Source organism: Streptomyces sp. B93 (assembly GCF_018070565.1).
In the GTDB taxonomy this organism is placed as follows: Bacteria; Actinomycetota; Actinomycetes; order Streptomycetales; family Streptomycetaceae; genus Streptomyces.
Genome location: NZ_JAGPXL010000002.1, coordinates 227,050 through 311,826, shown reverse-complemented (window position 1 = coordinate 311,826; position 84,777 = coordinate 227,050). Strand labels below are relative to the sequence as shown.

Below are 84,777 nucleotides of genomic sequence, written 5' to 3'. Positions count from 1 at the left end.
CCGTACGGCCGTACTCACCGCCGCCGCCGTGGCGGTGACCGGCGCCCTCGTGGCCGTCGTCCTCACCGCGACCTCGGGCACCCCCGACGACGACCGGGACGCGAACGGCGCGGTGGGCGGCGAAGGGCCGCGGACGTCCGTCACGCCCTCGCCGACCGTCGAGGGCACCGCACGGCCGCAGAGCCCGCCGCCCGGCACCCGCGAGGAGGCGGGCGGGTTCGCGTGGGCGCCGCCGGACGGCTGGCAGCGGGATGTGAAGACGGGCTCCGAGGTGCACTACACCTCACCGGACGGCACCCAGGAACTGGTCGCCAAGTCCGCCCTCGCCCGCGGCGACCTGATGGACACCTGGGAGACCTCGGAGCGCAACGCCCGCCAGGGCCAGGACTACCTGAAGATCCGCCTGGAGGAGACGACCTTCCGGGGCCACCCCGCCGTCGTCTGGGAGTACCGCTTCACCCTCAAGGGTGTCTCCTGGCACGCCCGGCTGCTCGGCTTCGACACCAAGGGCAAGTCGTACCAGATCAGCACCTGGTACCAGCCGCACGTCGAGGAGCGGGCGGTACCGCGCTACGAGGAGGTCAAGGACAGCTTCACGGTCCTGTGAGCCCCGGCACTGCCGGGCGGAAACACGCGTGTCACACTCGTTGCCATGCGCGTGTACCTCGGCTCCGACCATGCGGGCTACGAACTCAAGAACCACCTCGTCGACTGGCTGAAGGCGGCGGGGCACGAGCCCGTCGACTGCGGGCCGCACATCTACGACGCCCAGGACGACTACCCGCCCTTCTGCCTGCGCGCCGCCGAGCGCACCGCCGCCGACGCCGACGCCCTCGGCATCGTGATCGGCGGCTCCGGCAACGGCGAGCAGATCGCCGCCAACAAGGTCAAGGGCGTCCGCGCCGCCCTGGCCTGGAGCGAGGAGACCGCGGCGCTGGGCCGCCAGCACAACAACGCCAACGTCGTGGCGATCGGCGCCCGGATGCACTCCGAGGACGAGGCCACGAAGTTCGTCGAGACCTTCCTCGGCACCCCGTTCTCCGGCGACGAGCGCCATCAGCGCCGTATCGACATGCTCACGGACTACGAGACCACCGGCGACCTCCCGCCGATCCCGCCGCACCACCCGCAGCAGTAGGGGACGGTCGAGCAGCGCGGACGAGCGAGGAGGGGGACGACCCGTGCCGGAGGGGCACACCATCCACCGGCTGGCGCAGGACTACGCCGCCCGGTTCGCCACCGGCGGCCCGGTCCGGGTCAGCAGCCCCCAGGGCAAGTTCTCCGACGCCGCCGCGCTGCTCGACGGCTCACCCCTGACCGGCACCGAGGCTCACGGCAAGCACCTCTTCCTGGGCTTCGCCGAGTCCTGGATCCACATCCACCTCGGCCTGTTCGGCAAGGTCACCTTCGGCGCGGCCCCCGCGCCCCCGCCGACCGACACCGTCCGCCTCCGCCTCGCCGACGCCACCTCGTACGTCGATCTGCGCGGGCCCACCACCTGCGCCCTGATCACCGACGCCGAGAAGGACGCCATACACGCCCGCCTCGGCCCGGACCCGCTGCGCCCGGACGCCGACCCGGGCCTCGCCTACGCGCGCGTGCGCCGCAGCCGTACGACGATCGCCGCGCTGCTGATGGACCAGAAGGTCATCGCGGGCGTCGGCAACGTCTACCGCGCCGAGGTCCTCTTCCGGCACGGCGTCGACCCCTACCGCGCGGGCCGGGACATCGGTCCGGCGCTGTGGGACGCCCTCTGGGCCGACCTGGTCGAGCTGATGCGCGAGGGCGTCCGCAACAACCGCATCGACACCGTCCGGCCCGAGCACACCCCGGAGGCGATGGGCCGCCCGCCCCGCGTCGACGACCACGGGGGCGAGGTCTACGTCTACCGGCGCGCGACCCTGCCCTGCCACATCTGTGGCGGCGAGATCCGCACCGCCGACCTCGCCGCCCGCAACCTGTTCTGGTGCCCGGGGTGCCAGGGCGGCTGACGTACGGTCAGAAGCCGTGCGGCAGCCACGGGGCCACCGTCGAGCCGAACGCCACGGACGCCTCCGCCAGCGCCCCCTGCCGCAGCTCCCGCACCCGCCCGGCCGCCGCCAGCGAGGCGAGGCCGACCCCGCCGAGGTAGGCGGCGCCCAGCTCCCGCACCGTGAGGGCGAGATCGGCGGGGTCGGTGGTGCGGACGCAGGTGGCGCCCTTGGCGTCGCCGGACAGCCGCCAACGCCCCGCGTTCCAGGGGCAGAAGTCGTCCCCGACCTCGAACACCACGTCCACCGGCGCCTGGTACGTCCGCGCCTCCAGCGCCGACCCGACGTCCACCAGCCGTACGTGCAGCGAGTCCCGCACCCGCAGCTGGCACCGGCGGATGTCGGTGACCTGGTGCTGCCAGCCCTCGTCGACCGGGCGGGACCGCGCCACCAGCGTGGTCGTCAGGTCCAGGTCGAACAGGAACCGCCACAGCGCCGCCTCCGCCGCCGGATCGAGCCCGGCCAGCTCCGACAGCAGCACCGTGCCGTTGTGCCCGGCGGGGCCCCAGCCGGTGCGGATCCGGTAGCGCGCGTACCCGGTGACCTCGCCGTCCCGCTCCGCCACCACGCACTGCAAGGGCGACGCCCCGTCCCGCTCGCTCTCCGGGTCCAGCAGCCCGAGCCGCTCCCAGTGCGGCTGCCGGGCGAGCATCCCGGGACGCCCCGGCACCAGCCGCGCGTACACCGCCTCGCACGCGTCGAGCACCTCGGCGGGCGGCGCGTACCGCAGCCGTACGTCATCGGTGCCGGGTGGCACGGACAGCCGTACCCGGGTGGTGTCGATCTCGGCGCTGAGCGAGAAGGTGCCGACGGCGTAACCGAACCGGCCGTAGATCGCGGGCTCGGACGCGGTCAGCACCGCCAGCGGCTCACCCCAGGAACGCACGTCGTCCAGCTGCCGCCGCATCATCGACGTGAGGACCCCGCGCCGCCGGTGCGTACCGGACACGCCCACCATCGTCACGCCCGCCACCGGCACCCCGGCGCCGCCCGGCACCGTCAGCCGGAACCGGAAGGCGCCCGCCGAGCCCACGCACAGGTCGCCGTCCCAGGCGGCGAGGGAACGGTCGTACTGGGTGATGTCCCGCCACAGCGCCCGCTCCTGCGTCGACTCCGGGACGCCTCCGAAGGCGCGGATCAGATTGTCGTACCAGATGTCCCATTCGTTGGGGTTCAGGGTCCGCAGTTCGATCCCGGAAGGTTTCGCGAAGTCAGGTGCCATGAGGCCATGACTACCAGGGTGATGCGGGCCGGGCGAGAGGATTTCTGCCGGGTGGCGGCGCGAAGGCGCTCCGTGAAGTTCACTGTGAAGTCGAGCCTCGGACGGGGGACAAGTGGGGCCTCCCGTGCCAAGCGGCTGGTCGGATGGATAGGGTCCCGAACTAATGGCAGCAGGACGAGAGCGGCGCGCGGCGGCCGAGACGTTCCCGGCCCGGTTGAGGATGAAGTGGCACCGGGCCCGCGTCGGCGTGCGCAGAAGCGCCGTCGACTACTTCCGCGGCGACGGCTCCGACTGGGTCGCGCTCGCCGGACTGCTGCTCACCATCCCGCTGATCGCGGTCGGCACCATGGCCAACTCGGTGTGGTGCTCACCGGCCGCGCTGGTCCTGCCGATCGTCGCGGGCGGGCTGCTGCTGCGCCCGGCCAGCCTGCTCGGCCTGTACGCGGCGGCGGCCACCGCACTGATCGTGGAGTCGATCCAGCTCGGCCCGTACACCGAGGGGCCGTCACGGGTGACGCCCGGTGTGGTGCTGGTGGTGGCCGCCTGTGGCTTCACGGGGCTGCTGATCGCGCAGTTCCGCAGCCGGGTCGGCGTGCCCTGGCGGCGCGGTGGCACCATGCTGTTCGACCTGCGCGAACGCATCCGGGTGCAGAGCAAGCTGCCCGGTCTGCCACAGGGCTGGCACCGCGAGATGGCGCTGCGGCCCGCGGGCGGCCAGTCGTTCTCCGGTGACTTCGTCGTCGCCGCCCGCACCAACGGCGGGCGCACCCTGGAGGTCGTCCTCACCGACGTCTCCGGCAAGGGCATGGACGCGGGCTCCCGCGCCCTGCTGCTGTCCGGCGCGTTCGGCGGGCTGCTGGGCAGCCTGCCCCCGCACGCCTTCCTGCCCGCCGCCAACGGCTACCTGCTGCGCCAGGACTGGGACGAGGGCTTCGCGACCTCCATCCACCTGGTGCTGGACCTGGACTCCGGCGACTACGAGCTGTACTCGGCGGGCCATCCGCCGGGCCTCCAGCTCAGCGCGGGCAGCGGCCGCTGGGAGGAGAAGGCGGCGGAGGGGCCGCTGCTGGGTGTGTACGAGGGCGCGCAGTTCGACCCGGTGAAGGGGTCGCTGCGCCCCGGGGACGTGTTGATGCTGTTCACGGACGGCCTGGTCGAAACCTCCGACCGCGACATCGTCGAGGGCATCGACCGCCTCACCGGCGAGGCCGACCGCTATGTCACCGGCGGCTTCCACGGCGCCGCCTGGCACCTCATCGAAGCGGTCGCCAAGGACGTCAACGACGACCGCGCCCTGCTGCTGATCTGCCGCGAGGGTCCTACGGCGGTGGCGGCGAACGCGGCGGCCACGGCGGCGGCGACGGCCGCGAGGCCGACCGTGGCCCGGGGCGCGGGCGTGGGCGTGGACGTGGTGGCCGACGCGGAGGGCGCCCGGTGACGGGCGCGCCGCTCACGCTCGCGGAGGTGGAGGCCGTCGCCCGTGCCGCCCACGAGGGCCAGACCGACAAGGCGGGCAGACCCTACGCCGAGCACCTGCGGGCCGTAGCCGAAGGCGTCCGCGCCCGGGGCGGCGACGCCGACCAGATCGCCGCGGCCTGGCTGCACGACGCCGTGGAGGACGACGCCCTGTCGGCGCGGTGGCTGCACGAGGCGCCGCTGAGCCGTCGTACGAAGGACATCGTGCTGGCGGTCACCAAGCGGCCCGGAGAACCCCCCGAGGCGTACGCCGGGCGCATCCTCGCCACGCCCGGCGCGCTCCTGGTGAAACAGGCCGACCTGGCCCACAACGCGGACCCCGCCCGGCTCGCCCGCCTCGACGGGCCCACCCGTACACGGCTGACCGAGAAGTACACGCGGATGCGCGCACTCCTCGGTCTGGGCGCGGGAACCTGAGCCGACCGGCGGGCGGTCCCCAGCCGGTCCAGGAGCCGGTCTAGGCGTCGACCTTCTCCCGCACGGTCGCCGAACCGCCGCCCTCGGCCCGCTTCCCGGCGTCGGCCGCGGTGGTGGCCGGGTCACGGCGGAACGCCCAGTCCATCCGTGGCTCCATGGACCACCGGAACACCCGTCGTACGGGGGCGGTGCACAGCAGGGTGACGACGACGGCCGCGACCACGGTCACGAAGACCTCGCCGTACGGACGGCGCAGCCAGGCGGCGTCGTACCAGCCCGCGTACTCCGATCCCCACAGCAGGAAGCCGTGCAGCAGGAAGCCGTAGAGCGTGCCCGCGCCGAGCGAGGTGAACCAGGTGGTGCGGCCCGGCACCCAGGCGAAGAAACAGGCGGTCAGCACCAGCGCGCAGCCGAACATCAGGAGCGTCATCACCGGCCCGGTCCACCACTGGTGGTCCATGGCCTGCGCGGAGTCACGGTGGTAGAACCACCGGGTGTCGAACCGGGGGGTCGCCCACCAGGCGACCGCCGCGGCGCCCAGGAACACCGGAACGGCAGCGATCCGCATCGCCGGCCGGCGGACCCACTGGAAGTGCTCGGGCTTCATGAACAGCCCCAGCACGAAGAACGGCAGGAACTGGAGCACCCGCTGCATGTCGAAGTCCTCGCCGATCTTCGGGCTGACGGACGCCAGCATCGCGATCACGAGGGCCAGGGGCAGCGGGTAACGCACCAGCTTCCACAGCGGAGTGGTCAGCCGCCAGATGAACAGCGCGGCCAGGAACCACACCAGGAAGAGGGGGTCGATGAGGCTGATCGCCAGTTCGGGCTGGCCCCCGAAGTGGCGCCGGAAGAGCGAGTAGGCGACCTCGTAGACGACATACGGCACGACGAGGCCGGTGACCAGGCGCTTCAGCCGGTCCGCGCGCATGTCGAAACTGCGCGAGAAGAAGCCGGAGATGATGATGAACGCCGGCATGTGGAAGGCGTACACGAGCACGTACGCGGCATCCAGGGTCCGGCTCTCGTCCCGTAGGGGCGCCCAGGAATGGGCGACCGCGACCAGCACGATCGCGAGGTACTTCGCATTGTCGAAGAAGGCGTCGCGCTGCTGTCCGGAGGTCGTCTTCGCGGGACGGGAAGACGATGCAGCCTGAAACATTTGAGGCACCCTAGCGTTGCCTGTGGCGTTCCGTAAAACCCCCCAATTCCCTGGGCGGACATTTCCAACTTCGGTTGAATGTCCACCCTTGCCGCTTTTGCCACTGCCAACGAAACGTCACGCGCCGCATACGTGGGGCCCGTTGGTGGCACGATGGTTCTGGCGGGGGTGCGGGGCTGCATCCCTGGCGGGAGAGTGGACCGACCGAGGGTGTGATCAGTTGTGGCCATTTCGCTGTCAGTGGTGCTGCTGTTGGCGATCATTCTGGTGGTGTTGATCCGAGGCGGCTCACTCAAGGCCGGTCCCGCCGTCGTCGCGGTGCTCTTCGGCTTCTTCCTCGCCTCGACCGGCATGGCCGACGACATCCAACGGTTCCTGGACTCGATAGCGTCGACCATCAACTCCATCCAGTTCTAGACCCCCGCCCCGGACACCCGCCCCCACCGGCCGGGCCCCGCACACACGCCCAGGGCCCGGTTCCGAGGAACCGGGCCCTGGGGCGAAACAGAGCGGGCGACGGGAATCGAACCCGCGTAGCCAGTTTGGAAGATCGCGTATGCGGATGTGGGCTGACCTGCTAAAACGCTGACCTGCGCGTTTCTGCGGCATGCTCCCGGGCTCCCCGTGCTTCCCCGCCATTCACCCCTCGGTCGGGCACGCTGCGGGCACGGGGCACGGCGCCCGGTTCAGCCCTCGCCTGTGACGCACATCATACGATGGGCCGGGATCACCGGCTCGCTCGGAAGGGGATCGATCCCTCGGACGCGTACGGCCACCATGGCCGTGGGGATGGACGCGCGACCTGCGACGGGCATCAGACGCCAGCGGAGCGGCTCGGGGACGTCCTTGGCCGGGAGTTCCACTGTGGCGAGGCTCACCCACCGGTCGTAGTTGGTGCGGCAGACACGGACCGGCGTTCCGCACTCCGGGCAGACGGGCGGCTCGAACCATGCCACGTCGTCGGGGTCGGGATCTGGCATCGGGGCGGCTGTGGCGCCATCGGCTAAGGCCATCTCGTTGGCGAGCCTGTTCCAGCAGCCTTCGCAGAGCTGGGCCATGAGGTCCACCTGGCCACGTCTGCACACGGTCGGCTGGGCCGTATGACAACGATCACACACAAGCCAGTCGCGATCGGATAAAACCCCCATGTGGCCAAGTGTGGTTGAATCCGGCAGCTCCCCAGTAGGGCGCGATTTAGCCCTCTTGAGCTGGTCACACGCCTACCTCAACCACCAACCGCCCCAGCTCCCATCCCGTCTGCCGTCGACCCACACGCATGTGGAGCGGGCGTGGTTCAGGGCGTCCAGGTGGAGCGCGCCACTGTACGAACGACCTGGACGCCCTGGGCCGCGTCTGCTCGGCTCCGCCTGGGTCGATGGCAGGCGGGATGGGAGCCTCCCACGCGAACCCCTACGGGCCCGCAGTCGGCAATGGTGCCCCCTCCATCCCGGAGTCGGCCGATCCCCGCCGGAGGCACTGCACTGACCTGTGGCCGCGTGCGGTGATCGACCCATGTCCGGCCCCTTCCACGCGTGGGCGCGCGTCGGCGCAGCGCGCGCAGAGCGGGCCGAAGGCAGGAGCGCAGCGCGCAGCGGAGCCGGGAGCGCGCCCGGCGGAGCGGAGCGCAGCCGGGGCTTGATGAGGTAGGGAAACCTGTAACAACGCCGCTGCGCTGGTCGCTGGTTAGTCGATGGCGTACTCGGCGGAAAGTTCGCGACCGGCTCCAAGGAAGTCTTGGGCGTACTCGGTCGGCTCACCGTGCTGGTCCCAGTACTGGTTCGTCATGGTCAAGGCCTGCGTTCCGGCCTCCGTGCCGAGAACCTCGGCGATGTCGTCCGGGACTGGGCACATCGCGACCACGTCGCGTCGACGTACTGCGCGACGGCCCGTTCGGTCTTCGATCAAGCCGAAGGTCATCTTTGGGAGTGCGCTGACTTCGAGAAGTTCCGGAGCGGCTTCGCCCAGCTCGCCTGACAGCCATGACGTCGAGACGGCCACTACACCATCATCATCGCGGTACACGCGGCGACGCTGGACCACTTGATCGCCTTCGTTGACCTTTAGTCCTTTGGCGACGTTCGCCGGAGCGGGAACCAGTTCAGCGCTCAAGATCTCAACGCTCTCACCCTGACGGAACCCGCTACCCGTGGCCCGCAGCATCTGGAGACGATCGGGCCCGCTGGTCAGTTTCCTGCCGAGGTCAACGAAGGTTCCTTGCGACGACGACTGTACGTAACCCTCATCCTGGAGCTGCTTGATCGCCTTGGAGGCGGTGGCGGTCGCCACTCCCCACTCGCGGGCGATGTCCACGATCGACGGCAGCTTTGTGCCCTGCGGAAGTTCACCTTCCTTGATCTTCACCTGGAAGTGTTCCGCGATCTGCATGAACGGGGGCGCGGTGCGTTGCACCTTCGGCGTCATCTCTTCTCTCCTTCTCCTCCTAGCGTGCTAGTTCCCGATCTCGTCGCGTTCTAGCTCGCAATCCCATGTTATGTCGGCCACCACAACGTGGAGCGGCCTATGTCGGCCGACCTGGAGTGACAAAGACTTGACAGGCGCGTACTAGCACGCGCACCATCGACGTAAGCTAGTACGCGATGTGGATGGCGACCTAGCTCGCGATCCCGTAGACGAAAGAGGCTGAGATGCCGTCGTTCAAGATCGACCTGTCGACCGCCGTGGTGTTCGTGGCGACCGCGCCGGAGCCGAAGATGGCGAACAAGCGGACCGGTGAGCGGGCCATCGACCGGGAGACGGAGGCGCCGCTGTCGACGGTGGGCCTGCTGGTCTCCGACGAGGGGGAGGGCAACCTCTACCAGGTGACCGTTCCGGAGACCGGGGTCCCGTCGAACCTGACGCCGGGTACGCCGGTGGCGGTGACCGGGCTGAAGGCGCGGGACTGGGAGAACACCTTCAACGGTGAGAAGCGGCACGGGATCTCGTTCCGTGCGGTCGCGGTCACCCCGCTGGGGGCCTGACCATGAGTGACCTGGTGACCTGGGTGGAGGTCGGGGGCTTAGCGGCTGGTGCCGGTGGCCTCGGCTACGCCAAGGTGCGTGCGCCGCGCGTGTACTGGTCGCTGGTCGGCCTGCCGGTGACCTGGGGCCGGTTCACCTGGACCTACCGGTCGACGATGGAGGTGTGCGGGCTGACGGTGCAGCCGTCTCGCCTGCGTGCCTTCATGGCCCGCAACATCACCCACGGTGAGGTGCGGCCGGTGCCGCCGAAGGTGCGCCGGGTCCGTCCCGTCTCGGCGGGCCTGCGGGTGACCCTGCGGCTCCCGGCCGGTCTGGAACCGGCGGATGTCGCCGCGTCCTCCGAACGCCTCCGGCACGCGTGGGGGGTGCGGTCGGTGACCGTGGTGGAGACCAAGCCCGGTTACGTTGAGCTGCGGATGACCGGCTATGACGTGCTGGGCCAGGTGCGGCTCCCTCGCTCTGTGCGGGCTCGTGATCTGGTGGTGCCGGTGGCGCTGCGGGAGGACGGGTCAGTGTTCGAGCGGGACTACCGCCAGATCCCGCACGCGCTGACGCTGGGTGCGAACCTGTCGGGCAAGTCGATGTATCAGCGCAACCTGATCAAGGGGCTGGCGTCGCTGCCGGTCGGCCTGGTCGGCGTCGACTGCAAGCGCGGTGTCGAGCAGTCCCGGTACGCGCCCCGCCTGTCCGCCCTGGCCACCACCCCGGCCGATGCCGCCCTGCTGCTGGATGCCCTGGTAGGCGCGATGGAGAGGCGTTTCGATCTGCTCGCCGAGCACGGGGCGTCGGACCTGTGGGAACTGCCCGGCAAGGTGCGGCCGGTGCCCCTGGTCGTCCTCGTCGACGAGGTCGCGGAACTGTTCCTGGTGACCTCCCGCAAGGATGAGGAGCGCCGGGACCGGTCGGTGATGCAGATGGTCCGGCTCGGGCAGATGGCCCGCGCGGTCGGGATCTTCCTGGAGATCTGCGGGCAGCGTTTCGGCTCGGAGCTGGGCAGGGGTGCGACCGCGCTGCGGGCTCAGCTCACCGGCCGGGTGGTGCACCGCGTCAACGACAAGCAGACCGCTGAAATGGGCCTGGGCGACATCGCCCCGGACGCCGTGGCGGCTGCCACCGTGATTGCCCCGGACCGTCCCGGTCTCGCGGTGGCCGGTGACACCTCCGGCGGCTGGTCCCGCATCCGCACCCCCGAGACCTCCTCGGATGAAGTGGTGGCCCTCTGCCGGGACTTCGCCCACCTCACCCCCGAGCTGCCGTTCCTGGCCCCGTTCCGCCCGGTCGTGCGCCCCGCCTCGACGCCGGAGTCCGCTTCGCCGCTGGTCACCCCGCGCCCGGTCACTGAGTAACACCTTCTGCTCGCCGGTCGGCGCGACCGCTTCGCGCCAGGTCCCTACCCGAGCCATGCCGAAATCCGGAAGGGAGTACCGCCCATGGCGCGCAAGACCAGCAAGACCCCGAGCAAGGTCACGACCCTGCCGTGCCCGGTCTGCAAGGGCACCGGTGAGGTCTCCCGCACCGTCCGCGTCGGCCGCAAGCGCCGCACCGTCGGAGCCCAGACCGGCCTCTGCCTGAACTGCCTGGGCTCCGGCCAGATCACCGCCGACGACTGAACCCGGCGGCCGGGCGGCTGGACACCACACCCCGCCCGGCCCCCGCCCCGACCCCCCTGGAAGGGAGGTGAAGACCATGCCCCGCTCGATCCGCCCGGATGCCGTCCTCGTACAGGCCGTGATCGCTGGTGCGCTGTCCTTCGCCCACCTGCACGACCTTGCCGAAGCAGCCGGACAGAGCGGCTGGAAAGCCTGGGCCTACCCGGTCTCCGTTGACCTGCTGCTGGTCGCCGCCTGGCGTCGGCTGCGCACCGATGGCCCGTCCCGGCTGGCCTGGTCCTGGTTCCTGATCGCCCTGGTCGCCTCGCTCGGCGCCAACGTCGCCACCGCGGGGCTTCTCGACCTGACCCAGGTTCCGGCGTGGCTGCGCATCCTCGTCGCCGCGTGGCCAGCGCTGGCCTTCATGGGCGGCACCCTGCTCGCCCACTCACCCGCCCCCGACCACCCCGAGAAACACCCGGCACCAGCCGTGCCCGCACCCGCTGATCCGGCGCCGACGCGCGCCCCTGAACCAACCCCGCCCGTGGCCCTGGAGCGGGAACCGCTTCCCACCGCTGATCCGACTCCGGCGCTGCCCGAACCGGCGGCCCCGGTCGTGCCTCCGGCGCTGATCGACCACGCCCGCAAGGTCGCCACCGACCACCGCGCCCGAACCGGCGCCGACATCGACACCGCCACCCTGCGCGCCCGCCTCGGCATCCCCGAACCGCTCGCCTGCCAGATCGTCGCCCAACTCGCCTGACCGACAAGGAGGTACACCCCGATGGGCCGCCCGAACCGCTTCTACGACGTGATCCGCATCGGCCCCGTGCAGGTGGCCACGTTCCACACCGGCCGCGGCCAGACCCGGCACACCGCCGCCTGCACCGCCCCCGGCTGCGGGTTCTCCACCGAACACCGCGACCGCTCAGCGGCCGAACTCACCGCCCGCACCCACCGCTGCAACCCCTGACAGGAGACCAGGTCATGCAGTTACCCGACGAACAGCTTCGCGCGGGGCACATCCCCACCGACCTCTACCGGCAGATCCCGCCCGGCACCGACCTGCGCAAAGTCGTGATCGTGCAGGAAGCCCCCCGCTCCTACACCGGCCCGATCCTGTACGTCTTCGCCATCACCGGCGGCACGGTCGTGGTCCTGGTCGTGGTGGCCCTCGTCGTGCAGATCATCGCCGCGTCCGCGATCGCCGTGCTGTCGGCCACCTGCGGCATCGGCCTCACCCTCAACCGCTCCAAGCGCCGGGAGCTGTCCCGCCGCACGCTCGTCAAGGGCCGTGCCCGTTCGCCGCGCAAGCGCCCGACGCACGCTCGCACCACCCGGTCTCGCCGCTTCAAGTAGCCCTCCGGGGCGGCCTCGGTCGCCAAACTTCCGCCGCCCCGGACGGCCCCACCACTTCCCGATCTCTCGATCCGAAAGGGCTCCGTCCATCATGCCTTCCCACACCCCGAACCGTCCGGCCTGCCGTCACTGCGGCGGGTTCTGCGTCGCCTCGGTCACCACCGGGGCCCGTCACCGCGACGGCTCCCGCGTCCTGCTGCGCGTCGTCTGCCACGCCTGCCAGGGCACCGGCCACCCCGCCCCCGCCGCTTACGCGCGGGCCGGGAGGCGACGGCCGTGGCCCTCCTCGACTGGCGCTCACCTGAGCACTTCGACCACACCGGCGACCAGCCGTGCGTGATCTGCGACAAGCCCACCCCGCTGCGCTCCGACCGGGGCAAGCCCGTCCACAAGGTGTGCGCGGAGGACTGGATCGACCGCTACAGCAGCACGGAGGACGACCAGTGACCCACACCGCCACCCTGGCGGGCCTGGACCCGGCCACCTTCACCGACGTGCTGAGGGTGGCCGGGTCCCCCGGCTTCGACCGCTGGCAAGAGCAGATCAAGCGCACCGGTGGCTGCGCCGACCCCATCCGCCTGACCGGCGCCACCAAGTTGATCGACCGCGCCACCGGCACGGTCCTGCACGCCTACAGCACCGACCACGAACCCGGCGGCATGCTCCGCATCGCGTGCGGCAACCGCCGTGTCTCACGCTGCCCGGCCTGCGCCTGGACCTACGCCGGAGACACCTACCACCTCATCCGGGCCGGACTGACCGGCGACCCGGCCAAAGGCACCCCGCACACCGTGCGCGACCACCCCCGCGTCTTCGCCACCCTCACCGCCCCCTCGTTCGGTCCCGTCCACAACCGCCCCGGCACCCGCCCCTGCGCCTGCGGCACCCACCACCCCGAGAACGACCCCACCCTGGGCACGCCGCTCGACCCGGCCACCTACGACTACGCGGGCGCGGTGCTGTGGAACAACCACGCCTCCGACCTGTGGCGCTACTTCACGATCTACCTGCGCCGCGAGATCGCCCGCCGCGCCGGACTCACCCAGAAGGAAGCGCGCGAACAGTCCCGGCTGTCCTTCGGCAAGGTCGCTGAGTACCAGAAGCGCGGGGCCGTGCACTTCCACGCCGTGATCCGCTTCGACGGCCCCGAGGGACCCGACACCCCGCCGCCGCACTGGGCCAGCACCGGCCTGCTCACCGACGCCATCCGGGCCGCCGCCGCCCGTGTCGCGGTCGACGTGGCCCCGGCCGGTGGCCACCCCGCGCGCACCCTGCGCTGGGGCACCCAGCTCGACGTCCAGCCCATCGGCGCCTTCGGTAACGGCGAAGACCTCACCGAACAAGCCGTGGCTTCCTACGTCGCCAAGTACGCCACCAAAGCCGCCGAGACCACCGGCACTGTCGACCGCCGCATCGGCAACCGCGAGGCCCTCGACCTCCTCGGCGTGGCCGACCACCCCCGCCGCCTGATCGAAGCGTGCCTGGACCTGCACCCGCTCTACCCGGACCGCAAGCTCCGCGACTGGGCCCACATGCTCGGCTTCCGGGGCCACTTCTCCACCAAGTCCCGGCGCTACTCCACCACCCTCGGCGCCCTGCGCCAGGTCCGCGCCGACTACCGCGCAGCCCAGCAACGCACGGCCCTGGGCCTGCCCGACCCCGACGACACCCCGGAGGCAGCCACGCTCACCCTCGCTCACTGGACCTACGCCGGACACGGCCACACTCCCGGCGAATCCTGGCTCGCCGCCACCATCCACCGCGACCTCCAACAGAGCCGCGAAGTTGCCCGCGAAGCCCTCGCAGACCTGCGTCAGGAAGGAGAGCACGACCATGAATGAGCGGTACCTGAACGTCGCCCAAGTCGCCGAACTCCTCGGCACGACCGTGCGCTTCCCTCGGCGCCTGATCGAGGAACGGCGGATCACGTACGTCAAGGTCGGGCGGCACGTCCGCATCCCCGAGAGCGCCGTACGCGCGTACATCGAGGCCAATACCGTGCATCCGCGTCGGCGTGGTCGTGTACTCCGGGGGGTGGCTGCCTGATGGCTGGCAAGCGCCGACAGTTCGGCCGTGTCCGCAAGCTGCCGTCCGGCCGCTATCAGGCCCGTTACCGGGGTCTGGATGGCGTCGACCGCCCTGCACCGGAGACGTTCCGCACCAAGCGCGAGGCTGACGACTGGCTGGCCGACAGGCAGTCCGAGCTTCGACAAGGCGACTGGCGTGACCCGGATGCCGGGAAGGTGGCGTTCGGTGACTACGCGGCGGCTTGGGTGAGGGAACGCCCCCTGGCGCCCCGTACGGCTGAGCTGTACGCCTCGCTGCTCCGGCTGCACCTGGCGCCCACCTTCGGCGCGATGGCGGTCGGCGACATCACCCCGGCTGCGGTGCGGACCTGGCGGCGGTCCCGCCTGGACGCTGGTGTCGGCCCGTCCACGGTCGCGAAGGCGTACGCGCTGCTGCGCACGATCATGGGCACGGCTGTTGAGGATGAGCTGATCCGCCGCAACCCGTGCCAGATCAAGAACGGCGGCGCTGTGGTCACCCCGGAACGGCCGACCGCGACTATCCCCGAGGTGTTCGCGGTCGCAGACCGGATTCAGCCTCGGTACAAGGCGCTGGTCCTGCTCGCCGCGTTCTGCGGGCTGCGCTGGGGTGAGCTGGTGGCCCTGCACCGGTCTGACATCGACCTGGAACACGGCATGATCCGAGTGCGGGGTGCCATCTCCGAGTTGACCAGCGGCAAGCGGGTCTACAAGGCGCCCAAGAGCGTGGCGGGGAAGCGGCTGGTGGCGGTTCCGGCATCGGTGCTGCCCTTCCTCGTCACCCACATGAGCGTCTACGCCGAGAGCGGCGCGGCCGGTCGTGTGTTCGTCGGAGCGAAGAAAGCTACCCCGCGCCGGAACCACTTCAACCGGCTGTGGCACAAGGCATGCGCCGACGCTGGGATCAAGGGACTGCGGTTCCATGATCTGAGGCACACCGGCAACACCCTGGCGTCGCGCACGAACGCCAGCACCAAGGAACTGATGACCCGGCTCGGTCACAGCACGGCCCGTGCCGCGCTGATCTACCAACACGCCAACTACGACCGGGAACGGGAGATCGCTGACGCCGTGGATGACCTGATCGTCAAGGCGTTCAAGCGGGGCTCCGGCCGGAGCGGGCACGCGGGGGGCACGGACGGCTGATCCGGCCTACGGAACGACTCAGGCCCAGGGAGTGGGAATTCACCCTCTCACCTGGGCCTGAGCCATGTTGGAGCGGGCGACGGGAATCGAACCCGCGTAGCCAGTTTGGAAGACTGGGGCTCTACCATTGAGCTACGCCCGCACACAGACGCGCCGCAGGTCAGCCGACCGCGGCACCAGAGGCATCGTAGCGGGTCGCACCCCCTCGCCGCACACCCCGTTTCGCCACGCCCGCCGGTGTCAGGCCACGCGCGCATGTTCGAAGGTCGGCCGACCGGTCACCGTCCGCCCGTCCCCGCTCCCACGCGCCCGCGCCCCTCGCGGGGGCCCCTCGGGAAATGCGGCAGCCTTATGGCCTGCGGGCATGTACCCTACGTGTCGCACCAGACGGGGTGTGGCGCAGCTTGGTAGCGCGTCCGCTTTGGGAGCGGAAGGCCGTGGGTTCAAATCCCGCCACCCCGACCATCCACCCATTCCCCCGATCACCTCGGTGATCGCCTTTTGGGCGGGTCAGCCCCTGCGGTTACTATGCAAGCTGCGCGCCCGTGTGTCTCCGTGCGTATCCGTACCGAAGGATCCAGAAGGTTCCGGAAGGTGCTGACACCGCACAGCAGTCCTCCGGGCGGCAGATCCGCCGGGCCGGTCTGGCTCCGGCAGAACCCGAGAAGTCAGCCACAAGGAGACCGAACCGTGAAGAGCGCCGTGGAGAACCTGAACCCGACCCGGGTTCGGCTCACTGTCGAGGTGCCCTTCGAGGAGCTCAAGGACAGCCTCGACGCGGCGTACAAGAAGATCAACCAGCAGGTCACGGTGAAGGGCTTCCGCAAGGGCAAGATCCCCGCCCGGGTCATCGACCAGCGGTTCGGCCGTGGCGCCGTGCTGGAGGAGGCCGTCAACGACGCGCTGCCGAAGTTCTACGAGCGCGCCGTGAACGAGGCCGAGGTCAGCGTTCTGGGCCAGCCCGAGGTCGACATCACCGAGCTGAAGGACGGCGACACGCTGAACTTCACCGCCGAGGTCGACATCCGCCCGGCCATCGAGATCCCGGACTACTCCGGCATCGAGGTCGAGGTCGACGCCGTCGAGGTCACCGACGAGGACATCGAGAAGTCCGTCGACCAGCTCCGCGAGCGCTTCGCCTCGACCTCCCCGGTCGAGCGTGCCGCCGAGGACGGCGACGTGGTCACCATCGACCTGGAGGCCAAGGTCGGCGGCGAGGTCCTGGAGGACGGCGTCGCGAGCGGCGTCTCCTACACCATCGGCTCCGGTGAGCTGCTGGACGGCATCGACGACGCCGTGAAGGGCCTGGAGGCCGGTGGCGAGGCCACCTTCACCTCCGAGCTGAAGGGCGGCTCCGCGGCCGGCCAGGAGGCCGAGGTCACCGTCAAGGTCACCCAGGTCGCCAAGCGTGAACTGCCCGAGCTGGACGACGACTTCGCGCAGCTCGCCTCCGAGTTCGACACCCTGGAGGAGCTGAAGGCGGACAGCCGCGGCCGCCTGGAGAACATGAAGAAGTACGACCAGGCCACGCAGGCCCAGGAGCGCGTCCTGGAGAAGCTGCTCGAGCTGGTCGAGGTGCCCGTCCCCGAGAAGCTGCTCGAGGACGAGATCAACACCCGCAAGCACAACCTCGAGCACCACCAGCTCGGCCAGATGGGCCTCACCCTCGACAAGTACCTGGAGCTCCAGGGCAAGACCGCCGAGGAGTTCGACGAGGAGACCCGCGACGCCGCGGTCAAGGGCATCAAGACCCAGTTCGTCCTCGACGAGCTGGTCAAGCGGGAGAAGCTCAACGTCAACCAGGAGGAGCTGACCGAGCACCTCATGCGGCGCGCGGCCTCCTCCGGCATGTCCCCCGACCAGTTCGCGCAGGCCGTCGTCGAGCAGGGCCAGGTGCCGCTGCTGGTCGGCGAGGTCGCCCGCGGCAAGGCGCTGGCCGTCGTCGTCGAGGCCGCCACGGTCAAGGACACCAACGGCGAGGTCGTCGACCTGGACGACGAGGAGGACGAGGTCGAGAAGACCGAGTCCGCCACGGAGACGGTCGAGGCCGCCGAGGGCACGGCCGACCAGCCCGAGGCCGAGGACAAGCGCGAGGCCTGAGCCGTACGGCGACGCTGATGGATCGACGACGGGCCCCGAGACGCACTCGCTTCTCGGGGCCCGTCGATGTCACCCACCCAGGGGCGCGGGGAACTGCGCGATCAACCACAACGAGCCCGCAGCCGCCCACCCGCCGGCACCACCACGGCGAGTAGAACCCCCGCCAACCCAGCGGAGCGACTACGCCCCCGGCGAACACCCCCATTACCGGGATTCCCCCGGAGGGCCGCGGCGTTAGGGTCCATGAATACGGCAGAACGCAAGACGGCCCGGCGCCGTCGTAAGACGAGCAGGTGGATACGTGACGAATCTGATGCCCTCCGCCGCCGGCGAGCCTTCCATCGGTGGTGGCCTCGGCGACCAGGTCTACAACCGGCTGCTCAACGAGCGGATCATCTTCCTCGGCCAGCCGGTCGACGACGATATCGCGAACAAGATCACCGCGCAGCTGCTGCTCCTTGCCGCCGACCCCGACAAGGACATCTACCTCTACATCAACAGCCCCGGCGGCTCGATCACGGCCGGTATGGCGATCTACGACACCATGCAGTTCATCAAGAACGACGTGGTGACCATCGCCATGGGCCTCGCGGCCTCCATGGGTCAGTTCCTGCTCAGCGCGGGCACCCGCGGCAAGCGCTTCGCGCTGCCGAACGCCGAGATCCTGATCCACCAGCCGTCCGCCGGCCTGGCGGGTTCGGCCTCGGACATCAAGATCCACGCCGAGCGCCTGCTGCACACCAAGAAGCGCATGGCCGAGCTGACCTCGCTGCACACCGGTCAGTCGGTCGAGCAGATCACCCGGGACTCCGACCGCGACCGCTGGTTCGACGCGCAGGAGGCCAAGGAGTACGGGCTCATCGACGACGTGATCCCCACGGCCGCCGGCATGCCGGGCGGCGGCGGCACCGGGGCGGGCTCCTGAGGGCCGTAGCAGCCCCTTCCAGGCCCCCGGCGGCCCGGCCCCGCTAAGAGGGCCGAGCAGCCGCCCCGGCACAGCCCCAGCCCCCGCCCCAGCCTTTTTCCAGGAGACACCGTGAACGACTTCCCCGGCAGCGGCCTCTACGACCGCACGCGCGCCGAGTACACCGGGCCGCAGGCCGAGTCCCGCTATGTCATCCCCCGCTTCGTCGAGCGCACCTCGCAGGGCATCCGCGAGTACGACCCGTACGCGAAGCTCTTCGAGGAGCGGGTGATCTTCCTCGGCGTCCAGATCGACGACGCCTCCGCCAACGACGTCATGGCGCAGCTGCTGTGCCTGGAGTCGATGGACCCCGACCGGGACATCTCGGTCTACATCAACAGCCCCGGCGGCTCCTTCACCGCGCTGACGGCGATCTACGACACGATGCAGTTCGTCAAGCCGGACATCCAGACGGTCTGCATGGGCCAGGCGGCCTCCGCCGCGGCCGTGCTGCTCGCGGCGGGCTCCCCCGGCAAGCGGATGGCGCTGCCCAACGCCCGCATCCTGATCCACCAGCCGTACAGCGAGACCGGTCGCGGCCAGGTCTCGGACCTGGAGATCGCCGCCAACGAGATCCTGCGGATGCGTTCGCAGCTGGAGGAGATGCTGGCCAAGCACTCCACCCAGGGCATCGAGAAGATCCGCGAGGACATCGAGCGCGACAAGATCCTCACGGCCGAGGACGCGCTGGCGTACGGTCTGATCGACCAGATCATCTCCACCCGGAAGATGAACAACGCTGACGTCCGCTGACGCGGGTCCGGTAGCGTCTGCCACCCCTTGGCACGGCTCTGGCCCGGTCCACGTCAAAGTGAACCGTGCCAAGGGGGGCCCGAACGGGGGGCTAGGCAAGGTACCGTCGGACATAAGGCAGCACCAGGAGCCGCTGGACGCAGGCGTCCAGGCGCTCCCAGGCGAAGGGGAAGCACACCGTGGCACGCATCGGTGACGGCGGCGATCTGCTCAAGTGCTCGTTCTGCGGCAAGAGCCAGAAGCAGGTCAAGAAGCTCATCGCAGGGCCCGGTGTGTACATCTGCGACGAGTGCATCGACCTCTGCAACGAGATCATCGAGGAGGAGCTGGCCGAGACCAGCGAGGTGCGCTGGGAGGAACTGCCCAAGCCCCGCGAGATCTACGAGTTCCTCGAGGGGTACGTCGTCGGCCAGGAGGCCGCGAAGAAGGCGCTCTCCGTCGCGGTGTACAACCACTACAAGCGCGTCCAGGCCGGGGAGAACGGCGGCGCCCAGGGCCGTGACGACGCCATCGAGCTGGCGAAGTCCAACATCCTGCTGCTCGGCCCCACGGGCTCCGGCAAGACCCTGCTGGCCCAGACCCTGGCCCGCATGCTGAACGTCCCGTTCGCCATCGCCGACGCCACCGCGCTCACCGAGGCGGGCTATGTCGGTGAGGACGTCGAGAACATCCTGCTGAAGCTGATCCAGGCGGCGGACTACGACGTCAAGAAGGCCGAGACCGGGATCATCTACATCGACGAGATCGACAAGGTCGCCCGCAAGAGCGAGAACCCGTCGATCACCCGCGACGTCTCCGGCGAGGGCGTCCAGCAGGCCCTGCTGAAGATCCTGGAGGGGACCACGGCCTCCGTTCCCCCGCAGGGCGGACGCAAGCACCCGCACCAGGAGTTCATCCAGATCGACACCACGAACGTGCTGTTCATCGTGGGCGGCGCCTTCGCGGGCCTGGAGAAGATCATCGAGTCCCGGGCGGGCGCGAAGGGCATCGGCTTCGGCGCCACCATCCGCTCCAAGCGGGAGCTGGAGTCCAAGGACCAGTTCGAGAACGTCATGCCGGAGGACCTGGTCAAGTTCGGCATGATCCCCGAGTTCATCGGCCGCCTCCCCGTCATCACCTCGGTGCACAACCTCGACCGTGAGGCGCTGCTCCAGATCCTGGTCGAGCCGCGCAACGCCCTGGTGAAGCAGTACCAGCGGCTGTTCGAACTCGACGGGGTGGAGCTGGACTTCGAGCGTGAGGCGCTGGAGGCCATCGCCGACCAGGCCATCCTCCGCCAGACCGGCGCACGCGGGCTGCGCGCCATCATGGAGGAGGTGCTGATGTCGGTGATGTACGAGGTCCCGTCCCGCAAGGACGTCGCCCGCGTCGTCATCACCGCCGACGTCGTCCACTCCAACGTCAACCCGACGCTGATCCCGAGGGACGCGCGGGGGCGGGGCGGCGGCGAGCAGAAGTCGGCGTAGTACGCAGGGACATGTGAAGGGGCCCCGGCCAATCGGCCGGGGCCCCTTCGTCGTTGCGTGTCGTCAGGACTTGACGCGCACTTCCTCACGGAACTTGGCGGTGGTCTCCGCTGCGGCGGCCTGGTCGGACTTCTTCTCCGCGGCGATGTTCGCGAGGTCCATCGGCATGAGCAGGCCGAGGGTGCTGTAGTCGCCCCACACGCAGTAGGTCACGTACATCTCGCTGGGGCCGCCGCTGGAGGACGAGCCGTCGGTCGGCTCCATCTTGGCGTCCTGGCACTTGAGCACGGCGCCGTCGGCGTTGTCGTACGACTTCGCCTCGCCCTCCATGGTGACCTTCATCTCCTCGTCGTCCTCCTTCCCGGCTTCCTTCTCCATGTGGGCCAGGAAGGCGTCGACGACCTTCTCGGGGTCCTCGATCTCGCCGTACACCCCGCCGAAGTTGAGCATCTTCTGCGAGAGCGGGTTGTCCTCGTTGCCCGAGGTGTACTGCGCCTCGACGTCGGTGGGGTTCTTCACCCCCCACTTCTCGGCGTCCTTGATGTCGTCCTCGGTCATCGAGTCGCCGTCGCCGCCGTCGCCCTTCTTGTACTCGCCGTCGAGGACGGTCGCGGGCGTCGTCAGCTTGTGGGGGCCGTCGTCGGCGACGTCCGAGCCGCTGCCGCTGCCCCCGAGCACGAAGTACGCGCCGACCGCGATCGCGGCGACGACCGCCACCGCGCCGATGATCAGGCCGGTCTTCTTCTTGCCGCCCCCCGGCGCCGGGGGCTGCGGAACGCCGTAGGGAGCCTGGCCGTAGGGCGGCTGCTGCGGCGGCACGCCGGGCTGGCCGGGCTGCTGCGGGTAGCCGTACCCGGGCTGCGGCTGGGCCGGGGGCTGCTGGGGGTAGCCGTAGCCGGGCTGAGGGGCCTGCGGCTGCTGACCGTAGGGACCCGGCTGACCGTACGGTCCGGGCTGCTGGGGCTGCCCGCCGTACGGGCCCGGCTGGTTGTAGCTCATTACTGGGTTCCCCTCCAGATGCTTATGTGTTCCTGACATCCTGGCCCAGGCCACACCCGGTTACGGCACCGGGGTACGCACCGTTACAAAGGAATCGAGTTTCGGGACGGCGTGGTGACACCCCTAAACTGAGCCCGTGACCGAGAACACTCAGCAGCAGCAACCAGCGCCCATCACCGAACTGCCGACCCAGTACGCGCCGGCCGAGGTAGAGGGGACGCTGTACGAGCGCTGGGTAGAGCGGGGCTACTTCGAGGCGGACGAGAAGAGCGACAAGCCGCCGTACACCATCGTCATCCCCCCGCCGAACGTCACCGGCAGCCTGCACCTCGGGCACGCCTTCGAGCACACCCTCATCGACGCCCTGACCCGCCGCAAGCGCATGCAGGGCTACGAGACGCTGTGGCAGCCCGGCATGGACCACGCGGGCATCGCCACGCAGAACGTCGTCGAGCGGGAGCTGGGCAAGGAGGGCAAGTCCCGGCACGACCTGGGCCGGGAGGCCTTCGTCGAGCGGGTCTGGCAGTGGAAGGCCGAGTCCGGCGGGCAGATCTCCGGGCAGATGCGCCGCCTCGGCGACGGCGTTGCCTGGTCGCGTGAGCGCTTCACGATGGACGCGGGCCTCTCCCAGGCCGTCCAGACCATCTTCAAGCGGCTCTACGACGACGAGCTGATCTACCGCGCCGAGCGGATCATCAACTGGTGCCCCCGCTGTCTGACCGCGATCTCCGACATCGAGGTCTCCTACCAGGACGACGACGGCGAGCTGGTCTCGATGAAGTACGGCGACGGTGACGACACCGTCGTCGTCGCCACCACCCGCGCCGAGACGATGCTCGGTGACACGGCCGTCGCCGTCCACCCCGACGACGAGCGCTACCAGCACCTGATCGGCAAGCTGATCAGGCTGCCGCTGACCGACCGTTCCATCCCGGTCGTCGCGGACACGCACGTCGACCCCGAGTTCGGCACGGGTGCCGTCAAGGTCACCCCGGCGCACGACCCGAACGACTTCGAGATCGGCCAGCGCCACGACCTGCCCGCCATCACGGTCATGGACGAGCACGCCGTCATCACCGTCCACGGCCCCTTCCAGGGCCTGGACCGGTTCGAGGCCCGCTCGGCGATCGTCGCCGCCCTGCGCGCCGAGGGCCGGATCGTCGCCGAGAAGCGGCCCTACGTCCACTCCGTCGGCCACTGCTCGCGCTGCAAGACCACCGTCGAGCCGCGCCTGTCCATGCAGTGGTGGGTCAAGGTCGGCCCGCTGGCGAAGGCGGCGGGTGACGCCGTCCGCGACGGCAAGGTCAAGATCCATCCGCAGGAGATGGAGAAGCGGTACTTCGACTGGGTCGACAACCTCCACGACTGGTGCATCTCGCGCCAGCTGTGGTGGGGCCACCGCATCCCCGTCTGGTACGGCCCGAACGGCGAGGTCGTCTGCGTCGGCCCCGACGAGGAGCCGCCGAGCGGCGAGGGCTGGCGGCAGGACTCCGACGTCCTCGACACCTGGTTCTCGTCCGGCCTGTGGCCGTTCTCCACCCTCGGCTGGCCCGAGCAGACGGAATCGCTCGCGAAGTTCTACCCGAACTCGGTCCTGGTCACCGGCTACGACATCCTCTTCTTCTGGGTCGCCCGGATGATGATGTTCGGCCTCTACGCGATGGACGGCACCCCGCCGTTCCACACCATCGCCCTGCACGGCATGGTCCGTGACCAGAACGGCAAGAAGATGTCGAAGTCCTTCGGGAACGTCGTCAACCCGCTGGACTGGATGGACAAGTACGGCTCCGACGCACTCCGCTTCACCCTGGCGCGCGGCGCCAACCCGGGCGTCGACGTCCCGATCGGCGAGGACTGGGTCCAGGGCTCGAGGAACTTCGCCAACAAGATCTGGAACGCCACCCGCTTCGCGCTGATGAACGGCGCGACGGTCCAGGGCCCGCTGCCCGACGCGTCGCGGATGTCCTCGACCGACCGCTGGATCCTCTCCCGGCTGAACTCGGTGGTCGCCGAGGTCGACGCGTACTACGAGGACTACCAGTTCGCGAAGCTCTCCGACGCCCTGTTCCACTTCGCCTGGGACGAGGTCTTCGACTGGTACGTCGAACTGTCCAAGACCACCTTCCAGGCGGGCGGCGAGGCCGCCGAGGTCAGCAAGCGCGTCCTCGGCGAGGTCCTCGACGTCACGCTGCGGCTGCTGCACCCGGTCGTCCCCTTCGTCACCGAGACGCTGTGGACGACACTGACCGGCGGTGAGTCGCTCGTCATCGCCGACTGGCCGAAGGACAGTGGCTTCCGGGACGCCGACGCCGAGCGGGAGATCTCCGACCTCCAGGCGGTCATCACCGAGGTCCGCCGCTTCCGCGCCGACCAGGGCCTCCAGCCCGGCCAGCGGGTCCCGGCCCGCCTCACCCTGGACGGCACGCCGTTCGCCGCCCACGAGGCCGCCATCCGCCAGCTGCTGCGGCTCCAGCCGGAGGGCGACGCCTTCTCGGCCACGGCGACGCTGCCGGTGGCGGGGGCGCAGGTCGCGCTCGACCTGTCCGGCACGATCGACGTCGCGGCCGAGCGCAAGCGCCTCGCGAAGGACCTCGCCGCCGCCGAGAAGGAGAAGGCCCAGGCCACGGCCAAGCTCGGCAACGAGGCGTTCCTGGCGAAGGCCCCGGACCAGGTGGTCGAGAAGATCCGAACCCGCCTCTCCAAGGCGGAGGAGGACATCGCCCGGATCGCGGCGCAGCTGGAGAGGCTGCCGCAGGCGTAGGAGTCCGTACGCGGTGAAGGCCCCCGGTGCTGTTTTCCGCGCCGGGGGCCTGTCCGTCCCCTCAGGGGCGCGGGGCTGTATCGATGTGCGGCTCCGCCGCGCGGGCGCGACCAGCCCCCCCCACAACCCGCACCCAACGGACGACCCAAGCCACCCCCCACCTTTGTCACCCCCGCTCCGTAGACTGGCCCCGTGAGCGACCAGAACGAGCCCGACCCCCTCGACTCCTTCGAAGAGATCATCGAGGCCGAGACGCAGCGCGACCCCGATCTCGCCGTGATCGAGGCCGGCAGCCGCACCCTGCGTACCCAGGGCGGCCCCCCGGACGCCGACGTGCCCGCCCGCCCGGAGGACCCGGAGGTCGACAAGGCCCTGCGCGAGGTCGAGGCCGAGCTGGCCACCCGCTGGGGCGAGACCAAGCTGGAGCCGTCGGTCAGCCGCATCGCCGCGCTGATGGACGTCCTGGGTGAGCCGCAGCGGTCGTACCCGTCGATCCACATCACGGGGACCAACGGGAAGACGTCCACGGCCCGCATGATCGAGGCCCTCCTCGGCGCCTTCGAGCTGCGCACCGGCCGGTACACGTCCCCGCACGTGCAGTCGATCACCGAGCGGATCAGCCTGGACGGCGCGCCGATCGCCGCGGAGCGGTTCGTGGAGACGTACCGGGACATCAAGCCGTACGTCGAGATGGTCGACGCGCAGCAGGAGTACCGGCTGTCGTTCTTCGAGGTGCTCACCGGCATGGCGTACGCCGCCTTCGCGGACGCCCCGGTCGACGTGGCCGTCGTGGAAGTCGGCATGGGCGGCAGCTGGGACGCCACCAACGTCATCGACGGCGATGTGGCGGTCGTGACGCCCATCGACCTCGACCACACCGACCGGCTGGGTTCCACGCCCGGCGAGATCGCCGCCGAGAAGGCGGGCGTCATCAAGCAGGGCGCCACGGTGATCCTCGCCCAGCAGCCGGTGGACGCGGCGCAGGTGCTGCTGAAGCGGGCCGTCGAGGTGGACGCCACGGTGGCCCGGGAAGGCCTGGAGTTCGGTGTCCTGGACCGTCAGGTCGCGGTCGGCGGGCAGCTGCTGACCCTGCGCGGCCTCGGCGGTGAGTACACGGAGGTGTACCTGCCGCTGCACGGCGCGCACCAGGCGCACAACGCGGCCGTCGCGCTCGCCGCCGTCGAGGCGTTCTTCGGCGTGGGCGCGCAGCGCGCCGAGCCGCTGGACGTCGACACGGTCCGCAAGGCGTTCGCCGCCGTGGCCTCGCCGGGCCGTCTTGAGGTCGTACGGCGGTCTCCGACGGTCGTGCTGGACGCGGCGCACAACCCGGCGGGCGCGCGGGCCGTCGCCGAGGCGATCGGCGAGGCGTTCCAGTTCAGCCGGCTGATCGGGGTGGTCGGCGCGAGCGGGGACAAGAACGTACGGGGGCTGCTGGAGGCCTTCGAGCCGGTCTTCGCGGAGATCGTGGTCACCCAGAACTCCAGCCATCGCGCGATGGACGCCGACGAGCTGGCCGCGATCGCGGTGGAGATCTTCGGCGACGAGCGGGTGCAGGTCGAGCCGCGGCTGCCGGACGCGCTGGAGGAGGCGATCACGCTGGCCGAGGAGGAGGGCGAGTTCGCGGGCGGCGGCGTGCTGGTGACCGGTTCCGTCATCACGGTCGGCGAGGCCCGGCTGCTTCTGGGGAGGGGCTGAAAATCTCATGCGTACGTTGTGTTCCGGGACGTTGATCGCCGAGTTCCTGATCATCGGGTTCGCGGGTCTGGTCGCGATGAAGGACGACGACCTGTCCACGGCGATGGTGTGGACGGTGTGCGGGGTCGCGATGCTGCTGAGCCTGCTGCTGTGCGGCTTGGTGACCCGGCCGGGCGGCGTGGCCCTCGGCTGGGTGCTCCAGCTCGGGCTGGTGGCGTCCGGGTTCTTCGTGCCGGTGATGTTCGTGATCGGGGTGCTGTTCGCGGGGCTGTGGTGGTCCTCGGTGCACTTCGGCCGGAAGGTGGACGAGGCGAAGGCCAGATTCGCGGCGGAGGCCGAGGGCGGGGCGGCCTGACACGGCGTACGCCGGTGGGTCCGACGCGCGTGCGACGGTCAGCCGGACACGGCGTGGGCCGGTCAGCCTGACTCTGTGTGACAGCGGCCGGAACACGCCCGGTAATCTCGTCCTCCCGCACATCCTTTGATTCCAAGGAGCACGCCGTGACCCAGCGCACCCTCGTCCTGCTCAAGCCCGACGCCGTCCGTCGCGGCCTGACCGGCGAGATCATCAGCCGTATCGAGCGCAAGGCCGGCTGGCGGATCACGGCGCTGGAACTGCGCACCCTGGACCAGGACACGCTGGAGCAGCACTACGGCGAGCACAAGGGCAAGCCGTTCTACGAGCCGCTCGTCGAGTTCATGGCCTCCGGTCCCGTCGTCGCCATGATCGTCGAGGGCGAGCGGGTCATCGAGGGGCTGCGGCAGCTCGCCGGTCCGACCGACCCGATCGCCGCGCAGCCCGGTTCGATCCGCGGTGACTACGGTGTGATCGTCCGCGAGAACCTGATCCACGCCTCCGACTCCGAGGAGTCCGCCGAGCGCGAGGTGAAGATCTTCTTCCCCGGCCGGGCGTAGCCCGGTAGCGTGATCGGAAGTCCGGGAGCGGTCCCCGTGTCCCGGGCTTTCCGGCCTGTGCGTCCGGGGCTTCCCGGCCCGTGCGTGCCGGGCTCCGCGGCACGTACGTCCCCACTTTCCGGGTCCGTGCGCGCCCGGCTTCCCGTAGCTGTGTGACGGCCTTCCGGCGGTCGCGGGGCGGGGCTTGTGGCATATGCGTGGCGATCGAGGGAACGACTGTCCCCGAACGCTCGTCTCCACAAGCGAACCCGCAGCGCATCTGCTGACAATGGCGAAGACCCTCCCGCAGTGTTCGGGAAGGCGCGTCTACGATGGAAGCCTTCACGTCACCGCACCCACCTCGCCAACCTGAAAAGCCCTCAAAAGCTCGTGGGAAGGCCAGACGAATCCTGATGGGGAACTCAATGTCGTTCATCGGCCGTGACATGGCTGTCGACCTCGGGACCGCCAACACGCTGGTGTACGTCAGGGGTCGCGGGATCGTACTCAACGAGCCGTCCGTCGTCGCGATCAACACCAACACCGGTGGCATCCTCGCGGTCGGCGCCGAAGCGAAGAAGATGATCGGGCGCACGCCCGGCAACATCGTTGCCGTCCGTCCGCTGAAGGACGGCGTGATCGCCGACTTCGAGATCACCGAGCGGATGCTCCGCTACTTCATCCTGAAGATCCACAAGCGGAGGTATCTGGCTCGTCCGCGGGTCGTCGTCTGTGTGCCGTCGGGCATCACGGGCGTCGAGCGCCGCGCCGTCATCGAGGCGTCGTCCCAGGCCGGCGCCCGCCAGGTGCACATCATCGAGGAGCCCATGGCGGCGGCCATCGGCTCCGGCCTGCCGGTCCACGAGGCCACGGGCAACATGGTGGTGGACATCGGCGGCGGCACCACGGAGGTCGCGGTCATCTCCCTCGGCGGCATCGTCACCGCCCAGTCCATCCGGGTCGCGGGCGACGAACTGGACAACGCGATCATCCAGCACATCAAGAAGGAGTACTCGCTCCTGCTGGGTGAGCGGACGGCCGAACAGATCAAGATCACGATCGGTTCGGCGTACGACCTCGACTCCGACGAGCACACCGAAATCCGCGGCCGGGACCTCGTCTCCGGGCTGCCCAAGACCGTCGTCATCTCCGCCGCCGAAGTGCGCAAGGCGATCGAGGAGCCGGTCAACGCCATCGTCGACGCGGTGAAGACGACCCTCGACAAGTGTCCGCCGGAGCTGTCCGGCGACATCATGGACCGCGGAATCGTTCTGACCGGCGGTGGTGCGCTGCTGCGCGGGCTCGACGAGCGGCTGCGCCGGGAGACCGGGATGCCGATCCACATCGCCGAGGACCCGCTGGACAGCGTGGCGCTCGGCTCCGGCAAGTGCGTGGAGGAGTTCGAGGCGCTCCAGCAGGTGCTGGACGCCCAGCCGCGCAGATGACGCGAGTTGTCGATTCCGCCGTACGAGATGATCCCCTCTCGTACGGCGGATCGTTGATATAGAGGCATAAGCTGCCACAGATCGTTGACTTCAGTACCGATCTCCGATGAGGAAGGGCACGGCCGCCGCACGTGAGGGACACACGAGAGAGCCGGCTGCTTCTTGTGCTGCTGGTCGCCACCGCGTTCGCGCTGATCACGGTGGACATCCGCGGCGGGGAGGACTCACCGGTCGACGGTGCCCGACAGGCCGCGGCCACCGTCTTCGGCCCCATCCAGGACGGCGTGTCGTCCGCGGTCGACCCGGTCGGCAACGCCATCGCCGCGGTCCGCGACTCGGGGGAGCGGCACGACCGGCTCGCCGAGCTGGAGCGGGAGAACGCCGCCCTCAAGGCGAGACTGGGCAGCGACGACCGCAACCGCAGCAGACTGAAGCAGCTCGACAAGATGCTGAAGACCGCGGGCGCGGGCCAGTACGGCATCAAGGGCGCCGAGGTCATCGCCATAGGCGCCGCCCAGGGCTTCTCCTGGACCATCACCATCGACGTCGGCGCCGACGACGGCATCCAGCGCGACATGACCGTGCTCAACGGCGACGGCCTGGTCGGCCGGGTCACCACCGTCGGCCCGAGCACCGCCACCGTGCTGCTCGCCAGCGACCCCGACTTCACCGTCGGCACCCGCATGGAGGGCAACGACGAACTCGGCTTCGCCTCCGGCCAGGGCGACCGCCCGCTGCGCGTCGAACTCCTCAACGGCAAGGCCGAGATCAAGAAGGGCGACCGGCTGGTCACCTTCGGCTCCCAGGCCGACAGGCCGTTCGTGCCCGGGGTGCCGGTCGGCGTGGTCTCCCGCGTCGACCCGTCCGGCGGCGACCTGACACGCACGCTGTACGTCACGCCGTACGTCAGTTTCACCAAGCTCGACATCGTCGGTGTCGTCGTGCAGGCCCCCGCGAAGGACCCGCGCGACACGGTGCTGCCGCCCAAGCCGAAGCCCACTCCGACGCCGACCGTGACGGTGACCGTGACGCCGGGCGCGGAAGACGCCGAGGGCGCGGCGGGCACGGGGGACACGGGGGCCGCCGACGGCGAGTTCCAGCAAGAGCAAGAGCAGTAAGGGGAGCTGTCACTCATGCGCTTCAACCGGATCCTGCTCTCCTCCGCGCTGGTCGTGGTGGCCCTGGTGCTCCAGGTGAGCGTCCTCGCCCGGCTGCACCTCCCGGGCGCCGTACCCGACCTGGTGCTGCTCACCGTGCTCGGCCTGGCCCTCGTCTACGGCCATGTCGGCGGCGCCCTCGTCGGCTTCGGCGCCGGACTGCTGATCGACCTCGCCCCGCCGGCCGACCACGCCGTCGGCCGGTACGCGCTGGTGCTGTCCGTCGTCGGGTACCTCGCCGGGCTGGTCAGACCGGAGAACGGCCGCCTGAAGTCGGCGACCGGGCCGATGGCCGTGGTCGTGGTGGCGGCCGTCGGTACGACGCTGCTGTACGCGGGTGTCGGCGCCCTCGTCGGCGACACCGCCGCCCGCCATGTGGGCCTGGGCAGCCTGCTGTTCACGGCCGCCCTGTACGACCTGCTGCTGGCACCGTTCGTCGTCCCCGGGGTGATGGCGCTGGCCCGGCGCGCCGAGAACGACCCGCTGGAGGCCAACTCCGCCGCCCCGTCCGACATCTCCTACGGCTGGCTGTCCTCCGGTACGGGTCTGCGGATCGGCGCGCAGCGCGGCGGGCTGGGCGGGCTGAAGGTGAAGGCGGCGCGGGCGCGGGTGGCGCGGGCCGGACGCATCAAGGGGGTCAAGCGGCTGTGAGGACGGGCGAGTTCACCCGGACGGGTGAGTGCGGGCGGAACCGTGGCCTGCGGGCCGGGCGTTCCTCACTCGTACACACGCACAGATCACTCGCACGGCGTTCGGTCACGGGGCCTTCGGTCACGGGACTGTCGATCGCCCGGCTTTCGGCCGCGGGGCTTTCGATCGCACCCGACGCGACCACCACCGTGCACGGCCGCTCGCACACGTACTGAGAGGGGGAGGCAGCCGCAGTGACCAACATCCCCGAGACCGGCCGGACCCCACGGGTCCAGACCCGGCTCGTCATCGTCCAGATCCTCGTCCTCTCCCTGCTGGCCACCCTCGGCGGCCGTCTGTGGTACCTCCAGATCCGCGAGGGCTCCGAGTACGCCAAGGAGGCCTCCGGCAACCACGTCCAGCAGGTCGTCCAGCCCGCCGTGCGCGGCTCGATCCTCGACGCGCGTGGCGTGGCCCTCGCCGACAACGAGACCCGGCTGGTGGTCTCCGCCTCCCGCACCGACCTGCTGAAGATGAAGGACGACGGCAAGGCCGTCCTCACCAAGCTCGCGGGCGTCCTCGGCATGGAGCCGAAGGAGGTCATGGAGAAGGTCCGGCTGTGCGACGCCGAAACCCCGCAGCCCTGCTGGAACGGCTCGCCGTACCAGCCCATCCCCATCACCGACGAGGCCACCCCCAAGCAGGCCCTCCAGATCCGTGAGCGCGCCGAGGACTTCCCCGGCATCACCGCCGAGCCGCAGGCGGTGCGCCGCTACGCGAGCCCCGGCCAGGCCAACACCGCCCAGGTCCTCGGCTACCTCTCCCCGGTCACCGACGAGGAGATCCAGCAGGCCCAGGACACCGACTCGCCCTTCCTCCGCTCCGACCAGGTCGGCCGCAACGGCCTCGAGCGTCAGTACGACAAGGAGTTGCGCGGCAAGGCCGGAGTCACCCGCTACGAGGTCGACAACCTCGGCCGTGTCATCGGCCAGGCCGAGTCGGACGAGGCGGAGCCCGGGTCCAACCTGGTCACCAGCATCGACGCCCGTGTCCAGCGAGTCGCGGAGTACGAGCTGAACGAGGCGATGAAGGTCGCCCGCACCGAGTGGGACCGCAACACCAACGAGCGGTACAAGGCCGACGCCGGCGCCGTCGTCGTGATGGAGGCCAAGACGGGCAGGGTCGTCGCCATGGCGTCCAACCCGACCTACGACCCGAACGCGTGGGTGGGCGGCATCTCCGCCAAGGACTACAAGAAGCTCACCGGCAAGTCCTCCAACTACCCGCTGCTCAACCGCGCCATACAGGGTCAGGCGGCGCCCGGCTCCATCTTCAAGGTGGTCTCCACGGCCGCCGCCGTGCAGGCCGGGTACGACTTCGACGGCAACTACGAGTGCTCCAGCTCGTACTCCGTGGGCGGTCAGGTCTTCAAGAACTTCGAGTCCCAGAACCACGGCGCGATCGACCTCGGCCGCGCGCTGGAGGTCTCCTGCGACACCGTCTACTACCGGCTCGCGCACCAGGAGTGGCAGCGCGACGGGGGCATCAATCCCAAGAACAAGCCGAAGGACTGGTTCTACAAGGCCGCCCACCAGTTCGGCCTCGGCAAGGAGACCGGCATCGACCTGCCCAACGAGGTCACCGGCCGCGTCCCCGACCGCGACTGGAAGCAGAACTACTGGACGGCCAACAAGGACGCCTGGTGCAAGACCGGCAAGAAGGACGGCGACTACGTCGAGCAGATCGCCTACGAGAACTGCCTCGAAGGCAACAAGATGCGCGCCGGTGACGAGATCAACTACTCCATCGGCCAGGGCGACACGCTCGTGACCCCCGTCCAGATGGCCACCATCTACGCCGCCATCGCCAACGGCGGCACCCTCTACGACCCGACCGTCGGCAAGGCCATCATCAGCCCCGACGGCAAGCAGGTCACCGAGATCAAGCCCAAGGCGCACGGCAAGCTGCCGGTCGACAAGCAGACCCTCGCCAAGATGGACGACGCCCTCGCGGGCGTCGCCACCCGAGGCACCGCCGCCTGGCGCTTCGGCGGCTGGCCGCAGGACGAGATCGAGATGCACGCCAAGACCGGCACCGCCGAGGTCTACGGCAAGCAGACGACGTCGTGGTTCGCCACCTACACCGAGGACTACGCGATCGTCATGACGATCTCCCAGGGCGGCACCGGCTCCGGCGCCTCGGGCCCCGCCGTCCGCAACATCTACGACGCGCTGTACGGCGTCTCCGACGACGGCACCATCAACAAGAAGAACGCCCTGCTGCCCACCCCGCAGAAGAACCTGCCGAAGATCAAGACGGACGGCTCCATCGTCGCCCCGAAGATCTCCAAGGACCCGGCCAAGGACCAGCAGGCCTACCAGAAGGGCCCGGAGAACCCGGCCGACCAGCAGCAGGTCGCGGCCACCGTCCAGGAGCCGACGGCCGGCAACCGGGACACCCGCAGGCGGCAGCGGCGCGGGAAGCGAAGGGGAGCGGCATGACCGGCGCGAACAGCTTCCAGGTCTCCGGATACGGGCCCGAACGCGCGGGCTGGACGCGGCTGCTCGCCCGCGACTCGCTCGCCCGCCGCCTCGACTGGCCGATACTGTTCGCGGCGATCGCCCTCTCCCTGATCGGCTCCGTCCTCGTCTACTCGGCGACCCGCAACCGCACCGAGCTGAACCAGGGCGACCCCTACTACTTCCTCGTCCGCCACCTGCTCAACACCGGCATCGGGTTCGCCCTGATGGCCGGCACGGTCTGGCTCGGCCACCGCACCCTGCGCACGGCCGTGCCGATCCTGTACGGCATCTCCGTCTTCCTGATCCTGCTGGTGCTCACCCCGCTGGGCTCCACCGTCAACGGCGCCCACTCCTGGATCCAGCTTGGCGGCGGCTTCTCGCTCCAGCCCTCGGAGTTCGTGAAGGTCACGATCATCCTGGGGATGGCGATGCTGCTGGCGGCCCGGGTCGACGCGGGCGACAAGCAGTACCCGGACCACCGGACCGTGCTCCAGGCCCTCGGCCTGGCCGCGGTGCCCATGCTGATCGTGATGCTGATGCCGGACCTCGGCTCGGTCATGGTCATGGTGATCATCGTGCTCGGGGTGCTGCTCGCCTCCGGGGCGTCCAACCGGTGGATCTTCGGGCTGATCGGCAGTGGCGCGATCGGCGCGATCGCGGTCTGGCAGCTGCACATCCTCGACGACTACCAGATCAACCGCTTCGCGGCCTTCGCCAACCCGGAGCTGGACCCCGCGGGCGTCGGCTACAACACCAACCAGGCCCGCATCGCCATCGGCTCCGGCGGCCTCACCGGCTCCGGGCTCTTCCAGGGCTCACAGACCACCGGCCAGTTCGTGCCGGAACAGCAGACCGACTTCGTGTTCACCGTCGCCGGGGAGGAACTCGGCTTCGTCGGTGGCGGTCTGATCATCCTGCTGCTCGGCGTCGTCATGTGGCGGGCCTGCCGGATCGCCCGGGAGACGACCGAGCTGTACGGCACGATCGTCGCCGCCGGGATCGTCGCCTGGTTCGCCTTCCAGGCCTTCGAGAACATCGGCATGACCCTCGGCATCATGCCGGTCACCGGTCTGCCGCTGCCGTTCGTGTCGTACGGAGGCTCGTCGATGTTCGCGACCTGGGTGGCGGTCGGGCTGTTGCAGTCGATCAGAGTGCAGCGGCCGATGTCGGCGTAGGGACACCGCCGCGGACAAGCGGCCGTTGGTCGGTGATTCAGCGGAAGTTGACCCTGCCGTAACGGTCGCCCGGCCACTAGATTCAGGTCATGGCGGAGACGAAACGCGAGATCGAGCGCAAGTACGAATCCGACGAGAGCGGGCTGCCCGACCTGACCGGAGTCGCCGGGGTCGCGGCCGTCCTGGACAAGGGCGTCGCCGACCTCGACGCCACCTACTACGACACCGCGGACCAGCGCCTCGCCGCGAACTCCATGACCCTGCGCCGCCGCACCGGCGGCACCGACGCGGGATGGCACCTGAAGTTCCCGGTCGCACCCGGAGTGCGCGACGAGATCCAGGCGCCGCTCTCCGACACCCTGCCCCGCACCCTCGCCGGGCTCGTCCGCTCCCGGGTGCGCGAAGCCGGGCTGCTGCCCGTCATCCGGCTGCGGTCCGCCCGGGACATCCGGCACCTCGTCGACGCCGACGGGACGCTGCTCGCCGAGGTCAGCGTCGACGCGGTGCACGCCGAGCGGCTCAGCGGGGGAGCGGGCGCCGCCCAGTGGACCGAGATCGAGGTGGAACTGGCCGACGGCGGCGACCCGGCCTTCCTCGACAAGGTGGAGAAACGTCTGCGCAAGGCGGGCGTACGGCCCTCGAAGTCCTCCTCCAAGCTGTCCCGGGCGCTGAAGGAGACCGGAGCGGGCAAGGACGGACGCAAGCGCGGCGAACGCAAGAAGGCACGCCCCCCGGCCCCCGTCACCACCGGCGATCACGTCCTCGCCTACCTCCGCGCCCAGCGCGACGCGATCGTCCGCCTCGACCCGGCCGTACGCCAGGACGCCCACGACTCGGTGCACTCCATGCGGGTCGCCACCCGCCGGATGCGCAGCGCCTTCCGCAGCTACGGCAAGGTCCTGGACCGCACCGTCACCGACCCCATCGGCGAGGAGCTGAAGTGGCTGGCCGCCGAGCTGGGCGCGGGCCGCGACCAGGAGGTCCTGACCGAACGCCTCACGACCCTCCTCGGCGAGATCCCCCGCCCCCTGGTCACCGGCCCGGTCCGCACCCGGCTGCGCACCTGGTCCCACGCCCGGCGCTCCGGCTCACGCCGCCGCATGATCGCCGTACTGGACGGCGGCCGCTATCTCACCCTCCTCGACACCCTCGACGCCCTGCTCGCCGACCCACCACTGCTGAAGGCGGCCGGGGCGGCGCCGGAGAAGGCGATAGCGAGGACCGTGGACAAGGACTTCAAGGCCCTCGCCGCCCTGGTCGACCGGGCCCTGGACCTCCCGGCCGGCCAGGACCGCGACCTGGCGCTGCACGAGGCGCGCAAGAAGGCCAAGCGGACCCGGTACGCGGCGGAGGCGGCGACGCCCGCCCTGGGCGAGCCGGCCGCGGCCCTGACCAAGTCCATGAAGTCGCTCCAGGGCCTGCTGGGCGAGCACCAGGACAGCGTGATGTCCCGCGAGGCCCTGCGCGACCTGGCCCGCCAGGCCCACGCGGCGGGCGAGAGCGCCTTCACCTACGGCCTGCTCTACGGCAGGGAGGAGCAGCGTGCGACGCGGGCGGAGACGGACCTGCCGGTGATGTGGGCGGCGATCGGACGGCAACGGGACGGCTGACCGTCCCGAGACACTCGTGGGCCGCGTTAGGCTTGATGGTCACCCCTGTCAGCTCACGAAAGTCCCACGATGTCTGTCGAGCCAGCTGAGTCGGTGTTCCCGCAGCTTGAAGCTCTGCTCCCGCATGTGCAGAAGCCGATCCAGTACGTCGGTGGTGAACTGAACTCCACCGTCAAGCCCTGGGACGAGTGCGACGTGCGCTGGGCGCTCATGTACCCGGACGCCTACGAGGTCGGGCTGCCCAACCAGGGCGTCATGATCCTCTACGAGGTCCTCAACGAGCGCGCGGGCGTCCTCGCCGAACGCACCTACAGCGTGTGGCCGGACCTGGAGGCCCTGATGCGCGAGCACCGGGTCCCCCAGTTCACGGTCGACTCGCACCGCCCGGTGAAGGCCTTCGACGTGCTGGGCGTCAGCTTCTCCACGGAGCTGGGCTACACCAACCTGCTCACGGCGCTCGACCTGTCAGGCATCCCGCTGGAGTCCAAGGACCGCGGTCTCGACGACCCGATCGTGCTGGCGGGCGGCCACGCGGCCTTCAACCCCGAGCCGATCGCGGACTTCATCGACTGCGCGGTGATCGGCGACGGCGAGCAGGCCGTGCTGGAGATCACCGACATCATCCGCGCCTGGAAGGCGGAGGGCCGCCCCGGCGGCCGCGAGGAACTCCTCTTCCGCCTGGCGAAGACCGGCGGCGTGTACGTCCCCGGTTTCTACGACGTCGAGTACCTCCCCGACGGCCGTATCGCCCGCGTGGTCCCCAACAAGTCCGGCGTGCCGTGGCGGGTCTCCAAGCACACGGTGATGGACCTGGACGAATGGCCGTACCCCAAGCAGCCGCTGGTCCCCCTGGCCGAGACCGTCCACGAACGCATGTCGGTGGAGATCTTCCGCGGCTGCACCCGCGGCTGCCGCTTCTGCCAGGCGGGCATGATCACCCGCCCGGTCCGCGAACGCTCCATCACCGGCATCGGCGACATGGTCGAGAAGGGCCTGAAGGCCACGGGCTTCGAAGAGGTCGGTCTCCTCTCCCTCTCCTCCGCGGACCACTCGGAGATCGGCGACATCGCCAAGGGCCTGGCGGACCGCTACGAGGAGGACAAGATCGGCCTGTCCCTCCCCTCCACCCGCGTCGACGCCTTCAACATCGACCTGGCCAACGAGCTGACCCGCAACGGCCGCCGCTCCGGCCTCACCTTCGCCCCCGAGGGCGGCTCGGAACGCATCCGCAAGGTCATCAACAAGATGGTCTCGGAGGACGACCTGATCCGGACGGTCGCGACGGCCTACGGCAACGGCTGGCGCCAGGTGAAGCTGTACTTCATGTGCGGCCTGCCCACGGAGACCGACGACGACGTCCTCCAGATCGCCGACATGGCGACGAAGGTCATCGCCAAGGGCCGCGAGGTCTCGGGCTCCAACGACATCCGCTGCACGGTCTCCATCGGCGGCTTCGTCCCCAAGCCGCACACCCCCTTCCAGTGGGCCCCGCAGCTCTCCGCCGAGGAGACCGACGCCCGCCTGACCAAGCTCCGCGACAAGATCCGCGGCGACAAGAGGTACGGCCGCTCCATCGGCTTCCGCTACCACGACGGCAAGCCCGGCATCGTCGAGGGCCTCCTCTCCCGCGGCGACCGCCGCATCGGCGCCGTCATCCGCGCCGTCTACGACGACGGCGGCCGCTTCGACGGCTGGCGCGAGCACTTCTCCTACGACCGCTGGATGGCCTGCGCCGACAAGGCCCTCGCCCCCTACGGCGTCGACGTCGACTGGTACACCACCCGCGAGCGCTCCTACGAGGAGGTCCTCCCCTGGGACCACCTCGACTCCGGCCTCGACAAGGACTGGCTCTGGGAGGACTGGCAGGACGCCCTCGACGAGACGGAGGTCGAGGACTGCCGCTGGACCCCGTGCTTCGATTGCGGGGTGTGCCCGCAGATGGACACGGCCATTCAAATCGGCCCCACGGGCAAGAAGCTGCTCCCTCTCACGGTCAAGAACGCCGCGTCGGTGTCGGGCGGGCATTCGCACTGAGGTGAGCAGGGGCGGCGGTCGCCTGAGTGGCTGCTCTCCGTTCGCGGGGCGGTGCCCGGCTTCCTAGCGTGGCGGTATCCGCTACGGAGGAGGCAGGCATGTCAGCGAACGAGCCGCCTGCGGGCGGACCCCGGTGGGGGAGCGCGGGCGATGCGCCTCCCCCTTCCGGGCAGTGGACGTCTCCCCCTGGGCCGCCGCGCAGGAAACAGCGAAGCCGTGGGTGTCTTTGGGGGTGTCTCGGCGCGCTGGCCGTGGTGATCGTGATTCTCATCGTGGTGCTCGTGGCCACGATGGGGGGCGACGACGAAAGCACCACTCCCGTGCCCACGGGTTCCCCCACCTCCCAAACGGCGCGGGGGCAGACGCAGGAAGCCGAGGGCGAGCGTGCCGATCTCACCAGCTTCCGGCTGGATGACCGCTCGCAAGCCGGGATCACCGATATCTGGGTCGTTTGGACGATCAAGAACAGCAGCAGTGAGGAGTCCGACTACTCCTGGGAGTGGGAGGCGGTCGACGCGAGCGGTACGCGGGTGGCGAACGGCTCGGAGCTGGAGACCAACGTGCAACCCGGACAGACCGCCCGGGGGGAGACCTTCACGACCCTCAAGACCGTAGAGGGCGTCAAGCTCAACATCACCAGTTTCAACCGCACCGCCAGCTACTGAGTCGTTTCGGGGTTCTCTGTCTCTGCCAGCAGGTCGAGGGCCTGTTGGCAGAGGGCCGCACCCGAGGGGAGGTTGGCCTCGGTGTAGAGGGCCTGGGCGGTGCGGAAGCCGGTGGCGGAGAGGTCGAGGCGGTTCTGGGCCTGGTGGATGCCTGCGAGGCCGACGTGGGCGGTGGCCTGGCCGATGAGGGAGCGGACCGTCTCGTAGACGGCGAGGGCCTTGTCGTAGGCGGCGGTGGCCTCGTCGTAGCGGCGTTGGGACTGGTGGAGGTAGCCGAGGCTGACGTAGGTGTCGGCCTGGCCGCGGCGGTCGCCGATCGCCTCGTAGGTGGTCAGCGCCTTGTCGTAGGCGGTGGCGGCTTCCTCGGGGCGGTCCTGGGCCTCGTGCAGGTCGCCCAGGCCGGAGTGGGCGTCGGCCTGGCCGCGGCGGTCGCCGAGGGTGACGAAGGTGGCGAGGGCCTCGGCGTAGGCGGCTGCGGCCTCGTCGAAGCGGCCCTGGAAGCGGTGGATGTCGGCGAGGTTCTTGGTGGTGTTGGCCTGGCCGAGGAGGGCGCCGCTGCCGCGGTAGATGGTCAGCGCGTCCTCGTAGGCGGCGACGGCCTCGTCGTACTGGCCCTGCGCGTAGTGGACGTCGCCGAGGCCCTTGGTGGTGTTGGCCTGGCCCAGCGGGTCGCCGATGTCGCGGTAGATCTCCAGTGCCTCCCGGTGGGCGGCGCTGGCCTCCGTGAAGCGGCCCTGGACGCGGTGGATGTCACCGAGGTCGTCGATGACGTTGGCCTGGCCGAGGCGGTCGTCGATGGACTGGTAGATGGCCAGGGCCTCTTGGTAGGAGGCGGCCGACTCGTCGTAGTTGCCCTGGACGCGGTGGATGTCGCCGAGGCCCTTGATGGCCTCCGCGTGCCTGGAGGAGTCCGGGGAGGTGGTGCGCAGGACGGCCTGGAGGAGTTCCCAGGACTCGATGTAGCGGTCGTCGAAGTAGAGGGAGCGGCCGAGGTCCATCAGGAAGTCGGGGCTCTGCGGCCAGGAGTCCGCGTCGGCCGCGCGGGCCGCCGCCTGGAGTTCCCGGGCGTGCGTGTCGAGCCAGTGACGTGCCTCGCGCACCTCGGTGTCGTCGCTGGTCCGGGTGGTGCGCAGGACGTCGCGGGCATCCCTGAGACCGTTGTGCAGATGCTCGTAGAGGCGTTGCCGGGCGGCGTCGGCCTCCTCCTCGGTGGTGTGGTGGACGGCGGTCTCACGGGCGTAACTGAGGCTGAGGTCGTGCAGGCTGTAGCGGCCGTTCTTGCGGATCAGCAGCTGCTCGAACTCGGCGAGCCGGACCTCCACCTCGTGTTCGGGGCGGTCGGCCATCGCCGCCAGCGAGTCGGGGCCGAAGTCGGGGCCCGGGTGCCAGGCGCAGTGGTGGATGAGGTTGCGCAGGTCGGCGTCGAGGGTGGCGTAGGCGGCGGTGAAGGCGGCGCGTTCGGCGGTGTCGATGGTGGGGAAGGTGGCGTACCGGTTGGGGCCGGTGAGGGAGGCGAGTACGGCGGTGGGGGAGGCGCCGTGCATCAGCCGGGTGCCGATCGGGCCCAGCGCGAGGGGGCTGCCGTTGATGAGGCCGGCGATCTCGTCGAGCTGCCCGGTGTCCTGCGGGATGCCCATCTTGTGCCAGACGGTGACGCAGTCGGTCGCGGTCAGCGGCGGCAGTTCGAAGCGCCAGTGGGCGTTGACCTCGGCCAGTTCGGAGCGGCTGGAGATGATGACCATGCTCGGGGAGCCCGCGGAGGGCAGCAGCGGGGCGAGCTGGCGGGCGTCGCGGGCGTTGTCCAGCAGGAGCAGCACCGGGTTCTGCTTGAGGAACAGCCGCCAGGTTTCGGCGCGTGCGGTGAGGTCCTTCGGTACGTCCTCGGCGGCGTGGCCCATGTGGTGCAGCTGCTCGGCGATGACCATATAGGGGTCGCGGGGCTGCTCGCCCGGGGTCCAGCCGCGCAGGTCGATCTCCAGGCAGCCGCCCGGGAAGAGGTGCGTGGTGCGGGCCGCGAGCGCCCGTAACAGCTCGGTCTTGCCCTGGCCGCCGCGCCCGTGCACGACGCACACCGCCGCGGGCTGCTCCACGGCCGTCCGCTCCAGCTCCGTCAGCTCCTTCGTGCGGCCGGTGAAGTAGCGGGTGGCGGCGTAGGCGGTGGACAGCGGGGCGGTGGCGGGCTCGGCGGCGGTGGGGGCGGCCGGCGTCAGCGGGGTGTGGGCGCGGTTGGCGGCCAGGGGGATGCGGTGGCCGCTGTCGCGGGTGCTCATCCGGGGCAGCGGCACCGGGTGGCCCTCGACGGTGCGGCCGGTGAGCCGCTCCCGCAGCACCTCGTACACGTCGGCCATGGTCAGCACCGTCAGGTGCTCGCCGCGCCGCCCGTCGGAGAGTTCCCCGGTGAGGCCGTCGCGCAGCAGGTGGACCAGTTCGCGGGTGAAGACACTGCCGTCGGGCAGGCACAGCGACCGCTCGGTCTCGGCGGCCGACGTCAGCACACAGGCGCCCTCGATGTCGAAGACCGGCGCCTTCGGCGTGGGCGCCGCGTCCCGCTGACCGTCCATGTGGAGGGCGGCGCCGCTGAAGCAGCAGTCCACGACCACGACCCGGTGCCGGGCACGGGAGGCCGCGACGATCGCGCGGATCTCGTCGTACGCCACCGAATGGTGCGGCCGGTCGGGCCGCGAGGCCTCGGTGCCCAGCAGCAGGCCCCGGCTGTCCCGGCCGAAGTGACCGTGCCCGGCGTAGTACACCAGCAGCAGGTCCCGCGCGTGGTCGGCGGCGTCCTGCACGGCGTCGAGCAGCAGCTGCGGGGTGCCGTTGGCCGGTACGGCGACACAGTGCTCACCGGCGAAGACCCCCACGTCCGGCGCGACGAGCAGGTCCCGCAGCGCCGGGACGTTGTGGCGTACGCCGTCGAGGCCGGGCAGGTGCTGGTAGGCGTGCACGCCGAAGAGCACCGCCCGGGAGCCGGTCTGGTCCAGCTTGGGGTGCGCGGTCATGTGCCGAGGCGGCGCAGGAGGTCCGCCAGCTCCTCGGGGGACAGGTGCCCGATGTCGACCGTGGTGTCCCCGTGCACCAGGGTGCGGGCGCCGGGCGGGGTCGGGGCGCCGGTCCTGGTGGAGCGCCAGGTGGCGTACGCGACGGCGAAGTTGGCGATGCTCGTGGCGTTGCCGAGGACGATGTCGAGCGCTTCCAGGACGCTCATGGTGGGGCCGTCCCCGGTGACGGTCTCGACCGGCACCCCGGCCGTGCCGGGATCGCGGCCGAGCCACGCCCTCAGGTCCGTCAGCGCCCGTTCGTCACCCTCGGCCAGCAATCGGATACGCATGCCCCCACCGTTCCCACCGACATTGCCAGGGTCGCTCAGAGTAGTGGGAAACGGGCGCTGGGGAATCGGTCTTGTGCGAAAGCGTGCGGGTCCCACCGGACCGCCGGGAACCTCTCGGCGTCGCGGCACGTACCCTTGAGAGAAGTACGACCGCTCTCACGAAGGACAAGGACACTGGGCAAGCGACAGCCCGAAGGCCCGCCGCCCGCACCCGCGGTGCAGCGCATCCGACTGCGCTACACCAAGCGCGGCCGCCTCCGGTTCACCAGCCACCGCGACTTCCAGCGCGCCTTCGAGCGTGCGCTGCGCCGCGCCGAGGTGCCCATGGCGTACTCGGCGGGGTTCACCCCGCACCCGAAGGTGTCGTACGCCAATGCCGCACCCACCGGCACGGGCAGTGAGGCGGAGTACCTGGAGATCGCGCTCACCGAGGCGCGCGATCCCGAACAGCTGCGCGTCCTCCTCGACGAGTCGCTGCCCACCGGGCTCGACATCATCGAGGCGGTCGAGGCCCGGACCTCGGGGTTCGCCGACCGGCTGACGGCCTCCGTGTGGGAGCTGCGGCTGGACGGCGTCACGGCCGAGGACGCCCACCGCGCGGTGGACGCCTTCAACGCGGCCGGGTCCGTCGAGGTCCAGCGCCTCACCAAGAACGGCGTCCGTACCTTCGACGCCCGCCCCGCCGTCGTCAGTCTGGTGACCTCACCGGCCTCCGACGGCTCCAAAACCCCGGAAAGCACCAAAACGCACAGTTCGCGGGCTGATAGGCCGAGCGACCAGCCCTGTGCGATACTGCGGCTGGTTGTTCGGCACGTGACGCCTGCCGTACGACCCGACGACGTCCTGTCCGGTCTCCGCGCCGTGGCCGACCTGGCGCCGCCGGTCCCCGCAGCGGTGACCAGGCTGGCGCAGGGGCTGCTCGATGAAGAGACCGGCACGGTGACCGACCCGCTCGCGCCCGACCGCGAGGCAGCGGTGGCCCTCCCAACGGCCGCTCCCGCTGCCGCCGCGAAGGCGCCGGTGTAAGGAAGGTCCCGCGTAAGGACGGACGTCGAAGCGCCGCCCTCGTATCCGGGAGCCACCTGGGTCGGGCAGCGCACCGACCACAAGACTTTCGCCAGGCCGTACGCAACACGGCATACGGAACCGGCGAGACAGGACACAGAAAGCTCCCGTGCGGCGCCCGCGCCCCGGACGGCGGTAACCGCGCAGCGCGCGAGCCGCGGACGTCACCGGCAGATCGCCGGACCAGGCGCGGCGCCCGGGAGCCTGACGGGAGAAACGCCCGCATGCTCGAGCCGATCGAACCCACCGAGGGTTCCGAACTGAACACCCCCAGCGACACCCTGCCGCCGCGTCGTCGGCGCCGTGCCGCATCCCGCCCGGCGGGTCCGCCCGTCGCCGCGTCCGACGCTCCCGTGGAGACCGTCGCCCCGGCCATACCGGTCGCGGAGGCCACCGAGATCGCCGAGATCGTGGCGGACGAGGACACCGAAGAGACCGAGAAGGCGGAGGTCACGGCCGAGGCCGCGCTGACCGACGCCCAGCCGGACACCAAGTCCGACGCCGAGGCCGAGGCGGCGCCCGCTCCGGCGCGTACGCGTCGGCGTGCGACGCGTCGTGCGTCGGCGCCTGCTGGGGCGCCGGTGGCGGCGGAGGCTGCCGAGACCGTGGTGCCCGCGGTGGCGGAGGCGGCGTCTGAGGCCGTTGCGCCTGAGGCGGCCGCGGCTACCGACGCCGAGCCCGAGACGGCGCCTGCCCCGGCGCGTACGCGTCGGCGTGCGACGCGTCGTGCGTCGGCGCCTGCTGGGGCGCCGGTGGCGGCGGAGGCCGCCGAGACCGTGGCGCCCGCGGCTCCTGAGGACGCCGCGACCGACGCCGAGCCCGAGACCAACACCGAGCCCGAGGCCGCGCCCGCTCCGGCGCGGACCCGTCGTCGTGCCACCCGGCGCGTGTCCGCGCCCGCCGAGGCCCCCGTGGCCGCGGTGGCCACCGAGGACGCCGAGAAGACGGAGAAGCAGGAGAAGGCCGAGGCGCCGGTGACTGCGGAGGCCGAGCCCGAGGCCGCGCCCCGGCGTACGCGTCGGCGTGCCACGCGCCGCGTGACCGCCGCCGAGAGCGAGACGCCTGCCGTGGAGAGCGAGACGCCCGCCGTGGAGAGCGAGACGCCCGCCGCGGAGGGCGAGAAGCCCGCCACCGAGCCTCGTAGCACCGACGAGCAGGCTGAGCAGGCCGAGCCCGTTCAGCAGGCCGAGCCCGAGCAGGACGCCGAGGCCGCCGCGCCGCGCCGTCGGCGTCGGGTCGCGCGCAAGGCCGCGACCGGCTTCGCCGAGCCCGCCCAGCAGCCCGCACGGACCGCGCCGTCCGCAGCGTCCGCCGAGGACGAGGCGGAGGCCAAGGCCGAGTCCCCGCGTCGGCCCGCGCGGCCCGCGGTCGCCGTGTTCCAGCCGCCGGTCTTCACCGAGCCACAGTTCCAGTTCCAGACGCCCCAGCGGGCGGCGGCCGAAGCGGCCGCCGAGGCCGCGGAGCAGCCGGAGGCCGAGGTCGGGACCGAGACCGAGGAGTTCGCGGAGGAGCAGGCCGCGCCGCGTCGCCGTCGCCGTCGCCGGGGTGCCGCGGACGAGGCCGAGCCGCAGGTCGCCGAGACCGCCGCGCCCGCCGCCGAGGAGGAGCCGGAGGAGGAGCCCGAGGCGCAGGCCGAGGAGTCCGCCGACTACGACGAGGCCGAGGAGAGCGGTTCGCGTCGCCGTCGCCGCCGTGGCGGCCGTCGCCGTCGCCGGGGTGAGTCCGGTGAGGGCGGGGACACCGAGGGCGAGGTGGCCGCCGAGCAGGCCGCGCAGGACGCCGAGGACACCGCCGAGCAGGTCGAGGAGGACTCCGAGGACGCCGAGGAGACCGACGCGGACGCCGAGGGCCGCGCGAGCGAGGACGCCGGTGGTTCCTCCTCCAGCACCCGCCGTCGCCGTCGCCGTCGTCGTCGCGCCGGTGACGGTGCCTCCGACAGCGAGCCGTCCGCCGACGACCCCGAGCGCACCGTCGTCAAGGTCCGCGAGCCCCGCAAGCAGACCGAGCCGTCCGACGAGGTGCAGTCCATCAAGGGCTCCACGCGTCTGGAGGCGAAGAAGCAGCGCCGCCGCGAGGGCCGTGAGCAGGGGCGCCGTCGCGTTCCGATCATCACCGAGGCGGAGTTCCTGGCCCGCCGCGAGGCCGTCGAGCGCGTGATGGTCGTCCGTCAGCACGGCGACCGTACGCAGATCGGCGTCCTGGAGGACGGCGTGCTCGTCGAGCACTACGTCAACAAGGAGCAGTCGACGTCGTACGTCGGCAACGTCTACCTCGGCAAGGTGCAGAACGTGCTGCCGTCGATGGAGGCCGCGTTCATCGACATCGGCAAGGGCCGCAACGCCGTGCTCTACGCCGGCGAGGTGAACTTCGAGGCGCTGGGCATGGCCAACGGCCCGCGCCGGATCGAGTCCGCGCTGAAGTCCGGGCAGTCCGTGCTCGTGCAGGTCACCAAGGACCCGATCGGTCACAAGGGCGCCCGCCTGACCAGCCAGGTCTCCCTCCCGGGCCGCTACCTCGTGTATGTCCCCGAGGGCTCGATGACCGGCATCAGCCGCAAGCTGCCCGACACCGAGCGGGCCCGGCTGAAGACCATCCTCAAGAAGATCGTCCCCGAGGACGCGGGTGTCATCGTGCGCACCGCCGCCGAGGGCGCCAGCGAGGACGAGCTGCGCCGTGACGTCGAGCGGCTCCAGGCGCAGTGGGAGGACATCCAGAAGAAGGCGAAGAGCGGCAACGCCCCGAGCCTGCTGTACGGCGAGCCGGACATGACGGTCCGGGTCGTGCGCGACATCTTCAACGAGGACTTCACCAAGGTCATCGTCAGCGGCGACGACGCCTGGTCCACGATCCACGGGTACGTCTCGCACGTGGCGCCCGACCTGGCCGAGCGGCTCAGCCGCTGGACCAGCGAGGTCGACGTCTTCGCCACGTACCGGATCGACGAGCAGCTCGCCAAGGCGCTGGACCGCAAGGTCTGGCTGCCCAGCGGCGGTTCGCTGGTGATCGACCGGACCGAGGCGATGGTCGTCATCGACGTCAACACCGGCAAGTTCACCGGTCAGGGCGGCAACCTGGAAGAGACCGTCACCCGGAACAACCTGGAGGCGGCCGAGGAGATCGTCCGTCAGCTGCGGCTGCGGGACCTCGGCGGCATCATCGTCATCGACTTCATCGACATGGTGCTGGAGTCCAACCGGGACCTCGTCCTGCGGCGCCTCCTGGAGTGCCTGGGCCGGGACCGTACGAAGCACCAGGTGGCCGAGGTGACCTCGCTGGGTCTGGTGCAGATGACCCGTAAGCGGGTCGGCCAGGGGCTGCTGGAGTCGTTCTCGGAGACCTGTGTCCACTGCAACGGCCGCGGTGTCATCGTGCACCTGGACCACGCCGCCGGTACCGGCGGTGGCGGCAAGCGCAAGAAGCGGGCGCGGGCCGGTGCGGCCGAGCAGGAGCCCGCGGTCGCCGCGGTGACGGTCGAGGAGGAGGCGGAGGCCGAGTCCCAGGACGAGGTCGCCGCCGAGGTCGCGGAGCCGGTGGCGCTGCCCGCCCCCGAGTTCGCGCCGGACGAGGAGCTGTACAGCAGCGTCGCCGAGGCGGAGGCCGCGGTCTCCCGCGGGCGTTCGCGGCGCCGGGCGAGCCGGCGGGCGTCGGCTCCGGCGGGCGCGCCCCGGGGCGAGGCGAAGGCCGAGGCCAAGGGCGGCACCGAGGCGGAGGAAGCCGTCGTGGTGGTGCCGACCGCCCAGGACGTCACCGTCGCCGAGGAGATCGAGCGCCCGGTGGCGCCCGAGGCGGCCGCCGAGGTCAAGGCCGAGCCGGTCGCCGTGGAGGACCCGGTCTTCGAGGGCCGTACGGTCGACGAGGCCGCCGAGGAGGCCGCGCCCAAGGGCCGTACCCGCCGTCGGGCGACCCGCAGGGCGTCCGCCCCGGCCGGTTCGCCCGCGACGGCTCAGGCGGCCGTGGTGACGGTGACCGAGCCGTCGCCGTCCGCGCCCGCCGAGCAGGCGGAGCCGGAGCCCGCGGCGACGGCCGGGACGACGGCTGAGGCGCCCGCCGAGAGCACGGCGGCCCCGGCCCGTCCGCGCCGCCGTGCCGTGCGCAAGGCGACCGCGCCCACCGCGTCCGAGGAAGCGGCCGTAGTGGTCGTCCCCTCGGAGACGGCGGCGGAGCCCGCCGAGCCCGCGGAGTCCGTCGAGGGCGAGGCCGCCGCCAAGAAGACGGCCCGCAAGACGGCCAAGAAGGCCACCGCGAAGAAGGCCGCCACGAAGAAGACGACGGCCAAGAAGACCGCCGCCAAGAAGACGGCGGCGAAGAAGACGACGGCCAAGAAGGCGGCGAAGACCGCCAAGACGGCCGCCAAGACGACCAAGTCGGCGGCGAAGAAGACCGCGGCGGCGGAGCAGACCATGTCCTCCGTCTCGGCCTCCACCGACGAGGGCTGACGAGGGCCGACCGGGGCCGACGGGTTCCGGTACCTGCGGGTGTGCGGGCGGCGTGACCGGCCGCACACCCGTCAGGCCCGGGCCGGTTTGACCCCTTCGGTCGTGGCCCCGTAACCTTGACCGTCGGCGTGTCCGTCCACAGTGACACGCCACATCCCCGTAAACCTCTTCCTCCCGGGCGTGCAGTCGGCGCCGGGAGAGGCTGTCCGCTTCGGTCGGGTGGCTGGACTGCGGGGGTGCCGTTTCCGAGCGAGAGAGTGAGATCCGCGTGTACGCCATCGTGCGCAGCGGTGGCCGCCAGCACAAGGTTGCTGTCGGTGACATCGTCGAGGTTGACAAGATTTCCACCGCCAAGGTTGGCGACACGGTCGAGCTCTCGACCCTGCTCGTTGTCGACGGCGACGCCGTGACCAGCGACCCGTGGGTGCTGGCCGGCATCAAGGTCCAGGCCGAGGTCGTGGACCACCACAAGGGCCAGAAGATCGACATTCTGCGCTACAAGAACAAGACGGGCTACCGCCGTCGTCAGGGCCACCGCCAGCAGTACACGGCGATCAAGGTCACTGAGATCCCCGCGGCTGCGAAGTAAGGGACTGAGGAGAGATGGCACACAAGAAGGGCGCATCGTCCACCCGCAACGGTCGTGACTCCAACGCTCAGCGCCTCGGCGTGAAGCGCTTCGGCGGTCAGGTCGTCAACGCGGGCGAGATCCTGGTCCGCCAGCGCGGCACCCACTTCCACCCGGGCGCCGGTGTCGGCCGCGGCGGCGACGACACGCTGTTCGCGCTTCAGGCCGGTGCGGTGCAGTTCGGCACCAGCCGTGGCCGCAAGGTCGTGAACATCGTTCCGGTCGCCTGAGTGGCCTGATCGGAAGCTTTCGCGAGGCGGACCTCACTTCCCTCCGGGGAAGCGGGTCCGCCTTTCGCGTGTTACACCCAAGGCATCCACGCCAAGACATTCGCGTACGTAACTGGAGGCACATCCCATGACCACCTTCGTGGACCGCGTCGAGCTGCATGTCGCCGCGGGTAACGGAGGCCACGGCTGTGCCTCCGTCCACCGTGAGAAGTTCAAGCCGCTGGGCGGCCCGGACGGCGGCAACGGCGGCCGGGGCGGTGACGTCATCCTCACCGTCGACCAGTCGGTGACGACGCTGCTCGACTACCACCACTCCCCGCACCGCAAGGCCACCAACGGCAAGCCCGGCGAGGGCGGCAACCGCTCCGGCAAGGACGGCCAGGACCTGGTCCTGCCGGTGCCGGACGGCACCGTCGTGCTGGACAAGGCGGGCAACGTGCTGGCCGACCTGATCGGGCACGGCACCTCGTACGTGGCCGCGCAGGGCGGCCGGGGCGGGCTCGGCAACGCGGCGCTGGCCTCCGCCCGCCGCAAGGCGCCCGGGTTCGCGCTGCTCGGTGAGCCGGGTGACCTCCGCGACGTCGTACTGGAGCTGAAGACCGTCGCCGACGTGGCGCTGGTCGGCTACCCGAGTGCGGGCAAGTCCTCGCTGATCTCGGTGCTGAGCGCGGCCAAGCCGAAGATCGCCGACTACCCGTTCACCACGCTGGTGCCGAACCTGGGCGTCGTGACCGCGGGCTCGACCGTCTACACCATCGCGGACGTGCCCGGACTGATCCCCGGGGCGAGCCAGGGCAAGGGGCTGGGCCTTGAGTTCCTGCGCCATGTGGAGCGGTGCAGCGTCCTGGTGCACGTACTGGACACCGCGACGCTGGAGTCCGACCGTGACCCCGCATCCGACCTCGATGTCATCGAGGAGGAGCTGCGGCAGTACGGCGGTCTGGGCGACCGGCCGCGGGTCGTCGTGCTGAACAAGATCGACGTGCCGGACGGCAAGGACCTCGCCGAGATGGTCCGCCCCGATCTGGAGGCGCGGGGCTACCGGGTCTTCGAGGTGTCGGCGGTGGCGCACACGGGGCTGCGGGAACTGTCGTACGCGCTGGCCGAGTTGGTCGGTGCGGCGCGGGCGGCGCGGCCCAAGGAGGAGGCGACGCGGATCGTCATCCGGCCCAAGGCCGTGGACGACGCGGGCTTCAGCGTCGTACGCGAGGACGACGGGCTGTTCCGGGTGCGGGGCGAGAAGCCCGAGCGCTGGGTGCGGCAGACCGACTTCAACAACGACGAGGCCGTGGGGTATCTCGCGGACCGGCTCAACCGCCTCGGTGTCGAGGAGGAGTTGGTGAAGGCGGGGGCGCGGTCCGGCGACGGTGTCGCCATCGGACCCGAGGACAACGCGGTCGTCTTCGACTGGGAGCCGTCCGTGATGGCCGGGGCGGAGATGCTGGGCCGCCGTGGTGAGGACCACCGGCTCGACGCGCAGCGGCCCGCGGCACAGCGGCGGCGGGACCGGCAGGCGGAGCGGGACGACGTGCAGCGCGAGTTCGACGACTTCGAGCCGTTCTGATTCCGTTCGGGTGCCGGGCGCCGGTCCGACCCGGTTCAAGGGGAGTCCGGCGCCGGGTTTCGTGCGGGTCTGCGGGGCTTCTCAGACAGGACTCAGAGATGTCTCCTACGATGCGGTGCCCATGGAGACGGACTGTACGCAAGATGACATCCGAGTGAACGGTACGGCGGGCGCCCCGTTGCCCGCCGTGCCCGCCCAGCCGGACCGCGCGTCCGCCCCGCGCTCGGCCCCCGTGGCCGCACTGCCTCCGGGGACCCGGCTGCTGCACATCGGCCCCCATAAAACGGGCACGACTGCCATACAGGGCGCGCTGTTCGCCGCCAAGGAGCGGCTGCCCAAGCACGGCGTCGAGTTCCCGGCCGACAGCCGCCACCCCATGGGAGCGGTGCTGGCCGCCTGCGCCAGACCGGGGATGATGGGCGACGCCAAGCCCCGGGCGGAGCAGTGGACACGGCTGCTGGAGCGGGTGCGGGCGACCGGCGACCGTACGGCGGTGGTCAGCAGCGAGTTCTTCGCGGACGCCGACGACGACGAGACGATCGCCCGGATCGTCACGGAACTCGGCGGCCCGGAGCGGGTCCACGTGCTGGTCACCCTGCGTCCGCTGGCGAAGATCATGCCCTCGCAGTGGCAGCAGTACGTGCAGAACGGCCTGCGGATGGGCTACGAGGACTGGCTGGAGCACATGCTGCGCAAGCCGCCGTACGACAAGCCCAATCCGAGCTTCTGGCACCGGCACCGGCATGACCGGCTCGTGGAGCGGTGGGTGCGGGCGGTGGGTGCGGAGCGGCTGACGGTCGTGGTGGTGGACGACCGTGACCGGGACGGTCTGCTGCGGACTTTCGAGAAGCTGCTGGGACTTCCGGAGCGTCTTCTCCAGCCGGTTCCTGACGCGGCGAATCGTTCCCTCAGCCTTGCCGAGACCGAAATGCTCCGGCATCTGAATGTGGAATTCCGTGCGCATGAACTCCCCGAGGAACTGTATTCGCGGCTCATCCGGCATGGAGCCATCATGCACATGAAGAATGTGTGCGCCCTGACGCCCGACGACGTCAGGATCTCCACACCCGACTGGGCCGTCGAGGCCGCCGCACGACTCGGCGGCGAGATGGCCGAGCGGATCGCGGCGGCGGGCGTCCGGGTCGTGGGAGACACCGCGCTGCTGGCCGCCGTACCGAAGGGGAGCGACGGGCGTGAGCCCGCGAGTGCGGCACGGCTCTCCCCGCAGGCGGCGGCGCAGGCGTTGTACGGGGCGCTCGCCGCGGTGGCCGCGACGCCCCCGCCCAAGCCGCCGAAGCCGGTGCCCAGGACCGAGGCCCCCCGGCCGCGCGGTGTTCACCAGACCTCGTCCAAGGAACTGATACGGGTGCTCGGGTACCGCTGCCTCAAGCGGCTGGGACGGCGCTGAGCGCGCGGCCGTCACCCTCCGCCGCACCCACCTGTTGTGGGGTCACTCACAGCGATCGCGGCGGTGTTCGCGGAGGGTCCCGTCAATCACCAAGGGTGCAAGGTGAATGACAGGTTGCGTGCACATATGCGGTGGAGGTCACTCACCTTGCATCGCGGTAACCAAGAGTGGGACCATTTCCGGGTTCCCTGACGCCCCAAGGTAGGTCACCTGTGTCCCAGCACATAGCCAAGCCCCGTACCACCGCAGTGATCCTGGCCGGTGGCACCGGCCAGCGCGTGGGTCTGTCGATTCCCAAGCAGCTGCTGAAGATCGCCGGCAAGGCAGTCATCGAGCACACACTGACCATCTTCGAGAACGCCGACTCCATCGACGACATCATCGTGCTGATGGCCCCGGGCTATGTGCCGGACGTCGAGAAGATCGTCGCCAAGGCGGGCTTCACGAAGGTCAGGAAGGTCATCGAGGGCGGCGCCACGAGGAACGAGACCACCGAGCGCGCCATCGCCGCGCTGGGCGAGGGCCTGGCCGAGGGCGAGGACGTCAACGTCCTCTTCCACGACGCCGTACGGCCGCTGCTGTCGCAGCGCGTCATCGCCGACTGCGTGACCGCGCTGGAGCGCTACCAGGCCGTCGACGTCGCCATCCCCTCCGCGGACACGATCATCGTGACCCGCACCCACGGCGAGGACGGCGAGTTCATCACCGAGATCCCGGACCGCTCCCGGCTGCGCCGCGGCCAGACGCCGCAGGCCTTCAAGCTGTCCACCATCAAGCGGGCCTACGAGGTCGCCGCCGGCGACCCCAACTTCCAGGCCACGGACGACTGCTCCGTCGTACTCAAGTACCTGCCGGACGTACCGATCCACGTCGTCGCGGGTGACGAGTACAACATGAAGGTCACCCAGCCCGTCGACGTGTTCATCGCCGACAAGCTGTTCCAGCTCGCCTCGACCGCCGTGCCCGAGCAGAACGTCGACGAGACCTACCGGCAGCTGCTGGGCGACAAGACCGTCGTCGTCTTCGGCGGGTCCTACGGCATCGGCAAGGACATCGCCGAACTCGCCGAGTCCTACGGCGCGAAGGTCTACGCCCTGGGCCGCTCCACCACCGGCACCCACGTCGAGAACCCCGAGGAGGTCGACGACGCGCTGTCCAAGGCGTACGCCGAGACCGGGCGCATCGACTACGTCGTCAACACCGCGGGCGTGCTGCGCATCGGCAAGCTCGCCGAGACGGACAACGCCACCATCGAGGAAGCCCTGAAGGTCAACTACCTGGCCCCGGTGCAGATCGCCCGTTCGGCGTACAAGTACCTGGCGGAGACCAAGGGCCAGCTGCTGCTGTACACCTCCAGCAGCTACACCCGCGGCCGCGCCGAGTACAGCCTGTACTCCTCCACCAAGGCCGCCATGGTGAACCTCACCCAGGCGCTCGCCGACGAGTGGGCCGCGGACTCCATCCGCGTCAACTGCGTCAACCCCGAGCGCACCGCCACCCCGATGCGCACCAAGGCGTTCGGCCAGGAACCCGCGGGCAGCCTGCTGTCCTCCGAGGCCGTGGCCCGCACCTCGCTCGACGTACTGCTCTCCGAGCTGACCGGACATGTGATCGACGTCCGCCAGCAGGACCCGACGGCCAGCGCCAGCAAGGCCTCCGGTTTCGAGCAGGCTCTGGCTTTGGTGCTCGACCGCCAGGACGACGTGTAATAATCAGCGCATTAGCGCTTTGCCTTCAGGCCTCTGTGGATCTTCATCGTCATGCGACGGTGAGTGCCCGCAGGGGCCTGAATCCGTAATCCCCCACATTTCTCATATTTCTCACCTACCGAGCTGGACACCGTCACAAAAACCGGCACCCCCCTCCAAGAGCAGGTTCTCCGTGATATCCACCGCTATTCGCGTCGCCCGGGTGGGCAGCGCGGCCGAGCTGGCCGCAGCGGTCCTCATGATGTTGGGCTTCTGCTGCCTCATGCTGGCCGCGCTCATCCCGAGCGTCCCCGTCTTCGCGGTCGCGGCCGCCGCGACATACGTCGGGGACCACTATCTGCACCGCAAGGGCAGCTATCTGATCAGCTGCCTGAGCAGGGTGCGCGCCGGTCTGTCCATCCGCTTCCTGATCCGCCAGCTGCTGCTGATCCTCCTGCTGGCCCGGCTCGCCCTCGCGGACGACCTGATCTACTACGGTGCCATCGCCTGCTTCATCGCCTTCTACGCACTCCAGGCACCGCACGGCGCGCTGGTCACCCTCATCCGCAACCGCCGCCGGATGCCGATCGCCACCCGCAACGTCGACCTGGCCTCCCGGCTCCACATCCCGGACGCCCCGCCGCAGTACCTGCTCCACCGGTCCGCGGAGAAGATGCTCCACTTCGACGTCGTGGCCCTGGCCGGGATACTCCTCTCCGCCCAACTGGACTCCCCGGTCGCCGGGTTCGTCGGCATCGGTCTCACCCTGCTGCTGGGCTGCGCGTACATCGCCGCGCTGGTGCCGTACGTCCGGGGCGAGAAGATCCCGCCGCACGCGAACAGGATTCTCGCCGCGGTCGACGACTGGCTGCGTGAGTACCGGCCGCAGACGGTGCTGTACTTCTCCGGCTCCAAGGACTCGGCGTACCAGGTCAACATGTGGCTGGAGACCATGGCCCAGCTGGAGACCCGGGCCCTGGTCGTCCTGCGGGAGCGCGGCATCCTGGAGAAGCTCGCCCCCACCACGGTCCCGGTCGTCTGCGTCCCCGGCGGCGTGCACCTGATGAACATGGACCTGTCCACGGTGCGGGTCGCGCTGTACGCCGCGAACGTCGGCAAGAACATCCACCTGCTGCGCGTACCGACCATGAAGCACGTCTTCATCGGCCACGGCGACAGCGACAAGGTGGCCAGCATCAACCCGTACAGCAAGGTGTACGACGAGGTGTGGACCGCCGGACGCGCGGGCCGCGACCGGTACGCCATCGCCGACGTCGGCATCCGCGACGAGGACATCGTCGAGGTCGGACGCCCCCAACTGGCGCCCATCCAGGGGCGGCAGGCCGTCCCCGGGGACCGGATGCCGACGGTCCTGTACGCGCCCACCTGGGAGGGCTGGGACGACAACCCCGGCAACACCTCCCTGATGCGCGCCGGCGAGAACATCGTCCGCGGCCTGGTCGAGGCCGACCCGCCGGTCCGGGTGCTGTACAAGCCGCACCCCTTCACCGGCACCCGCAGCGGCGCCGCCAAGGCCGCCCACCGGCGGATCACGGCGCTGGTGGAGAAGGCCGCCGCCGAGCGCGCCGCCGATCCCCGCTACAGCGCCGACGCTCAGTCCGCCGCCCAGTCCGCCGCCCAGGAGGAGCTGGCCCGGATCGAGGCCCGGCTCGCCGAGCTGTCCGGCGGCGGCGAGAAGGGCGACGAGGCGGAGGCGACCCGCGACGGCATGGTCGACGCGGCCCAGTTGGCGGAGATCGCCCGGCTGCGCGCCGAGTGGAACGACGCCTACTGGCGTTCCTTCCCGACCTGGGAGCACCGGGTCGTCACGGGTCCCGAGCCGCAGCTGTACGACTGCTTCAACGTCTCCGACGCGATGGTCTCCGACATCTCCAGCGTGGTCTCCGACTTCATCGCCAGCGGCAAGCCGTACGCGGTGACGGACTCCGCGGAGCTGGGCGCCGAGGAGTTCAAGCGGCAGAACACCGCCGTACGCGCGGCGGTGATCCTCACCAACAAGGCCGCCGGACTCGACGAGTTGCTGGCCGCGGTGCGCGACCCGGACGCCGATCCGCTGGCGGAGGACCGCAAGGAGCTGAAGCGGTATCTGCTCGGCCCGGACGAGCCGACCTCGATCGAGCAGTTCAACGCGGCGGTCGCCGCGCTCGCCCGCAAGGCCGAGATCCGCAATCTGGGGCAGGGGCCGCGGGCCGAGGTCGCGGAGGTGCCGGAGGAGGCCGCGGGGGCGCCGGGGGAGGCCATGGGTGTGCGGGAGGAGGCCGCGGTGGTGCCGGAGGCCGACGCCGCGGAGTCCGCGGACGGGGTGGCGGCGGGCTGACCAACCAGGCGACTTCGCACGTTCCGTGCCTTTTTCGGGCCCCCGGGGCAACACTCCCCGGGGGCTCAAACATGTGCGACAGCGGTGGCTCCTGTGATATCCGTCACCGTTGGGGTTGAAGCACAACGGGGCGCCCTACCCGCCCGTCTTGTAGGTGACGAGCGGGTGATGCGGGAAGGAAGTCCCGCTGACTAAGGGGAGTACGTGAGCGAGACGCAGCCTGATGTGACCGTGATCATCGGGGCGTACGAAGCCATGCCGTACCTCGTCGACTGCCTGGCCTCCGTCGAGGCGCAGACGATCGGTCCGGAGCGTGTCGAGGTCATCGCCGTCGACGACGGGTCGACGGACGGCACCGGGGAGTGCCTGGAGGAGTTCGCCGCCCGGGCCGCCATGCCGGTGAAGGTGATCCGGCAGGAGAACTCCGGCGGCCCCAGCGGCCCGCGCAACATCGGCCTCGGCATGGCCACCGGACGCTACGTCTTCTTCCTCGACGCCGACGACCGCCTGGGCGCCGAAGCCCTGGAGCGGCTGGTCGCCATGGCCGACGAGGCGGGCACCGACGTCGTGCTCGGCCGGGTCGAGGGCGTCAACCGCAACGCGCCCAAGTCGATGTGGCGCCGGACGGTGAAGCGCGCCGACGTCTTCTCCTCCAACATCAAGTTCACGCTCAGCGCGCAGAAGCTGTTCCGCCGCTCCCTGCTGGAACGGCACGGCATCCGCTTCGACGAGTCCCTGTACACCGGCGAGGACGCGCTGTTCACGATGGAGGCGTACCTGCGGGCGGACGGCGTCTCCGTCGTCGCCGACTACACCTGCTACTACCTGGTGGGCCGTACCGACGGCAAGCACGTGACACAGGGCGGTGACTACACCCACCGCTTCGACTCCGCCCGCGCCCTGATGCGCCTCATCGCCGGCCTCGTGCCCGAGGGCGAGAAGCGCGAGAAGCTGATGGTCCGGCCCTTCCGGGTGACCCTGCTGCCGCAGTTCGGGCCCCGCTACCTGGAGGACGGCGAGGAGGTCCGGCGGCACAAGCTCGAACTCGCCGGGCCGCTGATGGACGCCTACTGGACCGAGGGCCTCGCCCGCCGTCTCAAGGTGCACGAGAGGCTGCGGCTGCACCTGGTCGCCGCGCGGCGGCCCGACCTGCTGCTGGACGTCGTGGAGTTCGTCGCGGCGGAGAAGGAGCCGCCGGTCCGCCTGGAGAAGGGGGGCACGCGCGTGTACTTCGCCTACCCGCACTTCCGCAAACGCAGGGCGCGCGTGCCCGATGCCGTCTACCTCGCGGAGCCGCCTGAGGCGCGGGGGGTGCCGGGGTACCGGGAGGGGAGTGGGGAGGCGGATGCCAAGGCGAAGGCGGCGCCTGCGGCTGCGGCCAAGCCCTCGGTCAAGCCCTCGGCCAAGAGGAAGCCGTCGCTGCTGCGCCGGGCCGTCCGCAAGGCCAGGAAATGGGGCAGGAGCCGTCGTCCGCAGACGGTCGGGGGGCGGTCCTCCTGACCGGACGGCCGCGGGGCGGTGTTCCATGTCACGAATGGGCAAGCGATGCGGCGGGCGCTGGCGGCGAGGCTGCCAACCCCAGGTAAATTTAATCTGTCGCGGTGGTGTACAACCATTGGCCTCCTTCGCATGTCGAACAGGAGTACCGCGGCACCCGCGCTGCCGCATGCATACCTTGAAGAGGAATCCTTGCCCATGATGATCCGCTGGTTGTGCACTGTCCTGCGCGTGCGTGGGAAGGCCGACCTTCTGCTGGTGTTCCTGTTCGGAGCCAGCTTCGCGGCATTGCCCGTGTTCGCGCTGCTGCCCTCGCTGTGGGGCTTCGTCGCCGCGGTCGCCGTGAGCTATGTCACGGACGAGATGCTGCACTCCCGTGCTCCCGGGTTCATCCGCAGACTGGCGACGCTGCAACTCACCCGCACCATGCGGTTCGCCGCCCGTATGGTCATGCTGCTCGCCCTCGCCCAACGGATGGGCGCGTCGGCCACCGTCCTGGTCGTCGGGCTGGCCGCGTTCAGCGTCCACTTCGCGATCGTGATGCTGTACTCGGCGGTGCACCGCGCCATCCGCGCGCGCAGGACGCTGCCGGTGATGGTGCGCAACCTCGACATGAGCGGCGCGGGCATCCCCAAGCAGCCGCCCGCCTACCTCTACCGGCGCTTCCTGCGCAAGCTGCTGCACCTCGACGTGCCGGCGCAGGTGGGTCTGCTGGTCGCGCTGGTCCTCGACGACGTGTACCCCGCCTACGCGGGCTTCGCCGTGATGACCGGGCTGGCCGTGGCCGCGCTGCTGGCGCTGCTGTGGCAGTTCCGCAGGGCGCGCCGCACCCCCGGCGAGGACGAGATGATCGACGCGCTCAACCAGCAGCTCGTCGGTTACCGTCCCGAGGTGGCGCTCTACTTCAGCTTCGCCGCGGTGTCCCGGGACTTCATGTACCAGGTCAACATGTGGATCGAGACGCTGGAGCAGCTGGACATGCGTCCGCTGATCATCCTGCGTGAGCGCGCGTCGTTCCGCTTCCTGAGCCGGACCTGGATACCCGTCGTCTGTGTGCCGAAGGCGGACGACGTGGCCAAGCTGGAGCTGCCGGAGGTCCGGGTCGTGCTCTACCCGGGCAACGCGGGCAAGAACGTGCACATGCTGCGCGTCGCCGAGGCCAAGCACGTCTTCATCGGCCACGGCGACAGCGACAAGCTCGCCAGCAGCAACCGTGTCAGCAAGGTGTACGACGAGATCTGGGTGGCCGGCCGCGCGGGCCGCGACCGCTACCAGCGTGTGCGGCACGCCATCAGCGACAGCGCCATCGTCGAGGTGGGCCGCCCGCAGCTGGCCCCCATCAAGCTGCACGCCGACCACACCCCGGGCCCCGAGCCCGTCGTCCTGTACGCCCCCACCTGGGAGGGCTGGAGCGACGACGACTGCCACACCTCGCTGATCCCGATGGGCGTGACCCTGGTCGAGAAGCTCCTCAAGGAGAACGTGCGGGTCATCTACAAGCCGCACCCGCTCACCGGCAAGCGCTCGCGGGAGGCCGCCGCCGCGGACGAGGCCATCAAGGAGATGCTCCAGGCGGACAACGCGCGGCACGGCGGCGCACGGGCGGAGTCCGCCATCGCCGCCGCCCGGACACGGCTCCAGCAGATCGAGGACCGGCTCGACGAACTCGCCGGGCAGTCCGACGGCGACGACGCCGAGCAGACCCGTCTGGCCCGGGTCCCCGACCGTGACGGCAGCACCGAGTGGCAGGACCTCAACGACGAGTGGCACCGCGTCTTCTGGGAGAGCCACGCCGCCGCCCGGCACCATGTCATCCTCAAGCGGCTGCCGACGCTCTACGAGTGCTTCAACCAGGCCGACATCCTCATCAGCGATGTCTCCTCCGTGGTCGCCGACTTCGTCGCCAGCCTCAAGCCGTACGTGCTGACCAACGCCCATGACCTCCCCGACGAGGACTTCCGGGCGGCGTACACCACCGCGGGCGGCGCCTACCTGCTGGACAGCGCCTGTGCGCGGCTTCCGGAGATCCTGCGGTCGGTGCGCGAGCCGCGCCACGACCCGATGGAGCAGAGCCGTCGTGCCCTCAAGGAGTACGTGCTGGGCCCGGACCGGCCGACCTCCATGGCGCGGTTCAACGCGGCCGCTCTCGCGCTGGCCGAGAAGGGCCGGGCGGAGCTGGCCGAGGGCCAGGGCGAGGGACACCGTCCGGTGGTGATCCCCTCGCAGCGCACGGACTCCTTCAACATGCCCGACTCGGTGGAGGCTTCGGCCTACCAGCAGTCGGACGGCTCCGACTCGGGCGAGCAGACCGACCCGGCGGACCTGGTGGGCCTGGTCGACCCCGCGGGCTGACACCCACCGTCCCCACGCCGAAGGCCGGGCACCGCACCTGCGGTGCCCGGCCTTCGGGCTTCAGCGACCCGGTTCGGTCACTTCGACGACAGCCGCTTCATGATGCCCCGGGAACGGCCGGCATTTCCGTCCTTCATCTGGGTCTCGATCGCGGAAAGCCGGTTTTCCTGCTCGACTATTTGTGCTTCCAGCTTCTTGATGCGGCCGGCCTGCGCGGCGGCCTTCTTCTCGGCCCGCGCCGCGGCGTCCGCGGCGGCCTTGTTCTGCTCCTTCAGCATGGTCATACGGAAGAGCAGGTCGGCCTGGTCGAAGTCCTCGGAACGCCGGTACGGCTCGGTGAATTCGGTGGCCGCGATCCTCCGGTCGTACTCCGCGCCGCCGTCGCCGTGCTCGTAGGTGTTCTTCAGACCGTTCTTCGACATGAAGTCGAGCAGCCGCTGGAAACCCTCGGCATAGTTCTTGTTGAACGCCGAGTAGTCGCTCTCGGCGTAAAGGCTCGCCACGTCGACATCGGCCGGGATGTCGGTGAGGACCCGGTGCGGAATGTGGTGGTAGCGGGACAGCTCCAGGGTTCGCGAGTCATGCGCGAACACAAATGCCGGGGTGCCGGCCACCAGCGCGGCGATATTGCCGTGAATACGCGTGCCCAGGGCGAAGTCGAACTCCGCGAGCGAGTCGATCCAGCTGTGCGGCTCCAGCGGCACGCAGACGTCGGCGGAGCGCATCAGCGGGTGGGAGCTGAGGTCGGGCATCGGCGTGTACCGCTGGGCGGCGACCGAGGTGTCACCCCAGTACAGCGTCTGGAGGTCCCGTCCCTCCTGGGCGAAGTACGTGAGGTCGGGGTGCTGCTTGAGGATGGCGGCGTTGATCGCCGAGGCGTGCTCGGCGTTGGCCAGCCGCAGCGCGGTGGAGAGCGCGATCCGGGCGTCGGAGGGCAGCTGGCGGCCCGCCGGGTTCTCCATCTGGAAGTCGGGGCCGCGGAAGTACACCGACGGGCAGCCGATGACGTCGACGTCCTTGAAGCCGAGTTCCCCAAGGTAATCCTTGGTGAACTCACCACGAACACCGATCGAAGCGGAGTGGTCCAGTACAGCGCCGATGAAGCGCTTGACGGCCGCGTTGACCGGCGCCAGGAATTCGGTGTCGTACTCCAGCGTGGCCTGGGCACCGACGCCGAACACGACCACCGGCACCTTGAGCCGGTTGACGACGTCGGCCAGGATTCCGAGGTGCCGGACGAACTTCTTCTTGAAGGCGTTCGCCATCGGGATCACGAAGACGTCGCACTCGTCGTTGATCCGGGCCGCGTCCGCGACGGTGAGTTCGGCGAAGTGGGTGGTGTCGACCGTGATCTCGTTGACGCCGGGCGCGAGCAGGTGCTTGTAAGCGGCATTCGTGTACATCAGGTTGCCGACGTTGCCCCGGATACTGTTGCGTACCAGGGTGCTCTCGGTGGTAGGCACGCTGAAGGGGTCGTTGCCTGCCTGTATGAGAATGCGCTTCATGTTCTGTCCTCTGCTTTGACGGGGAAAAGCAGTCGCAACGGAGCAGAGGCGAATTTCAAGTGTTGGCAGTCGCATTGAAACAGCCCAACATTCCTCAACTACTGCGACCAGCACGCGGGATCGTAGCATGTACACGTGTTCGGAACCGTTGGCCGTTATTCGGCGGAGCGCTTCCGGCAAGATCAAAGCCAGTCGCGGCGGTCACCCTCCTTCACGTAGATTGCCCGAGGGGTCAGCCGGAGCGACGCGAGGGGACGAGGACCAGGTGTCTGGGGCAAGGCAGGCCGTGACCGAGGCCCGCAGGATCGTCGTCAAGGTGGGTTCCTCGTCGCTGACCACCGCCTCGGGCGGCCTGGACGCCGACCGGGTCGACGCGCTCGTCGACGTGCTCGCCAAGAGCCGCAGCGGAGGGGAGCGGGAGATCGTGCTGGTCTCCTCCGGCGCCATCGCCGCCGGACTCGCCCCGCTCGGGCTGCGCCGCCGCCCCAAGGACCTCGCCCGCCAGCAGGCCGCCGCCAGCGTCGGCCAGGGCCTGCTCGTCGCCCGCTACACCGCCTCGTTCGCCCGCTACGGCGTCCGGGTCGGCCAAGTGCTGCTGACGAGCGACGACATGAGCCGCCGCGCCCACCACCGCAACGCCTCCCGCACCCTCGACAAGCTCCTCGCGATGGGCGCCCTCCCGGTCGTCAACGAGAACGACACCGTCGCCACCGACGAGATCCGCTTCGGCGACAACGACCGGCTCGCCGCCCTCGTCGCCCACCTCGTCCGCGCCGACCTGCTGGTGCTCCTCTCCGACATCGACGGCGTCTACGACGGCGACCCCACCCGCCCCGACACCTCCCGGATCGCCGAGGTGTGCGCCCCGGCCGACCTCGCCCATGTCGAGATCGGCAGCGCGGGCAAGGCGGGCGTCGGCACCGGCGGCATGGTCACCAAGGTCGAGGCCGCCCGGATCGCCGCCGCCGCCGGGATCCCGGTGGTGCTCACCAGCGCCGTCCACGCGGCCGACGCGCTCTCCGGCAAGGACACCGGCACCTACTTCCACCCCACCGGCAAGCGCTCCGCCGACCGCCTGCTGTGGCTCCAGCACGCCTCCGCCCCGCAGGGCGCGCTGACCCTGGACGACGGGGCGGTCCGGGCGGTCGTGGAGCGCCGCAAGTCGCTGCTCCCGGCCGGGATCGCCGCCGTGGAGGGCGAGTTCAGCGCGGGCGACCCGGTCGAGCTGCGCGACGGGCGGGGGCACGCGGTGGCGCGCGGGCTGGTCAACTTCGACGCCAAGGAGATCCCCCGGCTGATCGGCCGCTCCACGCACGAGCTGGCGCGCGAGCTGGGACCGGGGTACGAGCGCGAGGTCGTCCACCGCGACGACCTGGTGGTCCTGCACGGCTGAGCGGGAGTTCGCGACGACGCCCCTCCTCGCCTCCCCGCTCGAACCGGCGGCCGAAAACAGGGAGAACGGTCCGTAAAGGGACCCGCTCTGAGGTGGACGTTCCGCAAAAGCGCCCCGCGAACCCTTGCGGCCTGCTCAACTTTGTCCCAGGGACACATTCCGCACGAGCACTGCGGGGCACCGCAGCGCACCGTACGAAGGAGGCCGTCGTGAGACGAGTGCGCCCGGGGACCGCGGGGCACCGCGGCGGCGCCGGTGGGGGCCTCGGCCGTGCGGCCGGGGAGGAGCGCGCCCTGACCAGCGTCGCCGCGGGCGACCGCTACAAGGGCGAGGGCGCGACGGGCGGAGGGCGCCCCGAGGACACCCCGCGCCTGTGGCACGTCACCCTCAGCGTCTCCGGCGAGGCGGCCCCGCTCGGTGAGGTCCGGCGGGCCCTGGAACAGCTCGCGCACGACCACCCCTTCCTGCTGACCAGCCGGTACGCCACCGACCACGCCGAGATCCGCTACTGGGAGGAGGCCCGCGACCTGCACGACGCGGCGGCCGTCGCCCTGCGCCTGTGGGGCGAGCACCGGCAGACCGCCGGACTGCCGCCCTGGGAGATCGTCGGCCTGGAGGTCATCGACCGCGCCACCTACCACCAGCGCATCGCCGAGGGGTACGGCCCACCGCCCGCCTCCCCGGTCGGCGTCCACCCCTTTTAAGCAGGTGTCTCGGGGTTTGGGATGACCCGGGGAACGGCCCGCGCGGCGCACTACCCTTCCCCCATGACCACGCTCTCGCCGTACGACTCGATGTCCCCGGTCACCCAGGCCGCCTACCGGGCCAAGGCCGCCGCCGCCGACCTCGCCCCGCTGCCGCGGTCCGTGAAGGACGACGCGCTGCTCGCCATCGCGGACGCGCTGGAGGTCCGTACGAGTGAGATCGTCGAGGCCAACGCCAGGGACGTGGCCAAGGCCCGCGAGGCCGGGACCAGCGAGGCGATCGTCGACCGGCTGACGCTGACGCCGGAGCGGGTGCGCGCGATCGCCTCCGACGTGCGGGACGTCGTCGCGCTGCCCGACCCGGTCGGCGAGGTCGTCCGCGGCTCCACCCTGCCCAACGGCATCGACCTGCGGCAGGTCCGGGTCCCGCTCGGCGTCGTCGGCATCATCTACGAGGCCCGCCCGAACGTCACCGTCGACGCCGCCGCGCTCTGCCTGAAGTCCGGCAACGCGGTCCTGCTGCGCGGCTCCGCCTCCGCCTACGAGTCCAACACCGCCCTCGTCCGGGTCATCCGGGACGCGGTCGGCGGCGCCGGGCTGCCCGCCGACGCCGTACAGCTGGTGCCCGGCGAGAGCCGCGAGAGCGTCCGGGAGCTGATGCGCGCCCGCGGCCTGGTCGACGTACTGATCCCGCGCGGCGGCGCCTCCCTCATCCGGACCGTGGTGAACGAGTCCACCGTCCCGGTGATCGAGACCGGCACCGGCAACTGCCACGTCTACGTCGATGCCCGGGCCGACCTCGACATGGCGGTCGACATCCTCATCAACTCCAAGGCGCAGCGGGTGAGCGTCTGCAACGCCGCCGAGACGCTGCTGGTGCACCAGGACATCGCCGCCGAGTTCCTGCCCCGCGCGCTGGACGCGCTCGCGGACGCCGGGGTGACCGTGCACGCCGACGAACGGGTGCTGGCGTACGCCAAGGACTCCCGGGCGACCGTCGTGGAGGCCACCGCCGAGGACTGGGAGACGGAGTACCTCTCCCACGACATCGCCGCCGCCGTCGTCGACTCCCTCGACCGGGCCGTCGAGCACATCCGGCTGTGGACCTCCGGCCATACCGAGGCCATCGTCACCACCTCGCAGCAGGCGGCCCGCCGGTTCACCCAACTGGTCGACTCGACCACGGTCGCCGTGAACGCCTCCACGCGGTTCACCGACGGCGGTCAGTTCGGCTTCGGCGCCGAGATCGGCATCTCCACGCAGAAGCTGCACGCCCGCGGCCCGATGGGCCTGCCCGAGCTGACCAGCACGAAGTACATCGTCACCGGCGACGGACACGTACGACGCTGAGGCACCCGCCCCGGCATATGCGCCCGGCACACGCCCCCCGTGCGGGCCGGGGCCGTCCGGACGACGTCTCAGCAGGCGGATGAATTTCCGTACGGTCTGCCCAAATTGACCCCTCAGGTCTACTCTGGACCCGTGCCGGAGGACGTGGGGGGCACGCCGTTCCCTGACGGCTGGATGCCCGACGACGACCACGACCGCGGGGTCTCGGACGAAGAGTTCGCCCCCGTGGTCTTCGACGAGGCCTTCGTACGCGCGGCCGTGGTGCACGAGCCCACCGCCGTCGAACGCCTCCTGGCCGCCGCCGAGGCGAGAGCCGAGGCCTCCGAGGCCGAAGCCCGTCGCGCCCGCCCCAGAGGCGAGCGGTACGACGACCCGTACGGCCCGGGTGAATTCGGCCATGATCCGGAGTACGACCCGGACGACCCCGACGCCTTCGAGGACGACCACTACGGCCCCTACGGCAAGCAGGTGCGCTGGCACCGCCCCGTCGCCTGGGTGCTCGCCGTGGTGATGGGCGTCGGCATGGTCGCGCTGGCCTTCGCCGCCGTGTACCGCGGCGCCGCCTCGGGCCGCCAGGACCAGGTCCCGCCGCCCGCCACGACCGGTCTGGAGCAGGGCGGCGCCGTCTCGCCCTCCGCCTCGGCCGACTACTCCCAGCCACCCGTCTCCGCGGTGCCCCGCACGCCCTGACCGGCCCTGGCCACCACGGTCGAGAACCTGCCACAACTTGGCGAGTAGCCAGGCGTTTACGGTGCGCTCCGAGAACCTACCCTGAAGATATGGGAGGGCCTTCAGACCCGCCTGAGGGGACACCCGACGGCTTCCCCGGAGGTGCGGAGGACGAGTACCGATCCGTCGTGTTCGACGAGTCGTTCGTCCGTGCTGCCCGCCTCCAGGAGTTCTCGGCGCACGAGCGGACCACGGAGCACGCCCCCGCCGTACGCAGCCGTCCGTCGCCCCACCGCAGGCTGTCCCGGCAGGCGCTCATCCTGGTGCTGCTGATCGCGGTCGCCTTCGGCACCGCGCTCTACATGGGCGTACGCCATCCCTACCAGGACCCGGCGGCCGCCCAGCAGCCCGTCGAGGCGCTGCGCTCGACCGTCGTCCCGCTCGCGCCCACGGGTGAGGTGCCCGGCACCTCCGACGTCGACCAGCTGTTCGCCCAGAGCCCCGCCGCGCACTACAAGATCGGCGCCGACGGGATCGCGCTGCCCGCCTCCCGGCGCACCGCGAACTTCTCGGACGGGCAGGTCATCAACGCCCTGACCACCGCCAAGGACTACCTCGTCCGCTCCTCCCTCTACCCCGAGGTGCTCTCGGGCGAGCAGGTGCGCCCGGTGCGCATCCTGGTCGACGGGGACCAGCTCGACCAGTTCGACCGCAGCTTCCAGGAGCCCGCCGCCGACGGACGGCACGCTCCGACCGGCTGGCTGGTCCGCTTCGACCCCACCGTGGCCCAGCTGGCCGACGACGAGGTCCGGGTCCAGGGCAGTCTGCGGGTCACCGAAGCCGACTCCGGCACCCTCGAGGTCACCACCGACCACACCTTCGTCTACGCCCTGCGCCCCGCGGACAGCGACGGCAAGGCCGAGGCGTCCCTGTTCACCGTCCGGCGCGAGCTGCACTTCCGCTTCGACCGTGACGACCTGCGACTGCACCAGACCCAGGTGGTCGGCTCGTCCACGCAGGCCGGGCCGCTGTCCTGCGCCGCCGACTCCGCCGACCAGCTGCGCCCGCTGCTCGCCGGTGAGACGGCGACCGGCGGTGGCCCCGCGGGCACGGACCCGTACTCCGGCGGCGGCGCCACGGCGCTCTGCGGGACGCTGGCCGACCGGGCGCAGCCGAAGGTGTGAGCCGACGGCCCCGAGGCCCGGCGTCCTCGGTCAGTCGTCCTCGGTCAGTCGTCCTCGCGCGGCGGCTGGTCCCTGGGCGGGGCCTCGGTGGTACCGGTCCCGGTGGCGCTGTTCGTCCCCCGGGAGCCGGAGGAGTCCGCGGAGCCGGAGCCCGTGAAGCCCTCGAAGCCGCGTCGTACCCGGCTGCCCAGGTCGCCCGCCCCGCCCGCGATGTCGGTGACCAGCTTCATCAGCGGGTCCTTGGAGCTGCGGACATGACCGGCGTAGTGCGCCGCCGACTCCCGGAAGGAGTCCGAGACCTTGGTGTCCTTGTCCTCGTCGCGGCGCGGGTAGTGGCCGTCCATGATCCGCTGGTAGTCGCGGGAGGCGGCCCACTTCTTCAGCTCGGCGGCGCGGACCGTGGTGAAGGGGTGGGAGCGGGGCAGCACGTTCAGGATCTTCAGGACGGAGTCGCGCAGGTCGCCGCCCGCCTCGTACTCGTCGGCCTGCTCCAGGAACGCGTCCACGTTCATCTGGTGCAGGTGGTTGCCGCCCGCGATCTTCATCAGACCGCGCATCGAGGCCTGGAGGTCCTGGCCGACCAGCAGGCCCGCGCGGTCGGCGGACAGCTCCGACTTGCGGAACCACTCCCGCAGGGCGGTCACGATCGCCATGATCGCCACACTGCCCAGCGGGATCCACGCCACCCGCACGGCGAGGCTGGTCAGGAACAGCAGGATGGTGCGGTAGACGGAGTGCCCGGACAGGGCGTGACCGACCTCGTGGCCGATGACCGCCCGCATCTCCTCCTCGTCGAGCAGCTCGACCAGACCGGTCGTGACGACGATGATCGGCTCGTCCAGGCCGATGCACATGGCGTTGGGCTGCGGGTCCTGGTTGACGTACATCGGCGGGACCTTCTCCAGGTCCAGGATGTAACAGGCGTCCCGCAGCATGTCGTTCAGGTGTGAGAACTGCCGGTCGGAGACCCGCACCGAGTCGGAGAGGAACAGCAGTCGCAGACTCCGCTCGGGCAGCAGCCCGCTGAGCGCCTTGAACACCGTGTCGAAGCCGCTGAGCTTGCGCAGGGCGATCAGCGCGGAGCGGTCGGCGGGATGCTCGTACGCGCGCGAGGAGATCCCGGGGAAGCGCCTGCGCTGCCGGCTCGGTACGTGCTCGTGTCCGTCCTGCTGGTGGCCGTCGTCGGACATGTCTTCCCCCAAGCGTCTCAGTGCTCTGTCTGCCCCCGAGGCAGGGCCCAGCCTAGGCGGAGTTACCGTGGACGGGCACCACACCGAAGGGAGTCCCGCGCCATGGAGCACACCGCCGCAGCCGCCTGGCTCACCGAGGCGGCGGACGCCGCTCAGCAGCAGGGGGCAGGGAATCTGCTCCGGGTCGTGCTCGTCGTGATGGTGCTGGGCTGTGTGCTGACCGCGTGGTTCCTGCTGCGGGGCTACAAGCGGAAAGACGACTGAGCGGGCGCGAAAGTTCCCCCGCGGCGCGTCCCGCGGTCCGTCCCCCGGTGTGCCCCCGCCGACGGCCCCCCTCGCGCACGGCGCCAATGGCGGAGTCGGCGTGATCGCCGAAGGGGCGGACGCTTACGATGGGCCGACATCTTTATCCCGCCCACACCGATAGGTTCTGCCGACGATGAGCTTCCACAGCGCCGCTGCCCAGTTGGTCACCCTCGCCGCCGAGGGCGAGGAGCACGGTGGAAACCACTCCAGCATCAACCCCCTGGTCACCGGTGGCGGCGCCTTCATCGCCCTGATGCTGCTGCTGTGGATCACCACCCTCTTCAACCGCGACCGCTGACCCGGCCAGGCGGGCCCCACAGGCCGGGCCGGTAGTGTCTGCACGCATGGGAGAGCAGGACATGCCTACCGGTCCGGCGAGTGACACGTGGCGCGGCAAGCGCCGCCTCGGTGTCATGGGCGGGACGTTCGACCCGATCCACCACGGGCACCTGGTCGCGGCCAGCGAGGTCGCGGCGCAGTTCCACCTCGACGAGGTGGTGTTCGTACCCACCGGCCAGCCCTGGCAGAAAAGCCACCGCGCGGTCTCCCCGGCCGAGGACCGCTACCTGATGACGGTCATCGCCACCGCCGAGAACCCGCAGTTCTCGGTGAGCCGGATCGACATCGACCGCGGCGGCCCCACCTACACCGTGGACACCCTGCGGGACCTGCGGGAACTCAACCCCGACACGGACCTGTTCTTCATCACGGGCGCCGACGCCCTCGCCCAGATCATCACCTGGCGGGACTCGGCCGAACTGTTCTCCCTCGCGCACTTCATCGGCGTCACCCGGCCCGGCCACCACCTGAACGACGCCGGGCTGCCCGAGGGCGGTGTCTCGCTGGTCGAGGTGCCCGCGCTCGCCATCTCGTCCACGGACTGCCGGTCCAGAGTCGCCAAGGGCGACCCCATCTGGTATCTGGTGCCGGACGGAGTCGTGCGCTACATCGCCAAACGTGAGCTGTACCGCGGCGAGTGAGCCGAGAGGGGCACCGGTGAACGACCGATACGACGCTGGTTACGGGGGCGACCAGTACGAACTCGTCGGCTACGACGAGTACGGCCAACCCGTGTACCGGCAGGTACCGGCCCAGCAGGCTCCTCAGCAGGGCTACGACCCCTACGCCCCCCAGCAGGGCTACGGCTACGACCCCTACGGCACGGGCGGGAACACGGCGCAGCAGCAGCCGGTGCCCCCGTACGACCCCTACGGCACGGGTCAGCAACCCCCCGTGCCGTCGTCGTACGACACCTACAACCCGTACGACCCCTACGGGCAGGGCGCGGGCACCGGGCAGCAGCCGCGCGTCGCCGAACAGACCGCCTACATCCCCGAGCAGCCGGGACCGGCGGAGGACCACACGGAGCGGTACGAACGGCACGCGCGGGACGACCGCCGCGGCGACGACGGGCGCGACGACGGATACGACGACGGACATGGCGGCCACCAGGACCGCGATTACCGCACCGAGCAGTTCGCCTTCGTCGAGGAACCCGACGGTGACTCCGAGGACGTCATCGACTGGCTGGCCTTCACCGAGAACCGCACCGAGCGCCGCGAGGAGGCCAGGCGCCGCGCCCGCAGCCGGGTGGTCGCCCTGGTCGTCGTCCTGGCGCTGGTGGCGGTCGGCGGCGTCGGCTACCTCTGGTACGCCGGGAAGCTGCCCGGCCTGTCCTCGTCCGACGAGAAGACCGGCGGTACGACGGCGGCGGGCGCCCAGAAACGGGACGTGATCGTCGTCCACCTGCACGACACCAAGAAGGGCGGCACGTCCACCGCGCTGCTCGTCGACAACACCACCACCCAGCAGGCGACCACGGTCCTGCTGCCCAACTCCCTCGCCATGACCGGCGAGGACGGCACCACGACCACCCTCGCCAAGTCGGTCGAGGACGACGGCTCCTCCGGCACGCGCGAGGCGCTCGACACCGTCCTCGGGACCGACATCGAGGGCACCTGGCGCCTCGACACCCCCTACCTCCAGAACCTCGTCGACCTCGTCGGCAACATCGACATCGACACCAACGCCGACGTGCCCGACCCGTCCGCCGAGAAGAAGGGCGCCGCACCCCTGGTCAACAAGGGCGAGGACCAGACCCTCAGCGGCAAGATGGCCGTCGCCTACGCCACCTACCGCGCCTCCGGCGAGGCCCAGAACGCCCAGCTGGAGCGGTTCGGGCAGGTCATGCAGGGCGTGCTGCGCAAGATGTCGTCGGACGAGCGGGCCGCCACGGTCACCGTGCAGACGCTGGCGCAGATCCTCGACCCGTCGCTCACCGACAAGGACCTCGGTGCCTTCCTGGCCAAGATGTCCGAGCTGGCCAAGGGCGGCGACCACAAGACCGCGCTGCTGCCCGTCCAGGACGACGGCTCCCTCACCGCCGAGGCCAGCGACAGCGTCGTCAAGGACATCCTCGGCGGCACCGCCAAGAGCCCCGACCAGGGCGCGGCCGTGCGGGTCTCCGTGCGCAACGCCAGCGGTGTGGCGGACAACACGGAGAGCGCCCGTGTGGTCCTCCTCAACGGCGGCTTCACCTTCCTCGGCGGCGGCACCGCCGACACCGCGCAGGCCACCTCCGAGGTCCGCTACGCCGACGCCGCCGACAAGGCCGACGCCGAGGAGGTCGCCAAGACGCTCGGCCTGTCCACGGAAACCGTCACCAAGGGTGACGTCGCCTCCAACGCGAGCGTGACCGTCGTCCTCGGGCAGGACTACGAACCGGCGTCGTAACCGGGCCCGGCGACCGGATCACGCAGCCGGCCACCGGATCACGTAAGGGGCGCCCCGGAATATCCTGGGGCGCCCCTCTCCGTCCGTGAGACCCTTGATGTCAAGTGACCACCGACGGAAAGCCTCGCAGTGACCGCAACCGACCGCTCCCTGACCCTCATCAACACCGCCGCCCAGGCGGCCGCCGACAAACTGGCGCACGACGTGATCGCCTACGACGTCAGCGACGTCCTGTCGATCACCGACGCCTTCCTGCTGGCCTCCGCGCCCAACGACCGCCAGGTCAAGTCGATCGTCGACGAGATCGAGGAGCGCCTCCAGAAGGAACTCGGCGCCAAGCCGGTGCGCCGTGAGGGCGACCGGGAGTCCCGCTGGATCCTGCTCGACTACGTCGACATCGTCGTCCACGTCCAGCACAGCGAGGAGCGCGTCTTCTACGCCCTGGAGCGGCTGTGGAAGGACTGCCCCGAGCTCGAGCTGCCCGCCGACGCCAAGGCCACCCGCGGCAAGGCCGAAGAGCACGCCAAGCTTCAGGCCGCCGAGGAGGCCGCCGAGACGGGCGGTGAGTGGCGATGAGCACCACCGGTGAGGTCACCGGGTCCCGGCCCGCCGGCCGGGGCCGCCGCGTCATCCTGTGGCGGCACGGGCAGACCTCCTGGAACGTCGAGCGCCGCTTCCAGGGCACCACCGACGTCGAACTCACCGAGACCGGCGTCGCCCAGGCCCGCCGCGCCGCCCGGCTGCTCGCCTCGCTGCGCCCCGACGCGATCGTCGCCTCCGACCTGAGGCGGGCCGCGAACACGGCCGCCGAGCTGGCCGCGCTCACCGGCCTCGACGTCACCCACGACGAGGGTCTGCGGGAGACGTACGCGGGTGTCTGGCAGGGCCTGACCCACGACGAGATCATCGCCCGGCACGGCGAGGAGTACGCCGCCTGGAAGCGGGGCGAGCCGGTGCGCCGTGGCGGCGGTGAACTGGAGACCGAGGTCGCCGACCGCGCCGCCCCCGTGGTGCTGCGGCACGCCGAGAAGCTCCCCGAGGACGGCACGCTCGTCGTCGTCAGCCACGGTGGCACGATCCGCACCACCATCGGCCGTCTCCTCGGCCTGGACTCCCGGAACTGGGAGAGCCTGGGGGGCCTGTCGAACTGCTGCTGGTCCGTTCTCGGCGAGGGCGCCCGGGGCTGGCGGCTGCTGGAGCACAACGCGGGCACGCTGCCGGAGCCGGTGCTGGGCGACGACGACTGATCCGCGTACCGGGGCCCGGGGCCCGGATTTCACTTTCCGGCAGGTCGCAGGCTAGAGTTCTTCTTGTTCGCCCGGCCGGTCGGCCAGGAGGAACGCAAGGGGCTATAGCTCAGTTGGTAGAGCGCCTGCATGGCATGCAGGAGGTCAGGAGTTCAATTCTCCTTAGCTCCACGCCCGGTGAAGATCCCGTTCCCTCAGGGGGACGGGATCTTTCGCGTGTACCGGCCCGGGATCTTTCGCCGCCGATTGAGCACACGGGCCCCGAGAGGCGTATACCTCTGTGCGGGCGCTCCCGGCGGCTGCCGTGTCCGGACTGGAACCCAGGCGTCGCTGACCGTGTCGGTCCGCTCGTGGCAGAATCAAACGGCCGGAAGGGGGCGCGGCCCGACGGGAGGGAGTAGTGATGCCTGCGAGCATCCTCAGGGAGGTCGGCCACCTCTCTGGTGAAGCGGCGGTGACACGGAACACGGCCACCCGGCTCAGCTGCCCTTCCTGCGGTTCCGCGCACGTCGCCCAGGTCCTCGGCGACAACGGCGGGATCTCCTACGTGTGCACGGCCTGCGGCCACAGCTGGAGCTGATCGATGGGTGCACACAGGCGGAAGTGCGACTGGTGCGGCAGCGGTACGCCGATCGTCCGCGACATGGAGCCGGTCAACCCCGACTACCAGTACTGGTGCGAGGAATGCGCGCGGGCGCTGATCATAAAGGGCGACCCGATCGAGACCTACCGCGAACTGGAGGGGGAACCGATCTACGGGCGTCTGCTGGAGGAGCACTGCACGCTCAAGCGGTTCTACTCGTTCGTGACGGCCTGAGGGCCTGAGGGTCTTGTGGCCTTCCGGTCCGCCGGTCTTCCGGGGGCGGGAAACGATTTGGTGCCGCGCCGGGGGGACCTGTAATGTTGGCGTCGCCGCCGGGGAGACCGGGCGGAACGGCAAGGGGCTATAGCTCAGTTGGTAGAGCGCCTGCATGGCATGCAGGAGGTCAGGAGTTCAATTCTCCTTAGCTCCACAGGCGAATCCCGCCGGATCAATGATCCGGCGGGATTTCTCGTGTTCAGCGGCCCAGGGCCCGGCGTCCCCGCCCCTGCGAGAGGACCGGCAGATTGCTGCGGGTGCTCTCCTGCGCCCGGGTGTCCTCCTCGATGCGCAGGGCGAGCGCCGGGCAGCGGCGCACCGCCCGCATCGCCTTGGCCTCCGCGAAACGCGGGACCGACGCCTGCGCCACGGTCGGGAAGCCGTCCGCGCCCAGCTCGAAGACCTCCGGGAGGATGTCCGCGCACAGGCCGTGGCCCCGGCACAGCGTCCAGTCGACGTAGATCTTCTGGCGGCTGGGGCCGTTCTCCTCGGACTCGCCGCCGCCCGGGATGCCCGTGGGGGCCCTGCCGCCCTCGAAGAGCGGCAGGACGCCCGTCACGCGCCGTCCGCAGCCGTTGCCGAGGACATGGGCGGCCAGGTCGTCGGTGAAGGCCTTCAGCGTCGACTCCAGGAACATCGCGGAGCCGTCGGGGTGCGAGCAGGCGCCGCGCCGCTTGACGTTCTTCGCGACCTGCTTGACCGCCTCCAGGGCGGCCGGTCCGCCGCCGTTGAGGATGTCCTCCAGACCGCGCGCGGCGGCGGGCAGACCGAGGTAGCAGGGGCCGCACTGCCCCGCGCTCTCCTCCGCCAGCCACTGGGCGACCCGCAGGGACTCGCCCAGTGGGCAGGTGTCCTGACTGATCGGCAGGATCGCCCCGGCGCCCAGCGAACCGCCCACGGCGTCCAGGGAGTTACGGGAGACGATCGCCTCGTTGACGGTGGCCGCGTCGATCCACTTGCCGTGGTAGCCGCCGGTGAGCACGCCCTGCGGTACCGGCGGGGCGCCGGCCAGCTGGAGGACGTAGCGCAGCGGCACCCCTGTGGGCACCTCGAGCACCATCGGGCGGGCGACCGCGCCGGAGACCGTGAGCATGACGGTGCCCGGCTCGTCGTACAGGCCGGTGTTGCCGTAGCGCTCGGGGCCGATGCGGGCGGCGATCGCCAGTTGGGCGAAGGTCTCCGCGTTGGACAGCAGGGTGGGCGCGCCGCCGACGCCGCTCTTGGAGGCGCTGATCTTGCGGCCCGGCGGGATGGCCGGGCCGCCGTCGATCGAGCGGATGAGGGAGGCGGCGGCGCCGGTGACCATCCGTACCGGATTGCGCTGCACGCGCGCGCGGAGCGCCGATCTACGGCCGTTGCTGAGACCGCGTTCGGCGAGTGCCGCCTCCATCGAGCGCTGGGTGGACTCCCGGGTGACCCCCACCACCAGCGTGCGGGCGCCCAGGGCCTCGGCGCACAGCAGCGCGCCGTCCAGGATCAGGTGCGGGGCACGGTTGATGAGCACCGTGTCCTTGCGGCAGGCCGGTTCGTCCTCACTGCCGTTGACGACCACCACCGGCCGTACGCCGCGCTTGATCGCCGATTCGGCGACCGAGCGCAGCTTCTTGTGGAAGGGGAAGCCCGCGCCGCCGCGGCCCTTCAGGCTGATGTTCTCGGCGAGCTTCGCGAGTTGCTCGCCGCCCATCGGTTCGAGCGGCCCGTGCACCTTCAGGTGCATGGGCAGATCGAGTCGTTCCACAAGGTCGAAGCCCGACGTGAGCTGCGGAAGGCCGACCACGCGGACTTCTGGGACGTCGGGCAGGGCCTCGTTCACTTAAAGCCTCCGGAAGGCGTGTTCCAAGGTTCGCCCGAACCCGGTGCGTCGAAGTCGTAGGACGCACCGGGGAGTGTTTCTGTGGCGGGACCGCTGTTGTCGTACGTGTCGTTGGTGTTGTACGTGCCGTAGAGGGTGTTCGTCTCACCGGTGTCGTACAGATCACTCGATCCGTACCCCGCGGGGGCCGGGCTGCCGTACGCCGGGATGTTGTAGCCGGTGTCCTGGAGCGGGTCGTAGGCGGAGGGCGGGGCCTCGCCGACCGGCGGCGGGGACGGGACCGGCCAGGAGCCCGAGGTGCCGGTGTCGACGCGGGGGACGGCCTGCGTCGGCTGGAGGTCGGGCAGCTCCATGGGGGCCGTGCGGTCGTCGGCGTACGACGCCTCACGCGCGCGTGCCGGGCGCGACACGGCCCGGTAGGCGGCGGCGAAGCCGTTCGTGGTCTCGGCGGGGGTCGCCATGGGGGCCTCGGCCCGCCGGTCGCCCCGTCCGGCTGGGGCGCTCTCGTAGCCGGGCAGCGCGGACTCGGCCGTGGCCCGGGCCCGGCTGGCGTCCAGTTCCTCGCGGCCCGGCTGCTGCTCGGTGCTGAGCAGCGCGGTGATCTTGTCGGCGACCCTGCGCTTGACCGGGCGGGGCGCCGCGCGCAGCGCGAGGGCGCCGCCGACGGCGACGACGGACAGGGCGTACAGGGTCGTGAACAGCGGCGCGGCCGCTCGACCCGCGTAGAGCCCGTGGACCAGGCCCGCGCACCAGGCCGGGTAGGCCAGCATGTGCACGGCCCGCCAGCGGGCCGCGACGGGCGCCGGGGAGGCGAACCGGTTGCGCACCAGACCGGTGATGGCCACGAAGACCATCAGCAGGCCGGCCAGCGTGCCCAGGCCGATCAGGAAGGCCCGGCCGGTGGCGACCTCGTCGTCGGTGAGGGCGAGGCCGAAGGGGATCACCACGGCGATCCAGGTCGTGTGGTCCAGCAGCAGCTTGACCACGATGTGCACGACCAGGAAGACCAGCGAGGCGAGCGCGGTGGTCCGGTGCACCGCCTGCGCCAGGATGCGGCGGCGGGCGTCGAGCAGGATCCGGTCCTGGGCGACCAGACCCCAGATCACCGAGCAGGTCAGGCACACGAGCGACAGGACGCCCACGCCGAAGTTGAGGTACTCCACGACCCGGTCGTCGACCGTGCTGTCCGTCGTCATGACAGGCCTCCCCAGCTGACGACGGGCGATGTGCCCCGTTGGGGGAGGGGGCGGGTACTGCGAGGAGGATTCATGGGGGCAACTCCGAGCGGTATCGGGAAAGCGGTCCCGGTGCCGCACTCTAAGTCGCGTCATACCCATGGGTACGAGGTTTGAGTTATTGCGTCGTTATCAACAGGTGATCTAGTTGCGGTGATGTGCGGGTGTGGGGTGTTACGCGAAGTAATTCTTGACTTCTGTTCAGTGTTCGAGTGGTCACCGAGTGGAGTCCGAGGGGTTCTGTGCGACTCCGGGCGGGCCCGGGGCGCCCGTGGAACGCCGTCGCGGACGGCTCGACGGCTGCGGTACCCTGACGCCATGCGTGCCGTACGCCTTCTGCTTAGCGAGCCGCGCTGATCAGCACCGGCCACCGCCCGAGAGAGTGGCCGGAGTCGGCGCGGCGTCCCCTCCTGTGCGAGGGGATTTTTCGTTTCCGGACCACCCCTTCGGACAATCGCAGCAGCTGGCGAAGACGATCGATGGAGCTTTGAGGACCATGAGCGAGACGAACCCCGCGGCCACCGCTGCCATCTCGGCGGATGCCGCGCCGCACCGCTACACGGCCGCCGTCGCGGCCGAGATCGAGGCACGCTGGCAGGACTTCTGGGACGCCGAGGGCACATACGCCGCGCCCAACCCGAGCGGTGACCTGGCGGGCGACCCGGAGCTGGCCGCCAAGCCCAAGAAGTTCATCATGGACATGTTCCCGTACCCCTCCGGTGCGGGACTGCACGTCGGCCACCCGCTGGGGTACATCGCCACCGACGTCTTCGCCCGGTTCCAGCGCATGACCGGCCACAACGTCCTGCACACCCTGGGCTTCGACGCCTTCGGCCTGCCCGCCGAGCAGTACGCCGTGCAGACCGGCACGCACCCGCGCGTGTCCACCGAGGCCAACATCGAGAACATGAAGGCCCAGCTGCGCCGCCTGGGCCTGGGCCACGACAAGCGCCGGTCGTTCGCCACCATCGACCCGGACTACTACAAGTGGACCCAGTGGATCTTCGTCCAGATCTTCAACTCCTGGTACGACACCGAGGCGAAGAAGGCCCGCCCGATCTCCGAGCTGGTCGCCCAGTTCGAGTCCGGTGAGCGCGCGGTGCCCGGCGGGCGCCCCTGGAGCGCGCTGAGCGCCAACGAACGCGCCGACATCCTGGGCGAGTACCGCCTGGCCTACGCCTCCGACGCGCCCGTCAACTGGTGCCCCGGCCTGGGCACCGTCCTGGCCAACGAGGAGGTCACCGCCGACGGCCGCTCCGAGCGCGGCAACTTCCCCGTCTTCAAGGCCAAGCTGCGCCAGTGGAACATGCGCATCACCGCCTACGCCGACCGGCTGCTGGACGACCTGGAGGCGCTGGACTGGCCCGAGGCCATCAAGCTCCAGCAGCGCAACTGGATCGGCCGCTCCGAGGGCGCCCGCGTCGACTTCCCCATCGACGGGGAGCGCATCACCGTCTTCACCACCCGCCAGGACACCCTGTTCGGCGCGACCTACATGGTGCTGGCGCCCGAGCACCCGCTGGTGGAGAAGTTCACGCCCCAGGAGTGGCCCGAGGGCACCCACGAGGTGTGGACCGGCGGCCACGCCACGCCCGCGGAGGCCGTCGCCGCCTACCGCGCGCAGGCCGCCTCCAAGTCCGACGTGGAGCGGCAGGCCGAGGCCAAGGACAAGACCGGCGTCTTCACCGGCGTGTACGCCACCAACCCCGTCAACGGCGAGCGGATCCCCGTCTTCATCGCCGACTACGTCCTGATGGGCTACGGCACCGGCGCCATCATGGCCGTCCCCGCCCACGACACCCGCGACTTCGCCTTCGCCCGCGCCTTCGAACTGCCCATCCGCTGCGTCGTCGAGCCCACCGACGGCCGGGGCACCGACACCTCCGCGTGGGAGGACGCCTTCGTCTCCCACGACGCGACGATCGTGAACTCCGCCGGCGCGGACGTCTCCCTGGACGGCCTGGGCGTCGTCGAGGCCAAGGCCCGCATCACCGACTGGCTGGAGCGGTCCGGCATCGGCGAGGGCACCGTCAACTTCCGCCTGCGGGACTGGCTGTTCAGCCGTCAGCGCTACTGGGGCGAGCCCTTCCCCATCGTCTACGACGAGGACGGCATCGCCCACGCCCTGCCCGAGTCGATGCTGCCCCTGGAGCTGCCCGAGGTCGAGGACTACAGCCCGCGCACCTTCGACCCCGACGACGCCAACACCCAGCCCGAGACGCCGCTGTCGCGCAACGCCGACTGGGTCGACGTCACCCTGGACCTGGGCGACGGCCCGAAGAAGTACCGCCGCGAGACCAACACCATGCCCAACTGGGCCGGTTCCTGCTGGTACGAACTGCGCTACCTGGACCCGCACAACAGTGAGAAGCTGGTCGACCCGGACATCGAGCGCTACTGGATGGGCCCGCGCGAGGGCCAGCCGCACGGCGGCGTCGACCTGTACGTCGGCGGTGCCGAACACGCCGTACTGCACCTGCTGTACGCCCGCTTCTGGTCCAAGGTGCTGTACGACCTGGGGCACGTCTCGTCCGCCGAGCCGTTCCACAAGCTGTTCAACCAGGGCATGATCCAGGCCTTCGTCTACCGCGACGGCCGCGGCATCGCCGTACCGGCCGCCGAGGTGGAGGAGCGCGACGGCGCCTACTACTACCAGGGCGAGAAGGTCTCCCGACTGCTGGGCAAGATGGGCAAGTCCCTGAAGAACGCGGTCACCCCGGACGAGATCTGCGCCGAGTACGGCGCCGACACCCTGCGCCTGTACGAGATGGCCATGGGCCCACTGGACGTCTCCCGGCCGTGGGACACGCGCGCGGTGGTCGGCCAGTTCCGGCTGCTCCAGCGGCTGTGGCGCAACATCGTCGACGAGGCCACCGGTGAGGTCACGGTGATCGACGCCGAGCCCGACGAGGACACCCTGCGCGCCCTGCACAAGGCGATCGACGGGGTCCGCGGCGACCTGGAGGGCATGCGGTTCAACACCGCCATCGCCAAGGTCACCGAGCTGAACAACCACCTGACCAAGGTGGGCGGCCCGGTGTCGCGGTCCGTCGCCGAGGCCCTGGTGCTGCTGGTCGCGCCGCTGGCCCCGCACATCGCCGAGGAGCTGTGGCGCAGGCTGGGCCACACCGGCTCCGTCGTCCACCAGGACTTCCCCGTCGCCGACCCGGCGTACGTCGTGGACGAGACCGTCACCTGCGTCGTGCAGATCAAGGGCAAGGTCAAGGCGCGGCTGGAGGTGTCGCCCGGTATCTCCGAGGCGGAGCTGGAGAAGGCCGCCCTGGCGGACGAGAAGGTCGTGGCCGCGCTGGGCGGGGCCGGGATCCGCAAGGTGATCGTGCGGGCGCCGAAGCTGGTGAACATCGTTCCGGCGTAGCTGCCGAGGCATCGGCGGGACTCGGGGTAGTCCCCTACGGGCAGGTTCGGGGTTTTTCTGGAACTCCGGGCCTGCCCGTTCCGTTTACCGTTGAGAGGTGGCGCGCGGAGCGCCGCGGCCCGGCGGACAAGGAGCACCAGTGGAAGCAGTGATCGCAGTTTTCGCCCTGCTCTTCGTGCTCTTCCTGGTGCTGGGCGCCTACGCCACCGTGAAGGCCGTCGGCGCCGCCAAGCGCGGCGTGGACCGCACCCTCACCCAGGCCCGCCGCACCGTCGAGGACCACACCCTGCGCGCCAAGTCCTTCGCCCAGCCCGGCCCGGCGGGCGAGCTGGCCCAGCTGCGCCTGAGCCTGCGCACCTCGATGCGGGCCACCCAGGAGGCGCTGCGGGCGGGCGCCGCCGAGGACGAGTCCCTGAAGGAGGCCCTCGGCCTCTTCCAGCGCCTCAGCGCCCATGGATACGAACTCGACGACGAACTGCGCCGCCTGGAGTCCGAACCGGACCGCGCCAGGCTCGCCGAGCGCCTGCCCGCCCTGCGGGAGCGCACCCAGCGCATCACACACTCGGCGGACTCCCTGCGCTGGGCCGCCCGCGACCGCGCCCGGCACTTCGCCGACGACGAGCTGGACTCGCTCAGCGCCCAGATCGACGTGGAGACCGGCGCCCTGCGGCACTGGACCACCACGGACGACCCGACCCCGGGCCCCGCCACCACCCCGCCCCCCTGGCCCGAGGCCACCGACCCCGGTGAGTCGGCCCGGCAGACCTGGCCGGAGACACCGCGGTCGCGCACCGCCGAGGAACCGACGCGCCCCGCGATCACCCCGCCGGGCCCGCGGCCCACCTACCCCTGGCAGAAGAAGACCCGCCCCGAGAGCACCACCTGATCCCGCCACCGCGTCCCGCTGACAAGCCCGGGCTGCCGCACGGGCACTACGGCAGGTAACCTCCAGCTCATGTCCCGCCATGTCGCGATCGTCACCGATTCAACGGCCTACCTGCCGCCACGGACGATGGAGCGTCACGGCATCACGGCGGTACCCCTGACCGTCGTCCTGGGCGACCGGGCGCTCGAAGAGGGCACCGAGATCTCGACCCGTTCCCTGGCCCAGGCACTCCAGAAGCGACGCCCCGTCACCACCTCCCGCCCCAGCCCCCAGCTCTTCGCCGAGCACTACCGCAAGGTCGCCGAGGCGGGCGCCACCGACATCGTCTCCCTCCACCTCTCCGCCGAGCTGTCGGGCACCCATGACGCCGCCGTACTCGCGGCCCGCGAGGCGCCGGTGCCGGTACGGGTCGTGGACACCGGCATGATCGCGATGGCCCTGGGCTTCTGCGCCGTGACCGCGGCCGAGACCGCGGAGGCGGGCGGCACGGTCGACGAGGCGGTCGCCGCCGCCCAGAAACGGGCCTCCGGCACCGCCGCCTACTTCTACGTCGACACCCTCGACTATCTGCGCCGCGGCGGCCGTATCGGCGCCGCACAGGCCCTCTTCGGCTCCGCGCTCGCGGTCAAGCCGCTGCTCCAGCTGGCGGACGGCCGTATCGAGCCGCTGGAGAAGGTACGGACGGCGTCGAAGGCGATCGCCCGGCTGGAGGAGATCGCGGCCGACCGGGCGGGCAGCGCCAAGGTCGACATCGCGGTGCACCACCTCGCCGCCGCCGACCGCGCGTCCGCACTGGCCGAACGACTGCGGACCCGGGTGCCAGGGCTGGCGGACCTGCATGTCAGCGAGGTGGGGGCGGTGATCGGGGCGCATACGGGGCCCGGGCTGCTGGGGGTCGTGGTCTCCGCGCGGTGAGCTTGCTTCACACCGTGCCTCACGCGTGTGGGTGACCGGGATATCCACAACCGGCGGGTAATCCACGGGAATTGACCAAGATCATCGGGGATGTGGTCGGTCAGGTCATTCTCGGCGCATGGCACTTCGATCACGTACACGTACGCACAGCATCACTCGTACCGGCACGGGCGCCGGTACCGGGGGCGGGGGCCGGCTCGGCACCGGCCCTCGCGCCCGGTCGCGACTCGCGGCCACGGCCGCCACCAGCGGGCCCGGGCGGGCGCCCGCCTCCGACGGGCGGTTCCGGCACCGGACGGCGCCGACCGCGGAGGAGGTGCGCCGACGCGCGGAGATCCTCTTCGCCGAACGGGTCCGCGAACGGCGGGAGTCGGGGAGTGGGCCGCCCGGGGAGACCGGGCCGGACCTGAGGGCCGAGGTGGCCCTCGACCGGGCGCCGGAGCCGGGGCCGGCCCGTGCGCGGCTCGCCGTGCGGGAGCGGATGCCGGTGTGGCTTCAGGCGAGGTGCGGGCTGCGGCCGAGGAGCGTCGCCGCGCTGGCGGTGCTGCTGGCCGTCGCGGCTGTCCTCGCCGTCCAGCACTTCTGGACCGGGCGGACGCAGTCGGTGCGGGCGCCGGAGGTGGTACGGGCGGCGGATCCGTTCCCGGCTGAGGCCGGGGCCGAAGCCGCGGGCGTGAGCGCGGCAGGTGCTTCCGCCGCTCCCAGTGCAGCCGGCGCGCCCATGGGCGAGATCGTCGTCGATGTCAGCGGCAAGGTGCGGGAGCCGGGAGTTCACCGTCTTCCGGCCGGGTCGCGGGTCGCCGACGCGCTGGACGCTGCCGGTGGGGTGCGGCCGGGGACGGACACCGACGGGCTCAACCGGGCGCGGTTCCTGGTGGACGGGGAGCAGGTGGTCGTCGGGGGTCCCGCTCCTGCCGCCGCACCGGTTCCGGCCGCCGGTGCCGGGGGCGGCGACGCTCTGGCCGGGGTGGCGCCCGTCGCGCCGGTGTCCCTGAACACGGCCACGGCGGAGCAGCTCGACACGCTGCCGGGGGTCGGCCCGGTGCTGGCCCAGCACATCCTCGACTACCGCACCCAGCACGGCGGATTCCGCTCGGTGGACGAACTGCGGGAGGTCAAGGGCATCGGTGAACGGCGGTTCGCCGATCTACGGGATCTGGTACGGCCATGAGCCTCGTCCACGGCGACCGTGACCAGGGCGATGCCGAGCGGGCGCGTCGGGCCGTGCACGCGGCCTCGGGCCGACGGCTCGGTGACGCCCATCCGCGGCAGGAAGGGCCGACGGACCTGCGACTCGTACCGCCCGCACTCGCCGCGTGGGCCACGGCGGCGCTGACGCTGCATGCGTCGCCGGGCCGGGTCACGGCAGTCGTCGCCGTCTGCCTGATGGCGGTGGGAGGGCTGCTGCTGGCGCGGAGACGGCGCCGGGCGGGCGGCGAGGGCGGCAGGGGTGGCAGGGCTGGTACGGGGGGCACGGGCGGCGCGGACGGCACCTCGGTGCTCGTCGCGGTCGGTGCCGTGCTGCTCTGTGTCGCCGGGGCCGCCGCGTCGGCCGGGTTGCACGGGGCGGATCTGCGCCGCGGGCCCGTGCCGGAGCTGGCGCGTCGGTATGCCACGGTCACCGCCGAGGTCGAGGTCACCGCCGACCCCCGGCTCTCCCGGCCCCGCGTCTCGGGTAACCGGCTGCCACCGGCCACGGTGCTGGTGGGGGCGCGGGTGCGCGGTGTCGAGGAGCCGGGCGGGACGGTGACCGTGACACGGGCGCCGGTGCTGGTGATCGTCGATACGGGAGCCCGGGCTTCGGAGGGCGGGTCCGTGCGGTCGGCGTGGCTGGGTCTGCTGCCGTCGACGCGGGTGCGAGTCACCGGACAGCTGGCGCCCCCGCTGAGCGGCGGCGACCGGATCGCGGCGGTGCTGCGGGTCCGGCAGGCGGCGGCACCGAGGGTGACGCGGGAGCCGTCCGGGCCGCAGCGGCTGGCGGGACGGCTGCGCGCCGGGCTGCGGGAGGCCACCGACGGGTTGCCCCCGGATGCGCGCGCCCTGCTGCCGGGGCTGGTGGTCGGGGACACCTCCCGGATCACCCCGGAGCTGGACGAGGCGTTCAAGGCGACCGACCTCGCGCACACGCTCGCCGTGTCCGGCAGCAACCTCACGATCGTCCTGGTGCTGCTGCTGGGGCCGCCGGGTCTGGCGCAGCGCAGTGAACGCCGGGGGCTGGCGCCGCGGTTCGGTGTCTCCCTGCGGGCGACCGCGCTGCTCGGCGGGGCGCTGACGCTGGCCTTCGTGGTGGTGTGCCGACCGGACCCCAGTGTGCTGCGGGCCGCGGCCTGCGGGGCGGTGGTGCTGCTGGCCCTGGCGACCGGACGGCGCAGGTCGCTGATTCCGGCGCTGGCGGCGGCGGTACTGCTGCTGGTGCTGTACGACCCGTGGCTGTCCCGGAGTTACGGCTTCCTGCTCTCCGTGCTGGCCACCGGCGCCCTGCTCACCCTCGCGCCGCGCTGGAGCGCCGGACTGCGAGGGCGGGGGGTGCCGCCGAGGCTGGCGGAGGCGCTGGCGGCTGCGGCGGCGGCCCAGGCGGTGTGCGCGCCGGTCGTCGTGGTGCTGTCGGCGCGGGTGAGCCTGGTGGCGGTGCCCTGCAATCTGCTGGCGGAGTTCGCGTTGGCTCCGGCCACGGTGCTGGGTTTCACGGCGCTGGCCGTGGCACCGGTGGCGATGCCGCTCGCGAAGGCGGTGGCGTGGCTGGCGAGTTGGCCCACGGAGTGGCTCGCGGGCGTGGCGCGTGCCGGGGCGGCGCTGCCCGGTGCGGGGGTCGACTGGCCGGGCGACTGGACGGGGGCGGCGCTGCTCGGGCTCGTCGTGGTGGGGGTCGTCCTGGTCGGGCGGCGGGTGCTGCGGCGGCCGTGGCTGTGCGGTGTCTGCGGGGTGCTGCTGGTGCTGGCCGTGGTGCAGCCGCCACCGCTGACCCGGACGATCACGGGGTGGCCGCCGCCGGGGTGGCGGCTGGTGATGTGCGATGTGGGGCAGGGTGACGCGATGGTGCTGGCGGCGGGGGGCGGTGCCGGTGTGGTCGTGGACGCCGGGCCCGATCCCGGGCTGGTGGACGGTTGTCTGCGCGATCTCGGGGTCACCCGGATTCCCTTGGTCGTGCTGACGCACTTCCACGCCGACCATGTGGCGGGCCTGCCGGGCGTGCTGCGGGGCCGTTCGGTGGGGGCGATCGAGACGACGGCGCTTGCGGAGCCCGTGGACCAGGCCGGGTTCGTACGGAGGACGGCCACCACTCGGGGCATCCCCGTCCGCCCCGCCGTCGCCGGGGAACGGCGGCGCACGGGCGACCTCTCCTGGGAGGTGCTGTGGCCCCCGCCGGGCCCCGCCGCCGAACCGCGGGCGCCCAACGACGCCAGTGTCACGTTGCTGGTCAGTACGGCGGGACTGCGCATCCTGCTGCTGGGGGACCTCGAACCCGACGGTCAGCGGGCGCTGTTGAGGAGCCCGGCGGCCGGGGTGCTGGGCGGCGTGGACGTCCTGAAGGTGGCGCATCACGGCTCGGCCTACCAGGACCCGGACCTGATACGCCTGGTGGCACCGAGGCTGGCGCTGATCTCGGCGGGCGCGGACAACTCGTACGGGCATCCGGCGCCCGGGACGGTCGACGCGCTGCGGGCCGGGGGAGCGATGGTGTCGCGGACGGACCGGGACGGGGCGCTGGCCGTCACCGTGGACGGTGGGGAGTTGCGGGTGGCGGGAGACTGAGGGCATGGAACCTGTGCAGACCGACGCCTATCTCCGCCGACTCGGGGTCGAGCGCCCCGCCCGGCCCACCAGCGACGCCCTCCGCGAACTGCATCTGCGGCACCTCCAGACCGTGCCCTTCGAGAACCTGTCGATCCACCTCGGAGAGGAGATCGTGCTCACGGAGGAGCGGTTGCTTGGCAAGCTGCTGGGTTCCGGCCGGGGCGGGTTCTGTTACGAGCTGAACGGTGCGTTCGCGGGGCTGCTCACCGCGCTGGGCTTCGACGTCACGCTGCTGGCGGCGCGGGTGCACGTCCCGGGCGGCGGGCTCGGCATCCCGTACGACCATCTCGCCCTGCGGGTGGGGACGGTGGACGGCGGGGAGTGGCTGGCCGACGTGGGGTTCGGTGGGTTGAGCAACGGGGTGCTGGCGTGGCGGGAGCGAGGGGAGCAGGTGGATGCCGCGGGGGTGTTCCGGCTCGTGGACGTGGCGGGGGCGGTGCCGGAGTCGGGGGGTGAAGTGGATGTGGTGAAGGACGGCAGGGCGCAGTACCGGCTGGAGCCGAGGCCGCGGGCGCTGGGGGACTTCGTCGCCGGGGCGTGGTGGCATCGGACCTCGCCCGAGTCGCACTTCACGCGGTCGCTGGTGTGCTCCCGGGTCACCGAGGACGGCGGACGGGTGACGTTGAGCGGGCGGAAGCTGAAGACCACCGGCGCCGACGGGGAGTCGGAGGTGCGTGAGCTGGCGGACGACGCCGAGGTGCTGGCGGCCTACCGGGAGAGCTTCGGCATCGAGCTGGCGCGGGTGCCGGAGGTGCGGGGGGCGAAAATGGCGGGGTGAGTGATGTGAGA

General features: G+C 70.8%; 72 protein-coding genes, 4 tRNA genes and 1 pseudogene (1 of these 77 only partly in view). 65 read left to right on the top strand and 12 right to left on the bottom strand.

Annotation, left to right across the window (positions count from 1 at the left end):
* The 3 genes and pseudogenes from KBY47_RS03740 to KBY47_RS03730 form a co-directional block, all read left to right on the top strand.
* Positions 1-607: pseudogene (locus KBY47_RS03740) on the top strand (serine/threonine protein kinase); the annotation flags it as partial.
* A 45-nt stretch (positions 608-652) separates the two neighbouring features.
* Complete coding sequence (locus tag KBY47_RS03735; RefSeq protein ID WP_210919403.1) at positions 653-1,138, top strand: ribose-5-phosphate isomerase; 486 nt, start codon at positions 653-655, stop codon at positions 1,136-1,138.
* A 43-nt stretch (positions 1,139-1,181) separates the two neighbouring features.
* Positions 1,182-1,991, top strand: a complete 810-nt coding sequence (locus KBY47_RS03730; RefSeq protein ID WP_210919402.1) for an Fpg/Nei family DNA glycosylase — start codon at positions 1,182-1,184, stop codon at positions 1,989-1,991.
* 7 nt (positions 1,992-1,998) lie between these two features.
* On the opposite strand, the gene KBY47_RS03725 is transcribed toward KBY47_RS03730, so the two are convergent.
* Positions 1,999-3,252 (bottom strand): GNAT family N-acetyltransferase, encoded by a 1,254-nt coding sequence (locus tag KBY47_RS03725; RefSeq protein WP_210919401.1) that lies wholly within the window; start codon positions 3,250-3,252, stop codon positions 1,999-2,001.
* A 163-nt stretch (positions 3,253-3,415) separates the two neighbouring features.
* Here KBY47_RS03725 and KBY47_RS03720 point away from each other — a divergent pair, with 163 nt between their 5' ends.
* A complete protein-coding gene (locus KBY47_RS03720) occupies positions 3,416-4,690 on the top strand; it encodes a PP2C family protein-serine/threonine phosphatase (protein WP_247694142.1) in 1,275 nt (424 codons plus the stop codon).
* Positions 4,687-5,145: an HD domain-containing protein gene (locus KBY47_RS03715; RefSeq protein WP_210919400.1), complete on the top strand. Its 459-nt coding sequence runs from the start codon at positions 4,687-4,689 to the stop codon at positions 5,143-5,145. The genes KBY47_RS03720 and KBY47_RS03715 overlap by 4 nt, the downstream gene beginning before the upstream one ends.
* A 40-nt stretch (positions 5,146-5,185) precedes the next feature.
* Here KBY47_RS03715 and KBY47_RS03710 read toward each other — a convergent pair whose 3' ends face one another.
* Positions 5,186-6,307 (bottom strand): acyltransferase family protein, encoded by a 1,122-nt coding sequence (locus KBY47_RS03710; protein WP_210919399.1) that lies wholly within the window; start codon positions 6,305-6,307, stop codon positions 5,186-5,188.
* Positions 6,308-6,529: 222 nt separating this feature from the next.
* Here KBY47_RS03710 and KBY47_RS03705 point away from each other — a divergent pair, with 222 nt between their 5' ends.
* The gene (locus KBY47_RS03705; RefSeq protein ID WP_210919398.1) at positions 6,530-6,724 is read left to right on the top strand and encodes a hypothetical protein; all 195 of its coding nucleotides are present in this window, start codon (positions 6,530-6,532) and stop codon (positions 6,722-6,724) included.
* A 269-nt stretch (positions 6,725-6,993) separates the two neighbouring features.
* Here KBY47_RS03705 and KBY47_RS03700 read toward each other — a convergent pair whose 3' ends face one another.
* Together KBY47_RS03700 and KBY47_RS03695 are read right to left on the bottom strand one after the other, a co-directional pair.
* A complete protein-coding gene (locus KBY47_RS03700; RefSeq protein ID WP_247694141.1) occupies positions 6,994-7,287 on the bottom strand; it encodes a DUF6083 domain-containing protein in 294 nt (97 codons plus the stop codon).
* A 703-nt stretch (positions 7,288-7,990) separates the two neighbouring features.
* A complete protein-coding gene (locus tag KBY47_RS03695; protein WP_210919397.1) occupies positions 7,991-8,728 on the bottom strand; it encodes a GntR family transcriptional regulator in 738 nt (245 codons plus the stop codon).
* 224 nt (positions 8,729-8,952) lie between these two features.
* Between KBY47_RS03695 and KBY47_RS03690 the strand changes: the two genes are divergently transcribed.
* The 10 genes from KBY47_RS03690 (at position 8,953) to KBY47_RS03645 (ending at position 15,424) form a co-directional block, all read left to right on the top strand.
* Positions 8,953-9,285, top strand: a complete 333-nt coding sequence (locus KBY47_RS03690; RefSeq protein ID WP_210919396.1) for a hypothetical protein — start codon at positions 8,953-8,955, stop codon at positions 9,283-9,285.
* Positions 9,286-9,287: 2 nt separating this feature from the next.
* Positions 9,288-10,631: an FtsK/SpoIIIE domain-containing protein gene (locus tag KBY47_RS03685; RefSeq protein ID WP_210919395.1), complete on the top strand. Its 1,344-nt coding sequence runs from the start codon at positions 9,288-9,290 to the stop codon at positions 10,629-10,631.
* Between the two features lie 84 nt (positions 10,632-10,715).
* Positions 10,716-10,895: a hypothetical protein gene (locus KBY47_RS03680; protein ID WP_210919394.1), complete on the top strand. Its 180-nt coding sequence runs from the start codon at positions 10,716-10,718 to the stop codon at positions 10,893-10,895.
* 76 nt (positions 10,896-10,971) lie between these two features.
* Positions 10,972-11,637 (top strand): DUF2637 domain-containing protein, encoded by a 666-nt coding sequence (locus KBY47_RS03675; protein WP_210919393.1) that lies wholly within the window; start codon positions 10,972-10,974, stop codon positions 11,635-11,637.
* Positions 11,638-11,658: 21 nt separating this feature from the next.
* On the top strand, positions 11,659-11,847 hold the full coding sequence (locus KBY47_RS03670; RefSeq protein WP_210919392.1) for a mobile element transfer protein: 189 nt from the start codon (positions 11,659-11,661) through the stop codon (positions 11,845-11,847).
* 14 nt (positions 11,848-11,861) lie between these two features.
* Complete coding sequence (locus KBY47_RS03665; protein WP_247694140.1) at positions 11,862-12,233, top strand: hypothetical protein; 372 nt, start codon at positions 11,862-11,864, stop codon at positions 12,231-12,233.
* Between the two features lie 276 nt (positions 12,234-12,509).
* Complete coding sequence (locus tag KBY47_RS03660) at positions 12,510-12,680, top strand: hypothetical protein (RefSeq protein ID WP_210919391.1); 171 nt, start codon at positions 12,510-12,512, stop codon at positions 12,678-12,680.
* A complete protein-coding gene (repSA, locus tag KBY47_RS03655; protein WP_210919390.1) occupies positions 12,677-14,074 on the top strand; it encodes a replication initiator protein RepSA in 1,398 nt (465 codons plus the stop codon). Before KBY47_RS03660 ends, repSA begins: the two co-directional genes overlap by 4 nt.
* Positions 14,067-14,279: an excisionase family DNA-binding protein gene (locus tag KBY47_RS03650; RefSeq protein WP_210919389.1), complete on the top strand. Its 213-nt coding sequence runs from the start codon at positions 14,067-14,069 to the stop codon at positions 14,277-14,279. The genes repSA and KBY47_RS03650 overlap by 8 nt, the downstream gene beginning before the upstream one ends.
* Positions 14,279-15,424, top strand: coding sequence for a site-specific integrase (locus KBY47_RS03645; protein ID WP_210919388.1), 1,146 nt, complete (start codon positions 14,279-14,281; stop codon positions 15,422-15,424). Before KBY47_RS03650 ends, KBY47_RS03645 begins: the two co-directional genes overlap by 1 nt.
* Before the next feature lie 68 nt (positions 15,425-15,492).
* On the opposite strand, the gene KBY47_RS03640 is transcribed toward KBY47_RS03645, so the two are convergent.
* A tRNA-Gly gene (locus KBY47_RS03640) sits at positions 15,493-15,566 on the bottom strand.
* 246 nt (positions 15,567-15,812) lie between these two features.
* On the opposite strand from KBY47_RS03640, the gene KBY47_RS03635 reads away from it, so the two are divergent.
* The 5 genes from KBY47_RS03635 (at position 15,813) to clpX (ending at position 20,707) form a co-directional block, all read left to right on the top strand.
* Positions 15,813-15,889: transfer RNA gene (locus tag KBY47_RS03635), tRNA-Pro, on the top strand.
* Between the two features lie 225 nt (positions 15,890-16,114).
* Positions 16,115-17,524, top strand: coding sequence for a trigger factor (tig, locus tag KBY47_RS03630; RefSeq protein WP_210919387.1), 1,410 nt, complete (start codon positions 16,115-16,117; stop codon positions 17,522-17,524).
* Between the two features lie 313 nt (positions 17,525-17,837).
* The gene (locus tag KBY47_RS03625; protein WP_210919424.1) at positions 17,838-18,449 is read left to right on the top strand and encodes an ATP-dependent Clp protease proteolytic subunit; all 612 of its coding nucleotides are present in this window, start codon (positions 17,838-17,840) and stop codon (positions 18,447-18,449) included.
* A gap of 111 nt (positions 18,450-18,560) precedes the next feature.
* Complete coding sequence (locus KBY47_RS03620) at positions 18,561-19,241, top strand: ATP-dependent Clp protease proteolytic subunit (RefSeq protein WP_210919386.1); 681 nt, start codon at positions 18,561-18,563, stop codon at positions 19,239-19,241.
* Between the two features lie 179 nt (positions 19,242-19,420).
* Positions 19,421-20,707 carry an ATP-dependent Clp protease ATP-binding subunit ClpX gene (gene clpX / locus KBY47_RS03615; RefSeq protein WP_210919385.1) on the top strand — a complete coding sequence of 429 codons (1,287 nt, stop codon included), beginning with the start codon at positions 19,421-19,423 and terminating at the stop codon, positions 20,705-20,707.
* Between the two features lie 63 nt (positions 20,708-20,770).
* Here the strand turns inward: clpX and KBY47_RS03610 are convergent, their stop codons facing one another.
* Positions 20,771-21,706 carry a hypothetical protein gene (locus KBY47_RS03610; protein WP_210919384.1) on the bottom strand — a complete coding sequence of 312 codons (936 nt, stop codon included), beginning with the start codon at positions 21,704-21,706 and terminating at the stop codon, positions 20,771-20,773.
* Positions 21,707-21,842: 136 nt separating this feature from the next.
* Here KBY47_RS03610 and KBY47_RS03605 point away from each other — a divergent pair, with 136 nt between their 5' ends.
* The 12 genes from KBY47_RS03605 to KBY47_RS03550 all read left to right on the top strand — a co-directional run bounded on the left by KBY47_RS03605 (position 21,843) and on the right by KBY47_RS03550 (position 38,294).
* A complete protein-coding gene (locus KBY47_RS03605) occupies positions 21,843-24,467 on the top strand; it encodes a valine--tRNA ligase (RefSeq protein WP_210919383.1) in 2,625 nt (874 codons plus the stop codon).
* A gap of 192 nt (positions 24,468-24,659) precedes the next feature.
* Positions 24,660-26,162, top strand: coding sequence for a folylpolyglutamate synthase/dihydrofolate synthase family protein (locus tag KBY47_RS03600; RefSeq protein WP_210919382.1), 1,503 nt, complete (start codon positions 24,660-24,662; stop codon positions 26,160-26,162).
* Positions 26,163-26,169: 7 nt separating this feature from the next.
* A complete protein-coding gene (locus KBY47_RS03595; protein WP_210919381.1) occupies positions 26,170-26,517 on the top strand; it encodes a DUF4233 domain-containing protein in 348 nt (115 codons plus the stop codon).
* A 146-nt stretch (positions 26,518-26,663) separates the two neighbouring features.
* A complete protein-coding gene (gene ndk / locus KBY47_RS03590; RefSeq protein WP_210919380.1) occupies positions 26,664-27,077 on the top strand; it encodes a nucleoside-diphosphate kinase in 414 nt (137 codons plus the stop codon).
* Between the two features lie 404 nt (positions 27,078-27,481).
* Positions 27,482-28,501 (top strand): rod shape-determining protein, encoded by a 1,020-nt coding sequence (locus tag KBY47_RS03585; RefSeq protein ID WP_004001297.1) that lies wholly within the window; start codon positions 27,482-27,484, stop codon positions 28,499-28,501.
* A 131-nt stretch (positions 28,502-28,632) separates the two neighbouring features.
* Positions 28,633-29,619 (top strand): rod shape-determining protein MreC, encoded by a 987-nt coding sequence (gene mreC, locus KBY47_RS03580; RefSeq protein WP_308405024.1) that lies wholly within the window; start codon positions 28,633-28,635, stop codon positions 29,617-29,619.
* A 15-nt stretch (positions 29,620-29,634) separates the two neighbouring features.
* On the top strand, positions 29,635-30,309 hold the full coding sequence (mreD, locus tag KBY47_RS03575) for a rod shape-determining protein MreD (protein ID WP_210919379.1): 675 nt from the start codon (positions 29,635-29,637) through the stop codon (positions 30,307-30,309).
* A gap of 233 nt (positions 30,310-30,542) precedes the next feature.
* Positions 30,543-32,789 (top strand): penicillin-binding protein 2, encoded by a 2,247-nt coding sequence (gene mrdA, locus KBY47_RS03570; RefSeq protein ID WP_210919378.1) that lies wholly within the window; start codon positions 30,543-30,545, stop codon positions 32,787-32,789.
* Positions 32,786-33,985 (top strand): rod shape-determining protein RodA, encoded by a 1,200-nt coding sequence (gene rodA, locus KBY47_RS03565; RefSeq protein ID WP_210919377.1) that lies wholly within the window; start codon positions 32,786-32,788, stop codon positions 33,983-33,985. Before mrdA ends, rodA begins: the two co-directional genes overlap by 4 nt.
* Positions 33,986-34,074: 89 nt before the next feature.
* Positions 34,075-35,595 (top strand): CYTH and CHAD domain-containing protein, encoded by a 1,521-nt coding sequence (locus KBY47_RS03560; protein WP_210919376.1) that lies wholly within the window; start codon positions 34,075-34,077, stop codon positions 35,593-35,595.
* 69 nt (positions 35,596-35,664) lie between these two features.
* The gene (locus tag KBY47_RS03555) at positions 35,665-37,629 is read left to right on the top strand and encodes a TIGR03960 family B12-binding radical SAM protein (RefSeq protein ID WP_210919375.1); all 1,965 of its coding nucleotides are present in this window, start codon (positions 35,665-35,667) and stop codon (positions 37,627-37,629) included.
* A gap of 254 nt (positions 37,630-37,883) precedes the next feature.
* Entirely contained in the window at positions 37,884-38,294 is a 411-nt protein-coding gene (locus KBY47_RS03550) for a hypothetical protein (RefSeq protein ID WP_210919374.1), read from the top strand.
* Here KBY47_RS03550 and KBY47_RS03545 read toward each other — a convergent pair.
* Complete coding sequence (locus KBY47_RS03545) at positions 38,288-41,293, bottom strand: tetratricopeptide repeat protein (protein ID WP_210919373.1); 3,006 nt, start codon at positions 41,291-41,293, stop codon at positions 38,288-38,290. The genes KBY47_RS03550 and KBY47_RS03545 overlap by 7 nt on opposite strands.
* The gene (locus KBY47_RS03540) at positions 41,290-41,622 is read right to left on the bottom strand and encodes a hypothetical protein (RefSeq protein ID WP_210919372.1); all 333 of its coding nucleotides are present in this window, start codon (positions 41,620-41,622) and stop codon (positions 41,290-41,292) included. The genes KBY47_RS03545 and KBY47_RS03540 overlap by 4 nt, the downstream gene beginning before the upstream one ends.
* Positions 41,623-41,838: 216 nt before the next feature.
* On the opposite strand from KBY47_RS03540, the gene KBY47_RS03535 reads away from it, so the two are divergent.
* The 10 genes from KBY47_RS03535 to KBY47_RS03490 all read left to right on the top strand — a co-directional run bounded on the left by KBY47_RS03535 (position 41,839) and on the right by KBY47_RS03490 (position 58,828).
* The gene (locus tag KBY47_RS03535) at positions 41,839-42,648 is read left to right on the top strand and encodes a TIGR03936 family radical SAM-associated protein (protein ID WP_210919371.1); all 810 of its coding nucleotides are present in this window, start codon (positions 41,839-41,841) and stop codon (positions 42,646-42,648) included.
* Positions 42,649-42,911: 263 nt separating this feature from the next.
* A complete protein-coding gene (locus KBY47_RS03530; protein ID WP_210919370.1) occupies positions 42,912-47,123 on the top strand; it encodes an Rne/Rng family ribonuclease in 4,212 nt (1,403 codons plus the stop codon).
* Positions 47,124-47,391: 268 nt separating this feature from the next.
* Positions 47,392-47,712: a 50S ribosomal protein L21 gene (gene rplU, locus KBY47_RS03525; RefSeq protein ID WP_004931419.1), complete on the top strand. Its 321-nt coding sequence runs from the start codon at positions 47,392-47,394 to the stop codon at positions 47,710-47,712.
* A gap of 14 nt (positions 47,713-47,726) precedes the next feature.
* A complete protein-coding gene (gene rpmA / locus KBY47_RS03520; protein WP_073938528.1) occupies positions 47,727-47,981 on the top strand; it encodes a 50S ribosomal protein L27 in 255 nt (84 codons plus the stop codon).
* Between the two features lie 127 nt (positions 47,982-48,108).
* Positions 48,109-49,545 carry a GTPase ObgE gene (gene obgE, locus KBY47_RS03515; RefSeq protein ID WP_210919369.1) on the top strand — a complete coding sequence of 479 codons (1,437 nt, stop codon included), beginning with the start codon at positions 48,109-48,111 and terminating at the stop codon, positions 49,543-49,545.
* Positions 49,546-49,666: 121 nt separating this feature from the next.
* Positions 49,667-50,953 carry a hypothetical protein gene (locus KBY47_RS03510; RefSeq protein ID WP_210919368.1) on the top strand — a complete coding sequence of 429 codons (1,287 nt, stop codon included), beginning with the start codon at positions 49,667-49,669 and terminating at the stop codon, positions 50,951-50,953.
* Positions 50,954-51,165: 212 nt separating this feature from the next.
* Positions 51,166-52,662, top strand: coding sequence for a bifunctional cytidylyltransferase/SDR family oxidoreductase (locus tag KBY47_RS03505; protein WP_210919367.1), 1,497 nt, complete (start codon positions 51,166-51,168; stop codon positions 52,660-52,662).
* Positions 52,663-52,834: 172 nt separating this feature from the next.
* Positions 52,835-54,979: a hypothetical protein gene (locus tag KBY47_RS03500; protein ID WP_210919366.1), complete on the top strand. Its 2,145-nt coding sequence runs from the start codon at positions 52,835-52,837 to the stop codon at positions 54,977-54,979.
* Positions 54,980-55,183: 204 nt separating this feature from the next.
* On the top strand, positions 55,184-56,479 hold the full coding sequence (locus KBY47_RS03495; RefSeq protein ID WP_210919365.1) for a glycosyltransferase family 2 protein: 1,296 nt from the start codon (positions 55,184-55,186) through the stop codon (positions 56,477-56,479).
* Positions 56,480-56,707: 228 nt separating this feature from the next.
* Entirely contained in the window at positions 56,708-58,828 is a 2,121-nt protein-coding gene (locus KBY47_RS03490; protein ID WP_308405022.1) for a CDP-glycerol glycerophosphotransferase family protein, read from the top strand.
* 77 nt (positions 58,829-58,905) lie between these two features.
* Here the strand turns inward: KBY47_RS03490 and KBY47_RS03485 are convergent, their stop codons facing one another.
* Positions 58,906-60,333 carry a polysaccharide pyruvyl transferase family protein gene (locus KBY47_RS03485; protein WP_210919363.1) on the bottom strand — a complete coding sequence of 476 codons (1,428 nt, stop codon included), beginning with the start codon at positions 60,331-60,333 and terminating at the stop codon, positions 58,906-58,908.
* Between the two features lie 265 nt (positions 60,334-60,598).
* Between KBY47_RS03485 and proB the strand changes: the two genes are divergently transcribed.
* From proB to KBY47_RS03460, 5 genes are all read left to right on the top strand, one after another.
* Positions 60,599-61,726: a glutamate 5-kinase gene (gene proB / locus KBY47_RS03480; RefSeq protein ID WP_210919362.1), complete on the top strand. Its 1,128-nt coding sequence runs from the start codon at positions 60,599-60,601 to the stop codon at positions 61,724-61,726.
* Between the two features lie 209 nt (positions 61,727-61,935).
* On the top strand, positions 61,936-62,430 hold the full coding sequence (locus tag KBY47_RS03475) for a hypothetical protein (RefSeq protein ID WP_210919361.1): 495 nt from the start codon (positions 61,936-61,938) through the stop codon (positions 62,428-62,430).
* 63 nt (positions 62,431-62,493) lie between these two features.
* The gene (locus KBY47_RS03470) at positions 62,494-63,780 is read left to right on the top strand and encodes a glutamate-5-semialdehyde dehydrogenase (protein WP_210919360.1); all 1,287 of its coding nucleotides are present in this window, start codon (positions 62,494-62,496) and stop codon (positions 63,778-63,780) included.
* Between the two features lie 105 nt (positions 63,781-63,885).
* Positions 63,886-64,470, top strand: a complete 585-nt coding sequence (locus KBY47_RS03465) for a hypothetical protein (protein WP_210919359.1) — start codon at positions 63,886-63,888, stop codon at positions 64,468-64,470.
* An 89-nt stretch (positions 64,471-64,559) separates the two neighbouring features.
* The gene (locus KBY47_RS03460; protein WP_210919358.1) at positions 64,560-65,633 is read left to right on the top strand and encodes a hypothetical protein; all 1,074 of its coding nucleotides are present in this window, start codon (positions 64,560-64,562) and stop codon (positions 65,631-65,633) included.
* A gap of 44 nt (positions 65,634-65,677) precedes the next feature.
* Here KBY47_RS03460 and KBY47_RS03455 read toward each other — a convergent pair whose 3' ends face one another.
* Positions 65,678-66,823, bottom strand: a complete 1,146-nt coding sequence (locus KBY47_RS03455) for a M48 family metallopeptidase (protein WP_210919357.1) — start codon at positions 66,821-66,823, stop codon at positions 65,678-65,680.
* Positions 66,824-66,925: 102 nt separating this feature from the next.
* On the opposite strand from KBY47_RS03455, the gene KBY47_RS03450 reads away from it, so the two are divergent.
* The 10 genes from KBY47_RS03450 to KBY47_RS03405 all read left to right on the top strand — a co-directional run bounded on the left by KBY47_RS03450 (position 66,926) and on the right by KBY47_RS03405 (position 72,122).
* Positions 66,926-67,087: a hypothetical protein gene (locus KBY47_RS03450; protein WP_210919356.1), complete on the top strand. Its 162-nt coding sequence runs from the start codon at positions 66,926-66,928 to the stop codon at positions 67,085-67,087.
* A gap of 175 nt (positions 67,088-67,262) precedes the next feature.
* Positions 67,263-67,427: a hypothetical protein gene (locus KBY47_RS03445; RefSeq protein ID WP_210919355.1), complete on the top strand. Its 165-nt coding sequence runs from the start codon at positions 67,263-67,265 to the stop codon at positions 67,425-67,427.
* Between the two features lie 46 nt (positions 67,428-67,473).
* Positions 67,474-68,109, top strand: a complete 636-nt coding sequence (nadD, locus tag KBY47_RS03440; RefSeq protein WP_210919354.1) for a nicotinate-nucleotide adenylyltransferase — start codon at positions 67,474-67,476, stop codon at positions 68,107-68,109.
* Between the two features lie 16 nt (positions 68,110-68,125).
* A complete protein-coding gene (locus tag KBY47_RS03435; RefSeq protein ID WP_210919353.1) occupies positions 68,126-69,862 on the top strand; it encodes an LCP family protein in 1,737 nt (578 codons plus the stop codon).
* Positions 69,863-69,991: 129 nt separating this feature from the next.
* Entirely contained in the window at positions 69,992-70,438 is a 447-nt protein-coding gene (gene rsfS / locus KBY47_RS03430) for a ribosome silencing factor (RefSeq protein ID WP_210919352.1), read from the top strand.
* Positions 70,435-71,109 carry a histidine phosphatase family protein gene (locus KBY47_RS03425; protein ID WP_210919351.1) on the top strand — a complete coding sequence of 225 codons (675 nt, stop codon included), beginning with the start codon at positions 70,435-70,437 and terminating at the stop codon, positions 71,107-71,109. The genes rsfS and KBY47_RS03425 overlap by 4 nt, the downstream gene beginning before the upstream one ends.
* A 98-nt stretch (positions 71,110-71,207) precedes the next feature.
* Positions 71,208-71,280 (top strand) — tRNA-Ala (locus KBY47_RS03420).
* A gap of 232 nt (positions 71,281-71,512) precedes the next feature.
* Complete coding sequence (locus tag KBY47_RS03415) at positions 71,513-71,689, top strand: hypothetical protein (RefSeq protein WP_210919350.1); 177 nt, start codon at positions 71,513-71,515, stop codon at positions 71,687-71,689.
* A gap of 3 nt (positions 71,690-71,692) precedes the next feature.
* Entirely contained in the window at positions 71,693-71,926 is a 234-nt protein-coding gene (locus KBY47_RS03410; RefSeq protein WP_003976229.1) for a hypothetical protein, read from the top strand.
* Between the two features lie 123 nt (positions 71,927-72,049).
* Positions 72,050-72,122 (top strand) — tRNA-Ala (locus tag KBY47_RS03405).
* A gap of 45 nt (positions 72,123-72,167) precedes the next feature.
* Here KBY47_RS03405 and KBY47_RS03400 read toward each other — a convergent pair.
* Positions 72,168-73,781 (bottom strand): NADH-quinone oxidoreductase subunit NuoF family protein, encoded by a 1,614-nt coding sequence (locus tag KBY47_RS03400; RefSeq protein WP_210919349.1) that lies wholly within the window; start codon positions 73,779-73,781, stop codon positions 72,168-72,170.
* Entirely contained in the window at positions 73,778-74,977 is a 1,200-nt protein-coding gene (locus tag KBY47_RS03395) for a ferric reductase-like transmembrane domain-containing protein (protein ID WP_210919348.1), read from the bottom strand. Before KBY47_RS03395 ends, KBY47_RS03400 begins: the two co-directional genes overlap by 4 nt.
* A 535-nt stretch (positions 74,978-75,512) precedes the next feature.
* Here KBY47_RS03395 and leuS point away from each other — a divergent pair.
* From leuS to KBY47_RS03360, 7 genes are all read left to right on the top strand, one after another.
* Positions 75,513-78,392 (top strand): leucine--tRNA ligase, encoded by a 2,880-nt coding sequence (gene leuS, locus KBY47_RS03390; protein WP_210919347.1) that lies wholly within the window; start codon positions 75,513-75,515, stop codon positions 78,390-78,392.
* 139 nt (positions 78,393-78,531) lie between these two features.
* Positions 78,532-79,278, top strand: a complete 747-nt coding sequence (locus KBY47_RS03385; RefSeq protein ID WP_210919346.1) for a hypothetical protein — start codon at positions 78,532-78,534, stop codon at positions 79,276-79,278.
* A gap of 69 nt (positions 79,279-79,347) precedes the next feature.
* A complete protein-coding gene (locus KBY47_RS03380; RefSeq protein WP_210919345.1) occupies positions 79,348-80,193 on the top strand; it encodes a DegV family protein in 846 nt (281 codons plus the stop codon).
* Between the two features lie 118 nt (positions 80,194-80,311).
* The gene (locus KBY47_RS03375; protein ID WP_210919344.1) at positions 80,312-81,364 is read left to right on the top strand and encodes a ComEA family DNA-binding protein; all 1,053 of its coding nucleotides are present in this window, start codon (positions 80,312-80,314) and stop codon (positions 81,362-81,364) included.
* On the top strand, positions 81,361-83,946 hold the full coding sequence (locus tag KBY47_RS03370) for a ComEC/Rec2 family competence protein (protein WP_210919343.1): 2,586 nt from the start codon (positions 81,361-81,363) through the stop codon (positions 83,944-83,946). The genes KBY47_RS03375 and KBY47_RS03370 overlap by 4 nt, the downstream gene beginning before the upstream one ends.
* Before the next feature lie 4 nt (positions 83,947-83,950).
* Positions 83,951-84,766, top strand: a complete 816-nt coding sequence (locus tag KBY47_RS03365; RefSeq protein WP_210919342.1) for an arylamine N-acetyltransferase — start codon at positions 83,951-83,953, stop codon at positions 84,764-84,766.
* Positions 84,763-84,777 carry the start of a hypothetical protein gene (locus KBY47_RS03360; protein WP_210919341.1) on the top strand. 231 nt of this gene lie beyond the right edge of the window, so the window shows 15 of its 246 coding nt (coding positions 1-15); its start codon is at positions 84,763-84,765; the stop codon falls past the right edge of the window. Before KBY47_RS03365 ends, KBY47_RS03360 begins: the two co-directional genes overlap by 4 nt.

Coding starts and splice junctions, on each gene's coding strand:
- KBY47_RS03735 (WP_210919403.1), top strand. CDS start 653: ATGCGCGTGTACCTCGGCTCCGACCATGCGGGCTACGAACTCAAGAAC.
- KBY47_RS03725 (WP_210919401.1), bottom strand. CDS start 3,252: ATGGCACCTGACTTCGCGAAACCTTCCGGGATCGAACTGCGGACCCTG.
- KBY47_RS03720 (WP_247694142.1), top strand. CDS start 3,416: ATGGCAGCAGGACGAGAGCGGCGCGCGGCGGCCGAGACGTTCCCGGCC.
- KBY47_RS03710 (WP_210919399.1), bottom strand. CDS start 6,307: ATGTTTCAGGCTGCATCGTCTTCCCGTCCCGCGAAGACGACCTCCGGA.
- KBY47_RS03700 (WP_247694141.1), bottom strand. CDS start 7,287: ATGCCAGATCCCGACCCCGACGACGTGGCATGGTTCGAGCCGCCCGTC.
- KBY47_RS03695 (WP_210919397.1), bottom strand. CDS start 8,728: ATGACGCCGAAGGTGCAACGCACCGCGCCCCCGTTCATGCAGATCGCG.
- KBY47_RS03690 (WP_210919396.1), top strand. CDS start 8,953: ATGCCGTCGTTCAAGATCGACCTGTCGACCGCCGTGGTGTTCGTGGCG.
- KBY47_RS03685 (WP_210919395.1), top strand. CDS start 9,288: ATGAGTGACCTGGTGACCTGGGTGGAGGTCGGGGGCTTAGCGGCTGGT.
- KBY47_RS03680 (WP_210919394.1), top strand. CDS start 10,716: ATGGCGCGCAAGACCAGCAAGACCCCGAGCAAGGTCACGACCCTGCCG.
- KBY47_RS03675 (WP_210919393.1), top strand. CDS start 10,972: ATGCCCCGCTCGATCCGCCCGGATGCCGTCCTCGTACAGGCCGTGATC.
- KBY47_RS03670 (WP_210919392.1), top strand. CDS start 11,659: ATGGGCCGCCCGAACCGCTTCTACGACGTGATCCGCATCGGCCCCGTG.
- KBY47_RS03665 (WP_247694140.1), top strand. CDS start 11,862: ATGCAGTTACCCGACGAACAGCTTCGCGCGGGGCACATCCCCACCGAC.
- KBY47_RS03650 (WP_210919389.1), top strand. CDS start 14,067: ATGAATGAGCGGTACCTGAACGTCGCCCAAGTCGCCGAACTCCTCGGC.
- KBY47_RS03645 (WP_210919388.1), top strand. CDS start 14,279: ATGGCTGGCAAGCGCCGACAGTTCGGCCGTGTCCGCAAGCTGCCGTCC.
- KBY47_RS03625 (WP_210919424.1), top strand. CDS start 17,838: ATGCCCTCCGCCGCCGGCGAGCCTTCCATCGGTGGTGGCCTCGGCGAC.
- KBY47_RS03610 (WP_210919384.1), bottom strand. CDS start 21,706: ATGAGCTACAACCAGCCGGGCCCGTACGGCGGGCAGCCCCAGCAGCCC.
- KBY47_RS03595 (WP_210919381.1), top strand. CDS start 26,170: ATGCGTACGTTGTGTTCCGGGACGTTGATCGCCGAGTTCCTGATCATC.
- KBY47_RS03585 (WP_004001297.1), top strand. CDS start 27,482: ATGTCGTTCATCGGCCGTGACATGGCTGTCGACCTCGGGACCGCCAAC.
- mreD (WP_210919379.1), top strand. CDS start 29,635: ATGCGCTTCAACCGGATCCTGCTCTCCTCCGCGCTGGTCGTGGTGGCC.
- rodA (WP_210919377.1), top strand. CDS start 32,786: ATGACCGGCGCGAACAGCTTCCAGGTCTCCGGATACGGGCCCGAACGC.
- KBY47_RS03560 (WP_210919376.1), top strand. CDS start 34,075: ATGGCGGAGACGAAACGCGAGATCGAGCGCAAGTACGAATCCGACGAG.
- KBY47_RS03555 (WP_210919375.1), top strand. CDS start 35,665: ATGTCTGTCGAGCCAGCTGAGTCGGTGTTCCCGCAGCTTGAAGCTCTG.
- KBY47_RS03545 (WP_210919373.1), bottom strand. CDS start 41,293: ATGACCGCGCACCCCAAGCTGGACCAGACCGGCTCCCGGGCGGTGCTC.
- KBY47_RS03540 (WP_210919372.1), bottom strand. CDS start 41,622: ATGCGTATCCGATTGCTGGCCGAGGGTGACGAACGGGCGCTGACGGAC.
- KBY47_RS03530 (WP_210919370.1), top strand. CDS start 42,912: ATGCTCGAGCCGATCGAACCCACCGAGGGTTCCGAACTGAACACCCCC.
- rpmA (WP_073938528.1), top strand. CDS start 47,727: ATGGCACACAAGAAGGGCGCATCGTCCACCCGCAACGGTCGTGACTCC.
- obgE (WP_210919369.1), top strand. CDS start 48,109: ATGACCACCTTCGTGGACCGCGTCGAGCTGCATGTCGCCGCGGGTAAC.
- KBY47_RS03510 (WP_210919368.1), top strand. CDS start 49,667: ATGGAGACGGACTGTACGCAAGATGACATCCGAGTGAACGGTACGGCG.
- KBY47_RS03485 (WP_210919363.1), bottom strand. CDS start 60,333: ATGAAGCGCATTCTCATACAGGCAGGCAACGACCCCTTCAGCGTGCCT.
- KBY47_RS03470 (WP_210919360.1), top strand. CDS start 62,494: ATGACCACGCTCTCGCCGTACGACTCGATGTCCCCGGTCACCCAGGCC.
- KBY47_RS03460 (WP_210919358.1), top strand. CDS start 64,560: ATGGGAGGGCCTTCAGACCCGCCTGAGGGGACACCCGACGGCTTCCCC.
- KBY47_RS03455 (WP_210919357.1), bottom strand. CDS start 66,823: ATGTCCGACGACGGCCACCAGCAGGACGGACACGAGCACGTACCGAGC.
- KBY47_RS03450 (WP_210919356.1), top strand. CDS start 66,926: ATGGAGCACACCGCCGCAGCCGCCTGGCTCACCGAGGCGGCGGACGCC.
- KBY47_RS03445 (WP_210919355.1), top strand. CDS start 67,263: ATGAGCTTCCACAGCGCCGCTGCCCAGTTGGTCACCCTCGCCGCCGAG.
- nadD (WP_210919354.1), top strand. CDS start 67,474: ATGGGAGAGCAGGACATGCCTACCGGTCCGGCGAGTGACACGTGGCGC.
- KBY47_RS03425 (WP_210919351.1), top strand. CDS start 70,435: ATGAGCACCACCGGTGAGGTCACCGGGTCCCGGCCCGCCGGCCGGGGC.
- KBY47_RS03415 (WP_210919350.1), top strand. CDS start 71,513: ATGCCTGCGAGCATCCTCAGGGAGGTCGGCCACCTCTCTGGTGAAGCG.
- KBY47_RS03410 (WP_003976229.1), top strand. CDS start 71,693: ATGGGTGCACACAGGCGGAAGTGCGACTGGTGCGGCAGCGGTACGCCG.
- KBY47_RS03395 (WP_210919348.1), bottom strand. CDS start 74,977: ATGACGACGGACAGCACGGTCGACGACCGGGTCGTGGAGTACCTCAAC.
- leuS (WP_210919347.1), top strand. CDS start 75,513: ATGAGCGAGACGAACCCCGCGGCCACCGCTGCCATCTCGGCGGATGCC.
- KBY47_RS03380 (WP_210919345.1), top strand. CDS start 79,348: ATGTCCCGCCATGTCGCGATCGTCACCGATTCAACGGCCTACCTGCCG.
- KBY47_RS03375 (WP_210919344.1), top strand. CDS start 80,312: ATGGCACTTCGATCACGTACACGTACGCACAGCATCACTCGTACCGGC.
- KBY47_RS03370 (WP_210919343.1), top strand. CDS start 81,361: ATGAGCCTCGTCCACGGCGACCGTGACCAGGGCGATGCCGAGCGGGCG.
- KBY47_RS03365 (WP_210919342.1), top strand. CDS start 83,951: ATGGAACCTGTGCAGACCGACGCCTATCTCCGCCGACTCGGGGTCGAG.